115 protein-coding genes (2 of these 115 cut by a window edge) are annotated in these 113,713 nt (G+C 59.5%); 36 read left to right on the top strand and 79 right to left on the bottom strand.

Going from position 1 to position 113,713, the window contains the following annotated elements; genetic code table 11:
• The 5 genes from ACN0SO_RS03630 to tpiA all read right to left on the bottom strand — a co-directional run.
• Window positions 1-8: the start of an efflux RND transporter periplasmic adaptor subunit gene (locus ACN0SO_RS03630; protein WP_417675042.1), read on the bottom strand. 1,204 nt of this gene lie to the left of the window's left edge; only the first 8 of its 1,212 coding nucleotides appear in the window; the start codon lies at window positions 6-8; its stop codon lies beyond the left edge, outside the window.
• Between the two features lie 90 nt (window positions 9-98).
• Window positions 99-932, bottom strand: coding sequence for a VOC family protein (locus tag ACN0SO_RS03625; RefSeq protein WP_417674604.1), 834 nt, complete (start codon window positions 930-932; stop codon window positions 99-101).
• A gap of 27 nt (window positions 933-959) precedes the next feature.
• Window positions 960-2,588 (bottom strand): CTP synthase, encoded by a 1,629-nt coding sequence (locus ACN0SO_RS03620; protein WP_417674602.1) that lies wholly within the window; start codon window positions 2,586-2,588, stop codon window positions 960-962.
• Window positions 2,589-2,720: 132 nt separating this feature from the next.
• Window positions 2,721-3,101 (bottom strand): preprotein translocase subunit SecG, encoded by a 381-nt coding sequence (secG, locus tag ACN0SO_RS03615; RefSeq protein ID WP_417674600.1) that lies wholly within the window; start codon window positions 3,099-3,101, stop codon window positions 2,721-2,723.
• A 100-nt stretch (window positions 3,102-3,201) separates the two neighbouring features.
• Window positions 3,202-3,960: a triose-phosphate isomerase gene (gene tpiA, locus ACN0SO_RS03610; protein ID WP_417674598.1), complete on the bottom strand. Its 759-nt coding sequence runs from the start codon at window positions 3,958-3,960 to the stop codon at window positions 3,202-3,204.
• A gap of 228 nt (window positions 3,961-4,188) precedes the next feature.
• On the opposite strand from tpiA, the gene ACN0SO_RS03605 reads away from it, so the two are divergent.
• From ACN0SO_RS03605 to glp, 5 genes are read left to right on the top strand one after another with little or no spacing between them, the layout of a single operon-like run.
• A complete protein-coding gene (locus tag ACN0SO_RS03605) occupies window positions 4,189-6,084 on the top strand; it encodes a SurA N-terminal domain-containing protein (protein ID WP_417674596.1) in 1,896 nt (631 codons plus the stop codon).
• A 34-nt stretch (window positions 6,085-6,118) separates the two neighbouring features.
• Window positions 6,119-7,132 carry an anthranilate phosphoribosyltransferase gene (gene trpD / locus ACN0SO_RS03600; RefSeq protein WP_417674594.1) on the top strand — a complete coding sequence of 338 codons (1,014 nt, stop codon included), beginning with the start codon at window positions 6,119-6,121 and terminating at the stop codon, window positions 7,130-7,132.
• A 4-nt stretch (window positions 7,133-7,136) separates the two neighbouring features.
• Window positions 7,137-7,949 (top strand): indole-3-glycerol phosphate synthase TrpC, encoded by an 813-nt coding sequence (gene trpC / locus ACN0SO_RS03595; protein WP_417674592.1) that lies wholly within the window; start codon window positions 7,137-7,139, stop codon window positions 7,947-7,949.
• 10 nt (window positions 7,950-7,959) lie between these two features.
• Window positions 7,960-8,469, top strand: coding sequence for a cyclic pyranopterin monophosphate synthase MoaC (gene moaC / locus ACN0SO_RS03590; RefSeq protein WP_417674590.1), 510 nt, complete (start codon window positions 7,960-7,962; stop codon window positions 8,467-8,469).
• 4 nt (window positions 8,470-8,473) lie between these two features.
• Window positions 8,474-9,679 carry a gephyrin-like molybdotransferase Glp gene (gene glp / locus ACN0SO_RS03585; protein ID WP_417674588.1) on the top strand — a complete coding sequence of 402 codons (1,206 nt, stop codon included), beginning with the start codon at window positions 8,474-8,476 and terminating at the stop codon, window positions 9,677-9,679.
• Between the two features lie 21 nt (window positions 9,680-9,700).
• Here the strand turns inward: glp and ACN0SO_RS03580 are convergent, their stop codons facing one another.
• The 12 genes from ACN0SO_RS03580 to ACN0SO_RS03525 form a co-directional block, all read right to left on the bottom strand.
• Window positions 9,701-11,014, bottom strand: a complete 1,314-nt coding sequence (locus tag ACN0SO_RS03580) for an HlyD family type I secretion periplasmic adaptor subunit (protein WP_417674586.1) — start codon at window positions 11,012-11,014, stop codon at window positions 9,701-9,703.
• A gap of 2 nt (window positions 11,015-11,016) precedes the next feature.
• Window positions 11,017-12,768: a type I secretion system permease/ATPase gene (locus ACN0SO_RS03575; RefSeq protein ID WP_417674584.1), complete on the bottom strand. Its 1,752-nt coding sequence runs from the start codon at window positions 12,766-12,768 to the stop codon at window positions 11,017-11,019.
• A gap of 271 nt (window positions 12,769-13,039) precedes the next feature.
• Window positions 13,040-13,840 (bottom strand): FAD binding domain-containing protein, encoded by an 801-nt coding sequence (locus ACN0SO_RS03570; protein ID WP_417674582.1) that lies wholly within the window; start codon window positions 13,838-13,840, stop codon window positions 13,040-13,042.
• A 115-nt stretch (window positions 13,841-13,955) separates the two neighbouring features.
• Window positions 13,956-16,316, bottom strand: a complete 2,361-nt coding sequence (locus tag ACN0SO_RS03565; RefSeq protein ID WP_417674580.1) for a xanthine dehydrogenase family protein molybdopterin-binding subunit — start codon at window positions 16,314-16,316, stop codon at window positions 13,956-13,958.
• Between the two features lie 161 nt (window positions 16,317-16,477).
• On the bottom strand, window positions 16,478-16,966 hold the full coding sequence (locus tag ACN0SO_RS03560) for a (2Fe-2S)-binding protein (protein WP_417674578.1): 489 nt from the start codon (window positions 16,964-16,966) through the stop codon (window positions 16,478-16,480).
• A gap of 119 nt (window positions 16,967-17,085) precedes the next feature.
• Window positions 17,086-17,772, bottom strand: coding sequence for an SRPBCC family protein (locus tag ACN0SO_RS03555; RefSeq protein WP_417674576.1), 687 nt, complete (start codon window positions 17,770-17,772; stop codon window positions 17,086-17,088).
• 176 nt (window positions 17,773-17,948) lie between these two features.
• Window positions 17,949-18,926 carry a GAF domain-containing protein gene (locus ACN0SO_RS03550; protein ID WP_417674574.1) on the bottom strand — a complete coding sequence of 326 codons (978 nt, stop codon included), beginning with the start codon at window positions 18,924-18,926 and terminating at the stop codon, window positions 17,949-17,951.
• Between the two features lie 148 nt (window positions 18,927-19,074).
• A complete protein-coding gene (locus tag ACN0SO_RS03545) occupies window positions 19,075-19,725 on the bottom strand; it encodes a response regulator transcription factor (RefSeq protein WP_417674572.1) in 651 nt (216 codons plus the stop codon).
• 494 nt (window positions 19,726-20,219) lie between these two features.
• Window positions 20,220-21,542, bottom strand: coding sequence for a flagellar protein export ATPase FliI (fliI, locus tag ACN0SO_RS03540; protein ID WP_417675040.1), 1,323 nt, complete (start codon window positions 21,540-21,542; stop codon window positions 20,220-20,222).
• Complete coding sequence (locus ACN0SO_RS03535) at window positions 21,529-22,218, bottom strand: hypothetical protein (protein ID WP_417674570.1); 690 nt, start codon at window positions 22,216-22,218, stop codon at window positions 21,529-21,531. The genes fliI and ACN0SO_RS03535 overlap by 14 nt, the downstream gene beginning before the upstream one ends.
• On the bottom strand, window positions 22,215-22,940 hold the full coding sequence (flgF, locus tag ACN0SO_RS03530) for a flagellar basal-body rod protein FlgF (RefSeq protein WP_417674568.1): 726 nt from the start codon (window positions 22,938-22,940) through the stop codon (window positions 22,215-22,217). Before flgF ends, ACN0SO_RS03535 begins: the two co-directional genes overlap by 4 nt.
• 4 nt (window positions 22,941-22,944) lie before the next feature.
• Entirely contained in the window at window positions 22,945-23,733 is a 789-nt protein-coding gene (locus ACN0SO_RS03525) for a DUF1217 domain-containing protein (protein ID WP_417674566.1), read from the bottom strand.
• A gap of 163 nt (window positions 23,734-23,896) precedes the next feature.
• Here ACN0SO_RS03525 and motA point away from each other — a divergent pair, with 163 nt between their 5' ends.
• From motA to ACN0SO_RS03490, 7 genes are all read left to right on the top strand, one after another.
• A complete protein-coding gene (gene motA / locus ACN0SO_RS03520; RefSeq protein ID WP_417674564.1) occupies window positions 23,897-24,799 on the top strand; it encodes a flagellar motor stator protein MotA in 903 nt (300 codons plus the stop codon).
• A 27-nt stretch (window positions 24,800-24,826) separates the two neighbouring features.
• A complete protein-coding gene (locus ACN0SO_RS03515; RefSeq protein WP_417674562.1) occupies window positions 24,827-25,759 on the top strand; it encodes a flagellar motor switch protein FliM in 933 nt (310 codons plus the stop codon).
• Window positions 25,740-26,279, top strand: a complete 540-nt coding sequence (locus ACN0SO_RS03510; protein WP_417674560.1) for a hypothetical protein — start codon at window positions 25,740-25,742, stop codon at window positions 26,277-26,279. The genes ACN0SO_RS03515 and ACN0SO_RS03510 overlap by 20 nt, the downstream gene beginning before the upstream one ends.
• 125 nt (window positions 26,280-26,404) lie before the next feature.
• Complete coding sequence (gene fliN / locus ACN0SO_RS03505) at window positions 26,405-26,680, top strand: flagellar motor switch protein FliN (RefSeq protein ID WP_209011591.1); 276 nt, start codon at window positions 26,405-26,407, stop codon at window positions 26,678-26,680.
• A gap of 16 nt (window positions 26,681-26,696) precedes the next feature.
• Window positions 26,697-27,731: a flagellar motor switch protein FliG gene (locus ACN0SO_RS03500; RefSeq protein ID WP_417674558.1), complete on the top strand. Its 1,035-nt coding sequence runs from the start codon at window positions 26,697-26,699 to the stop codon at window positions 27,729-27,731.
• 43 nt (window positions 27,732-27,774) lie between these two features.
• Window positions 27,775-28,842, top strand: coding sequence for a flagellar biosynthesis protein FlhB (flhB, locus tag ACN0SO_RS03495; protein WP_417674556.1), 1,068 nt, complete (start codon window positions 27,775-27,777; stop codon window positions 28,840-28,842).
• Between the two features lie 46 nt (window positions 28,843-28,888).
• Window positions 28,889-29,353, top strand: a complete 465-nt coding sequence (locus tag ACN0SO_RS03490; protein ID WP_417674554.1) for a hypothetical protein — start codon at window positions 28,889-28,891, stop codon at window positions 29,351-29,353.
• Window positions 29,354-29,760: 407 nt separating this feature from the next.
• Here the strand turns inward: ACN0SO_RS03490 and ACN0SO_RS03485 are convergent, their stop codons facing one another.
• From ACN0SO_RS03485 to ACN0SO_RS03360, 26 genes are all read right to left on the bottom strand, one after another.
• On the bottom strand, window positions 29,761-30,219 hold the full coding sequence (locus ACN0SO_RS03485) for a hypothetical protein (RefSeq protein ID WP_417674552.1): 459 nt from the start codon (window positions 30,217-30,219) through the stop codon (window positions 29,761-29,763).
• Window positions 30,212-30,613 carry a hypothetical protein gene (locus ACN0SO_RS03480; protein WP_417674550.1) on the bottom strand — a complete coding sequence of 134 codons (402 nt, stop codon included), beginning with the start codon at window positions 30,611-30,613 and terminating at the stop codon, window positions 30,212-30,214. Before ACN0SO_RS03480 ends, ACN0SO_RS03485 begins: the two co-directional genes overlap by 8 nt.
• Window positions 30,613-31,026: a rod-binding protein gene (locus ACN0SO_RS03475; RefSeq protein ID WP_417674548.1), complete on the bottom strand. Its 414-nt coding sequence runs from the start codon at window positions 31,024-31,026 to the stop codon at window positions 30,613-30,615. The genes ACN0SO_RS03480 and ACN0SO_RS03475 overlap by 1 nt, the downstream gene beginning before the upstream one ends.
• A 119-nt stretch (window positions 31,027-31,145) precedes the next feature.
• A complete protein-coding gene (locus ACN0SO_RS03470; RefSeq protein WP_417674546.1) occupies window positions 31,146-31,535 on the bottom strand; it encodes a flagellar biosynthesis protein R in 390 nt (129 codons plus the stop codon).
• Between the two features lie 5 nt (window positions 31,536-31,540).
• Complete coding sequence (gene fliR / locus ACN0SO_RS03465; RefSeq protein ID WP_417674544.1) at window positions 31,541-32,317, bottom strand: flagellar biosynthesis protein FliR; 777 nt, start codon at window positions 32,315-32,317, stop codon at window positions 31,541-31,543.
• Entirely contained in the window at window positions 32,314-34,404 is a 2,091-nt protein-coding gene (flhA, locus tag ACN0SO_RS03460) for a flagellar biosynthesis protein FlhA (RefSeq protein ID WP_417674542.1), read from the bottom strand. The genes fliR and flhA overlap by 4 nt, the downstream gene beginning before the upstream one ends.
• A 285-nt stretch (window positions 34,405-34,689) precedes the next feature.
• Window positions 34,690-34,956, bottom strand: a complete 267-nt coding sequence (fliQ, locus tag ACN0SO_RS03455; RefSeq protein ID WP_346896952.1) for a flagellar biosynthesis protein FliQ — start codon at window positions 34,954-34,956, stop codon at window positions 34,690-34,692.
• Between the two features lie 2 nt (window positions 34,957-34,958).
• Window positions 34,959-35,360, bottom strand: a complete 402-nt coding sequence (flgD, locus tag ACN0SO_RS03450) for a flagellar hook assembly protein FlgD (RefSeq protein ID WP_417674540.1) — start codon at window positions 35,358-35,360, stop codon at window positions 34,959-34,961.
• A gap of 14 nt (window positions 35,361-35,374) precedes the next feature.
• On the bottom strand, window positions 35,375-35,797 hold the full coding sequence (gene flbT / locus ACN0SO_RS03445; RefSeq protein ID WP_417674538.1) for a flagellar biosynthesis repressor FlbT: 423 nt from the start codon (window positions 35,795-35,797) through the stop codon (window positions 35,375-35,377).
• Between the two features lie 4 nt (window positions 35,798-35,801).
• Window positions 35,802-36,152 (bottom strand): flagellar biosynthesis regulator FlaF, encoded by a 351-nt coding sequence (flaF, locus tag ACN0SO_RS03440; RefSeq protein ID WP_417674536.1) that lies wholly within the window; start codon window positions 36,150-36,152, stop codon window positions 35,802-35,804.
• 56 nt (window positions 36,153-36,208) lie between these two features.
• Window positions 36,209-37,255 carry a flagellar hook-associated family protein gene (locus tag ACN0SO_RS03435; RefSeq protein ID WP_417674534.1) on the bottom strand — a complete coding sequence of 349 codons (1,047 nt, stop codon included), beginning with the start codon at window positions 37,253-37,255 and terminating at the stop codon, window positions 36,209-36,211.
• A gap of 6 nt (window positions 37,256-37,261) precedes the next feature.
• Entirely contained in the window at window positions 37,262-38,749 is a 1,488-nt protein-coding gene (gene flgK / locus ACN0SO_RS03430) for a flagellar hook-associated protein FlgK (RefSeq protein WP_417674532.1), read from the bottom strand.
• Between the two features lie 29 nt (window positions 38,750-38,778).
• Window positions 38,779-40,053, bottom strand: coding sequence for a flagellar hook protein FlgE (locus tag ACN0SO_RS03425; RefSeq protein WP_417674530.1), 1,275 nt, complete (start codon window positions 40,051-40,053; stop codon window positions 38,779-38,781).
• A 159-nt stretch (window positions 40,054-40,212) separates the two neighbouring features.
• The gene (locus ACN0SO_RS03420; protein WP_417675037.1) at window positions 40,213-40,761 is read right to left on the bottom strand and encodes a transglycosylase SLT domain-containing protein; all 549 of its coding nucleotides are present in this window, start codon (window positions 40,759-40,761) and stop codon (window positions 40,213-40,215) included.
• Window positions 40,742-42,064, bottom strand: coding sequence for a flagellar hook-length control protein FliK (locus tag ACN0SO_RS03415; RefSeq protein WP_417674528.1), 1,323 nt, complete (start codon window positions 42,062-42,064; stop codon window positions 40,742-40,744). Before ACN0SO_RS03415 ends, ACN0SO_RS03420 begins: the two co-directional genes overlap by 20 nt.
• Before the next feature lies 1 nt (window position 42,065).
• The gene (locus ACN0SO_RS03410; RefSeq protein WP_417674526.1) at window positions 42,066-43,259 is read right to left on the bottom strand and encodes a chemotaxis protein; all 1,194 of its coding nucleotides are present in this window, start codon (window positions 43,257-43,259) and stop codon (window positions 42,066-42,068) included.
• Window positions 43,259-44,602: a MotB family protein gene (locus ACN0SO_RS03405; protein ID WP_417674524.1), complete on the bottom strand. Its 1,344-nt coding sequence runs from the start codon at window positions 44,600-44,602 to the stop codon at window positions 43,259-43,261. The genes ACN0SO_RS03410 and ACN0SO_RS03405 overlap by 1 nt, the downstream gene beginning before the upstream one ends.
• 2 nt (window positions 44,603-44,604) lie before the next feature.
• Window positions 44,605-45,240 carry a hypothetical protein gene (locus tag ACN0SO_RS03400; protein ID WP_417674522.1) on the bottom strand — a complete coding sequence of 212 codons (636 nt, stop codon included), beginning with the start codon at window positions 45,238-45,240 and terminating at the stop codon, window positions 44,605-44,607.
• 2 nt (window positions 45,241-45,242) lie between these two features.
• Complete coding sequence (fliF, locus tag ACN0SO_RS03395) at window positions 45,243-46,883, bottom strand: flagellar basal-body MS-ring/collar protein FliF (RefSeq protein WP_417674520.1); 1,641 nt, start codon at window positions 46,881-46,883, stop codon at window positions 45,243-45,245.
• A gap of 196 nt (window positions 46,884-47,079) precedes the next feature.
• The gene (locus ACN0SO_RS03390; protein WP_417674518.1) at window positions 47,080-47,988 is read right to left on the bottom strand and encodes a flagellin; all 909 of its coding nucleotides are present in this window, start codon (window positions 47,986-47,988) and stop codon (window positions 47,080-47,082) included.
• A gap of 468 nt (window positions 47,989-48,456) precedes the next feature.
• Window positions 48,457-49,677 (bottom strand): NADH:ubiquinone reductase (Na(+)-transporting) subunit F, encoded by a 1,221-nt coding sequence (gene nqrF / locus ACN0SO_RS03385; protein WP_417674516.1) that lies wholly within the window; start codon window positions 49,675-49,677, stop codon window positions 48,457-48,459.
• Window positions 49,678-49,689: 12 nt separating this feature from the next.
• Window positions 49,690-50,298: an NADH:ubiquinone reductase (Na(+)-transporting) subunit E gene (nqrE, locus tag ACN0SO_RS03380; protein WP_417674514.1), complete on the bottom strand. Its 609-nt coding sequence runs from the start codon at window positions 50,296-50,298 to the stop codon at window positions 49,690-49,692.
• Window positions 50,298-50,951, bottom strand: coding sequence for an NADH:ubiquinone reductase (Na(+)-transporting) subunit D (locus ACN0SO_RS03375; RefSeq protein ID WP_417674512.1), 654 nt, complete (start codon window positions 50,949-50,951; stop codon window positions 50,298-50,300). Before ACN0SO_RS03375 ends, nqrE begins: the two co-directional genes overlap by 1 nt.
• Window positions 50,951-51,775, bottom strand: a complete 825-nt coding sequence (locus ACN0SO_RS03370; protein WP_417674510.1) for a Na(+)-translocating NADH-quinone reductase subunit C — start codon at window positions 51,773-51,775, stop codon at window positions 50,951-50,953. Before ACN0SO_RS03370 ends, ACN0SO_RS03375 begins: the two co-directional genes overlap by 1 nt.
• Window positions 51,768-52,967, bottom strand: a complete 1,200-nt coding sequence (locus tag ACN0SO_RS03365; protein WP_417674508.1) for an NADH:ubiquinone reductase (Na(+)-transporting) subunit B — start codon at window positions 52,965-52,967, stop codon at window positions 51,768-51,770. The genes ACN0SO_RS03370 and ACN0SO_RS03365 overlap by 8 nt, the downstream gene beginning before the upstream one ends.
• A 2-nt stretch (window positions 52,968-52,969) precedes the next feature.
• A complete protein-coding gene (locus ACN0SO_RS03360; protein WP_417674506.1) occupies window positions 52,970-54,313 on the bottom strand; it encodes a Na(+)-translocating NADH-quinone reductase subunit A in 1,344 nt (447 codons plus the stop codon).
• Window positions 54,314-54,484: 171 nt separating this feature from the next.
• Between ACN0SO_RS03360 and ACN0SO_RS03355 the strand changes: the two genes are divergently transcribed.
• Window positions 54,485-55,519, top strand: coding sequence for an FAD:protein FMN transferase (locus ACN0SO_RS03355; RefSeq protein WP_417674504.1), 1,035 nt, complete (start codon window positions 54,485-54,487; stop codon window positions 55,517-55,519).
• A gap of 20 nt (window positions 55,520-55,539) precedes the next feature.
• A complete protein-coding gene (gene nqrM / locus ACN0SO_RS03350; RefSeq protein WP_417674502.1) occupies window positions 55,540-55,788 on the top strand; it encodes a (Na+)-NQR maturation NqrM in 249 nt (82 codons plus the stop codon).
• 15 nt (window positions 55,789-55,803) lie between these two features.
• Here nqrM and ACN0SO_RS03345 read toward each other — a convergent pair whose 3' ends face one another.
• Window positions 55,804-55,989 carry a hypothetical protein gene (locus ACN0SO_RS03345; RefSeq protein ID WP_417674500.1) on the bottom strand — a complete coding sequence of 62 codons (186 nt, stop codon included), beginning with the start codon at window positions 55,987-55,989 and terminating at the stop codon, window positions 55,804-55,806.
• Between the two features lie 83 nt (window positions 55,990-56,072).
• On the opposite strand from ACN0SO_RS03345, the gene ACN0SO_RS03340 reads away from it, so the two are divergent.
• A complete protein-coding gene (locus ACN0SO_RS03340; protein ID WP_417674498.1) occupies window positions 56,073-56,594 on the top strand; it encodes a CBS domain-containing protein in 522 nt (173 codons plus the stop codon).
• Between the two features lie 99 nt (window positions 56,595-56,693).
• Here ACN0SO_RS03340 and fliP read toward each other — a convergent pair whose 3' ends face one another.
• From fliP to ACN0SO_RS03250, 18 genes are all read right to left on the bottom strand, one after another.
• On the bottom strand, window positions 56,694-57,437 hold the full coding sequence (gene fliP, locus ACN0SO_RS03335; protein ID WP_417674496.1) for a flagellar type III secretion system pore protein FliP: 744 nt from the start codon (window positions 57,435-57,437) through the stop codon (window positions 56,694-56,696).
• Window positions 57,434-57,946 carry a flagellar basal body-associated FliL family protein gene (locus ACN0SO_RS03330; protein ID WP_417674494.1) on the bottom strand — a complete coding sequence of 171 codons (513 nt, stop codon included), beginning with the start codon at window positions 57,944-57,946 and terminating at the stop codon, window positions 57,434-57,436. The genes fliP and ACN0SO_RS03330 overlap by 4 nt, the downstream gene beginning before the upstream one ends.
• Window positions 57,947-57,971: 25 nt before the next feature.
• On the bottom strand, window positions 57,972-58,673 hold the full coding sequence (gene flgH / locus ACN0SO_RS03325) for a flagellar basal body L-ring protein FlgH (protein ID WP_417674492.1): 702 nt from the start codon (window positions 58,671-58,673) through the stop codon (window positions 57,972-57,974).
• Entirely contained in the window at window positions 58,673-59,212 is a 540-nt protein-coding gene (locus ACN0SO_RS03320; protein WP_417674490.1) for a MotE family protein, read from the bottom strand. Before ACN0SO_RS03320 ends, flgH begins: the two co-directional genes overlap by 1 nt.
• Before the next feature lie 92 nt (window positions 59,213-59,304).
• Window positions 59,305-60,405: a flagellar basal body P-ring protein FlgI gene (gene flgI, locus ACN0SO_RS03315; protein WP_417674488.1), complete on the bottom strand. Its 1,101-nt coding sequence runs from the start codon at window positions 60,403-60,405 to the stop codon at window positions 59,305-59,307.
• 2 nt (window positions 60,406-60,407) lie between these two features.
• Window positions 60,408-60,872 (bottom strand): flagellar basal body P-ring formation chaperone FlgA, encoded by a 465-nt coding sequence (flgA, locus tag ACN0SO_RS03310; RefSeq protein ID WP_417674486.1) that lies wholly within the window; start codon window positions 60,870-60,872, stop codon window positions 60,408-60,410.
• A gap of 23 nt (window positions 60,873-60,895) precedes the next feature.
• Window positions 60,896-61,684 (bottom strand): flagellar basal-body rod protein FlgG, encoded by a 789-nt coding sequence (gene flgG, locus ACN0SO_RS03305; protein ID WP_417674484.1) that lies wholly within the window; start codon window positions 61,682-61,684, stop codon window positions 60,896-60,898.
• A 37-nt stretch (window positions 61,685-61,721) separates the two neighbouring features.
• Window positions 61,722-62,057, bottom strand: a complete 336-nt coding sequence (locus ACN0SO_RS03300) for a flagellar hook-basal body complex protein FliE (protein WP_417674482.1) — start codon at window positions 62,055-62,057, stop codon at window positions 61,722-61,724.
• Window positions 62,058-62,059: 2 nt separating this feature from the next.
• On the bottom strand, window positions 62,060-62,476 hold the full coding sequence (flgC, locus tag ACN0SO_RS03295) for a flagellar basal body rod protein FlgC (RefSeq protein WP_417674480.1): 417 nt from the start codon (window positions 62,474-62,476) through the stop codon (window positions 62,060-62,062).
• Between the two features lie 20 nt (window positions 62,477-62,496).
• On the bottom strand, window positions 62,497-62,874 hold the full coding sequence (gene flgB / locus ACN0SO_RS03290; RefSeq protein WP_417674478.1) for a flagellar basal body rod protein FlgB: 378 nt from the start codon (window positions 62,872-62,874) through the stop codon (window positions 62,497-62,499).
• 169 nt (window positions 62,875-63,043) lie between these two features.
• Window positions 63,044-64,654, bottom strand: coding sequence for a flotillin family protein (locus ACN0SO_RS03285; protein ID WP_417674476.1), 1,611 nt, complete (start codon window positions 64,652-64,654; stop codon window positions 63,044-63,046).
• 12 nt (window positions 64,655-64,666) lie between these two features.
• Complete coding sequence (locus tag ACN0SO_RS03280; protein ID WP_417674474.1) at window positions 64,667-65,476, bottom strand: coniferyl-alcohol dehydrogenase; 810 nt, start codon at window positions 65,474-65,476, stop codon at window positions 64,667-64,669.
• A gap of 28 nt (window positions 65,477-65,504) precedes the next feature.
• Window positions 65,505-66,965 (bottom strand): aldehyde dehydrogenase family protein, encoded by a 1,461-nt coding sequence (locus tag ACN0SO_RS03275; protein ID WP_417674472.1) that lies wholly within the window; start codon window positions 66,963-66,965, stop codon window positions 65,505-65,507.
• Window positions 66,966-66,967: 2 nt separating this feature from the next.
• Window positions 66,968-68,155, bottom strand: a complete 1,188-nt coding sequence (locus ACN0SO_RS03270) for an ATP-binding cassette domain-containing protein (protein WP_417674470.1) — start codon at window positions 68,153-68,155, stop codon at window positions 66,968-66,970.
• Window positions 68,155-68,889, bottom strand: a complete 735-nt coding sequence (locus tag ACN0SO_RS03265; protein ID WP_417674468.1) for an ABC transporter ATP-binding protein — start codon at window positions 68,887-68,889, stop codon at window positions 68,155-68,157. Before ACN0SO_RS03265 ends, ACN0SO_RS03270 begins: the two co-directional genes overlap by 1 nt.
• Window positions 68,886-69,812, bottom strand: a complete 927-nt coding sequence (locus ACN0SO_RS03260; RefSeq protein ID WP_417674466.1) for a branched-chain amino acid ABC transporter permease — start codon at window positions 69,810-69,812, stop codon at window positions 68,886-68,888. Before ACN0SO_RS03260 ends, ACN0SO_RS03265 begins: the two co-directional genes overlap by 4 nt.
• On the bottom strand, window positions 69,809-70,672 hold the full coding sequence (locus tag ACN0SO_RS03255; RefSeq protein ID WP_417674464.1) for a branched-chain amino acid ABC transporter permease: 864 nt from the start codon (window positions 70,670-70,672) through the stop codon (window positions 69,809-69,811). The genes ACN0SO_RS03260 and ACN0SO_RS03255 overlap by 4 nt, the downstream gene beginning before the upstream one ends.
• An 83-nt stretch (window positions 70,673-70,755) precedes the next feature.
• Window positions 70,756-71,967: an amino acid ABC transporter substrate-binding protein gene (locus ACN0SO_RS03250; protein WP_417674462.1), complete on the bottom strand. Its 1,212-nt coding sequence runs from the start codon at window positions 71,965-71,967 to the stop codon at window positions 70,756-70,758.
• A 199-nt stretch (window positions 71,968-72,166) separates the two neighbouring features.
• Here ACN0SO_RS03250 and ACN0SO_RS03245 point away from each other — a divergent pair, with 199 nt between their 5' ends.
• Window positions 72,167-72,919 (top strand): GntR family transcriptional regulator, encoded by a 753-nt coding sequence (locus ACN0SO_RS03245; protein ID WP_417674460.1) that lies wholly within the window; start codon window positions 72,167-72,169, stop codon window positions 72,917-72,919.
• Between the two features lie 22 nt (window positions 72,920-72,941).
• Here the strand turns inward: ACN0SO_RS03245 and hpaR are convergent, their stop codons facing one another.
• On the bottom strand, window positions 72,942-73,337 hold the full coding sequence (gene hpaR / locus ACN0SO_RS03240; protein ID WP_417674458.1) for a homoprotocatechuate degradation operon regulator HpaR: 396 nt from the start codon (window positions 73,335-73,337) through the stop codon (window positions 72,942-72,944).
• A gap of 159 nt (window positions 73,338-73,496) precedes the next feature.
• Here hpaR and ACN0SO_RS03235 point away from each other — a divergent pair, with 159 nt between their 5' ends.
• The 7 genes from ACN0SO_RS03235 (at window position 73,497) to ACN0SO_RS03205 (ending at window position 80,175) form a co-directional block, all read left to right on the top strand.
• Window positions 73,497-73,883, top strand: a complete 387-nt coding sequence (locus ACN0SO_RS03235; protein ID WP_417674456.1) for a 5-carboxymethyl-2-hydroxymuconate Delta-isomerase — start codon at window positions 73,497-73,499, stop codon at window positions 73,881-73,883.
• A gap of 3 nt (window positions 73,884-73,886) precedes the next feature.
• Window positions 73,887-75,398 carry a 5-carboxymethyl-2-hydroxymuconate semialdehyde dehydrogenase gene (gene hpaE, locus ACN0SO_RS03230; protein WP_417674454.1) on the top strand — a complete coding sequence of 504 codons (1,512 nt, stop codon included), beginning with the start codon at window positions 73,887-73,889 and terminating at the stop codon, window positions 75,396-75,398.
• A 23-nt stretch (window positions 75,399-75,421) separates the two neighbouring features.
• Entirely contained in the window at window positions 75,422-76,402 is a 981-nt protein-coding gene (hpaD, locus tag ACN0SO_RS03225; protein WP_417674452.1) for a 3,4-dihydroxyphenylacetate 2,3-dioxygenase, read from the top strand.
• A gap of 9 nt (window positions 76,403-76,411) precedes the next feature.
• Window positions 76,412-77,830 carry a pyridoxal phosphate-dependent decarboxylase family protein gene (locus tag ACN0SO_RS03220; protein ID WP_417674450.1) on the top strand — a complete coding sequence of 473 codons (1,419 nt, stop codon included), beginning with the start codon at window positions 76,412-76,414 and terminating at the stop codon, window positions 77,828-77,830.
• Window positions 77,827-78,687, top strand: coding sequence for a fumarylacetoacetate hydrolase family protein (locus ACN0SO_RS03215; RefSeq protein WP_417674448.1), 861 nt, complete (start codon window positions 77,827-77,829; stop codon window positions 78,685-78,687). Before ACN0SO_RS03220 ends, ACN0SO_RS03215 begins: the two co-directional genes overlap by 4 nt.
• Window positions 78,684-79,490 (top strand): 2-oxo-hept-4-ene-1,7-dioate hydratase, encoded by an 807-nt coding sequence (gene hpaH, locus ACN0SO_RS03210; RefSeq protein WP_417674446.1) that lies wholly within the window; start codon window positions 78,684-78,686, stop codon window positions 79,488-79,490. The genes ACN0SO_RS03215 and hpaH overlap by 4 nt, the downstream gene beginning before the upstream one ends.
• Before the next feature lie 130 nt (window positions 79,491-79,620).
• Window positions 79,621-80,175, top strand: coding sequence for a DUF2478 domain-containing protein (locus ACN0SO_RS03205; RefSeq protein WP_417674444.1), 555 nt, complete (start codon window positions 79,621-79,623; stop codon window positions 80,173-80,175).
• An 11-nt stretch (window positions 80,176-80,186) separates the two neighbouring features.
• Here the strand turns inward: ACN0SO_RS03205 and ACN0SO_RS03200 are convergent, their stop codons facing one another.
• On the bottom strand, window positions 80,187-80,663 hold the full coding sequence (locus ACN0SO_RS03200; protein WP_417674443.1) for a MarR family winged helix-turn-helix transcriptional regulator: 477 nt from the start codon (window positions 80,661-80,663) through the stop codon (window positions 80,187-80,189).
• Between the two features lie 85 nt (window positions 80,664-80,748).
• Between ACN0SO_RS03200 and ACN0SO_RS03195 the strand changes: the two genes are divergently transcribed.
• From ACN0SO_RS03195 to ACN0SO_RS03175, 5 genes are all read left to right on the top strand, one after another.
• Window positions 80,749-82,524, top strand: a complete 1,776-nt coding sequence (locus tag ACN0SO_RS03195) for an N-acetylglutaminylglutamine amidotransferase (RefSeq protein WP_417674441.1) — start codon at window positions 80,749-80,751, stop codon at window positions 82,522-82,524.
• Window positions 82,525-82,528: 4 nt separating this feature from the next.
• Window positions 82,529-84,310 (top strand): N-acetylglutaminylglutamine synthetase, encoded by a 1,782-nt coding sequence (ngg, locus tag ACN0SO_RS03190; RefSeq protein WP_417674439.1) that lies wholly within the window; start codon window positions 82,529-82,531, stop codon window positions 84,308-84,310.
• Window positions 84,307-85,488: an osmoprotectant NAGGN system M42 family peptidase gene (locus tag ACN0SO_RS03185; RefSeq protein WP_417674437.1), complete on the top strand. Its 1,182-nt coding sequence runs from the start codon at window positions 84,307-84,309 to the stop codon at window positions 85,486-85,488. Before ngg ends, ACN0SO_RS03185 begins: the two co-directional genes overlap by 4 nt.
• Window positions 85,489-85,768: 280 nt before the next feature.
• A complete protein-coding gene (locus ACN0SO_RS03180; RefSeq protein WP_417674435.1) occupies window positions 85,769-86,257 on the top strand; it encodes a permease in 489 nt (162 codons plus the stop codon).
• Window positions 86,257-86,751, top strand: coding sequence for a hypothetical protein (locus ACN0SO_RS03175; protein ID WP_417674433.1), 495 nt, complete (start codon window positions 86,257-86,259; stop codon window positions 86,749-86,751). The genes ACN0SO_RS03180 and ACN0SO_RS03175 overlap by 1 nt, the downstream gene beginning before the upstream one ends.
• Before the next feature lie 130 nt (window positions 86,752-86,881).
• On the opposite strand, the gene ACN0SO_RS03170 is transcribed toward ACN0SO_RS03175, so the two are convergent.
• The 15 genes from ACN0SO_RS03170 to ACN0SO_RS03100 form a co-directional block, all read right to left on the bottom strand.
• A complete protein-coding gene (locus ACN0SO_RS03170) occupies window positions 86,882-87,538 on the bottom strand; it encodes a dienelactone hydrolase family protein (protein WP_417674431.1) in 657 nt (218 codons plus the stop codon).
• Between the two features lie 72 nt (window positions 87,539-87,610).
• Entirely contained in the window at window positions 87,611-88,585 is a 975-nt protein-coding gene (locus ACN0SO_RS03165; protein ID WP_417674429.1) for a TAXI family TRAP transporter solute-binding subunit, read from the bottom strand.
• A gap of 38 nt (window positions 88,586-88,623) precedes the next feature.
• Complete coding sequence (locus ACN0SO_RS03160; RefSeq protein WP_417674427.1) at window positions 88,624-90,540, bottom strand: TRAP transporter permease; 1,917 nt, start codon at window positions 90,538-90,540, stop codon at window positions 88,624-88,626.
• 352 nt (window positions 90,541-90,892) lie between these two features.
• The gene (locus tag ACN0SO_RS03155; protein WP_417675035.1) at window positions 90,893-91,120 is read right to left on the bottom strand and encodes a PEP/pyruvate-binding domain-containing protein; all 228 of its coding nucleotides are present in this window, start codon (window positions 91,118-91,120) and stop codon (window positions 90,893-90,895) included.
• A 55-nt stretch (window positions 91,121-91,175) separates the two neighbouring features.
• Window positions 91,176-91,439 (bottom strand): c-type cytochrome, encoded by a 264-nt coding sequence (locus tag ACN0SO_RS03150; protein ID WP_417674425.1) that lies wholly within the window; start codon window positions 91,437-91,439, stop codon window positions 91,176-91,178.
• Between the two features lie 184 nt (window positions 91,440-91,623).
• Window positions 91,624-92,382 carry a hypothetical protein gene (locus ACN0SO_RS03145; protein ID WP_417674423.1) on the bottom strand — a complete coding sequence of 253 codons (759 nt, stop codon included), beginning with the start codon at window positions 92,380-92,382 and terminating at the stop codon, window positions 91,624-91,626.
• 3 nt (window positions 92,383-92,385) lie between these two features.
• Complete coding sequence (locus ACN0SO_RS03140; RefSeq protein ID WP_417674421.1) at window positions 92,386-94,848, bottom strand: Lon protease family protein; 2,463 nt, start codon at window positions 94,846-94,848, stop codon at window positions 92,386-92,388.
• A gap of 143 nt (window positions 94,849-94,991) precedes the next feature.
• Window positions 94,992-95,543, bottom strand: coding sequence for an HPF/RaiA family ribosome-associated protein (locus tag ACN0SO_RS03135; RefSeq protein ID WP_417674419.1), 552 nt, complete (start codon window positions 95,541-95,543; stop codon window positions 94,992-94,994).
• A 130-nt stretch (window positions 95,544-95,673) separates the two neighbouring features.
• Entirely contained in the window at window positions 95,674-95,919 is a 246-nt protein-coding gene (locus ACN0SO_RS03130; RefSeq protein WP_417674417.1) for an acyl carrier protein, read from the bottom strand.
• Entirely contained in the window at window positions 95,916-97,127 is a 1,212-nt protein-coding gene (locus tag ACN0SO_RS03125; protein WP_417674415.1) for a dihydrolipoamide acetyltransferase family protein, read from the bottom strand. Before ACN0SO_RS03125 ends, ACN0SO_RS03130 begins: the two co-directional genes overlap by 4 nt.
• Window positions 97,128-97,130: 3 nt before the next feature.
• Window positions 97,131-99,158, bottom strand: coding sequence for a pyruvate dehydrogenase (acetyl-transferring) E1 component subunit alpha (gene pdhA, locus ACN0SO_RS03120; RefSeq protein WP_417674413.1), 2,028 nt, complete (start codon window positions 99,156-99,158; stop codon window positions 97,131-97,133).
• Window positions 99,155-100,906, bottom strand: coding sequence for an acetate--CoA ligase (gene acsA, locus ACN0SO_RS03115; RefSeq protein ID WP_417674411.1), 1,752 nt, complete (start codon window positions 100,904-100,906; stop codon window positions 99,155-99,157). Before acsA ends, pdhA begins: the two co-directional genes overlap by 4 nt.
• A 139-nt stretch (window positions 100,907-101,045) precedes the next feature.
• Entirely contained in the window at window positions 101,046-101,747 is a 702-nt protein-coding gene (locus tag ACN0SO_RS03110; RefSeq protein ID WP_417674409.1) for a GntR family transcriptional regulator, read from the bottom strand.
• Window positions 101,744-102,913 carry an acetylornithine deacetylase gene (gene argE, locus ACN0SO_RS03105; RefSeq protein ID WP_417674407.1) on the bottom strand — a complete coding sequence of 390 codons (1,170 nt, stop codon included), beginning with the start codon at window positions 102,911-102,913 and terminating at the stop codon, window positions 101,744-101,746. Before argE ends, ACN0SO_RS03110 begins: the two co-directional genes overlap by 4 nt.
• A gap of 13 nt (window positions 102,914-102,926) precedes the next feature.
• Entirely contained in the window at window positions 102,927-104,111 is a 1,185-nt protein-coding gene (locus tag ACN0SO_RS03100) for a M24 family metallopeptidase (protein ID WP_417674405.1), read from the bottom strand.
• Window positions 104,112-104,282: 171 nt separating this feature from the next.
• Between ACN0SO_RS03100 and eutB the strand changes: the two genes are divergently transcribed.
• From eutB to ACN0SO_RS03060, 8 genes are all read left to right on the top strand, one after another.
• Window positions 104,283-105,290 (top strand): hydroxyectoine utilization dehydratase EutB, encoded by a 1,008-nt coding sequence (gene eutB, locus ACN0SO_RS03095; RefSeq protein ID WP_417674403.1) that lies wholly within the window; start codon window positions 104,283-104,285, stop codon window positions 105,288-105,290.
• Window positions 105,280-106,275 carry a cyclodeaminase gene (locus ACN0SO_RS03090; protein WP_417674401.1) on the top strand — a complete coding sequence of 332 codons (996 nt, stop codon included), beginning with the start codon at window positions 105,280-105,282 and terminating at the stop codon, window positions 106,273-106,275. The genes eutB and ACN0SO_RS03090 overlap by 11 nt, the downstream gene beginning before the upstream one ends.
• A gap of 25 nt (window positions 106,276-106,300) precedes the next feature.
• Window positions 106,301-106,822: an Lrp/AsnC family transcriptional regulator gene (locus ACN0SO_RS03085; RefSeq protein WP_417674399.1), complete on the top strand. Its 522-nt coding sequence runs from the start codon at window positions 106,301-106,303 to the stop codon at window positions 106,820-106,822.
• Between the two features lie 117 nt (window positions 106,823-106,939).
• Window positions 106,940-108,430: an NAD-dependent succinate-semialdehyde dehydrogenase gene (locus ACN0SO_RS03080; protein WP_417674397.1), complete on the top strand. Its 1,491-nt coding sequence runs from the start codon at window positions 106,940-106,942 to the stop codon at window positions 108,428-108,430.
• A 51-nt stretch (window positions 108,431-108,481) separates the two neighbouring features.
• A complete protein-coding gene (locus tag ACN0SO_RS03075; RefSeq protein ID WP_417674395.1) occupies window positions 108,482-109,852 on the top strand; it encodes an aspartate aminotransferase family protein in 1,371 nt (456 codons plus the stop codon).
• Window positions 109,853-110,222: 370 nt separating this feature from the next.
• Window positions 110,223-111,317: an ABC transporter ATP-binding protein gene (locus ACN0SO_RS03070; protein WP_417674393.1), complete on the top strand. Its 1,095-nt coding sequence runs from the start codon at window positions 110,223-110,225 to the stop codon at window positions 111,315-111,317.
• 85 nt (window positions 111,318-111,402) lie between these two features.
• Window positions 111,403-112,503 (top strand): extracellular solute-binding protein, encoded by a 1,101-nt coding sequence (locus tag ACN0SO_RS03065; RefSeq protein WP_417674391.1) that lies wholly within the window; start codon window positions 111,403-111,405, stop codon window positions 112,501-112,503.
• Between the two features lie 77 nt (window positions 112,504-112,580).
• A protein-coding gene (locus ACN0SO_RS03060) for an ABC transporter permease subunit (protein WP_417674389.1) crosses the window boundary here: on the top strand, window positions 112,581-113,713 show its 5' portion. 127 nt of this gene lie beyond the right edge of the window; the window shows 1,133 of its 1,260 coding nt (coding positions 1-1,133); its start codon is at window positions 112,581-112,583; its stop codon lies beyond the right edge, outside the window.

Genomic DNA, 113,713 nt, shown 5'->3' with positions numbered 1-113,713 from the left:
AGGCACATCACTGCCAAAACAAGCGGTTAATGAACGAAGACTGACTTTTACGGGCGTATTGGGAGGACAAAGGTGGTGAGAACGGCCAAAGTGCTGTTTCAGCCGCCGGTTTCCGTGGGGCCTAATACCAGGGTCAAGCCGAAAAGGGACTGCGCCGGGATAACTTTGCGAGCCATGATTCCCCGGCACTTGATACCCAGAGCGGCGATTGCCGGCAGGTCCACGGGCAGCCCCTCGAATGCCTCCTGGCCGAACAACCGGGAATAGGCGTCCGGTGTGAGAACCTGCACGCGTCCGCGGGGCGTCTTCAGCTCGAGTCCGAGACTGGTTGCGCGCATTTCCCTCTGCTCCATCAGACTTCCAAGGAACTCGTGATGATCGCAGGGGTCCTTGGCGACGAGGACGATCTCGTCGACTGAGGCCGCACCATTGGCATGTGCCTGGTATTCCGCTTTCCAGAAATTCTCCGGAAAGCGGTTGCGGCAGGTGAAGTAGCCGATATCGGGCGCCAAAGGATCCGTAACGAATGTCAGATCGAAAGCAACCTTGCGAACCGAACCGTCCGGCGCCTTTGCCTCGCGTTCGAACGAAAACGGCGCATAGGTCTGCAAATGATGCTTTTCGAAAGACGCACGGTCCTGATCCGGATCCCGGCTTTCGAAAACCACCATCGACCCGCCTTGGCGTTTCTTCAGGAAATCGCGGTTGAAGGCGCCGAAGGAGAACTCCCCGGTTCCGGCTTCACGTATCAGGCTTTCGTCTGCGACCGAAAGCAGTTCGACGAAAAACCCATCGAACTGAATCAGTCGGTTCGCCGTTCCCCAGGGATGTCTGGCTTCAGGTGTAACCGTGAACCCCAGCTTTTCCCATGCGCTGCCGGCCGCATCGAGATCCTGCACGGCAACGACCAAGTGATCCAGTCCATGCACCATCCCGTTTCTCCGATCAGCCTGTTCGTCTTAAACCAGACGGCTTTGATGAATCGCCGCCTCGATGAAGGATGCAAACAGCGGGTGCGGCTCGAACGGCCGGGACTTCAATTCCGGATGATATTGAACGCCGATGAACCAGGGGTGATCGGCGATCTCGACCGTTTCGGGCAAAACACCGTCCGGCGAGGTTCCTGCGAAAATCAGGCCGCAGGCTTCCAGCTGTTCGCGATAGCCGATGTTGACTTCATAGCGATGACGGTGGCGTTCGGAAATCGACGTCGCCCCGTAAATCTCCGCGATCCGCGATCCGGGCTTCAGGGCTGCCGGATAGGCGCCGAGGCGCATGGTGCCCCCCATGTCGTCATCCTCGCCACGCACCTCGCGCTTGTTTCCCTTGGTCCATTCGGTCATCAGGCCCACGACCGGTTCCTTTGACGGACCGAATTCGGTGGAACTCGCATCCTTGATGCCGGCGAGATCGCGGGCAGCCTCGATCACTGCCATTTGCATGCCGAAACAGATGCCGAAATATGGCACCTTGCGGGTACGGGCGAATGCCGCCGCCGCGATCTTGCCTTCCGATCCGCGTTCGCCGAAACCGCCGGGCACGAGAATGCCGTGAACGCCTTCAAGATAGGGACTGGGATCCTCCTTTTCGAAGGTTTCCGATTCGATCCACTCGATGTTGACCTTGACCTGATTGGCGATCCCGCCGTGAACCAACGCCTCGATCAGTGATTTATAGGCGTCTTTCAAAACGGTGTATTTGCCGACGATGGCAATCGTGACCTCGCCTTCCGGATTGGCGATGCGGTCGGAAATCCCTTCCCAACGGTCGAGCACCGGCGCCGGCGCCCCCTTGATGCCGAAGGCTGCGAGCACTTCGTCGTCGAGGCCCTCCTTGTGGTAGGCGATCGGCACATCGTAGATCGACTTCACGTCATAGGCCGGAATGACCGCGGACTCGCGCACGTTACAGAACAGCGACAGCTTGCGCTTTTCATTGTCCGGTATCGGCCGGTCGCATCGGATCATCAGAATATCCGGCTGAATACCGATGGAACGAAGTTCCTTGACCGAATGCTGGGTCGGCTTGGTCTTCATTTCTCCGGCGCTTGCGATGAACGGCATCAAAGTCAGATGGACATAGACCGCATCGCCGCGCGGCAGATCATTGCCGAGCTGACGAATCGCTTCGAAGAAAGGCAGCCCCTCGATATCGCCGACCGTGCCGCCGATTTCGACAAGCACGAAGTCATAGTCCTCGTTGCCGTCCAGGACGAAATTCTTGATCGCATCGGTGACATGGGGAATCACCTGGACGGTACCGCCCAGATAATCGCCACGCCGCTCTTTGGCGATGATGTCCTGATAAATTCTGCCGGTGGTGATGTTATCCCGCTGGTTCGCGGGACGACCGGTGAACCGTTCGTAGTGGCCGAGATCGAGGTCGGTTTCCGCCCCGTCGTCCGTTACGAAGCATTCGCCATGCTGATACGGGCTCATGGTGCCCGGATCGACGTTCAGATAGGGATCGAGCTTACGCAGCCGAACCTTGTATCCGCGTGCCTGGAGCAATGCTCCGAGAGCCGCGGAAGCCAGACCTTTACCAAGCGAGGAAACCACGCCGCCAGTGATGAAAATGTATCGCGCCATGGAGCAATACCATATCGTTGCCGAGGGCCGATTGACCACTCGGGAGTTTCGTTAAGCACATAAAAATGCCCTGCGTTTGTGTCGCAGGGCATTTGATGTCGATTAAATCCGGTGGGGAGCCACCTCAAACGCTTACTGAGCGGTCGGAACCTGCGGCCCGGCAGGCTGTTGCTGCTGGTTTTCTTCCTGCTTGAGCGAATCAAGCACACCGTTTCCGCCTTCGCTGGTCGCCGGCGCGGACGGTGCTGCCACAGGAGCCGCATCCAGAATCGCGCCGGGACGATCTTTCATTTCAGCAATCAGGCTGAGACCGATCGAGGTCGCGAAGAAGACGACTGCGAGAATTGCGGTCGCGCGGGTCAGGACGTTCGCCGTGCCTCGGCTGCTCATGAGGCCGCCGCCTCCGCCGCCGCCGCCCATTCCGAGCGCGCCGCCTTCGGAGCGCTGCAACAGGACAACGAGCACCAGGGCCAGGACGACCATCAAGTGTATGACGATGACTACGGTTTCCATCGTGGGCCAATCCGATTGTTCAAGTTTGGCGGCCTTCTACACCAGGTGTCGCCGCCTTTCCACCCTTGAATGTGTGTTTCCTGATCGAAGGGACAAGTCTTCAGGCGTAAGCGGCGCAGATTCCCAGAAAGTCGTCTGCCTTCAGGCTTGCACCACCGACAAGGGCGCCATCGACATTGGCGACGGCCATGAGTTCGGCCGCATTGCCCGGCTTGACCGAGCCGCCGTAGAGAAGGCGCATGGACGCACCGGCCGCTCCAAAGCGGCCTGTAAGCGCTTCGCGCATGGCCTTGTGCACCTCGGCCACGTCGGCAGGTGTCGGGGTCAGGCCCGTGCCGATGGCCCAGACCGGCTCATAGGCGACAATGCAGGTCTCCGGGGTGGCCCCGTCGGGAATGGAACCGGCAAGCTGGTACTCCACCACCTTGAGTGTGTCGCCGGCCTTGCGTTCGGCTTCCGTTTCTCCGACGCAGACGATTGCTGTCAGACCCGCCCGCCAGGCGGCTTCCGCCTTGGCGTTGACCGTCGCATTGGTTTCGCCATGGTCCGTCCGCCGCTCCGAATGGCCGACGATGACGGCGCTGGCTCCGGTGTCGGCAAGCATTTCAGCGGAGATATCGCCTGTATGGGCACCGCTTTCGGCATAATGACAATCCTGACCGCCGATCTGTACCGGCGTTCCGGAAGCTGCTTTTGCCAGAAGATACGTGAGAGTGGCGGGGCCGCAGATCATCGTATCGACCTTCCCGGCGAGATCGGTCGACAGGCCGGCGGTGATCTTGTTCAGCTCATCCACGCTGGCGGTCAGGCCGTTCATCTTCCAATTGCCTGCAACAAGCGGCTTGATCTGCGCTGTCATTCCCACGAAATCTCCCTGAAATGCTTGAATTCTGCGTCTGATGCGCCTCTATAACCCATAACGGCCGGGCACTTGCAAATTATTGTGCGCGATTGCGTTGCTTTCATTTGCTTGTCCGCCTTGCCGGAGTGGGCATGCCTCATTATGATCCGCCCGCTTCGGCCACGAGCCGAAAAGAAATTCCGGCGCGGAGATTGTGCCGGCCAAACGGAAAAGACGGGAGAAATCATGCTCGACGCGCTGCGCAAGGGCGCCGGCACCTGGGTTGCCAAAATCTTCATCGCTCTTCTGGTTCTGAGTTTTGGCGTATGGGGCGTTGCCGATGTGCTCAGGAATGGGTTCGGTCAAAACGTCGCTGCCAAGGTGGGTGGAACCGAAATCTCCCTGCAGGACTTCGACCGTGCGTATCGTCGGGATCTGAACCGGTTCGGACAGCAACTCGGACGCCCGCTTTCCACCAAGGAAGGCGCTCAGCTCGGGATCCCACAGCAGACGCTTGGCACGCTGATCGCCGAAGCGGCCCTGAACGAAAATGCCCGGACGATGAACCTCGGCATATCCGATGAAAAATTATCCGTTCAGATTCAGCAGGATCCATCGTTCAGGAGTGCGGGATCTTATGACCCCAACCTGTTGAAGCAGATTTTGCGCAACAACGGCATATCCGAGGACGAATTTGTCATGGAACAGCGCGCCCTTGCGGAGCGCCAGCAGCTTGCGCAGGCGATTTCCGGCGGGATGGTGGTTCCGACCGCTTATCTGAAAGTGCTGCACGACTACCAGAGCGAATCCCGCGATGTGGCCTATCTGCTCATCGAACCGTCAAACCTCGACGAGATCGCGGATCCGGATGAAGCAACGCTGCAGGCCTTTTTTGAAGCCGAAAAGGCGAAATTCAAGGCGCCTGAATACCGCAAAATCACGCTATTGCAGCTGACCCCCTCGACCATTGCCCGTCCGGACGACATCTCTGACGAAGACGCGCATGCCGAATATGAGGCCAACAAGCAACAGTATCACGAGCCCGAAAAACGCAAGGTTCGTCAGTTGTCCTTCACCAAATCGGAAGACGCCAAGGCGGCAGCGGACAAGCTGGCTACCGGAATGTCCTTCGACGATCTGATGAAGGAGCTCAACCTGACGGACAACGACGTCTATCTTGGCCTGATGGCCAAGGGGGATTTCCTCGACCCGGCCATTGGCGACGCGGCCTTTACGCTCGAGGAAGGCAAAACCAGTGATGTCGTTGAGGGGCGGTTCTCGTCGATCATCCTGAACGTGCTCGAAATTCAACCGGAAAAAACCAAGCCGTTTGAAGAAGTCAAGGACGACATCAAGGTCACGCTCGCCAGGGAACAGGCTGAACGTGAAGTTCTCGATCTGCTTGGAGAGATCGAAGACGCCCGCGCAGGCGGGGCGAAGCTCAAGGAAGTCGCGGAACGCTTCCACCTGGATATAACGACGCCTGACGCCATCGATTCCGCAGGCAAGAACCAGGCGGAAGCCAAGGTAGACCTGCCGGACGCGAAGGATCTGATTGCCGGCGTCTTCGACAGCGATGTCGGGGTCGAAAACGATCCGCTGCAACTAGGCGCCCGCGGCTTCCTTTGGTACGAGGTCGACGAAGTCATTCCCTCGCGCGACCGCACGCTCGACGAGGTCAAGGACCAGGTAATTGCTGCCTGGAAAGAAGCCGAAGTCGAAAAGAGACTTGCTGAAAAGGCGACCGAGTTGGCCGAAAAAGCCAGATCCGGAACCGATATGGCCGCTCTTGCGGAAAGCAACGGCCTGGAGCTGAAGACCGCGGACGGCATAGTCCGGAATGTTGCAGCCGGAGACATCAGCGGAGCGGCGGCCAGCCAGGCATTCGACGGAGCGGAAGGCTCGGTTTTTGACGTCGAAGCAGCCGACAAGGTCGGGCGACTGGTAATCAAGGTCACAGCCCGCAAAACCTCCGAGTTCAACGAGGCCGATCCCGCGAACGCTGCGCTCAAAACGCAACTCGCCAGCCAGCTTCAGGATTCGCTGCTCAATCAGTACATCTCCAATGTCGAGACGAAGGCAGGCATTCATGTCAATGAAGCCGGAATTGCCGATGTGCTCGGCCTTGGGGCCACCAACTGATACCGGCCGGAAACCGCGCAAGAGTGGACAGGAAATGAAGACGTTCAAGGATTTCATTGCCAAGGTTGCTGACGGCACCTCCCTGAATGCCGTCGAGGCACGTTCGGCCTTTGAGATTATCCTGTCGGGGGAAGCGACACCTTCGCAGTTGGGCGGTTTCCTTATGTCCCTGCGCGTGCGTGGTGAAACCGTCGATGAAGTGACCGGCGCCGTCGAAACGATGCGCTCCAAGATGTTGCCGGTCAGTGCGCCGGCAAATGCCATCGATATTGTCGGGACCGGCGGTGACAACACCGGCAGCTACAATATCTCAACCTGCACGGCCCTTGTGGTCGCCGGGTGCGGTATTCCGGTCGCCAAACACGGCAACCGTTCCCTGTCGTCGAAATCCGGCGCGGCGGAGGCGCTTGCCGAACTGGGCGTGAATATCGATATCGGTCCGGACAAGATCGCGGACTGCATCAAGTCGGCAGGTATCGGCTTCATGTTCGCGCCGATGCACCATGCGGCCATGAAGCACGTCGGTCCGACCCGGGTCGAATTGGCGACGCGGACGATCTTTAACCTGCTCGGCCCGCTGTCCAATCCGGCGAGCGTCAAACGGCAACTGGTCGGCGTCTTTGCGCGTCAGTGGGTGGAACCGATCGCGGAAGTGCTGAAAAACCTGAACTCCGAGCGGGTCTGGGTGGTTCACGGGTCCGACGGCATGGACGAAATCACGACCACCGGGCCGACCTATGTCACCGAACTCGACGGCGGCAACATCAGGTCCTTTGAAATCAACCCGAACGACGTTGGCCTACCGGTGGCGAACCCTGCCGATCTGAAGGGCGGCACGCCAGCGGAGAACGCGCATGCGCTTCGCGACGTCCTGAGTGGCGCCAGGAACGCCTACCGGGATGTCGTGCTTTTTAATGCCGCCGCTTCGCTTTTGGTCGCGGGCCATTGCGGCACTTTGAAAGACGGCGTCGATGCGGCCGCGGAGTCGATCGACAGCGGCTCGGCGGCAGACCGACTCGAACGACTGGTCGCAACGTCCAACGGATAAAGACATGGCCGATATTCTGAAAAAAATCGAAGCCTACAAGCGGGCGGAGATCGAAGCTGCCAAAAGCGCCGTGACGCTGGCTGACCTCAAGGCCGCGGCCCGGGACGTTGAAGCGCCGCGCGGATTTCAAAAAGCGATCGAAACAAAGCTCGCAAACGGCCACTACGCATTGATTGCGGAGATCAAGAAGGCAAGCCCGTCCAAGGGGCTGATCCGGGAGGATTTCGATCCCCCTGCCCTGGCAAAGGCCTATGAAGCCGGCGGGGCGGCCTGCCTGTCCGTACTCACAGACACGCCGTCGTTTCAGGGCAAGCCGGAATTTCTGAATGCAGCCCGCAGCGCCGTATCGCTGCCGGCACTGCGCAAGGACTTCCTCTATGACACCTATCAGGTTCATGAGGCCCGCGCCTGGGGGGCCGATTGCATCCTGATCATCCTTGCTGCGGTCGATGACGCAACGGCCAATGCTCTTGAGGACACGGCTTTCGAACTGGGCATGGACGTGCTTCTTGAGGTGCATAACGAAGAGGAACTGGAGCGGGCGCTCCGGCTCAATTCCAAACTCTTCGGCATCAACAACCGGAACCTCAAAACGTTCGAGACCAGGCTTGAAACCAGTGAACTGCTGGCTCCAATGGTGCCTTCGGAGCGGATCATCGTCGGCGAATCCGGGCTGTTTACGCCTGCCGACCTTGACCGGATGCACAAGGTCGGCATTTCCACGTTCCTGATCGGGGAAAGCCTGATGCGCCAGGACGATGTCGCTGCGGCGACCCGATCCCTGCTGCGGCACAATGCCCTCAAGGCCGCGGAATAAGGCTCGACCCATGAGTGAAAAGACGGCCAAGCTGACCCATCTGGATGATACCGGTTCGGCCAACATGGTCGACGTGTCAGAGAAAAACGTCACGTCGCGGATCGCGGTCGCCTGCGGTTCCGTTACCATGCAGCCCGAGACGCTGGAACTAATCCGTTCCGGAAACGCCAAGAAAGGCGATGTTATCGGCGCGGCCCGCATTGCCGGCATCATGGCGGCGAAAAAGACTCATGAACTGATCCCGCTCTGCCATCCTCTGCTCCTGTCCAAGATCAGCATCGACATCACGCCGGACGACACGCTTCCGGGCCTGCGGGTTCAGGCGACCGCCAAGGTCAGTGGCCAGACCGGTGTGGAGATGGAGGCCCTGACGGCCTGTTCAGTTGCCTGCCTGACCATCTATGACATGGCCAAGGCGGTCGATCGCGGTATGATCATCGGAGATATCAGACTCCTGGAAAAAGCCGGCGGAAAATCCGGTCACTGGACGGCCGCCGATGGCGGCACCGGCGGGACGTAACCCCATGAGCCTTATGCCCGTTGCCGAAGCGCTGGCCCATCTACTGGATGGCGTGACACCGCGTCCTACCGAATGGGTCGCTCTGGCAGACGCCAACGGACGGATCCTGAGCGAGGATATGGCCTCGACCCGGACCCAGCCGCCTTTTGCCGCATCGGCAATGGACGGTTATGCCGTTCGGCATGCCGATCTGGCCGAAATCCCTGCCCGTTTGAAGGTTATCGGCGAAGCGCCGGCCGGTCATGGCTTTGCCGGCTGCATCGGCGACGGCGAGACCGTACGGATCTTTACCGGCGCGCCGGTGCCGGAAGGCGCCGATACGATCCTGATCCAGGAAGATACGACCCGTGACGGCGACACTGTTACGGCGCTCGAATGCCCGGCGTTCGGCGCCTTCGTGCGGCCGGCCGGTCTCGACTTTATGGAAGGCGAAGTGCTTCTGAGGGCGCAGCGCAAACTCGGTTATCGCGACCTCGCCCTTGCCGCCGCCATGAACCACGCCCGGCTGCCGGTCCATAAAAAGCCGGTGGTCGCCATCCTGGCGACCGGAGACGAACTGGTGCAGCCTGGAACAGAACCCGGCCCGGATCAGATCATCGCTTCCAACCATCTCGGCATTTCCGCGCTCGTCGAGGACTGCGGCGGCGTGCCTCTGGATCTCGGCATCTCTCCGGACGATTCCATTGCCATGGCCGGCCACGTCCGCCAGGCAATCGAGGCACAGGCGGATATTCTGGTCACCCTGGGAGGGGCTTCGGTCGGCGACCATGACCTGGTTCAGGATGTGCTCGGTGCCGAAGGCATGGATCTCGCCTTCTGGCGGATCGCCATGCGCCCTGGCAAACCGCTCATGGCCGGTCATCTTGGCGCGACCAAGGTGCTCGGGCTCCCCGGCAATCCGGTTTCAAGCCTCGTCTGCGGGCTGCTGTTCCTGAAACCGCTGCTCGCTGCCATGCTGGGTCAGGAACAGGCGGCGACGCAGGAAAGTCAGGCTATCCTCGGGGCAGATATCGGCGAGAACGACCGGAGGCAGGACTATGTCCGTGCGGAGTTGTCTCAAGGCCCCGATGGCAAATTGATCGCCACGCCCTTCGGCAAACAGGACAGTTCCATGCTGGCCCTGCTCGCCCGGTCCGGGGCCCTGATCGTCCGACCGCCCCATGCCCCTGCCCTCAAGGCCGGCGCAAGCGTACCGATTGTCCGGCTCTGAAACGCAGTTTGTTTCCGTTTGTCAGTGTTCGCGCATGGCGTGCGCGATCTGATCGGAAACCGGTTTGATGAGATAGCTCAGAACGGTCCGCTCCTGCGTCTTCATGAAGACTTCCACCGGCATCCCTGGCACAAGAACGCTCCCTTCCAGGCGGGCCAGTTCGTCGTCCTCAATGGTAAGACGCGCGGTATAGTATCCAGCGCCTGTACGCTGATCCATCGTCAGGTCCGCAGATACGGTCAGCAATATCGCCTTCAGTTCGGGCGTGGTCCGACGATCGAAACTCGGGAAACGGACAATGGCCTCCTGGCCCGGCGTCAGCTCGTCGATATCCACCGGCTTGACCTTCGCTTCTATGACAAGCCTGTCGGCGCGGGGAACGATCGACATCAGGATTTCACCCGGCGTCACGACACCGCCGATCGTGTGGACAGCCAACTCATGAACATAGCCGTTCTGCGGGGACCTGATATCGATCCGGGTCAACTTGTCTTCAGCGGCGATCTTCTGTTCCTCAAGCTGAGCAATCTGCGAGCGGGTTTCATGGAGGTTCTCCAGAAGCTCCGCCCGATAGCTCTCTTCGATCTGCAGGATCTGTATCTTTCGTTCGCTGATCCCTTCCTGGATCCGGGCGATCTCGGACAGGAATGACCCGTATTGCCCCTGCAACCGCGCCCGTTCGCGGCGTTGCGCCGACACGCGGCTCTTTGAGACCAGCTGTTTTTTGAGCAGGGCGTCCAGATCGGCGAGTTCCTCGTCGATCAGCTTTATCTCCGCTACCTTGGCTTCGAGTTGGGCCTGCAGTCCTTCCGCCTGCTTGTTGAACTGCCGGATCTGTTCCAGCAGTTGGTCCTTTCTTCCTGCATTGCTGGCCTGACGGGCTTCCAACAGCAGTTGCTGACCGCGTTTGATATCGTCCGGAATGGCGTCATCGGAAAATGCGATCCGTTGCCTGCCGTCCCGCTCCGCCCGAAGCCGGGCCTCTTGGGCCTTCAATTCGCCCAGTTGCTTTGTGATCGCAGAGAGGTTTGCACGCGTTACGGTATCATCGAGCCGGATGAGCAGGTCCCCGGCGGATACCACATCGTCGTCCCTGACCATGATCTCCTTGACGATCCCGCCTTCCCGGTGCTGAACGTGTTTGACGTTGCTCTGCACCACGACGGTCGCCGGTGTAACCACCGCTCCGGAGATCTCCGCAAAGGCAGCCCACCCGCCAATGCCTCCGACCACGACCAGGGCCGCAAAGGCGGCAATCAGCAGATGGCGCCGGATGGCGCGCCGTAGCACCTCATCGGAATTCCGCCTGCCTGTCTGTTTGCTTCTATCGGGCATGGTCACCTCTGCAGTCTCGCAGCCGGGACCGGCTGAACGACCTTCTTCAGGACTTCGTCCTTCGGCCCGAAGGCCGTCATCCGGCCTTCCTGCAGGCACAGGATCCTGTCGACGGTCGCGATGGCGCTCGGCCGATGTGCGATCACGACAACGATGGACTTGCGTTCCCGCATCGTCTTGATGGCATTGACGAGCGCGGCCTCTCCCTCCGCATCCAGATTGGAATTGGGTTCGTCCAGAACGATCAGGAAGGGATTGCCGTAAAGCGCTCTCGCCAGGGCGATCCTCTGGCGCTGGCCGGCGGAAAGGTTGCGCCCGGACCGGCCGATAACCGTATTATAGCCCTCCGGCAAGGCGACGATCATTTCATGGACACCGGCAAGCGTGGCCGCCTCTATGATAGCGCCGGAAGCCGCATCCTGACGGAACCGGGAGATATTTTCGGCGATCGTCCCGTCGAAGAGTTGCAGATCCTGCGGCAGGTAGCCTATGAATTCGCCACGCTTTGCGGATGTCCACTGACCAAGGTCCGCGCCATCGTAACGTATGTTTCCATTCAGCGCGGGAGCGGCTCCGACCAAAGCGCGCGCAAGGGTCGATTTTCCGGAGCCGGAAGGCCCGATCACGCCGAGACCGTCACCGGCCTGAAGTCTGAAGGACACATTGACGACGAAAGGCAGTCGTTCTCCGAATGGGCCACACGCGACCTGTTCGACTTCGAGGGTCTTGCCGGGCAGCGGTAAATCTAGAATATCCGCGTTCGACGGTGCGGCAGCCAGGACCTCCCGCAGACGGGTGAGTGCCTGACGACTAGCGACGAAACCACGCCAGTGAGCCACGGCCTGTTCAATCGGCGAAAGGGCCCTGGAGGTCATGATCGACGCAGCGATCATGACGCCCGGGGTGATCTCCTGCTTGATCGCCAGCCATGCTCCTACACCGAGGATTGCGGATTGCAGAATGAAGCGGACCGTCTTGATGAGCGTGCCGAAAAAACCGGTTCGGTCGGCGGCTATGCGCTGGGACACCAGATAGGCGTCATTGCGATCCTGCCACCGGTCCGCCAGGGCATCATCCATTCCCATCGCACTGACGACTTCCGCATTGCGTTGGCCGCTTTCGACGTCGGCCGAACGACGCGAAGCTTCCCGGCCGGTATCTGCAACCGGTCCGCGCGACATGGCTTCGTTCAGAATGATGAAAACGACGATCAGCAGCCCGCCACCGAGCGCCACCACGCCCAACAAGGGATGAAACAGGAAAACGATGGCCAGATAGACCGGCAGCCAGGGCATATCGAAAATGGCGCCCGGACCCGGACCCGACAGGAACTGCCGAATGGTATCGAGGTCGGCGACCGGGCGAAGCTGTGCGGCCCTGCGGCCCAACCTGACGGGGAGCATATTGGACATCCGGTACACAAGCCCGGTCAGGCGGACGTCCACCCTTTGCGCGATCCGGGCAAGCGTCCGACTACGCAGCCCGTCGAGAAAGCCGAAAAACAGATACAGCACCAGTGCCAGGATGCCGAGGACAACAAGGGTCGGAACGGATCCGCTGGCGAGCACCCGGTCGTAGACCTGAAGCATGAACAGGGGGCCGGTCAGCATCAGCATATTGATCAGCAGACTGACCAGGGCGATTCCCACAAAGGCCGAGCGAATAGGCGCGAATGCCCGCGTTACGGGGTTTTCAGCGCTTCGGCCTCCCGTCGTACGACCATCGTGATCTTTGACGCCTTGATCCGTTTTCAAATGAAGGCCTCTGGCTGTCTCGTGGAACGAAGAGGCCAATCGGCCCTGCTTCGCGCTAGCATGGTAACGATACGGGCAAAAAGAGAAAAGTTTCCTTATCCCACGTTAGCTTGCAAAGCCTGCCAATTGTAACGACAGGGTGCATCGGAGACATCGGTAAGGTCGGGCGTGGCTAAATTCGGACCATGGAAAAAGCCGCCCGGCGGTCACCGGACGGCTCTTCGGATTGGAGTAATCCATGGCGGCGGACCGAACCCGCCACACTTTATTTTTATCCGGCGGCGGCAACCGCGCGCTTGGCCATGACCGTCACCAGGTTGGCGCGGTAGGCGGCGGAGCCGTGAATGTCGCTCAGGAGATTGTCGGCGGAAACGGAAATTCCCGCGACCGCATCCGGCGACCAGTTGGAGCTGAGGGCACTTTCCATTTCACCGACACGGAAAACACCATCCTGGCCGGCGCCGGTTACGGCCACCTTGACCGAACCATCCGCCCCCTTGGCAACAAACACACCGGCCATGGCATACCGGGATGCCGGGTTCGGGTATTTGGCATAGGCCGATTTCGCGGCGACCGGGAACGAGATCGAGGTGACGATTTCATCGTCTTCCAGCGCCGTTTCGAACATGCCGGTGAAGAAGTCTTCTGCCACCAGTTCGCGCTTGTTGGTCTTTACCGTCGCGCCAAGTGCTATCAGGGCGGACGGATAGTCGGCTGCCGGATCGTTGTTGGCAATCGAGCCACCGATCGTACCCTTGTGGCGGACCGCCGGATCGCCGATCCCGGCGGCAAGGGTCGCAAGGCCCGGGAGTTTGGATTTGACCGCAGCCGAGGATGCAACCTCCGCATGGGTCGTACCGGCACCGATGACGATCGCTCCGCCGGCTTCGCTGATTCCCTGCAGGTCGGCGATTTTCGCCAGATCAATCAGGTCGCTCGGAGCAGCGAGCCTCTGTTTCATGGTCGGCAGCAATGTCTGACCACCGCCGAGATACTTGCCATCTTCGGCAGACGCCATCATGGAAGCGGCATCAGCCACCGAACCGGCGCGATGATAAGTCGTTTCGTACATGTTTTTCTCCCCTTGTCGGCCAAGGTGTCCGGTTGGATGGATTCCAATGCCGGAAATTAAAACCAGATTGCCGGGCCGGGCAAGTTACCCGACCCCGCGTTCAACCCGCTACAATCTATTCGGCAGCCTGACTAAGTCCGGGCTGTGCCGCCAACCAGACCTTTTCCGCCGTGGCCGGCATGGAAAGGCCGTTGTTTCCGATCGCATCGGTAATGGCGTTGATGACCGCCGGCGGTGATCCGATCGCACCGGCCTCACCGCATCCCTTCATGCCGAGCGGGTTGCCCGGGCAGATGGTTTCGGTGGTCAACAGGTTGTAGGACGGCACATCATCGGCTCTCGGCATGGCGTAGTCCATGTAGGAACCGGTGAGGAGCTGACCGCTTTCGTCATAGGCGGCGTTTTCCAACAGCGCCTGGCCGATGCCCTGGGTCAGGCCGCCATGGACCTGCCCTTCGACGATCATCGGATTGATCACCTTGCCGAAGTCGTCGGCGGCCACGAAATTGACGATTTCCGTCTTGCCCGTATCCGGGTCGACTTCCACTTCGCAGGCATAGGTGCCGGCCGGGAACGTGAAGTTGCTCGGATCGTAGAAGGCGCCTTCCTTCAGGCCCGGCTCCATTCCTTCCGGCAGGTTGTGGGCGGTATAGGCGGCAAGGGCCACTTCCGTGAAGCTCAGCTTCTTGTCGGTACCGGCAACCTTCAATTCGCCGCCCTCGATCTGGATGTCGCCTTCGGAGGCCTCCATCAGATGGGCGGCGATCTTTTTCGCCTTGGCCTCGACCTTGTCGAGTGCCTTGACGATAGCAGACATGCCGACTGCGCCGGAACGGGAACCATAGGTGCCCATGCCGAACTGTACCTTGTCCGTATCGCCGTGGACGATAGACACAGCGTCGGTGTCGACACCGAACCGTTCGGAAATCAGCTGCGCGAAGGTTGTTTCGTGTCCCTGGCCATGGCTGTGCGAGCCGGTGAGCACTTCAATCGTGCCGACCGGGTTCACGCGAACTTCCGCAGATTCCCAGAGACCGACACCAGCGCCGAGGGAGCCGACCGCCGCAGACGGAGCGATGCCGCAGGCCTCGATGTAGCAGGACAGGCCCATGCCACGCAGCTTGCCGCGAGAGGCGGCCTCGGCCTTGCGTGCCGGGAAACCGTCATAGTCGATCGCCTTCAGGGCTGCATCGAGCGTGGCGTCATAGTCGCCGGCGTCGTAGCACATGATCACCGGGGTCTGATGGGGGAAGCTGCGAATGAAGTTCTTGCGCCGGAACTCCGCCGGCGACAGTCCGACTTCCCGCGCAGCCGTTTCCATGATGCGTTCCACGAGGAAGGTCGCCTCCGGCCGGCCGGCCCCGCGATAGGCATCCACCGGTGTCGTGTTGGTATAGACCGTCTTCACGTTGCAGTGAATGTTCGGAATGTCGTACTGGCCAGACAGAAGCGTCGCGTAGAGATAGGTCGGGACGGACGACGAGAACAGGGACATATAGGCCCCGAGGTTCGCCACCGTCTTGACCCGGAAACCGGTGATCTTGTTGTTCGCATCGAGAGCCAGTTCGGCTTCCGTCTTGTGATCGCGGCCATGGGCGTCGGTCAGGAAGGCTTCGGCCCGGTCGGAAACCCACTTCACCGGACGACCGACGCGCTTGGAGGCCCAGAGAGCGACGATTTCTTCCGGATAGATGAAGATCTTGGAACCAAAGCCGCCGCCAACGTCGGGCGCGATGACCCGGAGCTTGTGCTCGGGAGCGACATTATAAAAGGCCGACAGAACAAGGCGCGCAACGTGTGGGTTTTGCGATGTGGTGTAGAGCGTGTAGTGCTCTTCCGCCGTGTCGTAGTCGGCAAGGGCTGCCCGCGGTTCCATCGGGTTCGGAACCAGGCGGTTGTTGGTGATGTCCATGCGCGTGACATGGGCTGCACTGTCGAATGCCGCGTTCGTGGCGGCTTCGTCACCGATGTCCCAGTCATAAATCAGGTTACCAGGGGCTTCCGGGTGCAATTGCGGCGCGCCGGGCGCCATGGCAGCGCTCATGCCGACGACGGCTGGCAGTTCTTCATAATCGACGACAACCGCATCGGCCGCATCACGGGCCTGTCCCTGGGTATCTGCAATCACAACAGCGACGGCCTGTCCCGCGAAACGAACCGTTTCCGGCTCAAGTGCGCGCCAGGCACCCATGTTCATCGGCGATCCGTCCTTGGAATGGATCATCCAGCCGCAGATCAGATTGCCGATGCCGTCGCCGACCAGTTGTTCACCGGTGAGGACCGCTTCCACGCCCGGCATGGCAAGCGCGGCGCTGGCATCGATGCCTTTCACCTTCGCGTGCGCATGCGGCGAGCGGACAAAGGCCGCATAGGTCATGCGCGGCAGAACCATATCATCGGTATACCGGCCCTTACCGGTAATGAAGCGCTTGTCTTCTTTCCTGAGGGCGCGTGCCCCGATACCTTGAACTCCCATGGTTTTCCTCCCTGGAAAATCATTCCCGCCTGCTTATCGGATCTTCCGCATGAAACCGTTCCCCTCCTCGGGAACCGGCGACTGCATCTGACTTTTCCGGAACAGGCCTAAAACATGTGAAAAGGACTACTGCCGCAATACGGCAGCACTATCGTCGCGGTTTATTCCGCAGCCGTCTTCATCCCGGCCATCTGGTCGGCGGCCGCTTTGATCGCCTTCACGATGTTGTGGTAACCGGTGCAGCGGCAGATGTTGCCTTCAAGCTCGTGGCGAATGGTCTTTTCGTCCAGATTGGCGCCATGACGCTCGATCATGTCGACTGCGGTCATGATCATGCCCGGTGTACAGAAGCCGCACTGCAGACCATGGTGTTCGCGGAATGCCGCCTGGACAGGATGCAGTTCATCGCCGCTGGCGAGACCTTCGACCGTCAGGACTTCGGAACCGTCCGCCTGGGCGGCGAGCATGGTGCAGGATTTGACGGCCTTTCCGTCCACATGGACAACGCAGGCACCGCACTGCGACGTATCACAGCCGACATGCGTGCCGGTCAGGCCCTGGGATTCCCGGATGAAATGAACGAGCAGCGTCCGGTCTTCCACATCGGCGGACACCGTCTTGCCGTTCAGTCGCATCGTCACTTTCGACATCATTTTTCTCCCTCATTTATCAACCCGGGCCATTGATGCGCCACCCGGGATAAACTTCAAATACTTCCGCCGATCTGGACGGCGGCCTGAAAAATCCGCTCGTCCGATAGGCTTTTTAATCAGCTCATGACCGCAAGGATCACAATGACCGCTGCCAGGGCGATCAGTCCCCAGACGAGCGGACCGCCAAAAGCGCCCTTGCCCGCGGCGACTTCCACCTTTTCCTCCACATCGTGCAGTCTTTCCTCGATGGCATGCTCGGCCTCCTGCACGGCCTTGTAAGCGTCGGAAGGCATGTCCTCGATGGCCTTGGTCTTGGCCTCTTCCATCATGCCCGCATCGAGTTCGTCGTCCGCGGACCCACCGCCGCCGCCGACCTTCTCGGTGAATTTTCCGAAGAATTCGTCAGCCATCTTGCGCGCGGTGGAATCGATCAGCCGGCTGCCGAGCTGGGCGAGCTTGCCGCCGACCTGAGCGCGGGCGGTGTAGGTCAGCACCGTTTCATCGCCGTCCTCGGCCAGGCTCACGTCGGCCGACCCCTTGGCAAAACCGGCAACGCCCCCCTTGCCTTCGCCGGCAATGGTATAGCTTTCCGGCGGGTTGATGTTTTCCAGAGTGACAGCGCCGTTGAACTTGGCTTTCACCGGGCCGATCTTGGAGGTCACCGTGGCAGTCATCTCGGTGGGACTGGTCATTTCCAGCTTTTCGCAGCCCGGAATGCACTCCTTCAGCACTTCAGGATCGTTCAGCGCCGCCCAGACAGTCTCCCGTGATGCCGGTATGCGGTAACTGCCATTCATATCCATGCGACCAATTCCCCTTGTGTTCGTCTGCAGGTCTGTTTTGACAATACACGGTACCGTTTACAAGACATATCGTTATCGTGAATTGTGCATGACGTATCCGCCAACCGAAAGGGTCAGGCGCATCCGCGATTCATCAGGTGTTTCACTTTTGAGACACCTTCAGGACCAGGAGCGCCTCATGCCTGGTTTGATGCCAGGCCGCATCGCTGCATCCGCCGGTACATCGTCGCCCGGCTGATACCGAGATAGCGTGCCGCAGCAGATATGTTGCCATGGCAGCGGGACAAGGCCCTGCGCAATTCGGTTTTCTGAGCGCCCGATCCCGGCTGCCCTGCAGCCATGTCTCCCAGCACGTCGGACAGCGGCAGCGTCCGCTCGATCTGCTCACTGGTCAGACCGTGGAATTTACGGGCCTGCCTAGTGGCACCGATCACGAGATCGTCCTCATCCACCGCCAGCAGGGAAAGACCATTGCGTCCGTTGTTTCCGTCTGCAACGAGGATACGAGCTCTTGGGAATGCAGCTCGAAACAGGTCGTTTTCCATCGTCCGCGCGCTGTCGTTGACGACCGCCCCGAGCACCTGGGCGAAGGACGTTGACATATCACTCCGGCAACTGGACACGTCCAGAACGGCAATCAACTGGCCTTGCGGGTCATGAATCGGAGCGCCCATGCAGCTCATGGCTATGTTGTCGGCGCGGAAATGCTGGTCCTGGTGGATGACCACCGGGCGTTTTTCCGCCAGACAGGTCCCGATCCCGTTTGTGCCTTCCGCGGATTCGCTCCACACGGCGCCCTCGGTCAACCCCCAGCCCTCAAAGCTTTGCCGGTCACCCGCATTGCTCCTGCTATCCAGAATCAAACCGGTGTCGTCGGTGAGCACGACGCAACAGCCGGCCTGACCGGCAATTCGAAAGAGATGTTCGAGACTGGGCCTCGCGATTTCCAGGAGCGCGCCATACTTGTCCCGCGCCTGTCGCAATTCCGCTTCAACGACCCTTTTGGCCGGGCCGCGCTGGCTCGGATCCAGTCCGTGGTAGACCATCGACCGCCGCCAGGATGCCACAACTCCGGACATGGCCGCGGCAATGCTTTCCCGAACCGCCGCTTCGACCAGATCGGCATGGGACCTGGTCAGGTTCGCCGAATGCATCAGCTATTCCTCCCTCAGAGGCAGGCTTTTACCTGCTCTTTGGCCCAACTCGACCAAAACAAGGAGGACTTGTCAAAACCTTTCGCACGAACCAACCCGGATCAGTTATGCCCCGACCCCATCAGTTGCGATAAACGAACCTCCCCGATCAGGCCACCAGCTCGATCGCCTTCTGGCCTGCTGCGGTGGTCTTGAGCCAATCTGCTGTCACCTCAGCATCGCGCAATTTCGGTTTTGATGCAGGCTCGCTGTCACCGGTCGCGGTTGTTTTCAGCATATAGCCGATATAGCGAGTGGATTCGATCGGATCCTCACCGAGGCGTATGCGCAGCTTCTTGCGGAGTTTGGATATGTGGCTCTCGACGACGCACTCGTCGACGCCTTCATTCATCATGCCGTAGACGGCATTGAAAATTTGGGTCTTGGTGACCCGACGCCCCTTGTTTCGGACAAGATACTCAAGGATACGACGTTCCCGACGCGGCAATTCCATCACGTCGCCACCGACTTCCGGGTCCCGTCCGTCGAAGAAAACCTGGATCGGACCGGCATCGACAGACTTGCTCTCGGTCGTCCGGCGTCGACGGTAGGCACCAACCCTTGCCAGTATTTCCTTCACATGGACCGGTTTGCGCAGGACGTCATCGACTTCCACGGCAAACAAATCGAGCGTCCGTTCCAGGTTGGGATTGTCTTCCAGGGCTATGATCTGGGCTTCATTGCAGCGACTGCGGATCTGCGCGGGAAAAGACAAACGGTCTTCGCTCGCTCCAAGCAGGACAGCTTCGATCGATTGCAAATCGCTTTCCGGTGCAATGTTCAGCCAATCAACAAGTTCCGAAGAATGTAATTCCAAAGATGCATAGCCTTCTCGTTCGAAAGCCGATGCGTATCCCGCAGTCACAATTTCCCTGTCATCAACAATTACAAACATTAGCCCACTCCGCATTTAACACGTTAAATAGAGTGGTATTTTATTGCTGAATGATGATCAATGTTTCGAAGTGTAAACAAACCTGAAATTGAATACTAGAGTCGCCAAATGTCTATTTTTCGCCACAACATCATAATAAAATCAGAATTTATAAATAAGAAAATTCGCCGCAAATAGAACTTAAAATTCGTTTATTATTTTAATGACTTCCAATTCTTCGAGAAGTATAACATCACTCGTAAAATTTTCCAGAAAATTATTGGTATTTTAATTAGCCCGAACAGCATCAACGCACCGACGCGAGCTGGATCGAATATCCAGACCCGGGCAGCGTATAAAGCATCGCTGGTTCTGAAAGGTCACACCGATAATGCGCGCGCCAGATCGGTAAACGGGTCACTGGCTTCAGCCGGCTTTGCAGACTGGCGCAGCGCTTCATAGATTTTCGGCACGAGTTCACAGGCTTTGTCGAGGCTTTCATCCAAGCCGGATTGATAACCGCCCATGAGCCTGAGATCCCGTGTTTCCTCAAACCGCGCAATCATCCCCTTCAACCTGAGAATGAGTTCGCGCTGGTCGTCGGTCCACGCCCGCTGGGATAACCGGGAAGTCGACTTCAGGATATCCACGGGCGGATAACGTCCCGCTTCGGCGATCCCCCTGTCCAGAATGACGTGGCCGTCCAGAAGGCCGCGCAGATTGTCCGCAACCGGGTCATTATGATCGTCACCATCAACGAGTACCGAAAAGATGCCCGTGATCGTCCCCTCGCCTTCCGCGCCCGGTCCCGCCCGCTCCAGCAATTTGGCAAGGTCGGAAAAGACACTCGGTGTATAGCCGCGCGAAACCGGCGGCTCTCCAGCCGCCATAGCGACATCACGCGCGGCATGGGCGAAGCGGGTTGCGGAATCCACGATCAGGAGAACGGAATGGCCCAGCCCCCGGAAATACTCGGCAACACTCATGGCAGTCTTGGGTGCAAGCCGGCGCATCATCGGGCTTTCATCCCCGGTCGCGGCCACGACGACAGAATTTTCCAGCGTATCGCCGAGCACATCGTCGATGAATTCGCGCACTTCGCGTCCGCGTTCGCCGACAAGACCGACCACGACCGTATCGAATTCTCCAAAGCCTGCGAGCATTCCGAGCAACGTCGATTTTCCGACACCGGATCCGGCAAAAATGCCGATCCTCTGACCGACGCAGAGCGGCGTGAACAGGTCGATCACTTTCACTCCGGTCCGGACCGGTTTGTTGACCCGCGCCCTTTCCATTGCCTGGGGCGGGTCCCTGTCGAGGAGAAATCCGGCGGGACCGGTCTTGAGGGGGCCGCGATTGTCTATGGGTTTGCCGAGCGCGTTCACGACCCTGCCTTTCCAGGTCGGATCCGGATGGACTGCGAGCCCGCCCATGCGCCAGGCCGTTGCGCCGATACCGATGTCACTTGACCGTTCGAACGGTTTGACCACGACATCCCGTTCGTCGAGCAGGATAATTTCACCCTGCAGAATCCGATCCTGACCTTCAATGAGAACGAGATCCCCAAGGCACACCGACCTGGACAACCCGGACACCCGTATGGCTCCGGTCGATACCTGTGTCACATGCCCGCCGATTTTGACCGCTCCGAATTCCTTTTCCGCAGTCGAAAGCGAAACGGCGACCCGCTCAAGCCGATTCATCATTGGCACGTGCCAGATACCTCTCCTGGAGCGCTTTCAGGACATCGACCGGAAGATGGTTGTCCTTGTGAGCCGCGATTTTTTCCAAACCCGCCTCGGGTGACACCGCTTGTGGGTCTTTCCGCGCTTCCGGCTCCCTTGCCGGCGCCACTTTCGGTTCGGGTGCCATGCCGGTCATCAGAGCGGTCAGATCGAATGGCTGTCCATTGCCAGGCCCCGTGACCCGGGCGACTTCCGCGCCGAGAACCTCGCCGCCTGCCGATGACGCGACCTCGCTTGCCGGCTTGAAGACCGTTACGGGCTTTTCCTGCGGAACCGGTATGGCCGCCGTTTCGGGATTGGATTCCGCGCCTTTCGGCTCACCGGCAATTGCGGATGATGCTATGGAATAGCCGGTCATGACGCTGAAACCGATCGGTCCGCCGAGCGCCAGGCCGTAAAGGGCATTGCCCGAATAGCGCGCTCCATCGGAAATCTCGTCACCGGTCATCGCCCGGTAGAGTTCCGAAACGCCCGGGATATGTTGGAGCGGATTGATTACGTCCAGAAAATCCTTGAAGCCGAATCCTTGCGCCTTATCGGCCGCGGAGGTAGCGACCGTTGGTTTCGGCCTCGGGATATGCGTTATCCCGGTCGGATTCGACGGCTCTACGGAAACGGGTGCGACCCAGGTCATGACGTTTCTCCCAGTTCCCGAATTGCGGTTCTCTGGGTGTCGTTGCTTTGATCGATCATCGCCGTCGCGCCCTCGAAGGCGCGGGTGATCATGATCATCTTTGTCATTTCCCGAATAGGATTGATGTTCGCTCCTTCGACATAGCCCTGCCGTATTCCGTCCGTGCTGAACTCCTGCACCGGGATCGCCGGCTTGTCGGGGATGACACCGGAATTGTCGCGGCGGGACAACTTGGCGTCCGCGGCGAACTGGAACAGGCCGATGGTTCCAAGCACGTCCTCACCCTGCGTAATTTCGCCGTTCTGGGAAATGTTCGGCGGGCCGCCTTCCGGATCGATGATGACCGGCAGGCCGCCTGCATCCAGAACCTCATGGCCGTTAAGAGTTCTCAACACGCCATCTGTTCCCATCTGCATTCGGCCGTCACGGGTATAGACCACGCCGGCCGGCGTCTGGATTGCCAGGAAGGCTTCGCCCTCAACGGCAATATCCAGCGGATTGTCCGTCTTGTTCAGGCTGCCGACCTGACGCGATATGAACACTTCTCCGCCGCTGGCAAAGCTGACCTTGTCCGGTCCGGCCTTGTCCAGGATCTCCTTGAACTTGACCTCGTCGGCCCGGTACCCGGCCGTGTTCATATTGGCGACGTTGCGCGATACGGTTTCAAGCCGTTTCGACAAGGCAACCTGAGCGGACAGTGCCACATAAAGAGCCGATTGCATGGGGTCAGGACCCTCCGAGTTTGAGATTCTGGATGCTGGCCAGCAGGTTTTCGCCGAAACTGACGACCGAAGGCGCGCCGCCGGATACGAGCAGGTTCGGGACCGGTTGAAGGTTCTGGCCGGTTTTCAGATCGTAGAGCGTGGAAAAACGTTCAAGAAAATCGTTCAGGTACTCCGGGTCCTGAAGCTTCTCGATATCGATATGGTCTTCGATATAGGCCGCCTGCTTCCCCAGATCCGACATGGCGAATTCGTTGGGCAGACCAAGGGCCGTGTAGACGGTTTCGGCAAGCGCCTTGTCGGCCAGGATGTCGTAGGCGGAACCGATGTCTTCCGCCTTGCGTGCGAAGTAAAGCGCAAGGCGGACGCCTTCGTTCGACGCTCCCTCCTTCTCCTCCAGCGTCTGGCGCACATAGGCTTCGGTGACGCCTTCCTGAGCACGGGAAAAGATGGTCGCCGTCTCGCCGTAACGATCGAAATTGAAAGTCTCGGCAAATTGCCGGTAGCGGTCGTCGGTCAACTGATTGGCGAAAGAGGAACGATCGTCGATGCCTTCTTCCAGAACCTTGCGCATGAAGGCCTTGGCATAGGTCATGTCTTCCAGGCCGAACGCCTTCATCGCATAGGCATAGATCCGATCGTTACCGAGAAAGTCGTCGATCGATTTAATGGAGTCGATGTTTTCCAGATAGTACTCGGTATTACGTTCGACCATGGGGTCGGCGGTAACGTTCTTCAGCGACCTGGTCAGGTCGGATGTAACCATCTGGTATTGAAGCAGCGTGCTGATCATGGCGGTCTTCTTTCGCTCATTCACTTGCGAGGAAGAACCTTTGCGCGCGGAGCTTACGCCAGGCTGTTCGCGCCATCGGCATTTCCGGCGCCAGCTTCAGGCAAGTCTCGTTTTCTAGTGTCCCGTCATCGAAGCCTCACATGCACCATCAAGGAGCTGCTCGGTGACTATTTTGTTGGGCCTGATCATTGCAGGCGTATCTCTGATCGGCGGGTTCGCCGCCCTCGGCGGCAAGGTGTCGGTTCTCTGGCAACCCTGGGAATTCGTCATCATCGTCGGCGTCGCAATCGGCACCTATATTGTCGGCAATCCCATGAAGTCGATTCTCGACACGATGACCGCAACCGGCGACGCGGTTCGCAATGCGGTGCCCAAGAAACGCGATTATCTCGATGTGCTCGCTCTTCTATACGGTCTCATGCGCGAATTGCGGGCCAAAGGCCGCAACGAGGTCGAACCCCATATCGAAGAGCCGTTCAATTCGGCGATCTTCCAGAATTTTCCTTCGGTGCTGCGTAACGAGAGCCTGACGACCTTCATCTGTGACTATTTCCGGTTGATCATCGTCGGCAACGCCCGGGCCCATGAAATCGAGGCGCTGGTCGATGAGGAGCTTCACACCATTCACCGGGACCAGATGAAGCCCTATCAGGCCATGAGCGCCCTGGCGGAAGCGCTCCCCGCGATCGGGATCATTGCCGCCGTGCTCGGTGTCATCAAGGCCATGGGTGCCATCGATCAGTCGCCGCAGCTGCTCGGCTCGCTCATCGGCGCGGCCCTCGTGGGGACCTTTCTCGGAATTCTACTGTCCTACGCCCTGGTCGCGCCGCTGGCGAGCAAGATCAAGGGCGTCCGCGAATCCCGGCTGCGCCCCTATATCGTCGTCAAGCAGACCCTGCTTGCCTTCATGAACGGCGCGGCACCCCAGATCGCCCTGGAACACGGTCGCAAGACGATTTCCGATACGGATCGTCCGACGATCGACGAAGTGGAAAGCGAAACGCTCAGCGCCAGCACGCCGGTTTCGGAAAACGTGCAGGAAATGCGTCAGAAGGGAGCCGCCTAAATCATGATGGAGGCTCATACCGTCCAAATGGACGCAACCAGTTCCGAACGCGCCATGATCACCGACCGGTTGCTCGATGCCGCCGGGATCTCGGTCGACCGCCTGCCCATGCTGCCCGTGGTCTTCGACCGGATGGCACGGGTCATGGCCGACGCCATGCGCCAGAAGTCCGCCTCTCCGTCCTACGTGTCGGTGAGCTGCATCGAAAACGACCGGATCGGCGATGTTCTGGACGAATTCGAAGCCAACGCCCTGGTCGCTGTCCTTTATTCCCCGGAATGGGATTCCCGGGTGCTGGTCGGTTTCGACCGGGACTTCATCTTCACCATGGTCGATGTCCTGTTCGGAGCCGATGGCACCGAACCGCCGATCGACGAGGAACGGTCCTTTTCCAACATCGAGACGCGGATCGCGCGGACGGTGTTCGAGGTTGCGGCCAAGGCTCTGGAGGAATCCTTCAAGCCGATCGCCGAAACGACGCTGAAGATCGAGCGGATCGAAAGCCGGATGGATTTCGCGGTGGTCGGCCGCCGCAACAATCCGGCTGTCGTCGCCCGCCTGCTGCTGCAGGCGATCGGACGCGGCGGTGAAGTCTTCGTCGTCATGCCGCATTCCACGCTGAACCCTTTGCGCCAGGGCCTGTCCCAGGTGCTTTCCGGCGAGATGTCGACCCGCGACAAGAAATGGACCCAGCACTTCCACAGCGAAATCCAACGGACCGAGGTGAAGCTGCAGGCCATTCTGGAAGAACGGCAACTGACCCTTGCCGAAATCTGCAACCTGGAAATCGGGCAGGTCATTGAACTTCAGGCAACCGCGCGCACGCCGGTCACCCTGAAGTGCAATCGCCAGCCGATCTTCACCTGTCAGCTCGGTCAGCTCGACGGTTCCTACACCCTCAAGGTCGAAGACCTGATCCATGAAGAAAAGGATCTAATCGATGATCTCCGCTCTCGTTGACGGCGTGCTTCTGCTCGCCCTGGTCATTACGACCTGGAAAATGGTTGCCATGTATCGCGAGCTGAAACGGCTCGGCTCCTATCACATGGACTATCAGCGCATTTTCGATCAGACCGCGCTCGCCCTCGATGGGATCGAGGTCTCGATCCAGGAACTGAATGTCCGCGGAGCACAGGTGCTGAATGCCCTGGGCAGCCGCATGGACGATGCCCGCGAGCTGGTCGCCGAAATCGACGGCCTGACCCGTGAGGCAAAAAGGCAGCAATCCGTCCTGCGCGCGGAATTGAAGGAACTGTCCAAGGCGACCGCCATGATGGCCAAGCGAAAGCCCGATGACGGCGCCGATTACAGCGGAAATGCGAAGGCGGAAAAACACCTGCCCCATCCCTTGCTGGCTTCCGCGCCGCGACCCGAAACCGCCGGCGTAGCCGCACCCAGAGCGACACGCATCCACCGGATCGACGACACGTTCGGCAGCCCGTTTCGCTCCGTCTCCATGTCTCAGAAGGATGACCTGTGATGAATGAAACCACGATTGAACACGACGTGACCGAAAAGGACAACGGCGTGCATACCGCCAAGCCCGCCAATTTCGCCAAGGTTGAGGCACCGGAAGGACCGGGTGGCAAGGCCGACACCGAACTGATGGGCGACGACCGTAACCTGGATACGATCCTCGGGATCCCGGTCGACATCCAGGTGGTTCTCGGATCGGCGACGATGCTGGTTTCCAACCTGCTCAAACTCGGCCGCGGCGCTGTCATTCCCCTGAACCACCGTGTCGGCGAACCGATCGACATCGTCGTCAACGGCCGTGTGATTGCCCGGGGCGAAGTGGTGGTGGTCGAAGACGACAACTCCCGTTTCGGTGTGTCCCTGACCGAAATCATCAGTTCCCAAACCGGCGCGCTGGAAGCCTGAGAACGGACAATATGCGATGAATGCCACTGCAACGATACCGGCAACACTGCCTGCCAAACCACTGAATGGCGTAGAACGAGTAGCCGCAATTCTGCTGTCGCTCGGCAAGGAAAGTTCGTCGAGGCTGCTGCGGCATTTCGATCAGGAAGAAATAAGGATGATCACGGTGACGGCCGCACAGCTCGGCACCGTGGCCTCCGAAGAGCTGGACAAGCTTGCAGAGCAATTCATCGAGCAGTTTTCCAACGGTCCGACGCTTTACGGGTCGGCCAACGAAGTGGAGAAACTGCTTGAAGGCGTTCTATCGGAAGACCAGCTATCCGATATCATGTCGGATGTTCTGGGCAATTCGAACCGGAATATCTGGGACCGGCTGGCGACGGTTTCCGAAACGGTCTTCGCCAACTACCTGGCAAAGGAACACCCGCAGACCGCAGCGCTCATCCTGACCAAGATCAGGCCCGCAGCGGCGGCAAAGGTCCTCGGACAGATTTCCGCGCCGATGCGCAATCAGCTGGTCAGGCGCATGCTTTCCATCAAGGCGGTGGTTCCCGAAATCATGCGCGAAGTCGAAAAGACCATGCATGAGGACTTCATGATGAACCTTTCCGGCACTCTTGAAGCGGATTCCTATGCCCGCATGGCGGACATCCTGAACAAGATGGACCGCGATCACATGGAAGACGCGCTGGACAACCTCAACGAGGTCCGCCCGAAAACCGCGGAAATGCTCAAGGGCCTCCTGTTCACCTTCGATGACATCATCAATCTCAATGCGCGGACGCGCATGGCGATTTTCGATCAGATCCCGACGGACCGGATTGTGATGGCCCTGAAGGGCACGGATCCGGGTTTCCGCGAAGTCATTCTATCCTCGCTTACGTCGCGTTCGCGCAGGATCGCGGAGCATGAACTGGCCGGCGGCGAACCTGCGGCCCAACGCGACGTTCTCGAAGCACGCAGCTTTATCACCAATCTCGCGCTTGAAATGGCCGGACGCGGCGAAATCGACCTCAATCCAAAGCAGGATGAAGGCGCCTATTTCGCATAGGTCCGCACCCGATAGCTGAAGGCGGAAACGGGACAGCCCCTTAATGGCCGACGATAGCGACAAGGACTCAAAAACAGAGGAGCCGACAGAGAAGAAAATCCAGGACGCCATCGAGAAGGGCAATATTCCGACATCCAAGGAAGCGCCCATCCTGGCATCGTTTCTGGCCGCATTGCTGATCGGAGCCTTCATCATAACCGCCGATACAGGGAAGTTGAGGTCAGCCCTCATGCACCTGATCGACAACGCGGGAGGATTCAAACTTGGAAACGGTGCCGATGCCATTCTGCTTACCCATGCGCTCGCGATGGAAACCATGCGGTTTCTCGCCCCGATCATCGGAACGCTCACCCTTGCCGGGCTCGCGGCGGCTTTTCTTCAGAACAAGCCACGTATCGTCGGGCATCGGATCAAACCGGACCCGTCACGCATCTCGCTGGCAAAAGGCTGGAGCCGGATTTTCGGCATGCAGGGCGTTGTCGAATTTCTCAAGGCCGCGTTCAAATTCTCGACCGTCAGCATCGTGGCCCTTCTTCAGTTCAGGGCCGGTCTGCCGAGCTTGCTGAATTCCATGTTTACCGACCCGAGTGCCCTTCCCGAAGTCATCCTTCAGCTGTCCATGAAACTGGTCGGCGGCGTCTGTATCGTCACGATCCTGCTGGTGGCTGTCGATATCGTCTGGTCCCGCTTCAGCTGGCGCAAGAACCTGCGCATGAGCAAGCAGGAGATCAAGGACGAGTACAAGCAGATGGAGGGCGACCCGATCGTAAAGGCCCGGCAGCGGTCGCTTGCCCGTGATCGGGCACGCAACCGGATGATGAACGCCGTCCCCGGCGCGACACTTGTCGTTGCAAACCCGACCCACTTTGCGGTGGCCTTGCGTTACGACACTGAACAATCCGCCGCTCCGGTCGTGGTCGCCAAGGGGCAGGACCTGATCGCCTTGAAGATCCGACAAATCGCGGAAGAAAACCAGGTACCGGTCATAGAAGACCGCGAACTCGCCCGTTCGCTTTACGCGAGCACGGAAATCGACCGAATGATTCCTCCGGAATTCTATCGCGCTGTTGCGGAAATCATCTGCTATGTATACTCACGCCGTGCAGGATAGTGATATCAAGCAGTTGGACATTCTATCGCATCAGGAAAAATGCGCGATGCAGGATCATTCGGGTGGGAACGGCAAGGCCGCCGCGACTACGACCGCCGATGAACAGCGCAAGGAAGCTCTCGCGCTGGCCTTGAAGGGTTTTACCAGCGAAATGAAGCTGGTCGATGTGGTCGATCTGGTGGCATTTGTCCGCACCGAACAGCACGGCAACATCGCCGACCTGGTCAGATCTTCGGCCGAGCTCTATTTCAAGGATGATACGCTGCGTTATGGCATGGCCGCCGGAGTCGACCTGGACTGGGACCGGCCGCCGACAATCAGCCTGGACCTGGAATTCTACCACAAGGGTGTGTGGGTCTATTTCTCGCTGGTTCTGGGCGAACCGGAGAACGCGGTGAACGTCTCCTACATCGAATTCACCAATGCATCGGACGATCCTGCTAAAAATACCCGCCGGCTGCTGGAAGCCCTGGATGATGCACGGGCGGAGCCGAGAGGCCGTACTTCGTGAGCTGCAGCCGGGCATAGGCACGCATGTGCCCCGGCGCGAACCGTTCCACGAAATGCCGTCTTCACCCGCCAAGCTTGACTGATAGACCTGACTGGCTCGGCGAGCTCCGGTTCCCGGCTTGAGGCAGCGCTCTTCCCGACCAATTGCTTCAAACGGCTCTGTGCACCGGTGTCATACAAAAAAGCACCGGAACGTACCGTTCCGGTGCGCGTAAGCGGGTCAGCCTGGATCGGACGGCCGCTGCCTAGTGTGGTGGATTTGAAATACGCCTCATTTCCGCAACAAATACCGATGCGTATTTCAAATCAGAAAACCACACTGGAAACTTATACTTGCTAGTCACCCCTTGGAATCTGAAGTTCGTGCAAAGCGTGCTGAAAAATGAGACGAACTTCAGATTCCGGTGACTAGTGGGTGATAACGTCGGCCCTGGTGAAGTAATTGAATTCCTCGACCAGAACCTCCTTGACCACATCGTCGCCGATGCGGGCATTGACGGCCAGTCTCAAATGTCTGGTCATGCCGTCCAGGTCATAACGTTCCAGGTGTTTGAAATCCAAAGCCTTGTCGGCATAAAGAAGTCGAAACGCTTCATCGACCAGAAACGGATGCGGCGGGACCGACAGGCTGCGCAGAACGTCCGCATCAGCGGTGAACACCAGATTGGCGACCACATAGCCCTGCAACGCCCCGTCTTTCAGGATCGGTACGTTGACCGGCTGCACGGTTTCATAGTCCAAACCGCCGAGCCGGGCCCGCTGGGTCGCCCCCTTGGCCATCTGATCATTGAGCCAGTATTGTGTACCGTAACCGGATGCCACCGTTGCAAGCGGCATCCAGATCCCGACGAAGATCCATTTAATCATGTAGATACTCCGGGAACGGGCGGGCGTAGGTGCCATCTGAATCAGCATCCAGCATGGACTGCGCCACGAGGTCGGCAATTTCCTTCACAGCCGCCAGATGGCGGGACAACAAGAGCAGATTGTCCTTCAGGGCCAGGCGAAGATGTTCCAGCAAGTCCCTGATTTCCTGCCCTAAAGCCGTGGATGGAACCGTTTGTCGGGCGCGGCTCAGATCCAGAAGCGCCTGGCTCTTGCGGTATTCGAAAGTCTTCAGGTCGGTTCCGCCGCCTTCACGCAAGGCCCGCGTTTCCGCTTCGACCACGTTCAGCGCCCTATGTATCGCGGCTTTGAGAATGGCCTCGGCCACAGGACTGGACACGGTCAGGGACACATCCCGGTCAAGCTCTTCCGACATCAGGCTTCAGTCCCCCGCTTCAAGGTATCCTGCATGAGATCCGCAATCCCGATGCCGCCGCTTGCAGCCATCTGATTGGCGACCTGCTCCGCAAGCATGGATTTCCAGATTTCGCCGGTCGCGCCTTTGCCGAAAACATCGCCGGCATCATCCGGCAGCATGGTTTCGACAAACTGGTGCAGAACCAGCGCTTCGAATTTCTCGGCCGGCGACTTGCTGCCGGTCGCTCCCGCAGAACCATTGGCGCGAAACGAGGACGACATGGTGTCGTCGATTGCGGACCGGAAGCCCGACCCATCGGCATAGCCTACCGCTGCCAGCCGCTGCAGCTTTCCCGCCGCAACACTTCGCTCCACCGGGTCGGCAGCGCGAACCACGTCGAGAACCAGATCGGATGGAGGCGCGATAGCCATGAGGACACTCCTGCATTTTGCGTCCCAGCCCTTGAGGGACCGTTGTCTTTCCGAGTGGCGGGGCCGAATGCGCCCTCGCCGTCTCCGTTCATTTCTATCGCCTGGAACTTGCGGCAGCCTTACGCCGATCTTCGCAGATGATGCTCCAGAAGGTCGGTCAGTTCCCGATCTTCCGCCTTGCGCTGCTCATCGCCGCGCATCTTCGCCAGTCGCTGCTCCATCACCTTGAGCATCATCCGCTGGCGGACATATTCGGTCTGAACCTTGTCGCGGGCTTCGGTCAATTCTCCAAGTTCCGCCAGAATGGCCTTCAATCGGTCCGCGGCTCGCGCGATGAAGATATCATGGCGCGCCAGGTCACCGTTGGAGAGTGCGAACAGAATACGCTGTTCCTTGTCGGCAAGCTCTGTGGCCTGCCCGTCGAGTTTTTGAAGAAGCCAGGACGAAAGGACGTGGATCTGCTTCTGCAGTTTGAAGATCCGCTCGATATCGTGGCTGGTGCGTGCCATTTCATTTATCCCAATTTGAGCCAGGTGAAATATCCGTCGAGGAACAAGGTGATTGCTTCCGAGAAGACCAGGAAGAGGAAGTACATGCCGCCGGCGATCACGAACGGCATGGAAATGAAGTAGACCGGGATCTGCGGCGTCAGCTTGTTGACCAGCCCGATCGCCAGATTGACAACCACGGTATAGACAACAAACGGGCTGACGATTCTGAGCGCCAAGACGAAGGTCGTATCCAATTGCTCGCTCAGCCGCTCTACAGCGCTGACCACGTCCATCGGCCCGCCCGGCGGCAGAGCCTTGTAGGATGCCGCAAGTCCTCTCAGCACTTCCCAATGCTGATTGGAAATGAAGATCATCGCCGTTGCGGTCAATGTCATCAGGTTCGCCAGAGGCGGCAGAACCTCGCTGCCCTCGATCGCCACGCCCTGCATGTTCGACAGGCCGACGGCCATCGATACGAAGGTCGCAAGCGTTTCCAGAGCGACGAGAAAAATCCGGCCGAGGAAACCGATCAGGAATCCGATGAATAGCTCCGAGGCGATCATTTGTGCGGTCGTAGCCAGAGTCTGATCCGGAAGCGCTGCCTGCATCGTCGGCAGAAGCAAAGGTGTCAGCGCGAGGGTCACCGAAAGGGCAATGAACAGCCGGATGCGCATGGCGACGCGCTCGCTGGAAAAACCCGGTATCACCATAAGGCAGGCACCGATCCGGCAGAACAACAGAAACACAGACAACAGGACCGCGGTGCCGGCCTCGCCCAATATGAGACCGCTGACGATCATGAGACGCTGCCCAGGGACGCGACATCCACGCCTCGGGCGATTTCCAGGTGAGACAACACAGGTAACGTCGGGAACATGCGTTCCACGATCATGCGCACATATGGCCGTGCATCGGGGGTGGCGACGATTGCAAAGCTCCGGCCGGCCTTCAGGTGCTTGCGGACGGCTTCGGACATTTCATTGCCGAACTCCTCCACCAGCTGCGGTTCGATATCGAATTCGATCACGTCGCCTTTGGCATCCCGTTTGAGCGCATTGTGGAAGGCAAGGTCCCAGCGGTTTCCGAGCCGGAGCACGTTCAGGGGCCCGCCCTGCGAGAGGTCGCCGCAGATCTGCTGGGCAATGCGCATGCGGACGTGTTCGGCCACCTGTTCGGACCGGCGAACATGGGGAACGATTTCCGCAATCGCTTCCAGGATAAGGTGCAGATTGCGGATCGACACCCGTTCGGAGAGCAGCAGTTTCAGCACCGCCTGCAGACCGGAATAGGACGTATGCGCCGGACAGATGTCGTCCAGCAGCTTGCGGTATTCCGGATCCAGCCGATCGAAAAGGTTGCGCATATCCTTGTAGGACAGGAGCTGCGGGAGATTGTTCCGGATCACCTCGCTCAGGTGGGTCAGGATCACCGTGTTATTGTCGGCCGGCTCCAGGCCGTCGCGTTTCAACTCGTCCCGGTAGGCGAGCGGCACCCAGAAGGCAGGCATGCCGAAGGCCGGTTCCCGTGTTTCCTCTGCCGGCACCGGCAGATTGGCATCGGAGGACGGCATGACCAGCAGTTCGCCGACCTTGAGTTGCTGCTGGGCGACGATCGTGCCGTGGATCTTGATCTGGTAGCTTTTCGGATCGAGGGTCAGGCTGTCCGTGACCCGAACGTCGGGAACGACGAAACCGTATTGTTCCGCGAATTTGCGCCGCATCTTGCCGACCCGGCGGGCGAGTTCGCCATGGTTTGCAAGCAGCTGGCTTGAGATCTGCTTGCCCAGGCAGAGTTCGATTTCCGAAGTCTTCAAGGATTCCTTGACCGACTCCCGCGTCTCCTGCTTGGTACGGGCATCTTCCAGCGCTTTCTTATCGTCCTCGACCTTTTTCCTGGCTGCGATGCGCTTGGGAATGGCATAGCCGGTGAACCCCATCAGGCCGGCGAGCAGAGCAAACGGAACCAGGGGCAGGCCTGGCATCAGGGCAAAGATCCCCATCAGGATCGCGGCGACATAAAGCGCGCGCGGATATCCGCCGAGCTGACCGAGAACCGCCTTGTCCGTGGACCCTCTGGTCCCGCCCTTGGAAACAAGAAGACCGGCAGCCAGGGAAACGATCAGGGCCGGGATCTGGGAAACAAGGCCATCGCCAACCGACAGCTTGGTAAAGACGTCGGCCGCATCGCCCGGACTCATGCTGTAACGGGTTACGCCGATCACCATGCCGCCCAGGACGTTGACGGCCGTGATGATCAGACCCGCGACCGCGTCCCCGCGAACGAATTTTGAGGCACCGTCCATGGCACCGAAAAAGGAACTTTCCTCTTCGAGCTCGCTGCGTCGACGCTGCGCTTCCTTGTCGTTGATCAGGCCGGCAGACAGGTCCGCATCGATCGCCATCTGCTTGCCGGGTATCGCATCGAGGGTAAACCGCGCACCCACCTCGGCGATACGGGTCGCGCCCTTGGTGATGACCAGGAAGTTGACTGTGACAAGGATGGCAAAAACGATCAGACCGATTGCGAAGTCACCGCTCATCACGAACTGGGAAAAGCCGTTGATGACGTAACCGGCGGCATTCAGGCCTTCGTGGCCGTTGGCCAGGATGACGCGCGTGGTCGCAATATTCAGCGACAGGCGCAGCATGGTCGCTATCAGCAGGATCGTTGGAAAGGACGAGAAATCCAGGGGTTTCTGGATCCACAGCGCCACCATCAGGATCAGCACGGACAGCGCGATCGACATGGCCAGACCGACATCGATCAGGAAGGTCGGGATCGGCAGAAACAGGACCGCCAGGATCAGGACGATGCCGACGGCAAAGCCGATATCGCGCCTGCTGTCGAGTGCACTCGTGCCGGCTGAATTAAGGGTGGTATCAGACATGCCTTCTCTCGGTCGGAAAGAACTGCCCGCACCATGCCCGGCGAAGCTTGCGTGAACTTTGTGCCCTGGCGAATGAGGAGAACTTTTCGAAGGACGCCGGAAAGTCTCCGGATGTCAGAGGCAATAAAACTTCATGAAAAGAAAGACTTGCCCGCGTCAATGGTCCCGGCGAACCGGTCGGAGCCTGCGTCTTTTTCGACGAGGTTATCGCAACGGTTTCATTCAAGGGATATCCGGCGCTGGCCGAAAATAGAATGGCCGGCCGATAAGGCCGGCGGGTCCGGTTCAAAAACCGTTCTCGATCCGCCCGTAGATCAACACGGTCAGGCCATAGATCTGGCCGCCGATAAACGGACCGGCGATGATGATCATCACCAGGATCGCGACAATTTTCGGGATGAAGGTCAGTGTGATTTCCTGAACCTGCGTCAGTGCCTGCAACAAGGCAATGGCGATCCCGACGACCATTGCGGGCACGATCGCAGGCGCCGATCCGACGATAATCGTCCAGATCGCCGCCCGAACCAGGTCGAGTGCATCGACTTCATTCATGGTCAGCTGATCGTCACGCCGGCGCCAAGCAGGATGCCCTTGCCGTTGTCCAGCCCCAGGACCGTGCCGTCGGAGTAGATTTCGACGGAGGTTACAACGCCGGAAGTGCCGTTGGTATCGGTCGCCGTGCGGCCGATCAGGTCATCCACCTGACCGAAGGACATGTTGGTCAGCATGGTTTCGAGCTTGGAATTGGTTTCGATGGACTGTTCCACCTGGGAGAAGCTGGCCAGCTGGGCAAGCTGCTCGGAGGAATCCACCGGATCGGTCGGATCCTGGTTTTGCATCTGCGCCATCATCAGCTGCAGGAAGGCGTCGTAATCGACGGTGAGCTGTTCCTTGGCGGCACTGGCCGCCGTGGCCTGACCTGTTTCGGTCGCGGCGGAAACTGCGGATACGGTCATGTCGGAAACTCCTTTCAGGCGCAGGCCAGGCGAACGACCTGTTCGATTTCGGTCTCGCCGCCGCCCATCAATGCGGCTTCGGTCGGATAGAGACTGCGCACGATCTTCATGGCCTCGAACCATCGGGATTGGTCGTTCAGGGTTTCGACCTCTTTCAAGGTCTCCAGAATGTGCGCATTGGAAAAGACGGACTTGGCGGACCGCATCATCATTTCGAACAAGCCCTGGACAGACTGTGCGGCGACAGGATCCATGACCATAGTCTGCAGAACGAAATAGAGCTGGCGCAGTGGCGTCGTGGCATCTTCCGGCTGAAGGACATGGGTCTCCAGGAGAAAGACCGCGTCATTCATCAGTTCCAGGTTCGTCTTGCGCTCAACGCGCAGGACGGCTCCGTTTACGAACAGGCGCTCGCCCGCTTTGAGACCAATTTTCATTGATTTATCCGTTCAGGCTGTCGCGAATAATGCTGTTGATCTGGATGAGCGGATCCAGGCTTTCGCTCTCGTTCTGCCGGATCCGCTCGGTTTCCTTGATCGCCCAGATGCCGATCGAAATCAGCTGGGCGCGCAACGCGGTGGGCAGTTCGTTGTTGTCGTCGGTCAGGCTTTCCAGGAAGTAGCCCCATAGACGCCGGGTGAAGAACAGGGCTTCAACGGTTTCCCGGGAATTCGGGCCGCAGTCTTTTGCCTGCTCCAGCTTGGCGATGACGATGTTCATCGCCTCCAGTTCGTTCAGTTTTTCGTCGGCGCAGATATCGTCCATGGTCTCGGCATAGGACAAATTATACATGGAACCCTCTCTCGTTATTCAGGTCTTTGCTTCGGGGCCAGATTGCCGGCGCGCGGTCAGAAGTAGTTGAGAATGCTCAGACGCTGGATCCGGGCGCTGATCGCATAGGTCGTTTCAAGTTGAGTGATCGCGGTGTTCAGGCGGACCGACGTTTCCTCCAGATTGACGTTTTCGAGCGCATTGATGCGCTGGTTGAGAATGTCCGTCTGGATGGAAATCCTGTCGTTTGCGACCGAGACGCGTTCCTGAGCCGTTCCCATGGAACCCATCAGGTTCGTTACGCCGACGATGGCCTCACCGATCAAAGAGATCGACTTGTCGACAACAGCCTTGTAGGCATCCGGTCCCAGCGTGTCGTTACCGAGGTCCGACATCATGGTGAAAGCCTGTGCCAGTTTGCGGAACGCATCCTCATTGGCACTGACCGACGTCGTCAGTTCCTCGCTCGCGGAAATTCGGCTGACGACGGTCTGATCGGACGCACTCGACCAATCATTGCCCCAGTTCGGATCGGCGAAAAGCGCATTGAACGGCCCGTTCAGATAGGCCGTCATGGCCGCGCCGGAGATTGTCGATACGTTCGGATCGCTCTGGGTAAAGCCGAATTGTCCGAGGAAGGCAGCATCGGCCGCGATCTTGTTGGGCTGCAGCGGATCGTTGTAGTCGTTGACCGGCGCCACATCGGAATTGATCCCGGCGAAAAGGTAATTACCGTTCAGCTGGGTGTTCAGGCGCGACATCAACAGCTCAAGATTGCCTGCAGCCTCGGTTTGGGTCACCGCATTGCTGCCGTTGCTGTCTCGCACGGCCACAAGGGTCGCCAGAAAGTCTTCCGCTACTGTACGAATATCATCCATGGCGGCCTGGGCGACATCGAGCCTCGATGCCGTCAGGCCGTTCGTGTCGGCAATCGTGTTCAGAAACTCGAACTCGGATCGAAGCGTGACGGTTTCCCCGGTCTTGCTGCCGAGATCGAGCCCGACATCGAATTTGCGACCGGAGGACAGTTCCGTCTGGAGTTTGTTGACGTTGCTGGCCTGGCTCATCATCTGACGCCGGGCTCCGTCCGACATCGATATCGTCGAAATGTAGGTCATTTTCATAGCGGCTTACCTCGCAGCGGCCAGAAGATCGTCGAGCATGCTGTCGACGGCGGTGATCAGTTTGGCGGCGGCCGCATATGCGCGCTCGATGTCGAGCATGCGGGTCATCTCCTCATCGAGATTCACGCCGGTGGTGTTGGAAAGGGATTCCGCCGTTCGGGACACGATGACGGACTGGACCTCAAGGTCGCTGGTCGCCGTCTGGCGCCGGCTTTGGAGCCAACTGACGGATGACGACGCGAAGCCGGACAGGGTATCGGTCGGATCGAGTTCCACGCCGCTGTCGAAAACCCGGGGCGCATCCAGGGCGTCCAGGTATTCCTGCAGACGGCCGCTGTATCCGGCGAGATCGCCAGTGTTGTAGTCGTAGTTCGGATCGAGCGGATCGGAAATGCCGCCATCCCGGAGCAGATCAAGCTCGCCGCCCAGATCCGGATCGGCATCGGCGTTGATCCGGATATCGCCGGCCAGCCCGACGACGAGCGTGCCCGCCGCCGGAATCGCAGGCCCGCCTGTATAGGTAAAGAGACCCGCCTGATCGGGACCCGCTGCCACCTGGTCGCTTTCGGCAAAGGCTTCCACCAGACCGCGGGCGACTTCGTCGAGCTGGCTCTGATAGGTCACCGCGACCTCGTCCCTAAGGCTCGTCAGGCCTTGCAACCGCCCACTTGAAATCGGCATGATCGCATTCGGTCCGGCGACGGGAACACCATCGATATAGACCTGATTGCCGACGGTCGTCGGACCGTAGGTATTGGTCCTGTCGAAACTGACCGTCCGGGCCGTGGTTTCGAACAGTGTCACACCGCTGTCGGTGTAGACGACCATCCCGCCGTCGTCCTGCGTCAGGGTCCGGATGCCGATTTCTTCCGACAGGGAGAGCAGAACCTGGTCGCGACTGTCCAAAGCGTCCGTCACATCCGCACCGCTCTGAGTGCCGCGGACAATCACCGTATTGAGATCCTCAAGCTGACCGAGCAGCTTGTTGATTTCATCGACGGAATCGGAAATCGCCGCATCCGCATCCGCACGAACCGACTGCACCAGATCTGTTCCCTCGTTCAGGGCTCTGGCCATGTCCTTGGCGGTCTGCAGGAAATCCTGAGCAAGAATGGTGTTGTTCGGATCAGCGGCATAGGCCTGGATCGAGGTCTTGAGATCGCCAAGGCGAGCGGACGGAGACATTTCCAATGCCGTATCGCCGACGGTCTCGTGCAGCCGTTCCAGGCCGTCGAGCACGGCCTGTTGAGAAGACCCCACGGATGTGGAGGTCAGCAGTGACGTATAAAGCGCGCTGTCGGTGGTTCGCGCCACGCCCTCGACCCTGACCCCGCCCGATTGGCCGGCTTCGGAATAGACCGAACTGAGCATTACGGATTTGCGTGAATACCCGGCATCCTGCGCTCCCGCGATATTGCGGGAGGTGGTTGCGGTTTCCGCTTGCCGGGCTGCGAGCGCGGACTGGGCGACCTGAAGTGCGACGGACAGGCTCATGACATGTTACTCTCGAATTTCCCAGTGCCTTAGCGGACCAGGTTGACCAGTTCTTCCAGAAGATCGGAGCCCGCCTTGAACACCTTGGAGTTTGCGGTGTAGCTGCGCTGGGACTCGATCATCGAGGTCAACTCGCTGGCGAGATCGACGTTTGAGTTTTCAAGGGCACCGACCACAAGATTGCCCAGACCGCCTTCCCCCGGGAAACCGACCCGGACGTCACCGGATTCGTTGGATACCCGGTAGAGGTTGCCGGAAACCGGCGTCAGCTTGTCGGGGCTGGCCACGTCGGCCAGCGGGATCTGGTAGATCGCCCGCCGGTCTCCGTTGGCATAAAGCGCGTAGAGTGTGCCGTTTTCGTCGAACTCCACGTCTTCCACGGAACTCGGCGCATTGCCATTCGCGTTGACTTCCGTCACCGTGAAGTCGGCTGCCAGGTAGGTCGACTGCTCGAGATCGATATCGAAAGTACCGCCATTGGGCACGGTCACGTTGATAACGGTCGGGCTTGCCGCCGTCAGATCGCCGGTCGTGACATCGAAAGTCAGCGTTTGCGTGGACAGGGCTGCGGAAGAATACGGGAAGCCGCCGCCGGCCGCCGCATCCGCCGCATTGTAGATCGCCACTTCCCAGTCGGAATCGGCTGCCGTTTCCGTGACCTTGGAGTAATAGACGTCCAACGTCACTTCGTTGCCGAGATTGTCATAGACGACGAGAGAGGTCTTGGCGGAATAGGTGGCGGTCGCCGCGTTGGTGGACGGGAGATTTGCGGCCGCAACGATCGTTGCGTCTTCCGGCACGTTGGTCCAGAGCGTCGCTTCGTCGGTCGGGACCGCTTCCAGCCGGTTCTGGGAAATGTTGATCCGTTCCATGCCGCCAAGACCGTTGGCGACTGTCGTTGGCGTCGCGCCGTTGGAAATCGGATAACCCTGCAGATAATAGCCGGCTGTGTTGATCAGATAGCCTTCATCGGTCGGCACGAAGGAGCCGGCCCGGGTCAACATCGGGCTGCCCTCCTTGTCGGACACAACGAAGAAGCCGTTGCCCTCAACGGCGAGGTCCAGGCTTGACGTCGTATAACTCAATGCGCCCTGGTCGGTGATGGCATATTTCGTTTGGGCTTCAACGCCACCAGAATTGTAGGTGCCACTTCCTTGAGACAAAACCAGGGAAGAGAACTCCGACGCCGCGCGCTTATAGCCGGTGGTGCTGGAATTGGCGATGTTGTCAGCAACCGTGCCAAGCTTGCTCGACTGAGCATTCATGCCTGAAACACCTGTGCGCATTACTCCATAAAGACCCATGGAACGTCTCCCGTTACCAAAACTTACTGGAGACCATTCAAGAGGGCTTATCTTGCGCGAAGCTGTTGCATTGAAAAATAGAGGGATATTTTATTTGAGTCTGAAACGAATTATTTTAAATTTTAAATACTACTTTCAAAAATGCATTCTTCTTATTCATTAACTGCAGAATTCCCGGGATTTCGGGGTCCACTTTCCGAAACCGGTCGCTACCATGTTCTGGATCACCTTGCAGACATACCGTTTTTGCGCCGGGTCGTTATCCGGACCGGCATGGTAACGAGCGACCGCCATCGTCCAGGATCCCTGGCGCTGACGAAGTTCCTTCAGGAAACGCGCCGCATATTGCACATTCGCCCGGGGCTGGAGCATGTGGTCGACCGAGGTGAACCTGGAGCCGTGGTAATACTGGTTGATCTGCATGCAACCGATATCGATCAGTCTCTTGCCTTGTTTGCGCGCCTTGAGCACATCGGCCTTTGCGGCTGCCGCAGAGGGTGGAAACTCTGCCGCGCCTTCGATGTTGAGCGCATAGGGATATAGCGAATTGCGCCGGCCCGTTTCGGTCAGGCCGACGGCATAAAGAACGCCGAGCGGAACGCGATATTTCCGTGCGGCCGCAACCATTTCCTTTTCGCAGATATTCTGGATTTCCGCAGATGCGGGTGTTGCCGAAACCGACAGACCGCTAAAGATAGACGCCGCCATCGTGGCGCTGATCACCAGCTTTTTCATCTTCAACACTCCTTGTGCGGTCATCGCTTGCGGATTGGTCCTGGGTCTGGCGGCCCTGGTCTTCGTTTTCCTGACGCCCCCCTTGCTGCAACGGGTTCTGGAAAGACCCGTTGCCGGAATTCTGGTCCGCCTGTGAAAACGACGAACCGAAGGATTGGGCCTGTCCGGTATGCTGCTGACCGGTAACCCGATCATCGGCCGCGGTCTGAATTGTAATCGAGTCCGCCCTGTGACCCGTAGCGCGCAGCATCTGATCGAGCAACTGCCGATCCTGCTTCAACAATTCGGCGGTTTGCGGATTGCTCGCCGTCATTGTGACCTCGACGTTGCCGCCGGTGATTTTCAGGGTAACTTTTACCGAGCCGAGTTCGACCGGCGTCAGCTTGATCTCCAGCGTTTTGACGGCTTCGCCCTCGGGCTTAATCGAAAGCCCCTGCGGTTCGGCCGCAGCACGTGAAGCTTCCGCCTTCAGGCTGGCCATAATCCCCTCACCCACCTGCTGGATCGGAGATAGGCGGTAGGATGGTGCAAAATGCGTTTCCTGACGAACGATCTTCACCGATGCCGCATCGATCGGCGACTTCAATCCCGCGGTCTGCTTGTCGCTTCCTCGCCCCTCGGAAGCGGCTTCAGGCTCGATGCCGAACTTTGCGAAAAGGTCCTCCACCCCTTTATCGCCCGAAGCTGCTCCCCCGGCACCGCTCTGTGCCCGGGGGGCTGCTGCCTGCGCTCCTTGTGCGAAACTCTGGGTCATTGCCTGTCCGCCCGGTCGCCCGGAACTCCCGGTCTTTGCGTTCCGGCTGTTCGAGGCCATTCCGCCCGCCAGTTGTTCCAGGACACTGGCAAGGACGTCGGGGCTGCCGGAAGAGGTAGCCTTCGTCCCATTCGCATCTTCGCCGGCACTGTCGGTTTCCGCGGCATCGGTATCGGTGGCTCCATCGGCGTGGCCTGCGGAGGTCGATGCGCCTGCCCTGCCGGACATTGAAGGCGCATCGGAACCGGCGCCGGGCGCCTTCTTCTGAGGCCCAGCCTCCGATACCGCCGGAAGACCCGTGCCGTCGCCATTTTCTCCGGTGCGGTTGCCCCGGGGCTGCGCTTGACCGGAGCCGGTTCGGGCAGCGTCCGAATTCTTGCCCGTGAGCGTTCGCATCAGGTTCAGGAACTGGTTTTCCTTAGACGGCTCACCACCGTCTCCCTTTTGCTGGTTGCCGTTCAGGTTTGCCTTCGGGGATGTCTGGCCGCTCGATTGCAGCAGGGGGGAATTCGCATAGGTCATCTCAAGGGTTCCCCGCTTTGTCCAGGAGCTTGCCGGTCTCCGTGAGCAACTGATTAGCGTGGCTCATCACCGGGGTGATCCACTCCGGATCGCCGGGCTTGTTGCCAGGTGTAAAGGAAGAAAATTCGCCAATGACATTGACCGGCGGCTCCGGCCAGTGACGCACGGAATTCATCACCGAATAGACCGCATCCAGAAGGTCCAGTTCGTCGGGTTCCAAAAGGGTCTTGTCCACGGACCAGAGCGTATCCCGGACGAGCTTGATGTTCTTTGCATCCATCGTGGCGCCGGCCATGTAGATCTTCAGCATCGCTTCTTCGCGCGTTCCGCCCATTGCGAGAGGAATTGCGCGATCCACGACCTTGCGAACGATCTCAAGCTGACCGTGCAACAAAGCAGTCCGTGCCATACGCAGGTAAAGCGTCCGCTGGGTGTCTTCATCGAACTCGTTGAAGAGACTTTCTATAAGGGCGAATTTTTCGGGGCTTTTGGCAAATCCCAAGGTGTCGATCGCCAGCATGAACCTGCGTCTGAAGTCAGGCGCATAGATGGAATTCCGGAAACGACGCAGATAGGTGATGGAAAGCGACTGGAACCGCTCGATGTTGTCGAGGGTGCCGGCCACGAACACCTCTCGGCGCAGCGCAGCTTCTTCAACAAGGCTTCCGGGCAGAAGCAGACGGGCAAGGCCCAGATAGGTCAGAGCGGCTTCGGGTTTTTCACGGACCGTGACGGCCGCCAGCGCAAGCGCCACATGGCCGCCCAGGCTCGGCGGCAACTCTCGGGGATCGAACCCGGACAACAACTCGGCCGCCTGTTGTTCGCGTCCTTCGACATAGGCCAACGCGCCATTCATCAGGTTCACATCGATGCTGGGCAAGGGATCGAATTTCATCAATTCCCGCATCACGGCCGGATGACCGCCGCTTAACAGATGAATGACAGCAGCCCGTGCGTTGCGCGGATCCTGCCAGACCACCGCCGGTGCATCCATGAAGTCATTTTCCATTCGCAACAACAGCGCACGCTGGGCCGCCAGAGCCTGGCTATTGCCCTGGGCCACCTGAGCCTGAAGCGACTGCAGCGTGCGGACCATCTCATAGGGCGGTGTGACGGGTTGGGCATTCAGCGGCGAAGCCACGAGACCGGCCCAACAGAGTGTGGCCAAAAGAAAGACCCTCATTCTGCGCACCATCAGATCGCCTCCTTCAGGAAAATTTCAATCCTCCGGTTGGATGCCGCATTCGGATCTTCGGGGTGTTTCAGATCTCTGTCTGCGTAGCCTTCGACCCGCTCGAAGCGTTTCATCGGCACACCGCCGCGCGCAAGCATGTAGAGGGCCATATGGGCGCGCGCGGTCGACAGGCGCCAGTTATCGTAGTTTTTCGATCGGAACGGCCGGGCATCCGTATGACCCTTGATGACGATCTGGCCCTTTTCAGTGCGCACGATCTTGCCGATCCGTCCGAGCAAAGCGACGAGTTCAGGACGGGGTTCGGCAGACCCGATGGCAAACATCCCGAAGTTCTGGTCATCCGTAAGGCTGATCAGGACCCCGTCGTCGATTGCCTCGATCACGACGCGGCTTGCCGTTTCTTTCATGGCCCCGCTCCCGATCTCCGATAATGCAAAGTTCAACCGCTCGATAAGCGTGCTGCCTCGGACAGCGGCCCTTGCGTCGGTCGCTTTCAGCTTCAAAAGAGCCTGCCGCTTCTGCTGTTCCGACGGCCCATAGCCTCCTGCATTGGCCGCAGTCGCTGAGGAAGGAACAGACTTGCCGGCCAGGACATGCGCGACGACGTCGGCAGTTCCAGTTCCAGCTACAGCGGTATCTTCCTCGCCCGGAATAGATGCAGATTTCGGTTCGATAACAGTGACCATATCCGTCTGCGTCTTGTCGGCGGGGTCGGCTGCGAAATCCACCTCCCCTGCGCCACGCGTGGGAAGAAACTGCCAGTAAAGCGGATCGAAAGGATCACGAAACGCGTCACCGCCCCGGGCTCCCGCCTGCTTTTCCAGTCCATCGCCATAGGCTTCCCGATCGGAGTATTTGACCTCCTCCGTTGAAGCCGCCATCCCGGCGAGCTTGTCGAGCACGGCATATGGATCGGCGAAGAGCTGAGCTTCGGAATGGGTCTGGGTAAACTGGCCTGAGATGTCACCCGAACGCCCTTCGGAAGTTTCCGGTGCGACCCCCTGGCGAATGTCCAAACCTGCCTTGCGGCCGTTACCGGCGTTCAGGTCGCCTTCGGGCAGATTGGCTCCGTCTTCGTTGGTCGTACCGGCGACATTCGGGTCGTTCAGGCCCTTTTTGTTCGGCGCGGTCGAAGCGAGTTTGACCGGGTTGAAATACTGGGCGACGCCGCTCTTGACGCTGTCATCGGTGACATTGATAAGCCACATGACCAGGAAAAAGGCCATCATGGCGGTCATGAAATCAGCGTAGGCGATCTTCCACACGCCATGGCCGTGCGATTCCGTTTCCCAGTCCGGCCTGCGCCGGACAATGACGATTTCGTTGGGCAAAGTATCCTGCATACTCACTCCGCCTTCATTGCCAGGCGCAAATGCGCCATCCATTCGGCAAACCGCGTGTTCAAGGTGGTTTCGCCAATCACGGCGGTTAGTTCAGCAGTATCGGCGGTTTGAAACTCAATCCGGCCTTCCAAAGGCCCCGGCTCCGAACGGAGCAGATCCAGAAGGGTGTCAGGACCACTGATGCGCACCAGGCTTCCCTGGTCTCCTTCCAGCAGGCGGGAGAGCGTTTCGCGGAACGACATCACGATCCGGTCTGCGATCCGGTCCTCGACCAGGGGTTCAAGGACTTCCGCTACACAGTGGGCGATCCCGTCCTCGAGAGCCACGAACGCGGTTTCCAGACCTTCCGCCAGGAGACTGGCCTGTTCGGCCCGCAAAGTTTCGCGGATGGCTGCGACCTCTTCATCGTGGGACTTGCGCTCGTCCTCAAGCCGGATTTCGTATCGTTCGGCCGCCGCCGCTTCTCCAGCGGCAAGACCCCGTTCGTATTCCGCGGCGAGCTGTTCTTCCAACGTGGGCTCGGCCTGTTCCTGTACATGTACCGGCATCACTTCCGCCATAATGGCGTCCGATGAATTCAGCGTCTGGAACGGCCCGCTGTTCAGCGTCGGGATATAGGCGGCGATGTTGCTGCGCATCCTTATGCCCTCTCGTTTTCATAGAGCCACTGGCGCAGGATCGCGGCCGATTGTTCTTCGTTGTAGTCCAGGAGGGATTCCAGCTTTTTCAGTGGCGACTGATTGAGCTTGGAATTCAGGTCACTCAGCATCGCTGTATGGTCGGGAGACGTGAGATAGGCCTGACCGGAATAGTCACCGGCCATGTCGGCATCTTCCGGCATCATCGCCATATCAGCGATTTCCGCCGTTACCGGGTCGGGTTTCGGCACCAGCGCGGCAACAGCCGGGCGCAGGCCGAACCAGATCACCATTCCGGCCACAATCAGGATAGCCACGGCATTGATGATGTTGCCGGACTGACGGAGCAGGTATTCCGAAACACTCAAGGGGGGGATCGGCTCCAGGTCGCGACCGCCATCGATGAAATCGACCACGGATACCTTGACCATGTCGCCCCGCGCCGCATCGACCCCGGCCGAAGACGCCGCAAGCTGGCGGATTTCCTCAAGCTGTGCATCGACCGCGGTCTGGTCCGGTTCACCGCCGAGCGATGCATTCAGCCGGGCGCGATCGACAAGCACGGCGATTGACAGGCGTTCGACCTTGAAACCGTCCTGCGACGTCTCGATCCGCTTGGAGGAGATCTCGTAATTGACCGTTTCTTCCCGCCGTTGGTTTTCCTCGCTTGAGCGCTCGCCGTTGTTCGCCTGCACATTCTGCTCCGGAATGTTCTGTTCAACCGTTGTCGGCGTCTCTGTGCTGGCATTCTGCGAATTCTCGTTTTCGCGGATGGTGCGAACCGATCGCTCTGTCCGCGATTCCGGATCGTAGATTGTTTCCGCGATCTTTCGCCGATCGGTATTCAGATCCGCAGCAACGCTGACCTGGAAATTGTCTATGCCCAGATAAGGGGTCAGGGTTTTTCGGATGTTTTCCTGGATGCGGCTGGATACGACGGCTTCAAGGGACGCAAGCTGGCCGGCAGATGCCTTTGACGGATCGTCGCCGGCGGCAAGCAGTTCGCCGGAGGTGTCCAGCACGGTCACCTTGTCCGGGGTCATGCCGGGAACACCGGCAGCGACCAGATGGCGGATCGCATCGGCGGTGCGGATATCGTCGGATTTCTCGGACCGGATCACCACAGAGGCCGACGGTGGCTGCTGGTCGCGCCGGAACGAGCCTTTTTCCGGCATGACAATATGAACCCGGGCAGCGCGGACACCCTGCATCAGCTGGATGGTCCGAGCGAGTTCGCCTTCGAGTGCGCGAACACGGGTCACTTCCTGCATGAAGGATGTCAGCCCGAGCGACCCAAGATCATCAAAGAGTTCGTAACCGGAGTTGGCTCCGCGCGGCAGGCCTTTTTCGGCGAGCAGCATGCGCGCCTTGGCGGTTGCAGCGTGGTTGACCATGACGGCGGTGCCGTCGGAACTCACATCATAAGGAATACCGGCATCCTGAAGAGCGGATCCGATGCGGGTGACATCCTCTCCGTCCAGGCCGGTATAGAGCACCGTCTGCTCCGGCCGGGAAAGATAATAGGCGCCCAGGCCGACCGTCATGATGGTTGCCAGCCCGATCAGAGCCAAGGCAATCAACCGTCTTGCACCGAGTTCCTGGAGATTTGCCCAAAGTTTTTCTGCTTGCTCGCGGCCAGGCATAGATCACCCCTGTTGCATCGCCCGTTATCATTTGCGCCACTATCGAAGTCTGAGCTTGCGCGAAGGTTGCGCCCGATTTCGGAGGATCCTTCCGACAGCTGCGAACGACTTCAGCGGTTCGGGAAATGCAAAAAAGAAAAGGCCGCGCCCTTCAGAAAGAAGAGCGCGGCCCGGGCCTTCCGGATAACCGGATGGATTAACGGAACAGCGAGAGGATGTTCTGGCTGTTCGAGTTGGCAATCGACAGCGCCTGGATACCAAGCTGCTGCTGCACCTGCAGGGCCTGGAGACGGGTCGATTCCTCGTTCATGTCCGCATCGACAAGCTGGCCGACGCCACGATCAATGGCGTCCGTCAGAGCCGTCACGAAGTCCTTCTGCAGGTCAACGCGCTTTTTCACGGAACCCAGAAGGGTTGCGGAGTCCGTGATTTCACCAAGGGCTTCGTCCACGTCAGCGATCATGTTTTCCAGGGTTGTCAGGTCGGCTGCCGAGTCGGTCAGGGCCGAGATGTCAATCGTGGAAACGATGTTACCGTTGGTCTTGGCACCGTCCAGGATACCGTCGGCGCCGGTGGCGTCGAACAGCTCGGTCTGGGTGATGTCAATGGCAATGGTATCGATCGTGATCGCACCGCCGGAGCGGGTGAAGGAACCCACAATGGTCTTGGACGCGTTGTAGTCTGCAGCACCGGAGTCGACCGAAAGCCAGTTTTCCCCGTTGAAGACAGAGGAGTCGGCAATCGTCTGCAGCTGGCCCTGAAGCTCGGTGATGTCGGACTGGATCTTGGTGCGGTCGACACCCGGCTGGCGGGCGGCAACGAGCTTTGCCTTGATCTCGTTCACAACATCAACGGTGCTTTCAGTAGCCGTGTACATGACGTCGACCGTCGCTGCACCAAGACCCAGAGCATCCTCAACGGCAGACAGTGCCATGTTATCGGAGCGCATGGTGGTCGCAATCGACCAGTAGGCCGCGTTGTCCGAGGCGGTGGACACGCGGTAACCGGTGGAAATGCGGTTCTGCACTTCGGACATCTGCTTGTTGGTGGAGTTCAAGGTCTGCAGCGCGGTCATTGCCGACGCATTTGTCATAAGGCTAGACATGATATGTCCCTTTCAAGATTGAAGTTAGAGCGGGACATGCCGGATTCTCACCGGCACGGCAGGACCTGCATCATGCACTTGAACCTTGAAGTAGACGGTTCAACCTGCCGTGAATTTCAGACTAGATGCGCTAGCTTTCGCGAAGCTTGCGTACTCAAGGTCAGGATCTAACAATTTTGAAAATCTGTTTGCCAGATAAGCCTGACATGAGCGGAAGAGCGAGCCTGGCCGGCTAACCGGTGCAATCCCAAAGACGGCTGCTGGAATGATCGCTGTCCGGTCAAATAACCAACCGCCGGCATTTGCGACCTTAGAATAGGCAATCCGGAGGACCTGCTGGAAAAGCCGGAGGCCGAGCGGTTGCGCTTTCCAACGGCCCGCGGAGACCAGTCGTCAGGAGGGGCGCAGCCTTCCAGGCCCCGCCGCCTCCAGAACTTTGACAGCCGCTCTTCCCGGCAACTGCGACCTCTATCCTCCGAAGTCGTCCAACATGATGTCATCGCGGTCTACGCCCAGATCAAGCAGCATGTTGATCACCGACGAGTTCATGATTGGAGGTCCGCACATATAGAACTCGCAGTCCTCCGGTGCGGGATGGTTCTTGAGGTACTCGTCATAAAGAACGTTGTGAATGAAGCCGGTATAGCCGCTCCAATCGTCCTCCGGCAGCGCGTCGGACAAGGCGACATGCCATTCGAAATTCGGGTTTTCTGCGGCGAGCTGATCGAAATCTTCAACGAAGAACATTTCCCGTTTGGAGCGCGCACCGTACCAGAAGCTGATCTTGCGCTTGGATTTCAGCCGCTTGAGCTGGTCGAAGATATGACTGCGCATTGGCGCCATGCCTGCGCCGCCGCCGATGAACACCATCTCCTTGTCGGTGTCGCGCGCAAAGAACTCGCCGAAGGGACCGGAAATCGTGACCTTGTCGCCCGGTTTCAGGTTGAAGATATAACTGGACATCTTGCCAGGCGGGATGCCTTCCGTGCCCGGAGGTGGCGAGGCCACGCGGACATTGAGCATGATGATGCCCTTTTCCTCCGGGTAGTTCGCCATTGAATAGGCACGTTCCACCGGCTCGTCCACGATCGACTCGTATTGCCAGAGATTGAACTTGTCCCAATCGCCGCGATACTCCTCCTCGATATCGAAGTCGGTGTACTTGAGCTTGTGCGCTGGCGCCTCGATCTGAATGTAGCCGCCGGCGCGAAAGTTCACGTTCTCGCCCTCGGGCAGCTCAAGCACCAGCGCCTTGATGAAGGTGGCCACGTTCTCGTTTGAGCGGACCGTGCATTCCCATTTCTTGACGCCGAAGACTTCTTCGGGAACCTCGATCTCCATGTCCTGCTTGACCGCGACCTGACAGGACAGGCGGTCGCCGCAGGCGGCTTCGCGCTTGGTGATGTGGCTTTCTTCGGTCGGCAGGATCGAGCCGCCACCGGAGAAAATCCTGACCCGGCACTGGGCGCAGGTGCCGCCGCCGCCGCAAGCCGACGGCACGAACAGTTTCTGCTCGGCGAGCGTCTGCAGCAGCTTGCCACCTGCCGGCACCGAAATCGTCTTTTCGCCGTTGATCGTGATATCGACGTTGCCGACTGAGACGAGCCTGGAACGGGCCGCAAGAATGATCGTGACGAGGCCCAGCACGATCAGGGTAAAGAGAAGTATGCCTAGTCCAAATGTGGCCACAGGGCTCTCCCGTTACAGTTTGACGCCGCTGAAGGACATAAAGGCCATAGCCATCAGCCCCGCGGTAATAAAGGTGATGCCCAGGCCCTGCAGGCCTTCCGGGATGTCGGAATATTTGAGTTTCTCGCGGACACCCGCCATGGCGGTGATGGCAAGAGCCCAGCCAAAGCCGGATGACACGCCGTATGTGAGAGCTTCCGGGAAATTGTAGTCCCGCTCCACCATGAAGAGAGAACCGCCGAGGATCGCACAGTTCACGGTGATCAGCGGCAGGAACACGCCGAGTGCGTTGTAGAGCGGCGGGAAGTACTTATCGAGCACCATCTCAAGGATCTGCACCAGCGCCGCGATCACACCGATATAGGAAATCAGACCCAGGAAGGTCAGGTCCACGTCGCCGAAACCGGCCCAGGACAAGGCGCCCGGCGCCAGCAAGTAGGTGAGGATCAGGTTGTTAGCCGGCACCGTGATGGCCTGCACGACCATCACGGAAATGCCGAGACCTATGGCCGTGGAGATCTTCTTGGAAACAGCGATGAACGTGCACATGCCCAAAAAGAAGGACAGGGCGAGGTTCTCGACGAAGACCGCTTTGACTGCGAGGGAAATCAGCTGTTCCATCAATGCGCTTCCACCGTCTGGATCTTGTATTCGCGCTCCTCGACCTGCTCGGGCTTCCAGCTCCTGAATGCCCAGATAAGCAGCCCGATAACGAAGAATGCGGAAGGCGGCAGCAGCAGCAGTCCGTTGGGAACATACCACCCGCCGTTGTTCACGGTCGGCAGGATCGTGATGCCGAAGAGGCTGCCGGAGCCGAACAATTCGCGAATGACACCCACCAACATCAGGATCAGCCCGTAGCCGAGACCGTTGCCGATTCCGTCGATGAAGGAGGCGATCGGCGGGTTTTTCATGGCAAAGGCTTCCGCGCGCCCCATGACGATGCAGTTGGTGATGATCAGCCCCACGAAGACCGACAGGGTTTTCGAGATCTCATAAGCATAAGCCTTGAGGATCTGGTCCACGATAATCACAAGCGAGGCGATGATCACCATCTGCACGATGATCCGGATCGCCCCCGGAATCTGATTGCGCAGGATGGAGATGAACATCGAGGAGAATGCGGTCACCAGCGTCACAGCGAGAGCCATCACGAACGCCACCTTGAGGGACGACGTGACGGCCAGGGCTGAACAGATGCCCAGGACCTGCAGCGTAATCGGGTTGTTGTCGACCAGCGGATCGATAAGCAATTCTCTTTTGGTCTGCGCCATCAGATTTCTCCCGCCTTGAGATTTTTAAGGAACGGCCCATAGCCTTCCTCACCCATCCAGAAACGCACCAGGTTGTCGACGCCACGGGAGGTCAGCGTGGCTCCCGCCAGGGCGTCGACATGATACTGTTCGCCTTGCGGCGGCGCAGTCTTGGCAACCGTGATCAGCAGGTCGCCGCTGTCGTCCGCCAGTTTCTTGCCTCTCCAGAGCGCCTTCCAGCGCGGATTGTCGACCTCGGCGCCGAGACCGGGCGTTTCCGCGTGGCTATAGAACTGCAGCCCGTAAATGTCGTTGCCGTTCGCTTCCAGGGCAATAAAACCGTAGAGCGTCGACCAAAGACCGTAGCCGTGGATCGGCAGGATCACCTTGTCGATGCTGCCGTCCTCCTTGCGCAGAAGATAGACGGTAACGAATTTCGACTTCCGCCCGATCGAAGCCGGATCATCCTCCAGAGCGACTGAAGTTGCCGGGTCTTGCGCCGCAGCCTGTTCGTCGAAGGTCGCAGGGTCGAATTGATCGGTGAATTTACCCGTTGCAAGCTCCAGAACATGGGGCTCGAATACCGAGAAAGCCTCGGTGACCTTAACCGACGGATCATAGCGGCCCGCAACCTGCAGAATGTTGATCTGCTTGTCGCGGAGCTTGTTGACCTCCTGGACCGGCCGAAGCGAAACCGCTGTCGCCGACACGATCATCGAGGCCACCAGGCACAACGACACGGCAACGAACACGGTTTTGGGCACGGAATCCGGCGGAAGGTCGAGGAAACGCCGGATAAAGCCTTTTTCGCGATTGTTTTCTTTCTGACCGCTGTCTTCAGGCATTTCGTTTGGCCCTACGCTTGATGTTTGCCTGCACCACGAAATAGTCGATCAGAGGTGCGAAAACGTTACCGAACAGGATCGCGAGCATCATTCCTTCCGGAAAGGCCGGGTTGATGACACGGATCATCACGACCATGAAACCGATCAGGGCCCCATAGACGTAGCGTCCGAGATTGGTGTGCGAGGCTGATACCGGCTCCGTCACCATGAACGCCAGGCCGAAGGCGTAACCACCAACCACGAGATGCCAATACCAGGGCATGGCGAACATCGGGTTGGTATCCGACCCGATGACGTTCAGTAGCGTCGAAAATCCGATCATTCCGACCAGGCAACCGACGACGAGCCGCCAGTTGGCGATCTTGGTGATCAAAAGGAACGCTAGGCCGATCAGGCAAGCCAGGGTCGATGTTTCCCCGATACTCCCCTGGATCGTGCCGAGGAAGGCGTCCATCCAGCTCAAGCCGTTGGCAGCCAGCTGCGCATAGCCATCGGAAGCGGAGACGGACAGCGCCGTAGCGCCCGAAAACCCGTCCACCGGTGTCCAGATCGTATCGCCCGACATCTGGGCCGGGTAAGCGAAATAGAGGAAGGCGCGACCGGTCAGGGCCGGATTGAGGAAGTTCTTGCCAGTGCCCCCAAAGACTTCCTTGCCGATGACCACACCGAAGGAAATCCCCAGTGCCACCTGCCAAAGCGGCGCGGAGGCAGGCAGGATCAACGCGTAAAGCATGGAGGTAACAAGGAAACCTTCGTTGACCTCATGGCCGCGCACGGTCGCAAAGATCACTTCCCAGATACCTCCCACCACGAGAGTGGTGATGTAGATGGGCAGGAAGTAAAGCAACCCGTGCAGGAAATTGGCGACCGGATTGGCCGGATCGAAGCCGATACCCAAAGCCTCGATCAGCCAGGCGCGCCAGCCGGAGGCGCCGTGAACCGCGATGGCGGAATTCACCTGGAAGCCGACATTGTAGAGCCCAACGAGTATGCAGGGGATCGTGGCAATGACCACATAGGTCATGATCCGCTTCATATCGATGTACGAGCGGGCATGTGGCGCGGCCGTGGTCACCGTCTTGGGCGTATAGATGAAACTCTCGACCATCTCGTAGATGGGAAACAGCTTCTCGTATTTACCGCCCTTGGTGAAATTAGGCTCGATGCGGTCGAAGAAGTTGCGAAGGCCCAATTCTAGCCCTCCTTCTCAATTTTGGTGAGGCAGTCGCGCAGCGCCATGCCATATTCGTATTTGGCGGGACAGGCAAAACCTACCAACCCCAGATCTTCTTCGTCCAGTTCGAGCGCTCCCAGCGCCTGGGCCTGGTCCGTATCCATCACAAGCAACGCGCGCAGCAATTGTGTCGGGAGGAAATCCTGCGGCATCAGTTCCTCGAACGTACCGAGCGGCACCATGGCGCGGCGACCGCCATTCAGGTTCGAGGTCAGGGCGTAAAGCTTTTTGGAGAACGCGGAGCCGAGCACGGGTTGAAAGGCGAATTTGGACGCCATCGGGCGTATCCATCCCATCGGGATCTGCTTGTGGTCCTCTTCGATCAAAGTCACCTGGCGGGCATAGCGGCCCAGGTAAGCGCTTGGGCCCTCCCCCATTCGACCGCTCAGGATTGAACCGGAAATCAGGCGGACAGGTTCACTTCCCGCGATCTCGTTTCGGCAGAGTTCCTCCATCGACGCGCCTGTGACCGTGCGGATCAGTCGTGGCTTCGCACAGCGCGGACCGGACAGCGCGATCACCCTGCGCGGGTCATGGTGACCGCTCCGAAGCAGCCTTCCGATGGCGACGACGTCCTGGTATCCGATGGTCCAGACCGTCTTTGCGGTTCCAGGCGCTTCCAGAAAGTGAATATGTGTGCCGGTAAGACCTGCGGGATGCGGCCCCGAGAAGCCGGCAAGCTCGATCCCAGCGACATCACCCCCCGGAATCGCAGCACCGGTTTCATGGCACAAATAAGTCCTGCCCTCGCTGAGAGACGCGACCGCTTCGAGGCCTTTGGCAAAGTCATCGGCACTATCGGCGAGAACCACCAAGGGGTCCGGCGAAAGCGGCTCCGTATCCATGGCGTTGACGAAGATCGCCGCCGGACGCGTGGCCGGATCGGGTACCTTGGAATAGGGACGCGTGCGAAAGGATGTCCAGAGCCCGGATGCGCACAGGCGTTCGGCCAGCCCTTCCGCCGTTGCCAGATCGCCGACGCTGGAGAAATCCACAGGTGCGGCGTCAGTGTCATCGACTTCGATCTCGATACTGATCAATACGCGGCGCGCACCGCGATTGATCGCCTTGATCCGGCCGGATGCCGGAGAGACGACCATCACATCGGGCGTGTCCTTGTGGAAAAACAGCGGAGAGCCGATGGCAACGGCATCGCCTTCCTGGACCAGGAGCCGGGGTTTCAAACCGACATAGTCCGCGGCCAGCACCGCTACCGTTTTCGTCTCTTTGGTCTCTTCGATCTCCTGAACCGGCGCTCCGAGCACCGGAAGATCGAGACCTTTCTTAAGCTTAAAGCTCTGCACGCATCTGGCCTCCAGATTTCGACAAAACGCGGTATCCTATGTTTTTACTCCGGTAAAAAGTGCCAAACTGCAAATTTGGTACATTTTTTTGTTGAAACGGGCTCCCGAACCGATGAAAAGCGCACTGAAAGAGCGGCGCAAGTCGCAGGTGATTGATCGGAGGCTGATACCGTGCCAACCAACATTCGTTTCTCGCGGCGGAGTTTCATCCTGATGTCGCTCACTCTGGCTGCCTGCAAAGGCGGCGCGGATGTTATCGAGCTATCAGGATCGACGATGGGAACGCGTTATTCCGTCAAGGCTTTAGACCATGATCGATCCGTCAACAAGACCGCCTTGCTCAAAGCGGTCGAAAATAGCCTTTCGAACGTCAACGCACAGATGTCCAATTGGGACCCTTCATCGGAAGTGTCGCGCTTCAACGCGCTTGCCTCGACCGAGCCGATGACCGTCTCCGAAGACCTCGCCAAAGTCGTCAGTGCCGCCAAGGACGTCCATCTGGCGAGCGATGGCCAATTCGACATCACACTCGGCCCGGTGATCGAAGCCTGGGGATTCGGCGCGAAAGATACCCACGGACACACTCAACCGGCAGCCGACAAACTGGCAGCTGCTCTCAGCGCCTCAGGCCAGACAGAAGGCCTGCGTGTAAACGGAAATCGTATCAGCAAGAGCCACCCCGACACTCAGATCTACCTGCCCTCGATCGGTAAGGGTTATGGCATTGACCAGATGGCCCAGGCGGTCAAAGGGTTTGGCCTGAAGGATTTCATGGTCGAAATCGGCGGTGACCTTTACGTATCCGGCCGCAATGCCGACGGATTGGACTGGCAGATCGGTATCGAATCCCCTGACGCCCGCAATCGACAGGCTTACGAGATCGCCCGCATCTCCAACCTCGGCATGGCAACCTCCGGCGATTACCGGAACTATTTCGAACAGGACGGCCATCGCTATTCGCACATCATCAACCCGAAAACCGGGCGGCCGGTGACGCATCGTACAGCATCCGTGACGGTGCTGGCCGAAAACGCCATGCTCGCCGACGCCTGGGCGACCGCGCTGCTGGTGCATGGTACCGAACGGGGACTTGAGATCGCAAATCAGCGTGATCTGGCCGCACTCTTCATTGACCGGCACGCCGATTCCAGCGAAAAGGGCTTCGTGACCACCTCCAGCAAAAAGTTTGCTGCCCTGCAGGCCTGATTTCAAGGCGGATCGAATACGTGCTGACGTTTGTTCTGGCTTTTGCGCTTCTGTTGACCGTCATCGTCGGCATGGCGGTCGGCGTGATTTTTTCCGGCAGAACCATCAAGGGCAGCTGCGGCGGCCTGAACGCGATCGCCGATGCGGATCACTGTCTGGTTTGCAACAAGGAAATCGATCCCAACAGCCCGCTGCGGGAACGCTTGGCCTGCCCACGAGCCCGCAAGATGCTCTCAGAGATGGAAGCGCAGGAAAGCCGCGCAAGCTGAAGCGCCTCTTTGTCGTCAGTTGACCGACGATACCGGAATAAATGCGACGAGGGCCAGGCACGCACCTGCCACAAGTCCGAACAGCCACAGTTTCCAGCGTGGCCCCTCCTTCACCCAGACACGGCGATACTGATAACCCGCCAGGCAGGCCAGGACGAACAAGAACGTCGCGGTCAGGGGCGTCAGAAATATGTCCGTCACTTTGGAGAGTTCCTTCGGGTAACCTGTTTGGGTTAAGCTTTTGCTTGCCGCCCAAGACGGTCAGTCAGCAAGGAGGAATTTTCATGCCAAGCTCTTATCAGGGCCCGAGCCGAAAAGACAAGATGTCGGCTACGACGCATAGTCAGTCTTCTGAGTCCAATCTCAAACACGATACAGCGACGGTCCGGAAGGTGCTCCAGTCGAAAGGCGCGGACGTGTTTGCCCTTCGCCCGCAGAACACACTCCATGAGGCGGTTGAAATGCTGCGGGACAAAAGGGTCGGTGCGCTGATCGTGAAGGATTCAGAAGGAAAGCTACAGGGCATCCTGTCAGAGCGCGACATCGTGCGTAAACTCGCCGAAACACCTGGGCAAACTTTGGCGCAGCGGGTTGAAGACGTGATGACCACAAACGTGGAAACCTGTGAACTTGATGACCCTCTGATATCGGTTTTGCGCAAAATGACGGACGGTCGTTTCCGCCACATGCCCGTTATCGATGACGGCAACCTTGTCGGGATCGTCAGCATCGGTGACGTCGTGAACTACCGTTTGAACGAGCTTGAATACGAAGCGCTGCAACTCAAGCAACTGATCGTAGGGTAGTCTTTCAAACCGAGCGCACGTCCCCTCGACGACTGTCAGGCTTCGCTTGCCGAAGGCGGGCGGGAGTGTGCTTATGCAGACGCCGGCTGACCTGAGTCTCTAGAAAAACGACCTGACAAGACTGCCGACCAGGAGATTCCAACCGTCGATCAGGATAAAGAACAAGGCCTTGAAGGGCAGAGAAATCACGGTTGGCGGTAGCATCATCATGCCCATGGACATGGTGATCGTGGCAACGATCATGTCGATGACGAGAAACGGCAAGGCGATCAGGAAGCCGATTTCGAAACCGCGGCGCAGTTCGGAAATCATGAATGCCGGGATCAGGACCCGCATTTCAACGTCCTCGGGCGCCTTGGCCTCCGCCTCCGTCACCCGACCGACGGCGAGATCGTCAAACAGGACCAGGTCCTGTTCGCGCACCTGCGATAGCATGAACGTGCGGAACGGCGCGGTGATCCGCGTATAGGCCTCTTCCTCGTTGATCTCGTTGTTCATCAATGGCTGAACGCCGGTCTTCCAGGCCTGATCGAACGTCGGCGCCATGACGTAGAAGGTCATGAACAGCGACAGGGAGATCAGGATCAGGTTGCCCGGTGTCGTCTGCAGTCCGATGCCGGACCTGAGAAAGGAAAAGGCCACCGCAAAGCGGGTGAAACTGGTCACCATAATCAGGATACCGGGTGCGACGGACAAAACCGTCAGCAGCGCGATAATCTGGATGATCCGTCCGCTGGCGCTCGCCTCGCCGGCAGGCAGCAGATCGGATAGACCGGGAACCTGGGCCGCGGCTGCGGTGACGCCGGCCAGAAGGATGAAAGCCGCCAAGGATATCCGCTTCATTGCACCACCAGAGATTCAAGAACGACTTCGCGAACCTGTCCCTTGGAACGCATGCGTGCGCGCTCGTTCAGGTCCTCTCTCAGATGCTGCAGGCCGAGCGGTCCTTCGATCTGGGCGATCGTCAGGGTTCTCATGTAGGCCAGCATGTCTTCCTCGATATGACTTACGACGATATCGATGTCTTCCTTGGCTTCTTCGCTCAGGACCAGAGAGGCCTGCAGGCGCACCCATGCGTTCTTCGGAGCGGACAGGTTGGTCACGAGCGGTTTCAGCGTTTTCAGGCGGGCGTTGAGCACATAATTCAGATTCGAGGCCGCCCCCTGACGGTCGTCCCGCTCAAGCTGGAGGACCTGGTTGCGCGTTTCGCTGACCAGATGGGACGCAAGCATGGCTCCGCAGCCGACGGACAGGGCCGTCAGCACCAGGAAACCGAGAACGAAGGAGGCCGTGGATGGCCGATCCTGCGCATAGGCGGCGCGGCCGGAAGGCAGCGAAACGAGATTTGACATGGTGCAGTCTGTCTCTCTCTTTTCCTTAGAATGGAGTGATCGCGTCGTAGATCTGCTGACCCCAACCGGGCTGCTGAACTTCCGACAGGCGGCCTCGGCCGCCATAGGAGACGCGCGCCTCCGCGATCTTGTCGTAGGGAATAGTGTTGTCGCTCTGAATGTCGCGAGGACGCACGATGCCGGCGATCTGCAGAATGCGCATTTCGTAATTCACACGCACTTCCTGGGAACCGGAAATGACGAGATTGCCGTTCGGCAGACGATCGGTGACGACAGCAGCCACGGAGAGCACGATCTGTTCGGATCGGTCTATAGAACCCTGCCCTTTCGATGACGATCCTGAATCTCCATTCAGGGACGCATCGCCGGACACGCTTTCGCTGTCCCAGCTGGCGGACAGGTCACCACCGATGCCAATGGAGGAATCCCGGCTGCGATCGGTGGAATTGTCGAGAGACGCCTTGTCGTTGATGAAGATCCTGACGGTCAGCACATCGCCGATTTTACGTGCGCGCGGATCGGCAAAGAAGTTCTCCCGATTGGACACCCATAGAGAATTGTAGTCCTTCACACCTCCGGGAGCAAAGGTGTTCAGGGGATAGGAGGCCCGATTTGACTGGAGGCCGTAACCGACGGGCGTCATCGCCGGAGCCCGGCCGATATCTTCAAGCTGGCCGGCACACCCTGAAAGCAGGAGCAGTCCGCCAAAACCAAGTGCTGCGCGCATCAAAAGCTCCGATCTTCCAGGGACTCTGAAAATCCGACCATCAACTGGGTCAGCCGTGCAGCCTGTGCGGGCTCCATCTCGTCGAGGATTTCGCTCGCGACCCGTGGCTTGAGCTTCAAGAGCACGCCGGTCGCCGTTTGTTCGTCCGAGGTAGACAATTGGGCGGCAGCCATTTCCGGGCGCATCCGGGCAATGATCGAGACGACCTGCCCTTCGACATTTTCAAGAAGCTCTTCCCGACGCTTGACCCAGGCCTTGTATTCGGCCTCCTTGCGTTCGAGCTCTTCAGCCCGTTCGCGAAGCTTGGCCTCCAATCCGACCAGTTGCCAGGTTTGCCAGGCGATCCGTGCGTCGACGGCCTTGTCGGCAATGTTCTTGCAATAGAAGCCCGCATCGCTTCCCGGAAGCTGTTCGACTTTGCGCACCTCCGGTTCCGGCTTGGGCTTTGGAGCCTGGGCGGCTCCCGGCAGTGCGCCAAGGGTTGCAAAGACGCAGGTCAATGTCAGGACTGAAACCGTCCGCCGTTTTGTTCGTTTCAACACCATCCCCGGTGTCCTTTCCTGATAGGCTTTGACTGGACATTGCAGGGTGTGGCTTGCCTCAAGCTTGAGGCGGAACAGAACCGGCCGAATTACTGGATGATCAGGTCCGCCTGAAGCGCTCCGGCCGTTTTGATGGCCTGCAGGATCGCGATGATCCCGGTCGGGCGCAGCCCGATACGATTCAGACCACGGACAAGAGTTTGGAGATCCGTTCCGCCGACAATCGCGAGTTGGCCTCCGGTTTCCTGTGCATCCACCTGGGTTCGCGGGACAACAACCGTCTGGCCACTCTCGGAGAATGGCGCAGGCTGGGACACCTGTGGCGTCTCGGTGATCCTGACCGTCAGGTTGCCGTGGGTGATGGCCACGGTCGAAATCTGGACTTCCGATCCGATGACGACGGTTCCGGTCCGCTCATCAACGACCACCTTGGCCGACTGATCGGGTTTGACGCGCAGGCCCTCAATTTCAGCGATGAAACGGGTAACGCTGATCTTTTTCGGAGGGTGCAGGACAATCGTCCTCAAGTCCCGCTCCCGGGCAACCCTCATTCCGTAACGCGCAATGCTGTGCTGGTTGATGGCATCCGTGATGCGGACGGCCGTCCTGAAATCCGGATTGCTCAATTCCAGGACGAGTTTGGGAATATTCTTGAAACGCGCCGAGATATCCTTCTCGACCAGGGCGCCGTTCGGGATCCGACCGACGGTCGGGCTGCCCTTTTTGACACTGGCCGCCTGCCCGCTTTCCGAAAAGCCGGAGACCGCCAATGCGCCCTGGGCGACCGCGTAGATTTCGCCGTCCGCGCCAAGGAGTGGCGTCGCGATCAGCGTGCCGCCGGCAAGCGATGTGGAGTCGCCCAGCGACGATACCGAGACATCGATCTCGGACCCCTTACCGATGAATGCCGGCATTTCGGCGGTAACCACCACAGCCGCCACGTTCCGGGTTCTCAGACGCGCATCCCGGACATTCACACCCAGGCTGTCGAGCATGGATTGCAAGGACTGCTCGGTGAATGGCGAATTTCTCAGGCTGTCGCCGGACCCGTTCAGGCCGACGACGAGCCCATAGCCGACCAACTGGTTGTCACGCACCCCCTGAAGGGATGCGATGTCCTTGATGCGGACCAGGGCGGAGGCAGGGGCAACCGAGACAAGGATTGCGAGAAACAAGGCTAACAGTCGCATTATCAATTTTCCGCCAGTATGGTTCCGTCCGTTTGCACCTTTCCGGTGACCACGACTCCGCTGTCCACATTGCGCACGCGCACAAAGTCGCCGACACCGCCGGACTGCAGCACTTCCACTTGCATGACGATGAAGAGCCCCTGCTCCCGGAAGACGAGCCGGCCCTGATCACCGCGATCGACCAGCGTCTGGACGCTGACCGCATTGACCGGAACCGGACGTCCCGGCAGCAGTGTGCGCCGGGCGACCATGCCCACGAGCTGGCTGCGGTCGCTGATGACCGCAAATTGCTGGATGGTCCGCTCCGGAAAGCGCCGTTCGATCAGGTTCTGCCCGGTTATTTCATGACCGGGGTGAATGGTTGCGCGTGGGACCGGTAACTGAATGCTGCCCGCCAGAGAAGGTGCAATCGAGGCCAGGACCGCAACCCAGAAGGTCAGGCAAAAGCCGGCCGATCGGAAGATCATGACCTCAACTCCCTTTATGCGGACTAACGGATACCGTTGGTCACGGTTCCGGCCATTTCATCGGCCGCCTTGATGACCTTGGAATTCATTTCGTAACCGCGCTGCGCGGAAATCAGCGCCGTGATTTCCTTCACCGGATCGACGTTGGAGTCTTCCAGATACCCCTGGCGAATGATGCCGAAGCCGGGATCTCCGGCGACGCCGTCCACCGGCACACCGGAAGCCTGGGTTTCCCGGAAGAGATTTCCACCGGCCGGTTCAAGACCGACGTCATTGGCGAAGTTGGACAGGTTGAGCTGGCCGAGTTCGCGCGGCTCCTGTTCGCCATCGACCTGGGCATAGACCTGACCCGATTCATTCACGATGACCTTGACCGTATTTTCGGGGAAGATGATTGCCGGTTCGACCGGATAGCCATCGATGGTTACGAGACGACCATCGGCGTTCTTGTTGAAGGAACCTGCCCGCGTATAAAGCGTCTCGTCGTCGGGTCCGGTGACCTCAAACCAACCGCGACCGTCGATGGCAATATCGAGATCGTTGCCGGTGTTGTTCAGGGTGCCCTGAACATGGAGCTTGCGGATACCGGCCGTCTTTACACCCAGACCAAGCTGTGCACCCTCGGGAACCGGATCCTCGCCGCCGCGGTTCGGCACGCCCTGAAGCCGTTCGGCCTGATACAGAAGGTCCGAAAACTCCGCCTTGGCCCGCTTGAATGCGGTCGTGTTCATGTTGGCGATGTTGTTTGCGATGACTTCGACATTGAGCTGCTGAGCGCTCATGCCGGTTGCTGCGATGGCCAGGGCCTTCATGTCACATTCCTTTCGCGTCGCTGGATCGACTGACCGGTCAGATCGTCATCCGGCTGATTTCCTGATAGGCACCCACGACCTTGTCGCGGATCGCAATTGCTGTTTGCAGGCTCTGTTCGGCGGCCATGACCGCCTCGACCACCTGCTGGACGGAAGCCTGGCCGTCGACACCGGCAAGCGATGCGGCTTCGCCGTCCTTCAGCCGCTGGATCGCATCCTGGGACACCTGGGCGAGCGTATCGCCGAAGCTCACCGTCTCGCCGGTCTGCCCGGTCGAGGCCGTTTCCTGAGGGCCGCTCATGAAACGGGTTTCGGAGACGGACTTCAGCAGGCTGTCGGTGCTGGATGTCAGGGCGGAAATCTGTTCGAGCATGATCAGTCCCTCAGCAAGGCTATATCGCGCATGACCATTTCGCGGGCCTGCGTCATGACTTTGAGATTGGCCTCATAGGACCGGTTGGTTTCGCGCATGTCCGCCAGCTCCATCAGGACATTGACGTTCGGCATCTTCACGTAGCCGTTCTCGTCCGCGGCCGGGTGGCCGGGCTCGTATTCGACCGTGAACGGAGACTTGTCGGTGCCGATGCCCTTGACCTTGACCATCGATGCCTGCTGGGCACGGTCGAACTCGCTTTCGAAAGTGATCGTCTTTCGCGAATACGGATCGTCGCCCGCTGTCTTTCCGGTAGAACGCGCGTTGGCGAGATTTTCGGAAACGACCCGCAGACGCTCCGACTGGGCACGCAATCCGCTGGAAGAAATATGCAGCGCGGCGCTGAGTGGATCGGACATTTGTCACTTCTCCTGTTTCGTTACTTCAGGCTTGCCAGGTACATGCGGTGGAACGACTTCGCGATGCTGGTGTTCAGCGCGTGGTTACGCGCGACCTCGCCCGCCTTCATCAGTTCCTGTTCGATGCTGACGGAGTTGCCGGAATGGGTCACGAGCCAGCTGTCGCCCTTCTTGACGTCCGTGGGCTCTGCCACATCCATCACCGTACCAAGATGTCCGGAGTTGGTCGCCGCCATCGCAAGCTGCGTCTTGCTGATGACAGAGGTGAACGGCTCGACGTCTCTGGAACGAAACCCTGGCGTATTTGAATTGGCGATATTCTCGGCAATGGTCGCCTGCCGCACGGACAGCCAGTCATTGTTGTGAGACACCAGTTTGGTCAAAAAGACCGGTTCCATCGGACAACTCCAAACGAATTTTGCTCGCTTAGAGGTCTAGGAGGCGAAGCTTGTCCGAGGCTGGCGCGGGATTGAGGCAGAGCCCCGCCCGAAAAGAAAAAGCGGCCGGCAAGGCCGACCGCTTCTCAGAACATGGCCAGCGGAACGGGTCCGATGGCTTATCGGTCCGTCAGGACTTGGTCTTTCCGGTCACGCCGTTCAGACTTTCCTCAAGGGATATTCCCAGTTCCTCGCCGATCTTCTTGAGGGCCGGCAATTGCACGGCCATGTCGAGGATGGAATCGAGCGCCTGGTTGATCGCCGTCTTGTTGGCACCGCCCTCACCTGCCGAACCACCGCTGCCCGTCTGCAGGCCGGTGATATGATTGATGCGGATGGACTCGATCTTTTCCGCGGGCTTCACCATCTGCTCGACGATTTTCGGAAAGGCTTCGAGCCGGGCAATGTCGGCTTTCAGCGCAATGATTTCCTTGGTGAAGACGTTTTCCGCCTCGTTCAAGGCTTTCTGGCCTTCCGCCTTCGCCGTCATTTCCGCCTTCAGGGTGGCAATGCGCAGCTTGGCGGCTTCGGCTTCTGCCCTGGCGTTTTCCAGGGTCGCCTTCGCGCGGGCAACCGAGGCATCCGCTTCCGCGTTCGCTTGAGCCACGAGTTTCTGCCCCGAGACATCGGCCTCCTGCTGGGCGGCCAGTACCGCGACGTCCTTGCGCCGCTGGGCTTCGGAAAGGGCTCTGGCCGTCGTGATGGCCTCGGCGGCCTTGACCGCTTCGGCCTTGGCGAAGTCAGCAGCAGTCACCGCCTTGCTTTCCTCTTCGGTCTTCATGGCAATGGCGATCGCGCGTTCCTGTTCGGCCATTTCCAGCGCCTGGGCCTGAGCAATCTCCGCTTCCCGGACGGCCTGCTCGCGAGCGATATCAGCCGCGCGGATTTCCTGTTCCATGCGGATGCGGGCGGCATTCACCGCGGATTCGCTTTCCGCCTTGCGTTCGGCGATTTCGGCCAATTGGGCGGCCCGAAGACGTTCCAGTTCCTGAACCTGTGCGATCTTTGCCTGCTGCTCCTCCAGATCGATCTGGAGACGGCGGCGCGAGGCTTCCATCGCCGACCGGTGAACGGCAACATCGGACTCCGCATCGATTTCCGCCCGTTCCTTTTTCGACTTGGCGATCACTTCGGCCAGCTTGCGCATACCGACGGCATTGAAGGCATTGTTTTCATCGAGAGCGGAAAACGGCGTCTGATCCATGGCCGCCAGTGAAACGCTTTCGAGGGTCAGGCCGTTCCGCGCCAGAGGCTCTTCCAGCATAGCGGAGACTTCCCGGACAAATTCGGCCCGCTTTTCGTGCAGTTCGTCCATGGTCATACGCGCAGCAACGGCACGCAGGGTATCGACCAGCTTTCCTTCGATGAGATCGCGGAGCTTGTCGGCGCTGAAGGTGCGATTGCCAAGCGTCTGGGATGCACGGGCGATCGCCTCCTCGCTCGGATCGACCGACACATAAAACGCGACCCCGACATCCACGCGCATGCGGTCATTGGTGATGAGCGCCGCGTCTCCGGTGCGGTGGATCTCCAGACGCAATGTCTGCATGTTCACCCGGGCGATGTCGTGGAAGTAAGGAAGCACGACCGTGCCGCCGTCGATGATGATCTTGCGCCCGCCGACGCCGGTGCGCACCAGGCTGACCTCACGGGTGGAACGCTGATAGAAGCCCGCAATCACCACCACGACGGCAGCGATGACAATCGCGGCCAGGATGATGAGAGAGATAAATGTCGTCATGGCGCTCCTCCCTCAGAGCTGATGTCTTTGGGTCAGGAAATGCGACGCCATCCCGCCATCAACGGGAATGTTCGTGCCTCTGATCCAGTGTGTCATGTCGGACAATAAAAAGGCGACGACGGGCGCGATATCCTCAGCCCGTCCGGGCCTTTCCGTCAGCCGGATCCCCTCCGCCCCACGCGGTCCCAGCGTGTCAAGAAAGTCCTTCAGGATCGGGGTATCGACCGCAGCCGGCGAAACCGAGTTCATGCGAATGCCGCGATCGCGCCAGGTCCAGCGGTTCTGCATCGTCCAGGCGACCACCGCCTCCTTGGAAAAGAAATAGCTGCGGCCACCCTCGTTGCCGACCTTATAGGTCCTGATGAATTCTTCCACGTCTTCAAAGGCGAGTGCCTCACTGGCCTTGATCGCGGGGATCGACTCCTCCCAGCCGAAACCGGCCAGCGAGGCAAGGTTCACAATGGACGCCCCGTCGTTCAGTTTACCGATCACGGCGTTGGTAAAGAACTTGAGGCCGATCAGGTTGACCTTGAGTACCTTGTCCGCGGGCGCCGTCGGCGGCAGGCCGGCGATATTCGCAATTCCGTCGATCCCCGACGGCAAGGCGTTGACGAGCGCCTTGATCGCCATCCGGTCGGACAGGTCGGCAATATAGAGTTCGTCGACGTGGTCTTCGGTCTTGTTGATATCGACTCCGACGACATCGCCACCGAGCGCCTTGACCAGCTTTGCCGTTTCCCAACCGATCCCGGAAGAACAACCGGTCACGACGATGGTCTTGTCCTGAAGCAGGCGTCCTTCGATCCAGTCTTGATTTGCCATGGTTTCCTCCCAATTCCTCCGTCGATCCTCAGAAGACCGGCGGAAGATGGCGGTGGCCACGGTCAAGCGTGATCCAGCGTGTCTGGGTGAAGGCTTCCAGCGACCAGCGGCCGCCATGGGGGCTGACGCCGGAACTCTTGGCGCCGCCGAACGGCACATGCGGTTCGTCGTTCACCGACGAACAGTTCACATGGCTGGAGCCGGTTTCAAGCCTGGAGGCGATCTCCAGGCCCCTGTTTTCATCCCCGGTCATGATTCCGGATGACAGCCCGTAGTCGGTATCGTTTGCGATCGCGATTGCCTCCTCGTCCGTCCGGAACGGAATGACCGGAACCACCGGACCGAAGGTTTCGAACTGGTAGATCAGCATGTCCGGGGTCACGCCGGTCAGGATCGTCGGTTCCACGTAGCGACCGTTGACACCGCCGCCGAGCACCACCCGGGCACCCTTGGCAATCGCATCCTCGAGCTGGGTTCTGACAATGCCGGCCTGCTTGTCGTTGATGAGCGGACCGATGACATTGGAACGATCGGTGGTCGGATCGCCCACTTTCAGCTTGCGGGCCCGCTCGATGAACATCGGCAGGAACTTGTCGTAGACCTTTTCGTGGACCAGGACCTTTTCCACGCTCATGCAGATCTGGCCCTGATGCATGAAGGAGCCGAAGTTCGCCAACTGAGCGGATTTTTCCAGATCCGCATCGTCACAAATGATGAGCGCATCCTTGCCGCCGAGTTCCACGCAGGTCTTCTTCAGGTGGGCGCCGGCCTTCGCGGCGATCATGCGCCCGACGGCGGTGGAGCCAGTAAAGGACACGCCCTTGATGATCGGGTTTTCGATCAGTTCGTCGCCGATTTCGCCGATGTTGTCACGGGAACAGGTCACCACGTTGAAAGCGCCTTTTGGAAGGCCGATGGCATCGAACACCTCGGCAAAGAAGATACCTCCGCAATACGGGGTCTCCTCGGACGGTTTCAGGACGATGGAATTGCCGGCGACCATCGGAATGGCAAAGCCACGGGAACTGAGGATGCCGGGAAAATTCCAGGGGGAAATGACCGAAATAACGCCCATAGGAACACGGACTGCCATGGAAACCTTGCCATGTTCCGACGGCAGGACTTCACCGATCGACTGGTAGGCCATGGCCGCGGCCGCCCGGAAAACGGTGGCAATGAAGCCGGCTTCGAACATGCCCTTGCCCCACCATCCGCCGCCTTCGGCCTGAAGGGCGGCACAAAGATCGTCCTTGCGCCGGTCGCATTCATCGGCAGCCTTGAGCATGAAATTGGCGCGTTCGGTGAAGGGCAACTGGGACCATTCGGAAAACCCGTCCTGCGCAGCCTGGATGGTTCGGCGAACGTCGTTGATGTCCATGTCGGCGACATTGGCCCAGACCTGATCGTTCCCCGGATTCATGTCAGGGAATGTCCTGGCGGTCCTGTGCCAGCTACCGCCTGCGTAGTAACTGTCAAAAACGCGTGCCATGGCTATTTCTCCACCTTTTCCAAATTTCCTCCCGGACCGCGCCGGTAAACCTCGACGGTGCTCTTTCGATACACTTCGATTTCGGGAAGCGGCGCGCTTTCCGGACGCGCGGCCAGTCGCCTGGAAACGTAAGACGAGCCGCCGGAGCGGGCCGCCTGTGCGGCCTCTTCCATGCTTGCCAGCAGCTTCGAGACCTCGGGATCATCGGCGATCCTGTAAGACGCGCCACCGCCGCGCGGCTTCAAGGTCGGTGCCGTGGCCTCGCGCGCGGGCGCAGCCGGTCGATGCACCGGGGGGGTCTCTTTCGCTTTGCCTGCGGCACGGGCGACGAGCGCGTTGATCGACTCGCCGGCAAACGCATCGGCTGAAGCAACGGCTCCCGCCTTTCCGCGCGGGCGAACAAAGGATTTCTCCGTTTCGGCCGCTGCTGGCGCCGTCGTGGACACCGCTTTCCTGACACTCCGTGCCCCGGTTTCACCGGCGGCTCCGCCCAGATATGCGGCCTGCACCGCCGGATCGTTCAACAGGGCCTCGGCGCTGTTCTCGCCCGTGATTTCGCCGTTTTCCAAAAGAAAGCCACGGTCCGCGATCGCCAGCGACTGCTTGGCATTCTGCTCGACAAGCAGCACACCCATGCCGCTCTCGGTAATATGTTTCAGGCTCTGGAAAAGCTCCTTGCACAGGATCGGCGACAAGCCGAGGGACGGTTCATCCAGCATCAGGATCTTCGGATCGGCCATGATGGCGCGGCCGATCGCAACCATCTGCTGTTCGCCTCCCGACATGGTCCGGGCGATCTGGCTACGGCGTTCCCTCAACTTGGGAAAAAGATCATAAACCCGGGCGAGATTTTCCTGCTGTCGCAGCCGCGCGTGCTTCGAATAGGCGCCGAGCTGCAGGTTCTCCCCGACCGTCAGGTCCCCGAAAATTCCGCGGCCTTCCGGGACGAAAGCGATGCCGCGCTCGACGATTTCATCCGGTGTGACGCCGGCCAGGGGCTCGCCGTCCAGGAACACGTCGCCCTGGACCTGTCCCTCGCACATGCCGGCCACGGCACGCAGAAGCGTGCTTTTACCAGCCCCGTTCGCACCCAGAATAACGACGATTTCGCCTTCGTCGACACCAATGGACACGCCGGCAAGGGCCCGGTGCATGCCGTAAGCGGCTGAGAGATTATGGATTTCCAGCATCATTCATCCCCCAGATAAGCCCGGATCACCTCCGGATCCGACAGGACGTCTTGGGGCGTTCCTTCGGCGATCTTGGCTCCGGAATTCATCACCACGCAACGGTCACACAGCGAACGGATCGCATCCATCACATGTTCCACGAGAATGATGGTGCGGCCCTCCCGGCGGAGTTCCGATATCAGTTCGATACCCTGCTGCAATTCCGTCGGATTGAGCCCGGCCAGCCATTCGTCAAGAAGCAGGACCTCCGGCTCTCCGGCGAGCGCGCGCGCAAGTTCCAGACGTTTCTGGTCGATATAGGTCAGCGAACCGACCGGCAAATGCATGTGTTCGCCGAGCCCGATGCGCTCCAGGAGACTGCGCGCGAACGTTTCCGCCTCCGCGCCCCAGCGTTTGCGATAGCCGAAAGCCGCACCCGCAACCACATTGTCGACGAGACTCAAACCCGGAAGCACCCGGACCAGCTGAAAAGTACGGGAGACGCCGAGTCGGGCGATCTGGTGGGCAGCCAGGCCGCTCAATCGTTGGCCGTTCATGGTGATCGATCCGCCCGACGGCGGAAAGGCTCCGGAAATGAGGTTCATCGTCGTGGTCTTGCCCGAGCCGTTCGGCCCAATCAGGCCGAGAACCTCATGTTCGTGGACATCAAATGTCATGTTGTCGACCGCGACAAGACCGCCGAAGCGTTTGGTCAGTCCCTGAACCTTGAGAAGGGTACGTCCCGGTTTGGTCATCCGTGCCTCCTCTTTGCGAGTTTCTCTATGAGGCCGACGAAACCGTTCGGAATGAAGTAGACGATCAGCAGGAACGACAGGCCGAGGTAGAAGGTCGTCGCATTGGGAAAGGACACACTGATGGTTTCCCAGATCAGTGTGAAGGGAATGACACCGACGATCGGGCCCCAAAGCCGCTGGGTGCCGCCGAGCAGCGCCATGATCACGACCAGAAAGCTGAGTTCGGGTGAGAACACCAGATTGGGCTCGATGTAGGAATAACGCGGTGCGATCACCACGCCGACCAGCGCGGTAAAGTAGCCGGTGATCATGAAGAGCGCGACCTTTGCAGCGGCCGTATTGATGCCGAGGTGCTTGGCGACGCCCTCGTCATTGCCGATAATCTTCATGGCAAAGCCCAGGCGCGAACGCTCGATCAGCCAGCCGATCAGATAGACGACGGCGGCGATGGCAAGCAGCATCCAGTAGATGTGGGCCTCGGTGAAATCCGTCAGAACGTAGAGACCGCGCGAGCCGAGGAAATTGTTCTGCACCCAGGACACAAGACCCCGGATCATTTCCGCAAGGCCAAGCGTGAAGATCACGAAATAGATCCCCGACAGGCGCAGTGTCGCGGCTCCGATCAGGGCGGCCAGAACGACCGCGACGAAAGGCGCGACAGCCGCCATGACCCAGAAGCTGATGTCATAGTCGCTCATACCGGTTGCCACCAGATACCCGCCGATCCCGAAGAAGGCCCCGGTTGCCAGCGAGATATAGTGGGTGGGACCGGAAAACAGGGTCCAGGCAGTGGCGAGCGCGATATACATCATCGCCGTCACCGCGATCGACAGCCAGTAACCGTCGGTCACGAGGGGAACGAAGGTTGCCAGGATTACAAGGCCGGCGGCAAGGCCGATTTCTTTCCAGCCGCTTCCGGTCATGTCGCGCGCTTTCCGAACAGGCCCTGCGGGCGGAACAGAAGAATCCCGAGGAAGATCAGGTAGGCGGAAACGAGCGTCAGGCCCGGATCGATCAAGGTGGCAACGGCAGTCTCCACGAGGCCGAGCAACAAGGCGGCGATGATCGATCCGCGCATATCGCCGACGCCGCCCATGATGACGATGATCAGCGCCTTCATGGTGAAGATGACGCCGACGGAGGCATCCAGGGTGATGAAGGTCGAAATCAGGGTGCCTCCGGCCGCCGTCACCGCCCCTCCGAGTGCAAAGGACAGGGCGGAAATTCGGGGCACGTTGATGCCGACCAGTTTGGCCGCTTCCGTATTGACCGATACCGCGCGGACAGCCGTTCCCGGACGGGTGAAATTCAGCCAAAGCACCAGTGCAACACCGATGATCACGGCGACGACAAATGCCACGAACCGGTTCAACGCGACCGTGGTGCCGAGAATTTGAAAAGGATTGGCGAGATAGGAATAGGTGAAGTACTCGCCATGGATCGCCACCATGATACCGACGAGCGCGAAGCTCATGCCGAAGGTGGCGAGGATGGAATCGACTTCAAGCTGCCCCTGGTTCTTCGCGCGCCGTACGAGCGGGCGCAGCAGAAGCTGATAGATCAGCCAGTTACCGACAAACGCGAGCGGCGCGACCATGATCATGGTCAGCACGGGACTGAGTTGAGCGGCGGTGAAAAGCCAGAAAGCGGCCAGTGCGCCAAGCACCAGCATTTCGCCGCTGGCCAGGTTCATGATACGGGCGACACCGTATTGCAGGTTGAGCCCCATCGCCACGAGCGCGTAGGTGCCACCAAGCAACAGGCCGGAAACGAGAATATCCATCGCGGTCTGCTTGTTCGATCGAAGGGCGAATCCGGAGCCCTGCGTAGGCTCCGGATCCAACAAGGGGCGGGTTCAGCGGAAGGTCAGTTCCAGCCGTCCTTCAGGCGAACCGGAGCCGCGCCGTCGATATTGACGGCATCGACGCCACGGAAGACGCCGTCCTGCCACTGGCCGACGGTCCAGTACTTGCGGGAGTTCTGGCCCTCGAACTTCAGCTCGCCCATGACGGTGTCGAAGCTGTGGTCCTTGATGTACTGGGTGACCTTCTCGCGATCGGTTTCGCCGACGCCTTCGATTGCCTGCGCGAGAACTTCAAGAGCGGCATAAGTGTTGGCGGATGCCCAGTAATCCGGCTCCTTGCCGGTGACTTCCAAATGACGCTTGCGGTAGTCGGCGATCTTCGGATCGTCCGGATTGGTGCCGCCCGCGCCGAGGACGTTGTTGGCCTTGGAGCCGAACTTACCGCCATAAGCCGGAAAGGCTGTCGCGACGGCCGTGTAGAAGGCCTTGACCTGGAAGTCCTCGATGATCGCCTGCTCGGTCAAACCAAAGGTGTCCGGCGGATAGGACCAGGCTACGAAGGCATCCGGGTTGGCTGCCTTGGCTCCCTTGATGATCGGGGAAAGATCCGGGGTGCCGAGCGGATAGGACTTGTCGTAGACGATCTCGAAACCTGCTTCGGTGAAAAGCGGACGGGCAACGTCGGCCAGTTCAATCCCGAAAGCATCCGCGACATTGACCATGGCGATCTTGTTGCCGATGTCGCCCTTTTCGCGCAGGCCGGAAAGAACGTTGACCACGCCCTGCACGAAATCGGTCGTCGAACCGAGCGTGAAGAACAGGCCGGGATAACGGCCGGTCAGTTCACCGATCTGATCGCTGATTGAGGTGACCGCGATTTGCGGATAGCCGTATTTGGCATAGATCGGCGCCGCGGCGACATTGAAGCCGGTCCCGTAGGGCGCGATGATAAAGTCGACCTTGTCCTGGGTTGCCAGACGCTGGGCGGCCTTGATGTGTTCGCCCGGATTGGTCTTGTCATCATACTCGATGATCTCGACCATCTTCTGGCCGTCCTTGAGCTTCAGACCACCGCGGTCGTTTACTTCCTTGGCCCACAGCTCGATGTTCGGCCACTGCGACACGGCGGCGCCACCTGCCAGCGGCCCGGTCTTCGGAGCCACCGCCCCGATCTTGATGGTGTCAGCTGCAAGCGCGGAAAAAGAAATCAGGCCGGCCGTACCAATAGCCGCCAGGCCCGTCGACAAACGGGCAATCACTTCACGTCTGTTCATGTCACTCCTCCCTGAGCAGACCGGCGCCTCAGGCATGTCTCCCGAAGCCTGGGCACCAATCGCTGGAATTTATGCATTCTGGATCCAGAATGACAAGAGCAATTCTCTTTTCCCTCTATATTTGAGTTTGAATGCATCATCTTGCTGCTTATTTGGATCCATATTGACAGGGTATGTATCCAAAAATTATACTTCTCTAATGAAAAGTTATGCGGATAGTGAGCCGGTCCTGGAGGCGATCGAGTCCTTCGAAGGGACTGCGAAGTCCAAAGGAAACCAGACAACATCCGACAAACGGGTGCTGACGGCGCTCCGCAGGCTGATCATGGATGGCAGCATTCCCTCCGGTGCAAAAATCACCGAGGTCGGTCTGTCATCCCTGTTGAAGATTTCACGCACCCCCATCCGCCTGGCGCTCAAGACGCTTGAAGTAGAGGGATTGATCCAGAAGCGCGACGGCCGGGGCTATACGGTTTGCGACCTGGACTTTGACGATCTCTCCAAAGCCTACGAAGTCCGCGGTGTCCTGGAGGGTCTCGCTGCCCGACGGCTCGCCATGAGCGGCCTTGCTCAGGATGTGGAAATCAAGCTTCGCAGATCATTGCAAATGACCGGTGAAGCGGTCCGCCTGATCGGCGCCCATGACGACTGCGGCGTCGACATGTACCAGGAAGCCAACACGCTCTTTCACGAAACGATCCTGAACGCCTGTGACAACACTTTTGTCCCCTTCACGCTGACCCGGCTGGAAAACCTGCCTCTCCTAAAACCCGGCACGCTGGTTTTCAATTCGGAAAACTTCGACATGGAATTCCAGCGCCTGACCATCGGCCACGGCCAGCACCTGATCGTTTTCGATGCCATCACAAAAAGAGACCCGGCACGCGCGGAAGCCATGATGCGTGAGCATTCCTACGCGACAGTCAATTATTCCATGCTGTTTTCAAAATAGGACTGCGCAGACTGCGTGCGGCCTAAAGCCGGTCGAACTCCTCCAGGATGTCCAGCAGCTGGTCCACCTTTTCCTTGCCGATCACCGTCTCGATATGGATTGCGAGACGCTTCGCCTCGTCCAGATTGTCGAGAATGATCTTTTGGCCGGCCGGAGTTATGGCGACCGTCTGGCGCCGGCGATCGGACGGGTCTGCCTGGCGTGTCACCAGCCCCTTCTCGACCAGTGTCTGCACAATCCGCGTCTGGCTTGGCAGAAGCAGGCTGGCATTTTCTGACAGCTTGGTGGAATCGAGCGGGCCCAATTCCTCCAGAACCCGCAGAATACGCCATTGCTGTTCAGTCAAACCGGAATTGGACAGCATTTCCCTGATCGGGCCCATGACTTTTTCACGCGCCCGGATCAACGCGATCGGCAAGGATCGCGCCGTCGATGGCAACTTGCGGTCGCTGGGGTTGTCTGATTCTCCGTCCATATTCCCAAAAATATCGGCTAATTTCAAAAATTCATACCCATTGATTGACAGGCGTCCGGATATTATTTAACATATTAAGTAATAACAAATCGGGAGGATGATGTGCCCCATATCATCATCGAATATTCAGCCAATCTGGAAGATGGGCTCGACATGGCAGCCTTTTGCGAACATCTGCGCAAAACGGCTGCAGGCATCGACGCGTTTCCGACACCCGGCATCCGGGTCCGGGCCTTCAAGGCGGATTACTACGCCATCGCCGACGGCAATCCGGACCATGCCTTTCTCGACATTTCGCTGCGACTGAGAGGCGGACGCTCCGACGCCGTCAAGAAAGCCTCAACGGAAGAAATGTTCGCCGCTATCACGTCCTATCTCTCCCCCATTCTCGAAAGCCGGTCGCTCGCCATCTCGTTCGAAATGCGCGACATCGATCCGGAGCTTTCCCCCAAGACCGGAACCATCCGCAAGTACCTGAAGGATTCCTGACGCATGTCCGACCTCAACCAGAATATCGAAAAACTGGCCGGCTATCTCAAACGGTTTCAGGACGGCGGTGTCCTCAACCAGATCGGCGGCAAGGCCGTTCCCGCCAAAAGCGGCGCAACGTTCGAAACCCGTTCACCCGTCGACGACAGCCTGATCTGCCAGGTCGCCAAAGGTGGTGCGGACGATATCGACGCCGCCGCCAAGGCGGCAAAGGATGCCTTCCCCGCCTGGCGCGATATGCCGGCGACCGAGCGCAAGAAGATCCTGCACAAAATTGCCGACAGGATCGTGGAGCGGGCCGAGGAAATCGCCTTTTGCGAGTGCTGGGATACCGGACAGGCGCTGCGCTTCATGTCGAAGGCCGCCATCCGCGGCGCGGAAAACTTCCGCTTCTTCGCCGACCGGGCACCGGGTGCCCGTGACGGCCAGGCCCTTCCCTCCCCGACCCTTTTGAACGTCACCACGCGGTTGCCGATCGGACCGGTTGGCGTGATCACGCCCTGGAACACGCCATTCATGCTGTCGACCTGGAAGATCGCCCCGGCGCTCGCCGCAGGCTGCACGGTGGTTCACAAGCCGGCGGAATTCTCACCGGTCACCGCACGCATTCTGATGGAAATCGCCGAAGAGGCCGGACTTCCCGCCGGCGTGTGGAACCTGGTGAACGGATACGGCGAAGACGCCGGCAAGGCACTGACCGAACATCCGGACATCAAAGCCATCGCGTTCGTCGGCGAAAGCAAGACCGGCTCCATGATCATGAAACAGGGCGCCGACACACTCAAACGGGTCCATTTCGAGCTCGGCGGCAAGAACCCGGTCATCGTCTTTGACGATGCCGATCTCGACCGAGCGCTCGATGCGGCGATCTTCATGATCTATTCGCTCAACGGCGAACGCTGTACCTCGTCTTCCCGACTGCTGGTGCAGGACACGATCGCCGATGAATTCGAGGCAAAGCTCGTCGAACGGGTCAACAAGATCCGGATCGGTCATCCGCTCGACCCGCAAACCGAACTGGGCCCGCTGATCCACAAGACCCATTTCGACAAGGTCACCAGCTATTTCGACATCGCTCGCGAGGGTGGCGCGATCGTTGCCGCCGGTGGTGAACGTGCGGGCGATACCGGCTGGTTCGTGCGCCCGACCCTGTTCACCGGCGCCAGCAACGACATGCGCATCGCCCAGGAGGAAATCTTCGGGCCGGTGTTGACCTCGATCCGTTTCAAGACCGAAGAGGAGGCGTTGGAAATCGCCAATGCCGTCCAGTACGGCCTGACCGGCTACGTCTGGACCAACAACCTGAGCCGCGCCCTGCGCTTCACCGAAAAGCTGGAAGCCGGCATGATCTGGGTGAACTCGGAAAATGTCCGGCACCTGCCGACACCCTTCGGCGGTGTCAAGGCCAGCGGCATCGGCCGCGACGGCGGCGACTGGTCGTTCGAGTTCTACATGGAACAAAAACACATCGGTTTTGCGACCGGCCAGCACGCCATTCCTCGGCTCGGCGCATAACAGACTTAAAAGGGAAGACACCAATGCCGATACCGGCTCCTAACCTCTATCCGCCGTTCAATATCGTTCGCCTGAGCCATGTGGAGTTCGGCGTGACGGATCTGGCCAAGAGCAAGGCTTTTTATGTCGACACGCTCGGACTTCAGATCACCGACCAGACCGATGATGCGATCTATCTGCGCGCCATGGAAGAACGCGGCCACCATTGCATTGTCCTGAGACAGGCGCCGGAAGCGCGCGCCTGTGAACTCGGCTTCAAGGTCTTCGACGAGGAAGACCTGGAAAAGGCCGCGCATTTCTTCAAGTCGAAGGATTTGCCGGTAGAATGGGTCGAGCGGCCTTACCAGTCGCGCACCTTCCGCACCCGCGACAATTTCGGCACGCCGCTGGAGTTTTACGCGCGCATGGACCGGCTCGAGCCGATCCATCAGAAATATGCGCTCTACAGGGGCGTCAAACCGCTGCGCATCGACCATTTCAACTGCTTCTCGCCGGATGTGGACGCCTCGGTCGCCTTCTACAACGAGATCGGCTTCCGCGTGACCGAATATACCGAGGACGAGGTCAGCGGACGCCTGTGGGCCGCCTGGACCCACCGCAAGGGCGGCGTCCACGACATCGCCTTCACCAATGGCAGGGGCCCGCGCCTGCATCACACCGCCTTCTGGGTGCCGACCCCACTCAATATCATCGACCTCCTGGACCTGATGTCCACGACCGGATGGGTCGACAACATCGAGCGCGGCCCTGGACGGCATGGCATTTCCAATGCTTTCTTCCTCTATATTCGAGACCCGGACGGGCACCGCATCGAGATCTACTGTTCCGATTACCAGACCGTCGATCCGGACCTGGAGCCGATCAAATGGGATCTGAAGGACCCGCAGCGCCAGACCCTTTGGGGTGCCCCCGCACCCAGAAGCTGGTTCGAGGAAGGGTCTCTTTTCGTTGGCGCCGAAGTCCAGGAACCCACACTGGCAGCCCAACCGATCATCGCGCCCTGAGGAGACACCATGAACTGGGAGGATTTCGCCCGCTGGGGACGCCGGATCGCGGACTGGGGCGCGGCCTATCATAAAGGCCTGCGCGACCGTCCGGTTCGGGCACAGGTGAAACCGGGGGAGCTGCTAGCCCGCCTGCCGCAATCGCCACCGGAGACGGGTGAACCGATGGACGCGATTTTCGCGGACTTCGAAAACCTGGTGCTGCCTGGCATGACCCATTGGCAACATCCGCGCTTCTTTGCCTATTTTCCGGCGAATGCCGCTCCGCCTTCCGTATTGGCGGAATATATCGTCTCCACCATGGCGGCCCAATGCATGCTCTGGCAGACCTCGCCGGCGGCCACGGAGATGGAAACCCGCATGCTTGACTGGCTGCGCCAGGCCGTCGGACTTCCCGATACCTTTGCCGGCGTAATCCAGGACAGCGCTTCATCGGCGACACTGGCGGCCGTCCTGACCATGCGCGAGAAGGCACTCGGCTGGGAGGGCAACCGGCAAGGCCTGTTCGAGCAGCCCCGCCTGCGCATCTATGCCTCCGGCGAAGTGCATACTTCCGTCGACCGGGCGATGTGGGTATCCGGCATCGGCCAGGACAACCTCATCCGGATCCCGGTCGAGGGCGCGCACCGCGGGATGAAACCGGACGCCTTGCGGGCCGCCATCAACGCGGATCTGAAGGCCGGATACAAGCCGGCAGGCATCATCCTGAGCACCGGCGGCACCAGTGTCGGCGGGTCGGATGATGTTGCAGCCATCGTCGCGGTGGCCAGGGAATTCGGACTTTACACCCATCTCGATGCTGCGTGGGCGGGTGCGGCCATGATCGTTCCGGAATACCGTAAGCTTTGGCAAGGCGTGGAAGGCGTGGATTCCATGGTCTTCAATCCGCACAAGTGGCTCGGCGCGCAGTTCGACTGTTCGGCTCATTTCCTGAAGAACCCGGACGACCTGGTGCGTACGCTGGCGATCCGGCCCGAGTATCTCAAAACCCACGGCCATGACGGGATGATCAATTATTCCGAATGGTCCGTGCCGCTCGGACGGCGCTTCCGGGCGCTGAAACTCTGGTTCCTGATCCGTAGCTACGGACTGGACGACCTGCGCCAGCGGATCCGCAACCATGTCGCCTGGTCGAAAGCCCTCGCCGAAAGGCTGCGCAAGGAGCCGGATTTCGAAATCGTCACCGAACCGGTGCTTTCGCTGTTTTCCTTCCGCTACACGCCGCAAGGCGCCACCGATCTCGACAGCCTCAATCAGCGCCTGGTCGATGCCATTAACGACGATGGCCGGATCTACCTGACGCAAACCATTTTCGAGGGCCGGAAAGCGATCCGCTTTCAGGTCGGCCAGTTCGACTGCACCGAGGCCGATGTCGCGACCGCCTTCGACGTCATCACAGAAATCGCCCGCTCCCTGGAGACACAATGAGCAAATTCGCGACTTATACCGCCAACGGAGACACCTTTTACGGCGCCGTGACCGATGCCGGCATGATCGCCCTGTCGCCCGATTTTCCGCAGTGGCCGACATTACGGGACGTGATTTCCGCCGCCGCGCTTTCAGAGCTGGAAAAGGCAGTGGAAGGCAAAGCCGTCACTCATTTAAACGGCAGTTTCTTCTACGAAATCCCTGTGCCGGCACCGGAAAAGATCATCTGCGTCGGCGTCAACTTCCCTGACCGAAACGCGGAATACAAAGACGGCCAGGAAGCCCCGCCGAACATGTCGCTCTTCGTCCGCTTTCCGGGCTCGTTCACCGGTCACGACAGACCGCTGATCCGGCCGAAGGCCTCCGACAAGCTGGACTATGAAGGCGAGATCGCCATCGTTATCGGCAAGGGCGGCCGGCATATATCGCAGGCAGACGCCTATGACCATATCGCCGCCGTCACGCTCTGCAACGAGGGCACGCTCAGGGACTGGGTACGCCATGCAAAATTCAACGTGACCCAAGGAAAGAATTTCGACCGGTCGGGAGCCATGGGGCCCTGGCTTGTTCCCTTCAGGACGAAGGACCAGCTTGAGGACGTTCGGATCACCACCAGGGTCAACGGCGAGCTGCGCCAGGACGACCGGACCAGCCGGATGCTGTTCCCGATCCCGCGCCAGATCGAATACATCTCCACCTTCACCACGCTCGTCCCCGGCGACATCATCGTCACCGGAACGCCGACCGGGGCCGGCGCGCGCTTCGATCCGCCGATCTTTCTGAAGCCCGGAGATGTGGTGGAGATCGAGGCCGAAGGCATTGGCCTGTTGCGCAATGGCGTTGAGGACGAGGCATGACGCTCTCAAAGGAAGATGTGACATCGGCCGCCCACGATCTTTTCGAGGCGGAAAAATCCGGCAAGCAGATCGGCCTGTTGTCGCTGCGCCATCCGGATATGACCATGGACGATGCCTACGCCGTCCAGGACGCCCTGACCGCGCACAAGACCGCGGCCGGGCGGAAGGTGATCGGCTGGAAGATCGGTCTCACCTCAAAGGCGATGCAGCAGGCGCTCAACATCGATATTCCCGACAGCGGGATCCTGTTTGACGACATGCTGTTCGAAAACGGCGCGACCGTGCCGAAGGGCCGCTTCATTCAGCCGCGCATAGAAGCCGAAATCGCCTTTGTCATGAAGGCCGATGTCCCGACGCAAAATGTGACCCGCGCGGACGTTCTAGCGGCGACCGACCATGTTGCGCCGAGCATCGAAATCCTGGACACGCGCATCCTGCGCAAGGATCCGGTAACCGGGGCAGCCCGTAAGATCTTCGATACCATCGCCGACAATGCCGCCAATGCGGGGCTTGTCCTGGGCGGGGAGCGGCATGCCGTGGACGCGGTCGACCTGCGCTGGGTCGGGGCCATCGTCACCAACAACGGAGAGGTCGAGGAAACCGGGCTGGGTGCCGGCGTGCTCAACGATCCAGTGGAAAGCATGGTCTGGCTCGCCCGGCGCATGGCGCAATACGGCCAGCAGATCAAAGCCGGCCAGATCATCCTCTCCGGTTCCTTTATCCGCCCGCTGGAGTGCCCTCCGGGGTCGAACATCGAGGCCGATTTCGGTGCTTTCGGGAAGGTCACCTGTTCGTTCGAATAGGCCTATAGGGATTACAGCATTCCGAACTGCGGCGCCGGCATAGTCAATGGAGTTGTGAAATAAGGCCGGAACCTGCTAAAGACGACATTTCCCGATCCCCGGGACACCAGTCAAAACGGAAAAGCGGTTCGTGTCTCTTCCACAAGGTTCCGATCAGTCCCGGCTCCCTCTTGCGGGGATCGTCTTCAAGTCCAAAGAACCGGTCAACAGCCTCCTGGAGGATGTCAGCCGGACGCTTGCAGTGCGCGGACTCAACCTTGCCGGCGTCCTGCAACAGGCTGTCATACCGGAAGGCCGGGCGGAGAAAAACGTCTGTCTGTCGAGCCTTAGGGGCAGCTGGCAGATGCCGGTGCTGCAGGACCGCGGGCAGCATGCCCAGGGCTGCAGGCTCGATCCCCATGCGATTACGGATGTTGCCGGCCGGCTGTCTGCCGATCTGGAGGCCGGCGCCGATATTCTGATCGTCAATCGTTTCGGCCGGGCGGAATCGGAGGGCTACGGTTTGCGTCAAGTTCTGGAACAGGCCGTCTGTGCCGAAATCCCGGTGCTGCTTGCGGTGCGCGAGGACTATGTCTCCGCTTGGGAAGACTTTCACGGCGGCATGGGTGAACTGCTTCCGCTGGATCGGGACACAGTCCTGTCCTGGTGTGATGCCGTCTGCGAGCCGGTGAAGAGCCCCGCCTGAGCCTGGACGCCTTATAAACCCAGTTCTTCGGTTGTCAGGATCGGCGCCACATCCAGCTTGTGCGCGTTCAGCATTTCAGCGATTTCTTCTATCGCCTCTACGAGTTGCTTTTGTTTTTCCGGCGAACAGCTTGCAAACTTTTCCTGAAAATCCACGTGAAGCAGGCTCGGCACCTCTTCCAGGGTCTTGTGACCGGTCGCCGTCAGGCGCGTATGGACGATACGCCGGTCCGTATCGGAGCGATAGCGCGTAATCAGCCCCTTTTCCTCCAGCTTGTCGAGGATCGTGACCACGGTTGCTGACGAGAGGTCGGCTTGTGCCGACAGAGCCTTGGTCGTGACCTGGCCCAGATCCCGGATAGCCTGAAGAACCACAATTTGCGGAATGGTCAACCCGACGGCTCGCGAAACCTCCCGCGAGCGCAAATCGATTGCCCTGACGATGCGCCTGATCGCCTTGAAGACCTTGGCCGTTTCCGCATTTTCCATATTTATAGCTCTGATGATTTGACCTCTAATGATTTGATCTCTATCTATTGCGTCAACAGCTAACTGACAAGGAAAAAGCGATTCAATGTGTGGCATTTGCGGTGAAGTGGTGTTTGGAGACGACCTGGCGAATACGGCCCGTGTCGACAGAATGGCGCGGGCCATGGCCGCCCGCGGCCCCGACGCCATGGGTGTTTCCATGCGCGGCCGCGTCGCCTTCGGTCATCGCCGTCTGAAAATTATCGACCTGTCCGACAAGGGCGCCCAGCCCATGACCGACATGTCCCTCGGACTGTCGCTCGTTTTCAACGGCTGTATTTACAATTATCAGGACCTGCGTTCGGAACTGCAGGCGAAGGGCCATTCGTTCGTGTCGACGAGCGACACGGAAGTCATCCTGAAGGCCTGGGCGGAATGGGGTGCCGACTGCTTTTCGCGGTTCCACGGCATGTTCGCTGTCGCGATCCACGAGCATGACAGCGGCCGGCTGCACCTTGCCCGTGACCGCTTCGGCATCAAGCCGTTGTATTACTCGGAAGCAAGCGGGCGCCTGGCCTTCGCGTCCTCGCTCCCTGCCCTTCTCGCCGGCGGCGACATCGACACGTCGATCGACCGGATCGCACTCAATCACTACATGAGCTGGCACGCGGTCGTCCCGGCGCCGCACACCATCCTGAAGGGCGTGCGCAAACTTCCCGCCGCCACGGTGCGCACGATCGACAAGAACGGCGCCTTCAAGGACGTCACCTATTGGGAACCGCGTTTCGAAAAGACGCCGGAAGACCTGAACCGCTCGGCGGAAGAATGGCGCGACATGGTACTGGACGGTCTGCGCACCGCTGTACGCCGGCGGATGGTGGCCGACGTGCCGGTCGGCGTTCTCCTGTCAGGCGGCGTCGATTCCAGCCTGATCGTCGGTCTGCTGGCCGAAGAAGGCCAGAAGGATCTGGCGACCTTTTCAATCGGCTTCGAGGAGGCCAACGGCGAAAAGGGGGACGAGTTCGTCTATTCCGATCTGATCGCCGAGCGTTACGGCACCGATCACAAGAAAATTTTCATTCCGTCCTCGGAGCTGCAGGGCAATCTGCCGGGTGCGATCAAGGCGATGTCGGAGCCGATGGTGTCCTACGACAATATCGGCTTCTATCTGCTATCCCGTGAGGTCTCCAAGTACATCAAGGTCGTCCAGTCCGGCCAGGGCGCGGACGAAGTCTTTGCCGGTTATCACTGGTATCCGAAAATGGCGGGCGCAAATACGCCATCCGCCGCTTATCGGGACGCCTTCTTCGACCGCTCCAACGAGGCGATGAACGAGGCGATCTCGCCGGAGTATCAATGCGACCGCGACGAAAGCCTGGCCTTCGTCGAACAGCACTTTGCCAAGCCGGGCGCGGACGATCCGGTCGACAAGGCGCTCCGTCTCGACACCAACGTCATGCTGGTGGACGATCCGGTTAAACGGGTCGACAATCATTCCATGGCCTGGGGGCTGGAGGCACGCGTGCCGTTCCTCGACCACGAACTGGTGGAACTGGCCGGACGCATTCCGGCGGAACATAAGCTGGCCCAGGGCGGCAAGGGCGTGTTGAAGGAAGCGGCGCGGCTGGTGGTTCCTTCCGATGTGATCGACCGACCGAAGGGTTACTTCCCGGTCCCGGCCCTGAAGTACATTCAGGGCAGTTATCTGGATATGGTTCGTGATACCCTGACCAATGAATCCGCCCGAAGCCGCGGTCTTTTCCAGGAGGCTTATCTGGACAAGCTCTTCAAGGATCCGACCAAATACATCACCAAGCTGCGCGGTTCCGAACTCTGGCAGGCCGCCCTTCTGGAAATGTGGTTACAGGCTCAGGAGGTCTGATCGAATGGCAGAACATGAGGTGTCACGGCCAAAGGGCGCCTATGACCACCGCCTGAAACGCTTGCGCGATCACGGCATGAAGCCGGAATACCGGGCGGACGATATCGAGGCGCACAAAAACCGGGTTGCGGATTGCGGCTGGGGCCGGCTGATTTTCGGCAATACCTTTTCCGACCCCGAAGACCTGATTTCGGTGTTGCGTAACGAGCAGCCCGACCGGCGCGATATTGCGTTCTACGTCCGAGACCCGCATGTGCTTGTCGGGTCGGCGCCGCAGGAACTGTTCCTCGATCCGTCGCACACCTACCGGCTGGATCTTGCGACCTATCGGCCCGCTCGCAACCGGCGCAAGGGCTTTACGGTTCGCAGGCTAGCGTCGCGCCGGGATGCCGAAGCCATCAACGTGCTTTACGGCAGCCGGAACATGGTCCCGGTTTCGCTTGATTTCTTCTGGAACCAGATGGACCAGCGGGAAATGACCGTCCTTGTGGCCGAAGAAGACGAAACCGGCGAGATCGTCGGCACCGCCATGGGCATCAACCACGATGTGGCGACCAATGGCGCGGACAAAGGCTCCTCTCTCTGGTGTCTGGCCGTCTCGCCCAAGGCCAGGTTCCCGGGCATCGGCGAAGCGCTGGTCCGACGGCTGGCCGAGCAATTCAAGGGCCGGGGCATCCCGTACATGGACCTGTCTGTGATGCATGACAACACCCAGGCCATCGCCCTTTATGAAAAGCTGGGTTTCAAGCGGGTCCCGTTCTTCACCGTGAAGATGAAGAACCCGATCAACGAAGCCCTCTATGCCGGTCCGACGGTTGAGGAGAAGCTCAATCCTTACGCGACCATCATCCTGAACGAGGCCAGACGACGCGGGATCCGATCGGAAATTCTGGATGCCGATGGAGGCTTCTTCCGCCTGTCCTACGGCGGTCGCTCTATCCGCTGCCGGGAATCCCTGACCGATTTTACAAGTGGCGTCGCGATGTCCATCTGCGACGACAAGTCGGTCACCCAGAGGGTCGTCGCCAGAGCCGGATTGAACATTCCGAGACAAATACTTGCGGGAGATGCCGGAGAAACCGAGGCGTTTCTCGAAACGCATGGTTCGGTGGTTGTCAAACCGGCCAGAGGCGAACAGGGAAAAGGCATTTCCATCGGCCTGACCGAACTTGATGAGGTACAGGCGGCGATCGAAGCCGCCCGGACATTCTCCAATGACGTCCTGATCGAAGAATGCGTGGAGGGAGACGACCTTCGGCTGGTCGTGATCGACTATAAGGTGGTCGCGGCCGCCATACGCAGACCCGCCGAAATCATGGGCGACGGCAGGAACACGGTCAAAGACCTGATCGAAGCCCAATCGCGGCGGCGGGCGGCGGCGACCGGCGGCGAATCCCGTATCCCAATCGACGAGGAAACGATGCGCTGTCTCAAGGGCGCCGGCTACGATCTGGAAAGCGTTCTGCCGGAGGGCAAGTCTGTCCAGGTCCGCAAGACGGCAAACCTCCACACCGGCGGTACGATCCATGACGTAACCGGCGAGACCAATTATACGCTGATCGATGCGGCGATCCGTGCCGCCCGGGCCATCGAAATACCTGTGACCGGCATCGATCTGATGGTGCCCTCCCATCGCGAACCGGACTACTGGTTTATTGAAGCCAATGAGCGTCCCGGCCTTGCCAACCACGAACCGCAGCCGACCGCGGAGCGTTTCGTCGACTTCCTTTTTCCCCTGTCCATGCCGCAATCCGTGCGGAATGCAATGAACCGGAATAACTTATGACGCTGCTATCGATCGATGTTCCTTATCTGAGCGAGATCCTGGAAGGACTCCTGAAGATCCCGAGCCCGACAGGATACACCGATGAAATCGTACGGCATGTCTGCAAGGAGCTGGACCGGCTGGGCGTTTTCTATGAACTGACCCGGCGCGGCGCCATCCGCGCGCACCTGAAAGGAAAGGACGAAAAGCCGGCACGGGCATTCGTTTCCCACCTCGACACGCTGGGCGCGCAGGTAAAGGCCCTGAAAGACAACGGCCGCCTCGAGGTGGTTCCGATCGGCAGCTGGTCCGCCCGTTTCGCGGAAGGCGCACGCACCACGATCTTCACCGACAGCGGCGCTTATACCGGCACCATCCTGCCGCTCAAGGCGTCGGGACACACGTTCAATACCGGCGTCGACGAATTGCCGATCGGCTGGGAATACGTCGAATTGCGCGTCGATGCCTATGCGCGCACGAAAGACGACCTGCATAAGCTGGGCGTCGATGTCGGAGATATCGTCGCGATCGATCCCCAGTCGGAATTTCTGGACAACGGCTTCATCGTATCGCGTCATCTGGATAACAAGGCCGGTGTCGCGGTCATGCTGGCGGCCATGAAGGCCTTCATCGACTCCGGTGTAACGCCGACCGTCGATATCTACTGGCTCTTCACGATTGCGGAAGAGACCGGCCACGGCGCAACGTCGATCCTGCCGCTGGAGGTTGCCTCTCTGGTTGCAATCGACAACGGCACATCCGCGCCCGGACAAAATTCCGAAGAGTTCGGCGTCACCATTGCCATGGGAGATCAGACCGGTCCCTTCGACTATCATCTTACCCGCAAGATCGCCCAATTGTGTCAGGACAACGCGATCAAATATCAGAAGGACGTATTCCGGTATTATCGCTCCGACGCGGCTTCCGCTGTGGAAGCCGGTGCGGATGTGCGAACTGCGCTGATCACCTTCGGTATCGATGCCAGCCATGGCTATGAGCGCATCCACATGCATGCACTGCGCTCACTTGCCGAACTGGCGACGGTCTATGCCGTCAGCACGGTGAAGATCACCCGGGATGCCAGCGACTTTTCGGACCTGGAGGGCTTCACGTCCCAGCCGACGGAAGATGCGGAACAGGTCCTCACTCCAGACACCAGCAAACCGCAGTCCGAACCCCAACACGGGCCGGCGGAATAAGCGGCTTTCCTCTCGCCGGCCCCGCTCCCGGGCCGGCGCCCCTGCCCCCGATTGTCTTCGCTATCGTTTAGCGGACGTGCTTTTACGTTCCACCTGCCAATGGGGTCCGATATGACTTCATCGAGCAGGCGTGCCGGAGGAAAACTTGAAGCAGGAAGAACCCGATAACTTCGAACCGTCAGCCGGGCAGCTCATTTCGGACATCGGCTCTGCCCGAACCCCTCAACATCCGAGGAAACGGCGCCTGTTCGATGCCGGATTTCTCGCCGTTTCCGCAATCATGTTTGCCGCCGTCGGTATTGTTTATTACCGGCACGGAGCACAACACGTTCTTGATATCCTCGCCAAGGACAGCGTTTTGGCCCTCGACATCGCGCCCAAGGTTCTGGCCGCCGTGCTCCTCGCCGCATGGTTGCGACGTCTTTTGCCAAAGGAAGTTGTCGCCCGCCATTTCGGGCATAAATCCGGCATCAGGGGCATGTCACTTGCGGTCTTCGCCGGCGTCATCCTGCCCGGCGGGCCAATGACGGCCTTCCCCCTGGCAATCGCCTTTTCACAAGGAGGCGCAGCCTTGTCCGTCATCGTCGCCTTCCTGACCAGCTGGCTTCTGCTCAGCGCCAACCGGACCATCGTTTGGGAGATGGCCTTCATCGACAATCAAATCGTTGGTTGGCGTCTTCTTTTGTGTCTCCCGGTCCCGTACCTGCTCGGCTTTGCGGCCCAGTATCTCTATCGCGGTAAAGCGCTGATTTCTGACAGGATAACCTGATGGCCCTTGTGCTCTTCACATTGTTCTTGTGGACCGCAACTGTCACCATGGGGACGCTCGCCTACCGCAAGAATGACGGTACTTTTTCCGCCGGGTTCAAGGATGCTGCGCGTGAGAGCCTGCATATCGCGCCGAGAATTTGCGTTGGGATTTTCGGATCCGGCTTTATTGCAGAGCTCCTGCCAAGAGAGACGGTCAACTCCCTGCTCGGCTCCGGTTCCGGCAGCCTCGGCATCGTGATTGCTTCGGCCGTCGGCGCCGGTGTTCCCGGCGGTCCGGTCGTCGCCTTTGCCATTGGTGCCGCTGCACTGAAAGCCGGAGCGGGTGTTCCCCAACTCATGGCCTTCGTGGTTTCCTGGATGCTGTTTTCCCTCTACAGAACGCTGATCTGGGAACTGCCGGTCATGCGCGCACGCTTTACCGGAGCGCGGATCCTTTTATCGGCACCGGTGCCGATCATCATCGGTCATCTGACCTGGCTCGTCGCAGGATAATTCTGAAGAATCAAAACGCTCCGAGCACATACCGGAGAAGGCTTCGACAGCGTCTCCTGCCCGCATTTCCGTTTCAATCCGTCTCGAAGGCCACCGACCAATCCTCGAGAGGTGGACCGGCAAGTCTCTCTCAGCCCAGGACCTTTGCCAGGAACGCTCCGGTCCTCTGGTGTGTGAGATCGGCTGCCTCCTCCACGTACGAAGACCGGGCGTCGTTCGCGAAGGCATGGCCGGCTTCGTACATGTACATTTCGAAATCCGGCAGATAGGCCTTCACTTCTTCCAGAAGGTCTGGCGGCGTGTGATCGTCCGTGGTCCCGAAGTGGCCCTGCATCGGCGCTTTCAACGGGCAATCCAGGAACTGCTTCAAGCGTGTGCCGTAAAAGGAAATCCCACCGGCAATATCGAGCTTTTGAGCAGCGCGGACCGCAAGGCCACCGCCCCAGCAGAAGCCCATGACGGCAACCTTTCCGCCGTTTTCCTTTAACGCATCGACTGCCGCCGCCGCATCCGCGATGCAATCGTCCGTATCGATGGCAAGCATCAGGTCCCGGCCGCGGGTTGCCTGATCGAAGGGGATTACGGCGCCTTTTTCCTTTCGGTCGAACAGGGCGGGAATGGCAACTTCGTAGCCGAGTTTCGCGTAGCGCGCGGCAACGCCTTTCAACTGATCTGTCACCCCGAATATTTCCTGGAGAATGACGAGACCGCCCCGGCGTGTTCCCTGCGCCGCTTCAAACCAGCAATCGAACGTATGTCCATCTGCCGCTGTCAGTTGCCTCATCATTTCACGTCGCTCCAGTTTGCGAGAGTCCGCTTTAATGGATGGCGCCGCACATCCGTGCGGCGCCGGGAAGTGTCATTTACCGACCTTGATGCCGGCTTCCTCGTAATAGCGAATGGCGCCCGGGTGATAGGGAACCATGTTGACCGGAGCCATGGCATCGCGATCCGCACGTGCAAACGCACCGAACGACGCCTTCAGGGCCTTCTTGTTTTCGGCAACCGCCTTGGTGATTTTATAGACGAGGTCGTCACTGACGTCGGCATTGGTGAGCATCATCCACGGGATACGCATGATGTTGGCACCGCTGTCCTGAAGACCGTTGATCTTCTCGTTCTGCTTCAAGGACACAATGTCCCCGGCCGGAAGATATTTCTTGAACGCGGCGACACCGGCTTCGGAGTCGTCCTGCGAGACATAGCAAAGGCCGCCTCTGGACTTCAGCTTTACCGCCGCCTGCTGACCGGCACCGGAATTCAGGCTGACAAGCGCGAGATCGACCAGTCCGTCACCGAGCGCATTGATGCCGGCCACGAAGCTGGCTACCGGAACCTTCTTGAAATCGTCATAGGTCAGGCCGGCGTTGGCGAGACCTCCGGCAATGTAGAACGGAATGATCGTCGATGACGTATATTCCGATGCGATCCGCAATTCGGCTGCCTTCGCCTTGACATCGGCGATGGTCTTCAGGCCGAGGTCGCAGGGTGCCATCAATCCGGTGGTGAGCGGAAACATGACCCCGACCAGACGCATATTGGGGTTCTTGCGGTCGTAGTTGCCGGTTCCGGAGAAAGCGTATTCGGCTTCGACACCGTTTGAAAATCCGAAATCGACTTCACCGGAGTTAATCAGCGGCAGATAGCCGACAAGCGGCTGGGTGCGGGCGACGATGCCGGCGTCATTGGCGACCTTTGCGACCGCCTGCCCGGAGTTATAGGCAAGAGAGCCTTGCGCACCTGTGGCGATCGTCACCACCTGCGCATAGGCGCTCGCCACTGACAGGGCAGACACCAGCAGTCCGGCCCCGATCATCTTCATACTTGTTTTCATCTATTCCTCCCTTGGGTTGAAATCCATAATGTTCTTGTTCAGGCTGCGGCCGCTTTCCGATCCTTCCGTCTGTCAGAGAACAGAAGCACGGCCGTCAGGATCACGGCGCAGACCGCTGCGGGTACGTGGAAGTAATGGGTTTCGGTAAAGAAGCCGAACGGCAGCGCCAAAGCGCCCAGCACGCCGAGTAACAGGCGGACCGGGATACCGAGTTTCGAACTTATGAAACCGACCATAGCCGCACAGATCGCAGACACACCAATACCGGCCAGTACCGTTGCCAGGATTATTTCACCCCATGTACCGTTCATCAAAAGCGCTGGTGTCGCAACGAAAACGAACGGGATGATATAGGCCGCCCACCCGATCCGCATTGCGGTCAATCCGGTCATGAGCGGCCCTTCCTTGGTGATCGTCGCGGCGGCAAAGGCCGCCAGGGCGACCGGCGGGGTGATCATGGACATCATGCCGAAGTACAGAATGAACATGTGTGCGGCGATCGGTTCAATACCGGCCTGCACCAGCGAAGGCGCAACCAGAGCGGCAAGCAGCACATAGACACCGGACGTGGGCATGCCCATGCCCAGAATGGTGCAGATGAACGCAGACACCAGCAACAGCAGGACAACATTCGTCCCGATCGAATTGACCAGGAGAAGCGTCAGCGCGAATCCGAGGCCGGTGATGTTCAGGATTCCGATGACGAAGCCGGCGGAAGCCACGACCAGGATCAGATCGACCATGGACGTCCCGGTTTCGGTAAAGACGTTGCCCAAAGTCTTGAGGGTCAGCCGTTCGCCGCGATATCCGCGTAAGAAACCGACCAAGACGATGGCGATAGAGGCCAGAAGGGCGGAATCTTCCGGATCGTACCGCCACCAGAACAAGGCAGCGAGCAGGACGCCGAAGGGCAAGGCAAAGTGCCAACCTTCGCGCAGCACCTCCTTGACCGACAGGGGCTCGTCGTCGCTCTGGCTGATATTATCGCGCCCGGCAATGAGATCCACCTGGATGAAAACGCTGACGTAATAAAGGATGGCCGGAACCAGCGCCGCGGCGGCAACCGTCATATAGGAAATGTCGAGGAACTCGGCCATCAGAAAGGCGGCGGCGCCCATGATCGGCGGGGTCAGCTGACCGCCGGTAGAGGCGACGGCCTCAATGGCGCCGGCATCCCTGCCCGTATATCCGCCCCGTTTCATCAAAGGGATCGTGACGACGCCTGTGGTCACCACATTGGAAACTGCGCTGCCGGAAATCGATCCGAACAGGGCCGATCCCACCACCGAGATCTTGGCACTGCCGCCGCGCGTGCGGCCTGTGGCGGCCATGGCCAGGTCGGTGAAAAACGTCCCGCCTCCGGCGGCGAAGAGCAATTGACCGAAGAAGACAAACAAGAGAACGATGATCGTGCCGACGGCCAGGGGCGTGGAAAACACCGCACTCGGATCGAAGCCGACATACTGGACGAGACGGACCGGAGTGAGAGCCTTGCCGATCAAATCGCCGGGAACCTTGTCGGCAAACAGCGCATAGATCAGAAACACGCCGACAATCGCGAACAGCATCCACCCAGCCCGGCGCCGAACACCTTCCATAACCGTTAGCGTCACCACTGCGCCAATAACCGTGATCTGCCACGGACGGTATGCCTGTTCCTTCAGGAGCCAGCTGAAATCATAAGCCGCGTACATCAGCACGGAGAAGGCGATGAGCGCGATTGCACCGTCCAGCCAGCCGATGCCCGCCTTGGCTTCGCCCCGCCAGTTGTAACGCAAATAAGCGATCGTCAGGGCGAGGCCCAACTGGAACGCCATGTATTGCTGCTTCAGGATCGCAAATCCCAGACGGGTCGGCGCTTCGATATTCCACAGAATGCACGCGACACACATGAGCGTGGCAAAAAAGGCAATCAGCCAATCCGTGTAAGACCTGGTATTCGACACTTCGGTCATTGCCCGGCCTCATCATAGCAGCCGGTTTTGTCTATTTGTTTTTCGCCAGGTGCAGACATTTGCGCATTGTATATCAATGCGGCGTCCCTAACGGCCATGCCGCTACCCTCCCAGTATTTTTTATGACGCAATACGTTTCCCTCAGGGCATCTAACACCGGCAACTTGCCAAATGCACATAAGAAATTCCTATTTGTTATAAACAAAAGACAATCCATCCGCGTGCGCGAAGAAGCCCTCCGTTACAACTGCACCTCCGTCATGTTTCGGGCTTGTCAGTTCATTTCCGCGGATTACGATCCCCGCCACGCAGTCGAGCCAAGGCAAACTCAGCAATACGGATTGTCTAGCCATTACGCACGCAGAAATGCTTTCCGATTGCGACTGCCCGTTTCGGCGAGCGTGGCGCTTTCCTCGTTGAGGTCTTCCAAAGCCCGTTCGATTTCAGGCTTCAGGTCGTTAGTCTCAAGAAACTGCCAGTAAGGTGTTGGCGTGGTGGCGAAACCGTCAGGTACCCGGATGCCTTCCGGATCGAGCGTATTGACCGTATCGCCGAGGGGCGCATTCTTGCCCCCGGCCAGGCCAACATCCTTGCGTCCACACTCCCTGAAACGGACGACCGTTTTATTTGGCCGCTCAATTTCCGCCCCTCTTCTTCCGTTCCGCTTTCTGAAGGCCCATCAGATAGGCCACCACATCTTCCCTTTCGCTGTCGAAAAGGCGGTAGGTGGTCATTGGAAAATGATCTTCTTTCAGGAATTGCACGAAATAGGCCCGCGTGCGTTCGGGACGCAGAACGATCTGCTCATAGGGAGGCGCCATATCCGGATCGGTTTTGTCGGACGCCCGCTGATGACAGGTACGGCACCATTGCTCGATTACGGCTTCTCCCCGTTCCACACTCCCGCCGGCGAGCACCGGCGGAGCCAACGAAACACAAGACAAGACCATCAGGACAGCGGCTTTGTATGAGGCGTAGGATCGCATAGTTGGCGACAATTCCCTGTGTTGTGCATTCCCTGCCGCGGCTTCGCCTGAGATCGGCGTCGAAGTGCCCGTGGACCTCTGTCGGCTCGCAGGACAGTCAATCCGAGCCGGGCTCGCTCGGCAACAACAGCACCGGGGCCTGTCGTTCACCGATCAGGTCCAGCCATCGGGAGAAAAGATTGCCATTTCCCGGTTCTCGGGTCGCGATGACAAGCCGGTCCCGCTCCGCAGGCTTTTGAGCCGATATTCTTTCGTGTTTCGGGTACCGCAGATCCTCGACAGTCGCCTGACCGTGAACACGTTCTGCAATCCGGCGGGCAAAATCAATCGCCTTGTCCTCGGGAGTTCTTGCCAGAACCAGAATTCGACCGCCTCCGGGCCTTGAGCGGCGGGGAAGCAACAGCACGGCGGATTTTGACTGGCTGACCGCCTGCAGATACTGGCGATAAGGCTCACTCGACCGTTCCAAAGGGCTATCCGGCTGGGAGAGAACCACGATATCGGATGCCTTCGAAGAAGTTCGGATGGCTTCGCTGACGGCCGATGTCTGGACTTCGAAGCGACTTCGTACCTTCCTCATAGCCGCTTCGGCCGCAACAAGTTCCTGCGCGCGTCTGGCCGCAGCCTCTATGGATTCCGCAAGTGAACCGATGTCCATCGCCTCGACGCGGTTGCCAAGAAGCCTGTACTCGCGCAAACCGGCCAATCGTGCCGCCCCCACAAGCTCCGGATCGCGAATAAAGATGCCGAGCAATTCAAGATCCAAAAGGCCGGCGGCATCGACGGTCTGACGAACGATAGCCGTGCGGAACGCGGCCTGATGAAATCCGAAAACGAGACGCGAATAAGTGATCATGGCTCAGTTCCCCGGCTTATCTCCCTTGCCGTCTTCGGCGAGGCTTTTTCTGACCTGGGTAAAGGCTCCAAGTCGGTCTTCGATCATCCGATAGACAGACCCTTCGGTGAATTGCCCGTCGTCCTCCCGTTTACCCACCGGCTTGCCGGTGACCAGTTCCATCCCTTCATCGATGGTTGCAACGGGATAGATGGCGAATTTCCCCTCGTTACAGGCCGCGATCACATCCGCGCGCAACATCAGGTGCTGGACGTTGGAGGCCGGGATCAACACGGCCTGCGTTCCGGTGAGCCCGCGCGCTTTGCAAATGTCGAAAAAGCCTTCGATTTTTTCGTTGGCGCCCCCGATGGCCTGAACGTCGCCATGTTGGTTGACCGAACCGGTCACGGCGAGATCCTGGCGGATCGGCACATCGGCCAGCGCCGACAATAATGCATAGAGCTCGGCGGACGAGGCGCTGTCGCCTTCAACACCTCCGTAAGACTGCTCGAAGACGAGGCTTGCCTGGACCGACATCGGGGCATTGAGCGCGAACCGGCCGGCCAAGAAACCGGACAGGATCAAGACGCCTTTGGAATGGATCGGACCACCCATCTCGACTTCGCGCTCGATGTCGACCACCTTGCCGGCGCCAGGCCGGACCCGGCAGGTAATCCGGGTCGGATGGCCGAAGGACTCGCCTGCAATTTTCATGACGCTGAGGCCGTTGATCTGTCCGACCCGGCTTCCTTCGGTATCGATCAGCGCGACCTTTTTCAGAACCTGTTCCTGAAGCAGCTCGCGCACCCGCGAAGCCCGGTCGATCCGCTGATCCAGCGCCTTTTGGACGTCTTCCCTCGTGACAACCGCCCGGTTCGCCGCCTTCGCGTAGTGATTGGCTTCCACGAGCAGGTCGCGGACCTGGTCCGGAGACAGGCCCAGTTTGCCGGAATGCTCGACGAGCCGGGCGGAGTTTTCCACGACAAGCTCGACACCGGCGCGATCCATGGGCTGAAGTTGTTCCCGTTCAATGATGGAGGCAACTGCGCGCGCCATCAGCGCTTCGCTCTCCGGAGTGCGCTCCATGCTGTCTTCGAAGTCGGCGAGGACCTTGAAATGCTCTTGCAATTCCGGATCGAATAGCGACAGCAGGTAGTAGGTATATCGATCGCCGAAGAGCACCACCTTCAGATCGAGCGGGATCGGTTCAGGTTCCAGCGAAATGGTGCTGGTGAGGCCGATCAGCTGATTAATGTCTTCGATCTTGATCGTCCGGCTTTTGAGCGCCCGTTTGAGGGCAGTCCAGCTGAAGGCCTCGGTCAGGAGCCCGCGCGCGTCCAGGAGCAGATAACCGCCATTGGCACGATGAAACGCGCCTGCCTTGATGAGCCTGAAGTTGGTCGCGAGGACCCCCTGGGCTGCAATGTGTTCGATCCGTCCGGTCAGATTGCTCAAGGTCGGATGCAATTCCTCGACGACCGGCGCTCCTTCTTCGTGATCTGCCCGGCTCACCAGCAAGTTCACCTTGTACCGGTCGAAGGCATTACCGGTCAGATAGGATTGCTCGCCGCCTTGCGCTGCTTCCTCATCCCTCAGGATGAAGATCGCAACGTTCTTGACGAGATCCTCCCGGACGGCTTCCAGATATTCCACGACCCGCGGCAGGTCCGAATAGTCCGCCAGGATTTCGTCGATCTCCGGATCGACTGCCGCCTGTGTCGTTTCGCTGCTCAGGTGCTTGGTTTCTTCGCGACGCTGCTTTTCCCAGCGCGGAATCTGGCGAATGATGTGTTCGAGTTCCGCTTCCAGTTCCCGGATAATCGCCTGGATCTTGTTCCGCTCTTCCTCGTCCAGATTGTTAAACTCCTCGGGCGGCACGACCTTGCCGTCCCGTGAGGGCACCAGTGCGAACCCCATCGGGGTGCGCAGGAGTGCGATCTGCTTTTCACCGGCTTTTTTCTGCAGCTCAGCAAAGGCTTCTCCCTGGAGCTTCTGGTACTTTTCGTCGACGGCGCTTCTTTGAGCCTGGTACTCGTCGCTCTGGAAGACGACCGGCAGCGCTGCCATCAGATCATCAACCAGGCCATCCATGGCCTCCGCGAACCGGGCTCCGCGGCCTGCGGGAAACGCGATCGCCATCGGCTTGTGCTGTTCCTTGAAATTGTTGACATAGATCCAGTCCGGCGGCGTTGACCGGCTCTGTGCGGATCCTTTCAAGGTCACGGTAACCGCTTCCCGGGCAAGGCGTTCCGAAGCCCCGAGGACGAACAGGTTGAAACCGACATTTTCGATGCCGGTTGCCACGTCGATCGCCTCGATCGCCCGGCGTTGTCCCATCAGGCCCTTGAGCGGTGTCAGATCCCGAGTGGTCTTGAAATCCAGCGCAGACAGATCAGCGCGCCGCAGAAGCTGCTCGGGAGAAAGAGCTTTTATCGGCTTGCTGACCGGATTGGCCTGCTGGTCGAATTTCGATGATTTGGAAGCCAAGGCGGTCCCCTGTTGATACGAACTTTTTGTGGGTCAAACTGACTGCGGTTCCCAAGCCATTCCCGGGAACCGCAGAAAAATTCACCGATGCCGATTATCGGCGGCGTCCCGGCTTAGACCAAGTCTCAGCAGAGCCACCGGCTTCAGGACGAAATGGACACATTCATCGCATAAGGCCCCTTGTCGCCGATGCCTTCACGGAATTTTACCTTCATGTCGACGCGAAGCTTCTTCCAGTCGCCGTTGGTGAGGTTGTCCATCTCGAAATAGACTTCGTCGCCGTTTTCCGCCGTGATGAAGCCGTAGCCTTCGCCTTCGAACAGGCGGTCGATGGTTCCGTGCAGGATCTCCGCGTGATGCTTGACTTCGCGTCCTCCCATCACCCGGGCGCGTTCCCTCAACTGACGGTCAACGGCTTCGAATACCTTGTTGATGAGCAGGCTGAGATCGGGTGTCGCTTCGCTGCGCCCCAGCTTGTCGGAAACGATAATGTTTTGACCCGGTACCTGCACAGTCAACTGGACATGGAATTCCTGTCCGGTCTCGTGTTTCTGCGAAGGTCCACTCACAACCACATTGCAGCTGATGACGTGATGGTGGAATTTCTCAAGGTCAGCGATCCGGCTTTCGATATCATCGCGCACGGACTGTGTCGGTTCCATGTGGCGGAAGGTGATGTTTGCCGGTGAATCCATTTTTATACTCCCATCCGGCCCGGTTGTTTCGCGGTCTCATAGGTGCCGCACGAGCCTTTAGCCATTTGACGATTCAAATCTGTTCCCGCTGTGGCGGCCGGGCATTGACCGTAATCAATCCTGCAGATGATCAGCCGACATGGTCCGTCAGATAGTCCAGCATAGCATCAAAGGATCCCATTTGGCCGTAGTCGGTTTCCGGCATGGCGATGCCGAGCCGTTTGGACAAGGCCCCGACCAGGTTCTGGAAGTCCATGGAATCGATATCGAATTCGTCGCGCAAATCCTCCTGGCGATCGATTTCGTCGATCTCGATATCCGGCGCGATTTTGTGCATTTCCGCGCGCAGCACGGCTTCTATTTCCTCGCGGGTCATAGCTCCTCCGGTTTATGCAGATGCTTTTCTATGGCATTCAGGAACCGCGCGCCGCTGTGGCCGTCGCTGACCCGGTGATCGGCGGCAAGGGTCAGGGTGACGACCCGCTTGAGCGCCACCTCGCCATCCTGTTGCCAGGGCCGCAGGACAGGTGTTCCAAATCCGACGATGGCGACCTGGGGCGGATAAATGACCCCGTAGAGCGCTTCGACACCGCGATCGCCCAGGCTCGAAACCGTGATCGTCGGATCGGAGAGTTCGGCGGCCCGGAACTGCCCTGCCCGCACACGGGCCACCAGATCGCGCATCTTGTCCATCAAAATATCGAGGTCAAGGGTTTCGGCCTGATGGATCGCTGGTGCCACCAGCCCGCCGCCGCGGATATTGATGGCCATCCCGGCGTGAACAGCTTCGGAAGCGTGAAACACCCCCTCCTCGAAATGGCCGTTGAATTCCGGGAACTTGCGGCATGCCACTGCAACGGCCTTGACGAACAACGCTCCCAACAGCAGCCGGTTCTCCGGTGGCCGGTCGGCATTCACCTTGGCGACGTACTGTTCCGCATCGGTCAGATCGACCGTCTGGCTCAGATAGTAATGGGGAATATCCCGCTTGGAATGCGCCATGGCAGCGGCTATAGCCGCGCGCATGCCGGTCAGTTGCTCACCGCCTTCGCGGACCGCCTTTGCCGCCGGAAACACCGGACCCGGCTTCTGTTCCAGCCGAGCCATGACATCGGCAAGGACAATCGAGCCTTGCGGCCCCGTTCCGGTCAGTGTCGACGGATCAATGCCCGAGGTCTGTGCAAGCCGCCCTGCTGCCGGCGAGATTTTCACTCGCACTCCCGCCGAAGAAAGCGCCTCCTCGGCTTGAACTTCGGCCGCGGCGACCGGTTTTTTGGCTGGAGCGGTAGGCGTTTCGGCGATGGGTACCTGACCTGTCAGCAGCGTTTCGTCGTTCGGATCGAACTCGCCTTCTTCCTTTATGACGGCAAGTGGCGTTCCGACCGGGACCTTCTTGCCGAGATCGGTCAGATAGCCGGTCAGGATCCCTTCCTGGAAGGATTCGATCTCGATTGCGCCTTTCTGGGTTTCCACAACGGCTACAATGTCGCCGCGATGAACCTCGTCGCCTGGTTTCTTGAGCCATTCGACAAGGGTGCCGGCATCCATGTCGGAGCCCAGGGAAGGCATGACGAACGCAGCCATCGTTCACGCTCCTCCAAAGAGGGCGCGTGCCGCGGCAATGATCTTGTCGACCTGTGGAATTGCTGCCTGTTCCAGGTGATGGGCGTAGGGGATCGGCACTTCCGCGCTGCAGATGCGGGCGAGCGGCGCATCAAGGTCGTAGAACGCTTTTTCAGCGATCTGCATACCGATCTCGGCAGAGATGCTGCCGGTCTGCCAGCCTTCGTCGACGATCAACGCGCGATGGGTCTTGCCGACCGACGCCAGCACCGTTTCCATGTCGAGCGGACGCAGGGACCTAAGATCGATAACCTCGGAATCGATTCCGGCCTTCGCCAGTTCCTCGGCGGCCTCAAGGGTCTTGTAGAGGGAACCGCCGTAGGTGATCAGTGTCACGTCGCCCCCTTCCCGTCGCACGACAGCCTTGTCGATGTCGACCGGCCCGGCATTGGCGGCAAGCTCGCCTTCCCTGTTATAGAGCATGACATTCTCGAAAATCAGCACCGGATCCGGGTCCTCCAGCGCGGTCCAGAGCATGCCGCGGGCGTCCTCAAGAGTTGCAGGCGCCAAAACCCGGATCCCCGGAATATGCGCGTACCAGCCTTCCAGCGAATGGGAATGCTGGGCGGCAAGTTGTTTGCCCGCCCCGGTTGCCATTCGGATCACAACCGGCACGCCGAACTGGTTGTTGGACATGTGCCGGAAGGTAGCCGCCGTGTTCAGGATCTGGTCAATTGCAAGCAGCGAGAAATTGACCGTCATCACCTCGACGATCGGGCGCATACCGGCAATCGCTGCTCCAATCCCGGCGCCGGTAAAGCCGGACTCCGACAAGGGCGTGTCACGGATCCGCTCCGGCCCGAATTCATCGAACAGTCCGTTGCTGACCGCATAACAACCACCATAGGCGCCGACATCCTCGCCCATCAGGAAGACCCGGTCATCGCGCTTCAAGGCGTCTGAAATTGCCGTCTTCATCGCCTCGCGGTAGGTGGTGGTGACAGTCTCGCCCGATAGCTCAGGCGCCACCGGCGGCTCCGGCTTCTCCGGCGCCATGACATATCGGGTCAGATCCTCGACCGGCTCGAGCGTTCCGGCCTCGGAAAAGGCCACCGCTTCGTCGATTTCAGCGGCAACGTCTGCCTCGATCTGCTCCAGATCTTGCGCATGCAACATGCCGGTCTGCTCCAGCCAGGTCTGGAACCGCAGGATCGGACCCTTCTTGCGCCAATCCTCGACCTCGCTTTTTTCACGGTAGAGCTGGGCGTCGAACATGGAATGGGCACGAAAACGATAGGTCCGGCATTCCAGGAAAAACGGCTTTCCGGTTTCCCGGATCGTGGCCAGGGCCCGGCGGGCGGCGGCCTCGACGGCGACGATATCCATGCCGTCGACCACTTCACTTTGGACCGCATAACTGGCGGCTTTGGCGTGGATATCGGTTTCCGATTCCGTGCGGGCCAGAGCAGACCCCATGGCATAACCGTTGTTCTCGCAGACAAACAGAACCGGAAGCTGCCACAGGGAGGCAAGGTTCATGCTTTCATGGAACTCGCCTTCGGCAACGGCCCCTTCGCCGAAGAAACAGGCGGTCACCCGCCCCTCGTTCCGCATCCTGTCGGCAAGGCCCAGACCGACGGCAAGCGGCAGGCCGCCTCCGACGATGGCATTGCCGCCGCAGAAATTGGCCGCGGCACTGAACAGGTGCATGGAGCCGCCCCGGCCGCCGGAAGAGCCCTCTGCCTTGCCGTACATCTCGGCCATGACTTCTTTCATCGGCAGACCGCGTACCAGGGCATGGCCGTGTTCGCGATAGGTGGCGACCAGCCGATCGTTCTCGGTCAGGACCGGGATGACGCCGGCTGCGATTGCCTCCTCGCCGTCATAGAGATGCAGGAAACCGCGGATCTTTTCCCGGGTATAGAGTTCCGCGCATTTATCCTCGAAGCGCCGGATGCGGATCATGGCCTTTAGCAGACCATGGGCGTGCTCGCGGGTCAGGTGCGGTTTCAGGTCCTTTTTTAGATCTGCTGTCGTGCCGGACTCAATCATTTTTCATCGCTCTCCAGGGTGGAGATATCGCCTTCGGGAAGGCCGAGTTCGCGGGCTTTCAACAGCCTGCGCATGATCTTGCCGCTGCGGGTCTTGGGCAGATTGGTGCGGAAAGCGATTTCCTTCGGCGCGACAGCCGGACCGAGCCGCTTGCGCGCATGGCCGATCAGGTCCAGACGCAGGTCATCGCTTTCTTCAAACCCCGGTTTCAGGGCCACATAGGCCTTGACGATTTCGCCCGCGGTTTCATCCGGAATGCCGATCACGCCGACCTCGGCGACGGCTTCATGTTCCATCAGCGCGCTTTCGACCTCGAACGGGCCGATCAGGTGGCCGGAACTCTTGATGACGTCGTCTGCACGGCCGACAAACCAGAAATAGCCGTCCGTATCCCGCATGGCGAGGTCGCCGGTCAGATACCAGCCACTGACAAAGCATTTCTCGTAACGGGCCTGCTCATGGAGATAGGCGCGCATCATCGACGGCCAACCGGGCTTCAGTGCCAGTTCTCCGATCACCATCGGATCGTCGACCGCCTTCACTCCGCCGTCCTGCCGGGCGACGATGCCGGCCTCGATTCCCGGCAAGGGCTTGCCCATGGAGCCGGGCTTGACGTCCATGGACGCATAATTGGCGATCATGATGCCGCCGGTCTCAGTCTGCCACCAGTTGTCGTGGAACGGCATGCCGAAGACCTCGTTGCTCCACACGACGGCTTCCGGGTTGAGCGGCTCACCGACACTAGCCATGAAGCGAATGCGAGAGAGATCGCGCGTCCTGGCCATGTCCGCGCCCGCCTTCATCAGCATGCGGATCGCGGTCGGCGCCGTGTACCAGACCGTGACCTTGTCCTCTTCCAGGATCCGGTACCAGCGTTCGGCGTCGAATTCGGCCTGATCGACGATCATGGTGGCGCCGATCGTCAACGGCGCGATGATGCCGTAGGAGGTGCCGGTCACCCAGCCCGGATCGGCCGTGCACCAGAACGTGTCCTCAGGCCTCAGATCGAGGGCGATCCGGCCGGTCGTCTTGTGTGCGACGACGGCACCGTGCACATGGACTGCCCCCTTGGGTTTGCCGGTGGTGCCGCTGGTAAAATGCAGCAGCGCCATATCCTCCGGATCCATCGGTTCCGTCAGGAAGTCCGGCGATGCATCCTGCATCAGCTCGGTAAGGTTTCGGGTTCCTTCGATACTTCCGTCGCCATCGATGAGCAGCACGTCCATCAGTTCCGGCAGGCGGTCGCGGATGCCGGCGACCTTGCGGCGGTAGAGCGCCTTGGTTGTGACGAGCACCTTGCCACCCCCGATTTCCATGCGGGAATGAATCGGCTCCGGGCCAAAGGCGGAAAACATCGGACAAAACACGCTGCCGGCTTTGAGCGTTCCAAGGGCCGCGATGTAGAGTTCGGGTACGCGGCCGAGCAGCGAGTAAACCCGCTCGCCCTTATTCACGCCGATCGATCTGAGAACATTGGCGAAACGGGCCGTCTGGCCGATCAGATCCCGATAGCTAAAATCGGTCGGTTCGCCTTCCTTGGAAATCCAGCGCAAGGCGGTTTTATCCGCATCGCCGTTCTTGAGATGCCGGTCGAGCGCTTCATGAGCGATATTGAGCTTGCCGCCCGGCAGTCCGTCGAGCGCTGCCCGAGCGGCCTCCCAACTGAAGGACGCACGTTCCGTATCGTAGTCCGGCATATTCGCCATGGCGGCATATGCCGGATCCTTGCGGATGATCTCCCGAGCCATTTCCTCCCGGCCCTTCCCTGCAAGTTGCAGATTGGCGTTCGGAAAGCGTAACGGGAGACATTGTCTGTCGATATGACGTGGATCAATGGTGTGCCGGACCGTCTTTCCGGCGCCACCGTTTTCTCATCCGACCGAAAGGCTACAAGGTTTGTTGGCGAGCGTGGCTTTTCAGGCGGGTGAAGCCCATGGACAGATGCGCCCTGCGAATGTGACCGGCGGCTTCCGTATCACCCAGCCGCACCGCTTCGGTGATCGCGGCGATTTCTCCGGCGAATATGGCCACCTCTTCGGCAAAATCCATCATGGGGATCATTTTCAACCAGATCCGGCAGGTCTGGTAAAACAGCCGCTCGGAGACTTCCACCAAAGGCTGATTGTCGGTCAGGCGCATGAAGGCATGAAAGAAATCGATATTCAGTCTGGCGAACACTTTCATGTCCGGCTCGGAGCATAGTGCTTCGGCCCGTTTCCTAAGCTCCTCGAACCGTGCCAGGGCCGTCGCGTCGGGATGTTTCGGGGAGAGACGACCGACCAGTTCGTTGAGTTCCATGCGCAACTGGTAAACCTGGGTCAATTCATCCAGATCGACATCGGTCACGATCGTTCCGACGCCCTGGACCGACTGCAGCAGACCATCCGCTTCCAGGATCTTGAGCGCCTTGCGCAAGGGGCTGCGGCTAACCCCGAACTCGGCTGCGAGCGCTTCTTCGCTGAGCCGCATGCCGGGCGGATAATCCGACATGCTGATCCGCTCGCGCAGCGTGTCGTACATGATCTCGAACCGTTCCTGGGCGCCGTTTGCCTTTTCAAGCGCGGCTGCCAGTTCATCGGACGATGTCATGCGCGCCGCTCCAGGGTTGCTGAGAGACCGTGCAACATCTCCAGGCAGGACTGGAGCTGGCTGATGCTGACATACTCATCCGGCTGGTGAGCCTGGGCGATCGAGCCCGGACCGCAGACAACGACCGACATGCCAAGGGACTGGAACAGGCCCGCTTCGGTTCCGAACGCCACGACGTCGCACAGCTCGGACCCGGTCAGTTTGCAGACGATATCCCGGGCCTCGTTGTCCGACATGACTTCCAGCCCGGCCACCTCACCGATGATTTCGGTAACAATGCGCGCGTCCGCTGAAACCGCCTGCATCTCCGGTAAAAGCTGCGTCCGGCAATAGTCTTCGAGCGCCTCCTTGATCAGGGTGGCATCCGCGTGCTGCACCGGCCGCATTTCCCATTCCACGGAACAGTTGCGCGCAATCACATTCCGCGCCTTGCCGCCTTCGATCCGGCCGACCTGAACGGTCGTCCATGGCGGCTGGTAGCGCTCGTTTGAGAATTGCGCGCCCGCCTTTACCGTTTCGCCCAGTTCCATGAGACGGGTCATGAAACGAACAGCATAGTGAATGGCATTGACGCCCTTGTCCGGATCGGAGCCGTGCCCGTCCGTGCCGTGAAAACAGGTGGTATACTCGTAACACCCCTTGTGCCCCTCGATGACCCGCATGGAAGTCGGCTCACCGATGATGGCAACCGAAGGCCGGATGTCCTGGGCTTTCAGTTCCTCCACCAGGTGGCGGGCTCCGAAGCAGCCGGTTTCCTCGTCGTAGGTAAGGGCCACATGCAGGGGCCGCTGAAGGGTCAACGCCGCATAGTGCGGGGCCATCGCCAGGACGGTGGCGATGAAACCTTTCATGTCGCAAGTGCCCCTGCCGAACAGCAGATCGCCCTCCTGGCGGAGCCTGAAGGGCTCCGAGGTCCAGTCCGCAGCATCTGCCGGGACGACATCCGTATGGCCCGACAAGACGATGCCATCGGGCGCGTCCGGGCCGAGCGTGGCAAACAGATTGGCCTTCTTGCCGGTGTCGTCTCGCGAGACCGTTGTTCGGAACCCGTGGTGTTCCAACAATTCCGAGGCGTAGACGATCAGTTCCAGGTTGCTGTCGGAGGACACAGTCGGAAAGGCGATCAGGCGGTCCAGGATCTGGATCGTCTCATTGATCAGGCTCATGATAGCGCCACCGTCAGTCTTTCACGTAGAGCTTGCGAGGCTTGGAGCAGAAACATTCCGCCGGTCCCTGCTCCCTGATCAGTATGCTCTCGGTGATCTCGAGCCCCCAGTCGTCCATCCAGAGGCCCGGCATGAAATGGAAGGTCATTCCAGGCTCGAGGATCGTCTCGTCTTCGGTCCGGATCGAAATCGTGCGTTCGCCCCAGTCGGGCGGATAGGACAGGCCGATCGGATACCCGGCCCGGGAGCTACGCTCGATCCCGGCGGCTTCCAGCGGCTTTGCCAGGGCGCGTGCGATATCGCCCGCCCTGTTGCCGGCAACAGCCGCTTCAAGCCCGGCTTCCAAGCCCTCTACCAGCGCAGCCTCCGCATCCTTCATGAATTGCGGCGGCTTTCCGAGAAAGATCGTCCGGCAGAGAGGGGCGTGATAACGGCGATGACAGCCGGAAATTTCGAAGAACGTCGCCTCCCCCCTTTCGAGCAGCCGGCCATCCCAGGTCAGATGCGGGGCAGCCGCATCGGCGCCGCTGGGCAGAAGCGGCACGATGGCCGGATAATCCCCCCAGGCGTCGTCCAGGCCGCGTACGGCATCGGCGTAGATTTCGGCAACCACATCGACCTTGCGAACGCCCGGTTCGACCCGTGCGACGATCCCATCGATGATCTTTTCCGAAATCCGTGCCGCCTTGCGGATATAGGTGATCTCCTCTTCCGACTTCACCGTGCGCTGCCAGTTCACCAGAGCAGTGGCATCGACAAAGGTGGCGTCCGGAAGCTCTTCGGTGAGGGTCAAATACGCCTTGGCTGAGAAATAGTAGTTTTCCAGCTCGACGCCGATCCGCTTTCCGGCATAGCCCTTGTCGCGAAGAATGGCGGCGAGGGTTTCCATCGGGTGCAGCTGGCTCGACTGGATGTATTTGTCGGCATATCTGGCGACCCGCTCCGGCGCCATCCAGACCGTCCTGAGCGCGCCATTGGCATCCTGACTGCGACCCCACCAGATCGGGTCCTCGTCATGAAATACCAAAACCCCCTGATGGACGTAGAACGACCAACCGTCATAACCGGTGACCCAGGCCATGTTTGACGGGTCCTCGATAAAAAGAACGTCGATATCGCGACGTTCCATCTCCTTGCGGACCTTGGCGATACGGCGGTCGTATTCGGCGCCGCTGAACGGCAAATCATTCGCTGGCATGGTCGGTCATCTCCAAAACACCGATATTGTGCACAACAGTTCCTCCAAAACGAGTTTTACGCAAGCAATATTCGCGTTTACCCGTTGACCGTAATCCATTTTATGCAATGTTGTACACAACACGATACCACCCCATTTCAACGCCCGCTCCCGGAAGAGGAAATACGACGCATGTCCCTGTCGCTGGCCGATGTGTTCGCCGCACAACAGACCATAGCCGGTCAGGTCGTCCGGACGCCGTTGATCCCTTCGGCCTTCCTCACGGAGAAAGCCGGCGTGCCGTTTCTTCTCAAGATGGAAACCATGCAGCCGACCGGCGCCTTCAAGTTGCGCGGCGCCACCAACGCCATCCTGAACGCGCCCGCAGGCACCAAGGCGGTCACCTGCTGTTCCACCGGCAATCACGGGCGGGGCGTCGCCTATGCCGCGCGGCAACAGGGCATCAAGGCGACCATCTGCATGTCGTCGCTCGTTCCGCAGAATAAAGTCGACCGGATCCGGGCACTCGGCGCGGAGGTGAGGATCGTCGGCACGAGCCAGGACGATGCCATGGCCGAGTGCCTGCGCCTTTGTAAGGCGGAAGGTTTCGTCGACATCTCGCCCTTTGACGACAGGCATGTGATCAGTGGCCAGGGCACCACCGGACTCGAAATGCTCCAGGACCGCCCGGATCTGGACATGTTGCTTGTTCCCCTGTCCGGCGGCGGGCTTGCCGGTGGCGCGGCACTGGCGGCCAAGGCGATTAATCCGGATATCCGGGTCATTGGCATATCCATGGACCGGGGTGCAGCGATGGACGCGTCCATCAAGGCAGGACGACCGGTGGAGATCACCGAAGTTGCCAGCCTGGCCGACTCGCTTGGCGGCGGCATCGGCCTCAAAAACAAACTCTCCTTCGACCTCTGCAGAGCCTTGCTGGATGAGATCGTGCTGGTAACCGAAGAAGAGATCTACCTGGCCCTGCAAACGCTTTATTTTGAAGACAGCCATGTCGCCGAGGGAGCCAGTGTCGTCGGCATTGCCGCTCTCCTGGCGGACAAGCTGCCGGCCCCCAAGGGATCGGTTGCCACCATCGTGACCGGGCGCAATGTGGACATGGCCCAGTTTACCAACGTGATCAGCGGTCGACCGGTGCAACTCGGCGACACCACCGTGCAGGGCAGCCCCTATGACGCATGACATGAAAATCCTGACCGAAACGGAACTGCGCCAGGTGGTTCATCTGGATCTGGCGGCCGTCGATTGTATTGAAAAGGCTTTCGGCCTGCTATCGACGGGCAAGGTCGTGATGCCTCCGGTTCTCTCCATGGCACTCAAGGACGCCAATGCGGAAGTCGATGTGAAGACCGCCTATGTACCGGGCTTCGACGGCTTTGCGATCAAGGTCAGTCCCGGCTTCTTCGACAATCCGTCGATCGGTCTGCCGAGCCTCAACGGACTGATGATCCTGTTTTCGGCGAAGACCGGTCTGGTGGAAGCCATGTTCCTCGACAACGGGTATCTCACCGACGTCCGCACGGCCGCAGCCGGCGCCGTCGCCGCGCGACAACTTGCTCCGAAAGTCGTCAAGACCGCAGGCGTCATGGGGACCGGCGTTCAGGCGCGTCTCCAGTTGCAGGCTGCTCATCTCGTCCGCCCCTTTGATAAGGCCCTCGTCTGGGGCCGGGACCCGGACAAAGCGAAAGCCGCAGCAACGGACCTCACCAAGAGCCTCGGTGTCCCGGTTGAAGCGGTCGAAGACCCGGAAAGGCTCGTTTCGCTGAGCCAATTGGTGGTTACCACAACACCGGCAACGGAGCCGATCCTGTCCGCCGATTGGCTGCACCCGGGCCTGCATATCACCGCCATGGGCTCCGATCAGGAGGGCAAGAATGAAATCGACCCGAACGCCCTTCGACGGTCAGACCTCGTCGTCTGCGACCGGATTGCCCAATGCGAATTGCTCGGAGAACTTAGAAGCGCTCTTGCCGCCGGTGCCGTTCAGGATCAAAGTTCCGTCGTTGAACTTGGCGATGTCGTCAGCGGAAAGCATCCAGGCCGCCGAGGAGACGATGACATAACTGTCTGCGATCTGACCGGGACCGGCGTTCAGGATACCGCAATCGCCACCTACGTCCGGCGCCGTCTGGCGGGGACGGATACCGGCACCACCCTATCGGTTTGATCCGGATATTTAAGGTCTGAATCCGATGCTCAAATTGGACGACCGGGATCTTCAAATCCTGAAAGTGCTGGCGAATGAGGCCCGCATTTCCAAGGCGGATCTCGCCAAGAAAATCAACCTGAGCCCCAGTCCGTGCTGGAAACGCCTCGAACGGCTCGAGAAGGCCGGCATTATCGAAGGTTATCACGCCCGGATCTCCCTCAAGCAGGTTGCGCCTCACGTCACGGTTTTCGTCACCATCGAACTGGAACATCACCGGGCGGAATATTTCCAGAGGTTCGAACAGGCCATTCGCGATCGCGACGAGATAACCGCCTGCTGGGCAATCGGCGGTGGCCTCGATTACCTTCTGCAGATCGTCACCCGCGATATCGATACGTATCAGCGGCTCATCGACGACCTCCTCGACCAGGGGCTCGGCGTGGTGCGCTATTTCACCTATGTCATGACGAAGGCGGTGAAAACCGGAACCTCCCTCCCCCTGGACCTGCTCGCTCCGGCAATTGCCACGAACGCCGGAGAAGCCGTCACCGGGGAAACAGAATGATCCTAGCCGACAAGGCGACTCTTCAGTCAATTCGTCTGCAAAGCTCCTCAAATTCGAACAATTCTTCTTCGCTCCTCCCGGTAGGCTTTAACTCGAACCAAACAGGGAAAGAGCGCCGTGCAAACCGTTGAAGACGCACCTCTTTGCAAATCTCTTTTTGCCCAGATCGGCAATCGCCACCTGATCAGGCAGTTCGGTTATGTGAACGGCCGGTGGCTGGAGTCGGATACCCAGGCCAATTTCCCGGTCACCGACCCGGCAGACGGCGCATGGCTCGGCGATGTCGCGAAACTCTCAGCCAACCAAAGTGCCGAGGCTGTTGAATGTGCCGACAAGGCCTTCCAGCCCTGGGCGTCCCTTCTGCCTCAGGACCGCGCGCGGTATCTGGTGAGGTGGCATGACCTGATCCTGGAGAACCGGGAGGACCTTGCCATCATCATGACCCGCGAGCAGGGAAAACCGCTGTCCGAATCCCGTGGCGAGATCGATTACGCCGCCTCGTTCGTTTCCTTCTATGCCGAGGAAGCCAAGCGCCCGAATATCGAGGGCGTTACCTCTCATCTTCCGGATGCGGAAATGGAAGTGTGGCGCGAACCGGTCGGCGTCGCGGCTCTGGTCACACCGTGGAATTTCCCCTGTGCCATGATTACCCGGAAGGCCGCGGCAGCGCTTGCGGCCGGTTGCACCGTCCTGGTTCACCCTTCGGCGGAAACCCCGTTTTCCGCCCTTGCCCTTGCCGAGCTTGCCGATCAGGCCGGCTTCCCGCCGGGCGTCTTCAACGTCCTGCCGGGGGCGGCGCCGGAAATCGTAACACCGTGGACCGAAGATCCGCGCGTCCGCGCGTTGTCCTTTACCGGCTCCACCGAAGTCGGCCGCCTGCTCTACCGCAACAGCGCGGACACGATCAAACGCCTGGTTCTGGAACTTGGCGGCCATGCGCCGATGCTGGTCTTTGCCGATGCAGACCTGGACAAGGCCGTCGAACAAGCGGTTTCGGCCAAGTTTGCCACCTCCGGCCAGGATTGCCTCGCCGCCAACCGGATATTCGTCGAGCGTCCCGTCTATGACGCCTTTTGTGACGCTTTTGCAAAACGCACCGCCGCTCTGACGACGGGCCCGGGAATGAACGACAGCGATATTGGTCCCATGATCAACGAACGTGCTGTCGAAAAACAGGAAGCGCATGTTCAGGATGCGCTCGCCCGCGGAGCCAGACTTCTGACCGGTGGCAAACGCCACCCGGCCGGATCCCTGTTCTTCGAACCGACGGTGGTCGCGGACGTTCCCCCCGACGCCCTGATCATGCGGGAAGAAACCTTCGGACCGGTCGCAGCCATCGCCTCCTTCGAAGGTGAAGATGAAGCCCTCCGGATCGCAAACGACACCGAGTACGGCCTGATCGCCTATCTTCATACGACGGATCCGCGCCGGATCTACCGGGCGAGCCGCAAGCTTGCCTACGGCATGGTCGCGGTCAACCGAACCAAGGTCACCGGCGCGCCGATTCCGTTCGGCGGAATGAAGCAGTCCGGCCTCGGGCGCGAAGGCGCCCGTTTTGGCATGGAAGCCTTCATGGACGTGAAATACGTCTGCCGCGACTGGGCGTGAACGGGAACGAAACCAGCCATTGAACGTTGATCATGTATGAAAGGAAGTCCGATGTTGAAGAATGACAGGCTCGACGAATGGGACAGATCGAGTTTTTTCCATCCTTCAACGCATCTTGCCCAGCACGCGCGTGGAGAGAGTCCGAACCGGGTTGTCACCGGCGGCTCCGGCGTCTTTATCGAAGACCGGGACGGCAACCGGCTGCTTGATGCGTTTGCAGGCCTCTATTGCGTGAACGTCGGCTATGGCCGCACCGAAATTGCCGACGCGATTGCAGAACAGGCCCGTGAACTGGCCTATTATCACGCCTACGTCGGGCACGGCACGGAAGCCTCCATAACCCTTGCGAAAATGATCATGGACCGGGCGCCGGAGCACATGTCCAAGGTCTATTTCGGGCTGGGCGGATCCGATGCCAATGAGACCAACATCAAGCTGGTCTGGTACTACAACAATATTCTCGGCCGCCCGGAGAAAAAGAAAATTATCTCCCGCTGGCGCGGCTATCACGGCTCCGGGCTGATGACCGGCTCGCTGACCGGACTGGAATTGTTTCACAAGAAGTTCGATCTGCCCTTGTCCACGGTCCTGCACACCGTCGCACCCGATTATTTTCGGCGCGATGACCTTTCCATGTCGGAGAGCGACTTCGTTGCCTATTGCGCGGCCGAACTGGAGGCCCTGATCGAGCGCGAGGGTGGCGACACCATCGCCGCCTTCATCGGCGAGCCGGTTCTGGGAACGGGCGGCATCGTCCCGCCTCCATCTGGTTACTGGGAAGCAATTCAACCGATTCTGAAAAAACACGACATTCTGCTGATTGCCGATGAGGTCGTGACCGGCTTCGGACGCCTGGGCAGCATGTTCGGGTCCGATCATTACCGCATGACACCGGACATCATCACGATTGCCAAGGGCCTCACCTCCGCATATGCGCCGCTTTCCGGCTCCATCGTCTCCGACAAGGTCTGGACGGTCCTTGAGAAAGGCACGGATGAATACGGCCCGATCGGCCATGGCTGGACCTATTCGGCTCATCCGATTGGTGCAGCCGCGGGTGTCGCGAATCTCGAATTGATCGACAAGCTCGGGCTGGTCGGAAACGCGGCCAAAGCCGGTGCCTACTTCAAGGCGGCACTCACCGACGCCTTCCAGGATCATGCCCATGTCGGCGACATCCGAGGCGAAGGGCTGATGTGCGCGCTGGAATTCGTCGAAGACCGTGCCGGCAGGGCCTATTTCGATCCCGCCCAAAAGGTCGGCGCGCAGATTTCGTCAGCGTTGCTGGCGCAAGGGGTCATTGGCCGCGCCATGCCACAGGGCGACATCCTGGGCTTCGCACCGCCGCTTTGCATCACTGAGAACGAACTCGACCGGGTCGTCGACGCGACCAGGCAGGCAGTAGCGGCGGTCTTGAAATAACGACGGGTGCTCGGATCGGTTTGAAACCGGCCCGACCTGCCCGAACGGACGAAATGTCCACAATGGAAGCTGTCGGCTGAACCAACTGCCGACCGCTTCCGGAAGATCTTTTTCAGTCGGTAACCGCCTTCGCGGTTCCGGCCTTTTTGCGTTGAACAAATTTTTCCCCGAAAACAGCCTCAAGCTAAATTTTGCAGCAGCGAAGGGTAAAAAATACTCATTTTTTTCCTCCACACCCCTTCCCTTCTCGCACAGATTTTGTTTTTCTTTCGCAGACTTAACCGAACGGCATCAACAGTTACCCATCAAGGGATCGGGTGCCGGACGGTTTTGATGATAAAAGAAGTATAAGTCAGAACTTGGGGACAGCATGGCGGATAACCGGGGCGCGGCAGTACGCTACGAAAACGTCCAGAAGAGCTACGACGGGGAAACTCTGGTCGTTAAGAATCTTAATCTGGACATCCCACCGGGCGAGTTTCTTACGATGCTCGGTCCCTCCGGGTCAGGGAAGACGACCTGCCTGATGATGCTGGCAGGATTCGAGCCCGCAACCCACGGCGAGATCTTCCTGAACGATCGACCGATCAACAATGTTCCGCCGCACAAGCGTGGAATCGGCATGGTCTTCCAGAACTACGCCCTTTTCCCGCATATGAGCGTTGCCGAAAACCTGGCGTTTCCGCTTCAGGTGCGGAATATGGGCAAGGCCGAGCAGGAAGAAAAAGTCAAACGTGCCCTCGAAATGGTGGAGCTCGGAGACTTCGGCAACCGACGCCCGGCCCAGTTGTCCGGTGGGCAGCAGCAACGTGTGGCAGTTGCCCGCGCGCTGGTGTTTGATCCCGAACTCGTCCTGATGGACGAACCCCTCGGCGCGCTCGACAAGCAGCTGCGCGAGCAGATGCAATACGAGATCAAGCACATCCATGAAAATCTCGGCGTCACGGTCGTCTACGTCACCCACGACCAGACCGAAGCGCTGACGATGTCCGACCGGGTTGCCGTGTTCAATGACGGCATCATTCAGCAGCTGTCCACGCCGGACTCGCTTTACGAGGACCCGCAAAACTCGTTCGTGGCCCAGTTCATCGGCGAAAACAACAAGCTGAGCGGGAAAGTCGTCGAAATCAACGGCAGCGAATGCCTGGTCGAACTCGACGACGGCACTCGGCTGAAGGCCGACAAGGTCAATGTCAACGCCGTCGGCGACAGGACGACGATTTCGCTGCGTCCTGAACGCGTGGAGTTCGAGCCGAGCGACCAGATGGACAATCTCGTCAAGGGCAAGATCAAAGAACTCATCTATCTCGGCGACCATATCCGCGTACGCATGGATGTCGCCGGCAATGACGAATTCGTCGTCAAGGTCAGAAACCGGGGCGAAAAGCGCAAGCTGGGAACCGGGGACATCGTCCCGATCGGCTGGGCGCTTCACGACTGCAAGGCGCTCGACGCCGTTGCATGAAATCACTGGCAAGGCACTCCGCGTGCCTGCCCGGGTGAGAAGACGGGGAAATCCCGTTCATAACCAGAAAGAGGGAGCTATATCTATGAAGCTCAAAACAGCAATTCTTGCAGGGTCCGCACTGGCCCTGTTCAGCACCGCCGCAATGGCTGAAGACATGACCGTCGTGTCTTGGGGTGGTGCGTACCAGGCGTCGCAGAAAGCCGCCTACGCTGATCCGTATGTAAAGATGCATCCGGACATCAACGTGATCTGGGACGAGTCGTCCAACGAAGCCGTGGCCAAGCTGCGTGCCATGAACGAAGCCGGGAACATCACCTGGGATCTCGTTGACGTGGTCGCTTCCGATGCCATCCGTCTTTGCGACGAAGGCCTGGCCATGCCGATCGATCCGGACAAGGATCTTGCCGCAGCTCCGGACGGCACGCCCGCATCCGAAGACTTCGGCGACCTTCTGGTTTCGGAATGCTTCATTCCGCAGATCGTTTACTCCACCACCTTCGGCTATCGCACCGATGTGGACGAATGGGGCGGCAAGACGCCCGACGACATCTGCGACGTGTTCGACCTGGAAGCCTTCCCCGGCAAGCGGTCTCTCGAAAAGCGCCCGATCAACAACATGGAGTGGGCTCTTCTGTGCGATGGCGTTGCCAAGGACGAAGTTTATGACGTTCTGGAAACCGAAGAAGGTCAGGCCCGCGCCTTCAAGAAGCTCGACACCATCAAGGACCAGGTCGTGTGGTGGTCTGCCGGTGCTGAAACGCCGCAGCTGCTCGCCGACAAGGAAGTCGTGATCGGTTCCACCTACAACGGTCGTCTTTTCTCTCTGATCGAAGAGCAGAAGCAGCCGGTCGCAATGCTCTGGGACGCCCAGGTGTTCGATCTCGACGGCTGGATCATCCCGGCCGGCCTGCCGGAAGACCGTCTGGCCATGGTCAAGGAGTTCGTCAAGTTCGCGACCGATACGCAGCGCCTTGCCGACCAGGCCAAGTACATCTCCTATGGCCCGGCACGCAAGTCGTCGGCACCGCTGGTTGGCGAGCACGCCACCCTCGGCATCGACATGGCTCCGCACATGCCGACCGACCCGGCAAACGCCAAGAACACCTTCCTTTATAACTACGAATGGTGGGCGGATTACCGCGACGACATCGACGCCAAGTTCCAGGCTTGGCTGGCTCAGTAAGCCATTCCCCGACGCAGGACGGGGCCGAAGTCGGCCCCGTCCATTCATCTGATTGAAAAACCGGAACCGGTAGTCCAATGAGCGAAGCCACACAAACAGTTCTGACGACGCAGGACGGACGGCCCTTGAAGGCCAGCCTTCGGAAGGCTCTGCGCCGCGAAAAGATGCGCGCGCTCCTGTTGATCGCACCACTGCTGATATTCGTCATGATCACCTTCGTGGCTCCGATCGTGGACATGCTTTTCCGGTCAGTGGAAAACGGCATCGTTGCCGATACGTTGCCCAAGACGGTTCAGGCCTTGGCGACCTGGGATCCGTCATCAGGCAAGATACCGGACGAGGACGTCTTCGCGGCCCTTGCCGACGACCTCAGCGTCGCGGTCAAGGAGAAGACCCACACCCGCCTCGGCTCGCGGTTGAATTACGAAGAATCCGGCATGTCCAGCCTGTTCCGCAAGACCGGCCGACGTGTCAAAAGGATGGACGACGGAAACTACAAGGAACAGTTCATCAAGATCGACAAGGATTGGGGCACGCTCGAAACCTGGCAAACGCTGAAACAGTTCTCGCCACGCTATACGGACGGGTATTTCCTTGCGGCGGTCGATGCGGAACGGACCGCGGACGGATTGCAGATGAAGCCGGAGAAGGAACAGGTTTATCTGTTCCTGTTCGGAAGAACCCTTTTCCTGTCGATCGTCATTACGCTCTCCTGCCTCCTGCTCGGTTATCCGATCGCGTTTATTCTCGCCGCCCTGCCGCTCAGAACATCCAACCTCCTGATGATCCTCGTGCTGCTGCCGTTCTGGACATCCCTGCTCGTGCGAACGTCCGCCTGGAAGGTCCTCCTGCAGCAACAAGGCGTCATCAATGACTTCCTTGTCTGGATCGGCGTCATTTCCGACGCCAACCGTCTGGTCATGATCAACAATCAGACGGGTACGATCATCGCCATGACCCATATCCTTCTGCCGTTCATGATCCTGCCGCTCTATTCGGTCATGAAGACGATTTCTCCGTCTTATGTACGCGCGGCCAAGAGCCTCGGGGCAACAGACTGGACCGCATTCTGGCGGGTTTATTTCCCGCAGTCCGTGCCCGGTATCGGCGCCGGCGCCGTGCTCGTCTTCATTCTGTCGATCGGCTACTACATCACGCCCGAACTCGTCGGTGGAACGAGCGGCATCTTCATCTCCAACCGGATCGCCTA

The sequence above is a fragment of the Roseibium sp. genome, assembly GCF_048260565.1.
Lineage (GTDB): Bacteria > Pseudomonadota > Alphaproteobacteria > Rhizobiales > Stappiaceae > Roseibium.
The sequence above is the reverse complement of the archived record's forward strand: the minus strand, read 5'-3'. Positions and strand labels throughout refer to the sequence as shown.

Excerpts from the sequence above, each read along its gene's own strand:
- ACN0SO_RS03625 (WP_417674604.1), bottom strand. The coding sequence starts at position 932 with ATGGTGCATGGACTGGATCACTTGGTCGTTGCCGTGCAGGATCTCGAT.
- ACN0SO_RS03620 (WP_417674602.1), bottom strand. The coding sequence starts at position 2,588 with ATGGCGCGATACATTTTCATCACTGGCGGCGTGGTTTCCTCGCTTGGT.
- secG (WP_417674600.1), bottom strand. The coding sequence starts at position 3,101 with ATGGAAACCGTAGTCATCGTCATACACTTGATGGTCGTCCTGGCCCTG.
- tpiA (WP_417674598.1), bottom strand. The coding sequence starts at position 3,960 with ATGACAGCGCAGATCAAGCCGCTTGTTGCAGGCAATTGGAAGATGAAC.
- ACN0SO_RS03605 (WP_417674596.1), top strand. The coding sequence starts at position 4,189 with ATGCTCGACGCGCTGCGCAAGGGCGCCGGCACCTGGGTTGCCAAAATC.
- trpD (WP_417674594.1), top strand. The coding sequence starts at position 6,119 with ATGAAGACGTTCAAGGATTTCATTGCCAAGGTTGCTGACGGCACCTCC.
- trpC (WP_417674592.1), top strand. The coding sequence starts at position 7,137 with ATGGCCGATATTCTGAAAAAAATCGAAGCCTACAAGCGGGCGGAGATC.
- moaC (WP_417674590.1), top strand. The coding sequence starts at position 7,960 with ATGAGTGAAAAGACGGCCAAGCTGACCCATCTGGATGATACCGGTTCG.
- glp (WP_417674588.1), top strand. The coding sequence starts at position 8,474 with ATGAGCCTTATGCCCGTTGCCGAAGCGCTGGCCCATCTACTGGATGGC.
- ACN0SO_RS03580 (WP_417674586.1), bottom strand. The coding sequence starts at position 11,014 with ATGCCCGATAGAAGCAAACAGACAGGCAGGCGGAATTCCGATGAGGTG.
- ACN0SO_RS03570 (WP_417674582.1), bottom strand. The coding sequence starts at position 13,840 with ATGTACGAAACGACTTATCATCGCGCCGGTTCGGTGGCTGATGCCGCT.
- ACN0SO_RS03565 (WP_417674580.1), bottom strand. The coding sequence starts at position 16,316 with ATGGGAGTTCAAGGTATCGGGGCACGCGCCCTCAGGAAAGAAGACAAG.
- ACN0SO_RS03560 (WP_417674578.1), bottom strand. The coding sequence starts at position 16,966 with ATGTCGAAAGTGACGATGCGACTGAACGGCAAGACGGTGTCCGCCGAT.
- ACN0SO_RS03555 (WP_417674576.1), bottom strand. The coding sequence starts at position 17,772 with ATGGATATGAATGGCAGTTACCGCATACCGGCATCACGGGAGACTGTC.
- ACN0SO_RS03550 (WP_417674574.1), bottom strand. The coding sequence starts at position 18,926 with ATGCATTCGGCGAACCTGACCAGGTCCCATGCCGATCTGGTCGAAGCG.
- fliI (WP_417675040.1), bottom strand. The coding sequence starts at position 21,542 with ATGAATCGGCTTGAGCGGGTCGCCGTTTCGCTTTCGACTGCGGAAAAG.
- ACN0SO_RS03535 (WP_417674570.1), bottom strand. The coding sequence starts at position 22,218 with ATGACCTGGGTCGCACCCGTTTCCGTAGAGCCGTCGAATCCGACCGGG.
- flgF (WP_417674568.1), bottom strand. The coding sequence starts at position 22,940 with ATGCAATCGGCTCTTTATGTGGCACTGTCCGCTCAGGTTGCCTTGTCG.
- ACN0SO_RS03525 (WP_417674566.1), bottom strand. The coding sequence starts at position 23,733 with ATGATCAGCACGCTGCTTCAATACCAGATGGTTACATCCGACCTGACC.
- ACN0SO_RS03515 (WP_417674562.1), top strand. The coding sequence starts at position 24,827 with ATGGACGCAACCAGTTCCGAACGCGCCATGATCACCGACCGGTTGCTC.
- ACN0SO_RS03510 (WP_417674560.1), top strand. The coding sequence starts at position 25,740 with ATGATCTCCGCTCTCGTTGACGGCGTGCTTCTGCTCGCCCTGGTCATT.
- fliN (WP_209011591.1), top strand. The coding sequence starts at position 26,405 with ATGGGCGACGACCGTAACCTGGATACGATCCTCGGGATCCCGGTCGAC.
- ACN0SO_RS03500 (WP_417674558.1), top strand. The coding sequence starts at position 26,697 with ATGAATGCCACTGCAACGATACCGGCAACACTGCCTGCCAAACCACTG.
- flhB (WP_417674556.1), top strand. The coding sequence starts at position 27,775 with ATGGCCGACGATAGCGACAAGGACTCAAAAACAGAGGAGCCGACAGAG.
- ACN0SO_RS03490 (WP_417674554.1), top strand. The coding sequence starts at position 28,889 with ATGCAGGATCATTCGGGTGGGAACGGCAAGGCCGCCGCGACTACGACC.
- ACN0SO_RS03485 (WP_417674552.1), bottom strand. The coding sequence starts at position 30,219 with ATGATTAAATGGATCTTCGTCGGGATCTGGATGCCGCTTGCAACGGTG.
- ACN0SO_RS03480 (WP_417674550.1), bottom strand. The coding sequence starts at position 30,613 with ATGTCGGAAGAGCTTGACCGGGATGTGTCCCTGACCGTGTCCAGTCCT.
- ACN0SO_RS03475 (WP_417674548.1), bottom strand. The coding sequence starts at position 31,026 with ATGGCTATCGCGCCTCCATCCGATCTGGTTCTCGACGTGGTTCGCGCT.
- ACN0SO_RS03470 (WP_417674546.1), bottom strand. The coding sequence starts at position 31,535 with ATGGCACGCACCAGCCACGATATCGAGCGGATCTTCAAACTGCAGAAG.
- fliR (WP_417674544.1), bottom strand. The coding sequence starts at position 32,317 with ATGATCGTCAGCGGTCTCATATTGGGCGAGGCCGGCACCGCGGTCCTG.
- flhA (WP_417674542.1), bottom strand. The coding sequence starts at position 34,404 with ATGTCTGATACCACCCTTAATTCAGCCGGCACGAGTGCACTCGACAGC.
- fliQ (WP_346896952.1), bottom strand. The coding sequence starts at position 34,956 with ATGAATGAAGTCGATGCACTCGACCTGGTTCGGGCGGCGATCTGGACG.
- flgD (WP_417674540.1), bottom strand. The coding sequence starts at position 35,360 with ATGACCGTATCCGCAGTTTCCGCCGCGACCGAAACAGGTCAGGCCACG.
- flbT (WP_417674538.1), bottom strand. The coding sequence starts at position 35,797 with ATGAAAATTGGTCTCAAAGCGGGCGAGCGCCTGTTCGTAAACGGAGCC.
- flaF (WP_417674536.1), bottom strand. The coding sequence starts at position 36,152 with ATGTATAATTTGTCCTATGCCGAGACCATGGACGATATCTGCGCCGAC.
- ACN0SO_RS03435 (WP_417674534.1), bottom strand. The coding sequence starts at position 37,255 with ATGAAAATGACCTACATTTCGACGATATCGATGTCGGACGGAGCCCGG.
- flgK (WP_417674532.1), bottom strand. The coding sequence starts at position 38,749 with ATGAGCCTGTCCGTCGCACTTCAGGTCGCCCAGTCCGCGCTCGCAGCC.
- ACN0SO_RS03425 (WP_417674530.1), bottom strand. The coding sequence starts at position 40,053 with ATGGGTCTTTATGGAGTAATGCGCACAGGTGTTTCAGGCATGAATGCT.
- ACN0SO_RS03420 (WP_417675037.1), bottom strand. The coding sequence starts at position 40,761 with ATGGCGGCGTCTATCTTTAGCGGTCTGTCGGTTTCGGCAACACCCGCA.
- ACN0SO_RS03415 (WP_417674528.1), bottom strand. The coding sequence starts at position 42,064 with ATGACCTATGCGAATTCCCCCCTGCTGCAATCGAGCGGCCAGACATCC.
- ACN0SO_RS03410 (WP_417674526.1), bottom strand. The coding sequence starts at position 43,259 with ATGGTGCGCAGAATGAGGGTCTTTCTTTTGGCCACACTCTGTTGGGCC.
- ACN0SO_RS03405 (WP_417674524.1), bottom strand. The coding sequence starts at position 44,602 with ATGCAGGATACTTTGCCCAACGAAATCGTCATTGTCCGGCGCAGGCCG.
- ACN0SO_RS03400 (WP_417674522.1), bottom strand. The coding sequence starts at position 45,240 with ATGCGCAGCAACATCGCCGCCTATATCCCGACGCTGAACAGCGGGCCG.
- fliF (WP_417674520.1), bottom strand. The coding sequence starts at position 46,883 with ATGCCTGGCCGCGAGCAAGCAGAAAAACTTTGGGCAAATCTCCAGGAA.
- ACN0SO_RS03390 (WP_417674518.1), bottom strand. The coding sequence starts at position 47,988 with ATGTCTAGCCTTATGACAAATGCGTCGGCAATGACCGCGCTGCAGACC.
- nqrE (WP_417674514.1), bottom strand. The coding sequence starts at position 50,298 with ATGGAACAGCTGATTTCCCTCGCAGTCAAAGCGGTCTTCGTCGAGAAC.
- ACN0SO_RS03375 (WP_417674512.1), bottom strand. The coding sequence starts at position 50,951 with ATGGCGCAGACCAAAAGAGAATTGCTTATCGATCCGCTGGTCGACAAC.
- ACN0SO_RS03370 (WP_417674510.1), bottom strand. The coding sequence starts at position 51,775 with ATGCCTGAAGACAGCGGTCAGAAAGAAAACAATCGCGAAAAAGGCTTT.
- ACN0SO_RS03340 (WP_417674498.1), top strand. The coding sequence starts at position 56,073 with ATGCCAAGCTCTTATCAGGGCCCGAGCCGAAAAGACAAGATGTCGGCT.
- fliP (WP_417674496.1), bottom strand. The coding sequence starts at position 57,437 with ATGAAGCGGATATCCTTGGCGGCTTTCATCCTTCTGGCCGGCGTCACC.
- ACN0SO_RS03330 (WP_417674494.1), bottom strand. The coding sequence starts at position 57,946 with ATGTCAAATCTCGTTTCGCTGCCTTCCGGCCGCGCCGCCTATGCGCAG.
- flgH (WP_417674492.1), bottom strand. The coding sequence starts at position 58,673 with ATGCGCGCAGCACTTGGTTTTGGCGGACTGCTCCTGCTTTCAGGGTGT.
- flgI (WP_417674488.1), bottom strand. The coding sequence starts at position 60,405 with ATGCGACTGTTAGCCTTGTTTCTCGCAATCCTTGTCTCGGTTGCCCCT.
- flgA (WP_417674486.1), bottom strand. The coding sequence starts at position 60,872 with ATGATCTTCCGATCGGCCGGCTTTTGCCTGACCTTCTGGGTTGCGGTC.
- flgG (WP_417674484.1), bottom strand. The coding sequence starts at position 61,684 with ATGAAGGCCCTGGCCATCGCAGCAACCGGCATGAGCGCTCAGCAGCTC.
- ACN0SO_RS03300 (WP_417674482.1), bottom strand. The coding sequence starts at position 62,057 with ATGCTCGAACAGATTTCCGCCCTGACATCCAGCACCGACAGCCTGCTG.
- flgC (WP_417674480.1), bottom strand. The coding sequence starts at position 62,476 with ATGTCCGATCCACTCAGCGCCGCGCTGCATATTTCTTCCAGCGGATTG.
- flgB (WP_417674478.1), bottom strand. The coding sequence starts at position 62,874 with ATGGAACCGGTCTTTTTGACCAAACTGGTGTCTCACAACAATGACTGG.
- ACN0SO_RS03285 (WP_417674476.1), bottom strand. The coding sequence starts at position 64,654 with ATGACGACATTTATCTCTCTCATCATCCTGGCCGCGATTGTCATCGCT.
- ACN0SO_RS03280 (WP_417674474.1), bottom strand. The coding sequence starts at position 65,476 with ATGGCAAATCAAGACTGGATCGAAGGACGCCTGCTTCAGGACAAGACC.
- ACN0SO_RS03275 (WP_417674472.1), bottom strand. The coding sequence starts at position 66,965 with ATGGCACGCGTTTTTGACAGTTACTACGCAGGCGGTAGCTGGCACAGG.
- ACN0SO_RS03270 (WP_417674470.1), bottom strand. The coding sequence starts at position 68,155 with ATGCTGGAAATCCATAATCTCTCAGCCGCTTACGGCATGCACCGGGCC.
- ACN0SO_RS03265 (WP_417674468.1), bottom strand. The coding sequence starts at position 68,889 with ATGACCAAACCGGGACGTACCCTTCTCAAGGTTCAGGGACTGACCAAA.
- ACN0SO_RS03260 (WP_417674466.1), bottom strand. The coding sequence starts at position 69,812 with ATGACCGGAAGCGGCTGGAAAGAAATCGGCCTTGCCGCCGGCCTTGTA.
- ACN0SO_RS03255 (WP_417674464.1), bottom strand. The coding sequence starts at position 70,672 with ATGGATATTCTCGTTTCCGGCCTGTTGCTTGGTGGCACCTACGCGCTC.
- ACN0SO_RS03250 (WP_417674462.1), bottom strand. The coding sequence starts at position 71,967 with ATGAACAGACGTGAAGTGATTGCCCGTTTGTCGACGGGCCTGGCGGCT.
- ACN0SO_RS03245 (WP_417674460.1), top strand. The coding sequence starts at position 72,167 with ATGAAAAGTTATGCGGATAGTGAGCCGGTCCTGGAGGCGATCGAGTCC.
- hpaE (WP_417674454.1), top strand. The coding sequence starts at position 73,887 with ATGTCCGACCTCAACCAGAATATCGAAAAACTGGCCGGCTATCTCAAA.
- hpaD (WP_417674452.1), top strand. The coding sequence starts at position 75,422 with ATGCCGATACCGGCTCCTAACCTCTATCCGCCGTTCAATATCGTTCGC.
- ACN0SO_RS03220 (WP_417674450.1), top strand. The coding sequence starts at position 76,412 with ATGAACTGGGAGGATTTCGCCCGCTGGGGACGCCGGATCGCGGACTGG.
- ACN0SO_RS03215 (WP_417674448.1), top strand. The coding sequence starts at position 77,827 with ATGAGCAAATTCGCGACTTATACCGCCAACGGAGACACCTTTTACGGC.
- hpaH (WP_417674446.1), top strand. The coding sequence starts at position 78,684 with ATGACGCTCTCAAAGGAAGATGTGACATCGGCCGCCCACGATCTTTTC.
- ACN0SO_RS03200 (WP_417674443.1), bottom strand. The coding sequence starts at position 80,663 with ATGGAAAATGCGGAAACGGCCAAGGTCTTCAAGGCGATCAGGCGCATC.
- ACN0SO_RS03195 (WP_417674441.1), top strand. The coding sequence starts at position 80,749 with ATGTGTGGCATTTGCGGTGAAGTGGTGTTTGGAGACGACCTGGCGAAT.
- ngg (WP_417674439.1), top strand. The coding sequence starts at position 82,529 with ATGGCAGAACATGAGGTGTCACGGCCAAAGGGCGCCTATGACCACCGC.
- ACN0SO_RS03185 (WP_417674437.1), top strand. The coding sequence starts at position 84,307 with ATGACGCTGCTATCGATCGATGTTCCTTATCTGAGCGAGATCCTGGAA.
- ACN0SO_RS03180 (WP_417674435.1), top strand. The coding sequence starts at position 85,769 with ATGTTTGCCGCCGTCGGTATTGTTTATTACCGGCACGGAGCACAACAC.
- ACN0SO_RS03175 (WP_417674433.1), top strand. The coding sequence starts at position 86,257 with ATGGCCCTTGTGCTCTTCACATTGTTCTTGTGGACCGCAACTGTCACC.
- ACN0SO_RS03170 (WP_417674431.1), bottom strand. The coding sequence starts at position 87,538 with ATGATGAGGCAACTGACAGCGGCAGATGGACATACGTTCGATTGCTGG.
- ACN0SO_RS03165 (WP_417674429.1), bottom strand. The coding sequence starts at position 88,585 with ATGAAAACAAGTATGAAGATGATCGGGGCCGGACTGCTGGTGTCTGCC.
- ACN0SO_RS03160 (WP_417674427.1), bottom strand. The coding sequence starts at position 90,540 with ATGACCGAAGTGTCGAATACCAGGTCTTACACGGATTGGCTGATTGCC.
- ACN0SO_RS03145 (WP_417674423.1), bottom strand. The coding sequence starts at position 92,382 with ATGATCACTTATTCGCGTCTCGTTTTCGGATTTCATCAGGCCGCGTTC.
- ACN0SO_RS03135 (WP_417674419.1), bottom strand. The coding sequence starts at position 95,543 with ATGGATTCACCGGCAAACATCACCTTCCGCCACATGGAACCGACACAG.
- ACN0SO_RS03130 (WP_417674417.1), bottom strand. The coding sequence starts at position 95,919 with ATGACCCGCGAGGAAATAGAAGCCGTGCTGCGCGCGGAAATGCACAAA.
- ACN0SO_RS03125 (WP_417674415.1), bottom strand. The coding sequence starts at position 97,127 with ATGGCTGCGTTCGTCATGCCTTCCCTGGGCTCCGACATGGATGCCGGC.
- pdhA (WP_417674413.1), bottom strand. The coding sequence starts at position 99,158 with ATGATTGAGTCCGGCACGACAGCAGATCTAAAAAAGGACCTGAAACCG.
- acsA (WP_417674411.1), bottom strand. The coding sequence starts at position 100,906 with ATGGCTCGGGAGATCATCCGCAAGGATCCGGCATATGCCGCCATGGCG.
- ACN0SO_RS03110 (WP_417674409.1), bottom strand. The coding sequence starts at position 101,747 with ATGACATCGTCCGATGAACTGGCAGCCGCGCTTGAAAAGGCAAACGGC.
- argE (WP_417674407.1), bottom strand. The coding sequence starts at position 102,913 with ATGAGCCTGATCAATGAGACGATCCAGATCCTGGACCGCCTGATCGCC.
- ACN0SO_RS03100 (WP_417674405.1), bottom strand. The coding sequence starts at position 104,111 with ATGCCAGCGAATGATTTGCCGTTCAGCGGCGCCGAATACGACCGCCGT.
- eutB (WP_417674403.1), top strand. The coding sequence starts at position 104,283 with ATGTCCCTGTCGCTGGCCGATGTGTTCGCCGCACAACAGACCATAGCC.
- ACN0SO_RS03090 (WP_417674401.1), top strand. The coding sequence starts at position 105,280 with ATGACGCATGACATGAAAATCCTGACCGAAACGGAACTGCGCCAGGTG.
- ACN0SO_RS03085 (WP_417674399.1), top strand. The coding sequence starts at position 106,301 with ATGCTCAAATTGGACGACCGGGATCTTCAAATCCTGAAAGTGCTGGCG.
- ACN0SO_RS03075 (WP_417674395.1), top strand. The coding sequence starts at position 108,482 with ATGTTGAAGAATGACAGGCTCGACGAATGGGACAGATCGAGTTTTTTC.
- ACN0SO_RS03070 (WP_417674393.1), top strand. The coding sequence starts at position 110,223 with ATGGCGGATAACCGGGGCGCGGCAGTACGCTACGAAAACGTCCAGAAG.
- ACN0SO_RS03065 (WP_417674391.1), top strand. The coding sequence starts at position 111,403 with ATGAAGCTCAAAACAGCAATTCTTGCAGGGTCCGCACTGGCCCTGTTC.